We start from the raw sequence: 115343 nt of genomic DNA, 5'->3' as shown, positions 1-115343 counted from the left end.
CTTCGTCATCACCGGCGACATTCCCTGCCTGTGGCTGCGCGATTCGGCGGCGCAGGTGAAATCCTACCTCCATCTGGCGAGGCAAGATGCGAAGCTGCGGGAGCTGTTCCGCGGGCTGATCGCCCGCCATGCGCGCAGCGTGCTGATCGACCCTTATGCCAATGCCTTCATGGAGGATCCGACCGCCCCGACGTCGCTGGGCTGGGCGAAGGAGGACGTGACCGAGATGCGGCCGGGCGTCGCCGAGCGCAAATGGGAGATCGATTCGCTATGCTATTCGATGCGGCTGTCGCACGGCTATTGGACCGCGACGCGCGATGCGACGCCGTTCGACGCGCAATGGGCCGACGCGATGCGGGCGATCGTGCGGACCTTTCGCGAACAGCAGCGCAAGGACGGGCCGGGACCGTACAAGTTCCAGCGCGCGAGCCGCCAGCCGACCGAGACGCTGCTCGCCGGCTATGGCGCGCCGACGGTCAAGAACGGGATGATCCATTCGGGCTTCCGCCCCTCCGACGATGCCTGCCAATATCTGCTGTTCGTACCCGCCAATCTGTTCGCGGTGACGACGCTGCGCGAAATGGCGAAGGTCGCGAGCGAAGCCCGCAACGACAATGCGCTGGCGCGGGACGCGGCCGCGCTTGCCGACGAGGTCGCGGCGGCGGTCGCGCAGCACGGTACGATGCGGCTCGCCGATGGCAGCGATGTCTGGGCCTATGAGGTCGATGGCTATGGCAATGCGATCTTCATGGACGACGCCAATGTGCCCTCGCTGTCGAGCCTCGCCTGGCTCGGCTGCGTGCCGGCGAACGATGCACGCTGGCAGCGTACCGCCAAAGCGGCGTGGAGCGAGGCCAATCCGTGGTTCTTCAAGGGCACGGCCGGCGAAGGCATTGGCGGGCCGCATCAGGGCATGAACTATATCTGGCCGATGTCGCTGATTGTCCGCGCGCTCAGCGCCACCGACGATGCGACGATCCTTCGGTGCCTCGCCACGCTCAAGCGGACCCATGCCGGCACCGGTTTCATGCACGAGGCGTTCGAAAAGGACGATGCCGCCAAGTTCAGCCGCGACTGGTTCGCCTGGGCCAACGGGCTGTTCGGCGAACTGATCCTGCATATCGCCGCGACGCGACCGCAACTGCTCAAGGCGCCGCTCGATACGATCCGGGTTTAGAATTCGAGCGGGTCTGGTTGCCCTTACCCATCCACGGCTGCGCCGCTGCCCCCCTCTCAAGCCGGGAGAGGGGAAGGCGGCGGAGGGTGAGGGTCTTCATGCTCGATCAGGCAGTGCGGCGCGGGGCCGACGCCCGGCGGGCCGATGCGATGTATCGAAGACGTCCAATGGTCGGGGAGAGAGGATTCGAACCTCCGGCCCCTGCCTCCCGAAGGCAGTGCTCTACCAGGCTGAGCTACTCCCCGACGGAGTATCGGCGGGGCGTCGAAAGCGCGCCTGCCGTTGCTTGGAGGCGCGCCTATAGCGGGCGGTATCGGGGTCTGCAAGCGAGATTCGCATGGCCGCTGTTTGGCTTTGGCGGGGAAACTGCTAGGGGCGCAGTCATCCTACTCTTTTCGAATGTGTGACCGTGGCCACTCCGCTCGACAAACTGCGCAATTTCTCGATCATCGCCCATATCGACCATGGCAAGTCGACGCTCGCCGACCGGCTGATCCAGCGGACCGGCGGCCTCGCCGAGCGCGAGATGTCGGCGCAGGTGCTCGACAATATGGAGATCGAGAAGGAGCGCGGCATCACCATCAAGGCGCAGACCGTGCGCCTCGAGTGGAAGGGGCATGTCCTGAACCTGATGGACACGCCGGGGCATGTCGACTTCGCGTACGAGGTGTCGCGGTCGCTGGCGGCGTGCGAGGGTGCGTTGCTGGTGGTCGACGCGGCGCAGGGCGTCGAGGCGCAGACGCTCGCCAACGTCTATCAGTCGATCGAACATGACCATGAGATCATTCCGGTCATCAACAAGATCGACCTGCCCGCCGCCGAACCGGAAAAGGTGAAGAGCGAGATCGAGGACCTGATCGGCCTCGACACGTCGCGCGCCGTCCTTGCATCGGCAAAGGCGGGGATCGGCATCGACGACATTCTCGACGCGATCGTCGAGCAGATTCCGGCGCCCAAGGGGGATGCGAATGCGCCCTTGAAGGCAATGCTGGTCGACAGTTGGTATGATCCGTATCTGGGCGTCGTCATCCTGATCCGGGTAATCGACGGGTCGATCCGCAAGGGTCAGCAGATCAAGTTCATGAATGCCGACACGACGCATCTGGTCGACCGGGTGGGCGCGTTCCGGCCGAAGATCGAACAGCTGCCCGACCTCGGCCCCGGCGAGATCGGCTTCATCACTGCGCAGATCAAGGAAGTGGCGCAGACGATGGTCGGCGACACGATTACCGACGCCAAGCGCCCGACCGCCGAGGCACTGCCGGGGTTCAAGGAAGTGCAGTCGGTGGTGTTCTGCGGCCTGTTCCCGGTCGATGCCGCCGAGTTCGACAAGCTGCGCGAGTCGATCAGCAAGCTGCGGCTGAACGACGCCAGCTTCACCTTCGAGATGGAAAGTTCGGCGGCGCTGGGCTTCGGCTTCCGCTGCGGGTTCCTCGGGCTGCTGCATCTGGAGATCATCCAGGAGCGGCTGACCCGCGAATATGACCTCGACCTCATCACCACCGCGCCGTCGGTGGTGTATCAGATCGAACTGACCCATCCCGATCCGGCGGGCGTCACGCAGATCGACCTGCACAACCCGGCCGACATGCCCGACGTCAACAAGATCAAGACGATCAGCGAGCCGTGGATCAAGGCGACGATCTATGTCCCCGACGAGTATCTGGGCGGCATTTTGAAGCTGTGCCAGGATCGGCGCGGCATCCAGCTCAACCTGACCTATGTCAGCGGGCGGGCGCAGGCGACGTACGAACTGCCGCTCAACGAAGTCGTGTTCGATTTCTACGACCGGCTGAAGTCGCTGTCGAAGGGCTATGCCAGCTTCGATTACGAACAGATCGGCTATCGCGAGGGCGACCTCGTCAAGATGAGCATCTTGGTCAACGAAGAGCCGGTCGATGCGCTGTCGATGATCGTCCATCGCGGAACCGCCGAGGTGCGGGGGCGCGGCATGGTCGAGCGGTTGAAGGAACTGATCCCCCGCCACCTGTTCAAGATCCCGATCCAGGCGGCGATCGGCGGCAAGGTGATCGCGCGCGAGACGATCAGCGCGATGCGCAAGGACGTGACCGCCAAATGCTATGGCGGCGACGCCAGCCGCAAGCGCAAGCTGCTCGACAAGCAGAAGAAGGGCAAGGCGAAGATGCGCGAATACGGGTCGGTCAGCATTCCGCAGGAGGCGTTCATCGCCGCGCTGCGCATGGGCGACGAAAACTGATCCCGGCCCCGGCTGCGCGCCGGCGGCATCCATTTCGATAGCGCACAAACGAAAGCGGCCGGCGCCTCAAAGGCACCGGCCGCTTTTCGGTCGATCGTTCGCGCCGTTCAGGCGAGAACGTTCAGAACCATCTGCACGGTCAACGCAACGCCAGCCCAACCGATCGCTGCCATACCGACCATGGTGGCGATGGTCGCTCGCCCGGAATATTTGGTGTGCATCCTCGCCCTCCTTGTTCTTGTCTGGGACAGGTTGTTCTAAAACCGGGACGATTGCAAATTTGTGATGGTCATCCATTCGGCTAAATTAGCGGTATCGGCCGGTGTTTTGCTGCGTCGCACAATGAGATTTGCGCAATGCGGAACGGCCGGATCGCTCGCACGTGCCAATTTGGAACGATATTTTCGACGGCATTTCGCAGTTGCGATGTGTGGTTAACGCGGTGCGGCAGCCCGAAAATTTTTTTCACGCGGGTTTGCCGCAGGGAAATTAGCAGGATCGCAGCCTGCAAACGTTTCTCTGCCGTCACGTACCGGCCGATCCGAATCACATTTTGTCGTGGAACCTTTGATCGATTCGAACGTCGGCGGGACGCCGGTTTCGGCACGACGACAGGGAGAGCGACATGACCGATACCGACCGTCCGTTCGATGCGGCGAAGCAGGCGACCGACCAGTTGAAGGCGGCGGGCGAGCGCATGCAGGCGGCGGGCACGCAGATGACCGAACAGGGATCGCAGCTCGGCCTGACCATATTGTCGCAGGCGGAATCGAATACGCAGGAAGCGTTCAAGGCGATGCGCGCCGCCGCGCAGGCCCGCGACCTGAACGAAGTGATGAAGATCCAGTCGGATTATATGCGCGAACAGGGGTCGCGATCGATGTCGCAGGCACGCGAGGTCGGCGAGATGATCGCCCAGTTCGGACGCAACGCCATCGGGCAGATGACCGGGCGCGACTGATCGCGCTATGCCGGCCGCCCGTCGCCGCGATCCGCTGCGGCGGGCCGGTCGTGCATCTGGGGGTATGATGAAACGTTGGTTGTTGTGGCTGTTCGCCCTGCTGACGCTGGCGGGAACGGCGATCGCGCAATCGCGGCCGCCGGTGGTGCTGGCCGCCGCCAGCCTGCAGGAATCGATGAACGCCGCGGCGGACGCCTGGGCGAAGCGGGGGCATGTCCGGCCGACCCTGTCCTTCGCCGCCAGTTCGGCGCTGGCGCGGCAGGCGGCGGCGGGCGCGCCCGCCGACCTGTTCGTCTCGGCCGATGTAGAATGGATGGACGACCTCGACCGGCGCGGGCTGGTCGCACCCGGCACCCGAACCAATTTGCTCGGCAACCGGCTGGTGCTGGTCGCACCCGCCAATAGCAAGCTGCGCGTGGCGTTGCGGCCCGGCGTCGACCTGTCGCGCACGTTGAACGGCGCACGGCTGGCGATGGCCGATCCCGATGCGGTGCCGGCGGGGCGCTATGGCAAGGCGGCGCTGATCCGGCTGGGCGCATGGGACCGCATCGCGCCGTCGGTAGTCCGTGCCGAAAATGTCCGCGCCGCGCTGGCGCTGGTCGAGCGCGGGGCGGCCCCGCTCGGTATCGTCTATGCGACCGATGCCAAGGCGTCGGCGAAGGTCCGGGTCGTCGGCGTGTTTCCGGCGGCGAGCCACCCGCCGATCGTCTACCCGATCGCGCGGCTGAAGGCGTCGCGGAACGTCGAGGGCGAGCGCTTCCGCCGCTTCCTGATCAGCCCGGCGGGCAAGGCGATCTTCGTGCGCTACGGTTTCTCCACCCGTTGACGTCCGACGGGGGCGAATGGGCGATCGTCCTGCTGTCGCTGAAGATCGGCGGCGTGGCGATGCTGGCGGTACTGCCGATCGCCTATGCGCTTGCATGGGTGCTGGCGCGGGGACGGTTTCCGGGCAAGGTACTGTTGGACGGAGTCGTGCATCTGCCGTTGGTGCTGCCGCCGGTGGTGACGGGGTGGCTGTTGCTGCTCGCCTTTGCGCCGAACGGACCGATCGGCGGCTGGCTGGAGAACTGGTTCGAGGTCAGCGTGCTGTTCCGCTGGACCGGCGCGGCGATCGCGGCGGCGGTGATGGCGCTGCCGTTGATGGTGCGGGCGATCCGGCTGTCGATCGAGGGGGTCGACCGGCGGCTGGAAAGCGTCGCCCGGACGCTGGGGGCGGGACGGGCGCGGGTCTTCTGGAGCGTGACCGCGCCGCTCAGCCTGCCGGGCGTGCTGGCCGGGATGGTGCTGGGGTTCGCGCGCGCGCTGGGCGAGTTCGGCGCGACGATCACCTTCGTTTCCAACGTGCCGGGCGAGACGGCGACGCTGCCGATCGCGATCTACAGCGCGTTGCAGGTGCCGGGCGGCGAGACCGGCGTCGTCCGGCTGGCAGCGATGTCGGTTGCGCTGTCGCTGGTTGCGTTGATCCTGTCCGAATGGCTGGCGCGGCGCAGTGGCCGGAGTGGCCATGTCCTTTGACGTCGACGTGACCGTCCGGCTGGGCGACGCGGTGATCGGCGCGGTCGTGCCCGATGACGGGCAGGACAGCGGGCTGACGGTGCTGTTCGGTCCGTCGGGCGTCGGCAAGTCGAGCGTGCTCAACATGGTCGCGGGATTGTTGCGACCGGCGGCGGGGCATGTCCGGGTCGGGGGCGTCACGCTGTTCGACAGTGCAGCCGGGATCGACGTCGCGGTGCAGGATCGCCGCTGCGGCTATGTGTTTCAGGAGCCGCGCCTGTTCCCCCACCGGCGGGTCGCGGCCAATCTGCGCTACGGCATGGGGCGCGGCACGCCGCCGATCGGCTATGACGACATGGTCGCGCTGCTGGGGCTGGAGCATTTGCTCGATCGCTGGCCGGCGACCCTGTCGGGTGGCGAGGCGAAGCGGGTCGCGATCGGGCGGGCGCTGCTGTCGGGCGCGCGGTTCCTGTTGATGGATGAACCGCTCGCCTCGCTCGATCGCGGGCGGCGCGAGGAGGTGATGGTCGCGATCGAACGGCTGCGCGACACGCTGCGGCTGCCGATCCTGTACGTCACCCACGACGCGGCGGAGGCGGAGCGGCTGGCGACGCGCATCGTCGCGATGTGACCACCACAACGCCCGCGTCGCGATCCGAACATGATTGGCGGGTGATGTGCGGCTGGCCTATCGCTGATCGTCGCTGCCGGGCATCGGTACGCGTGCCGTCTGGCCGCCGCGGGTGAAATAGGCGGCGTCGATCGCGAGGCTGCGCAGTTGCCAGCCATCGACGCTGTCGCCCGGTGACAGGGTGCGCGTGCCCTCCGTACCGCGCACCAGCGCGACGGCATCGCGACCGAGCCGTCCGACGACCCCCAGCAGGACCGGCGCGTCGTCGGGCAGTGCATCGGCGGCGGGCGGTGCGAACAGCGTCCGGGCAAAGGCGGCGCGCAGGGGCGGCGCGGTAACGGGGGAAGCCAGCGGCGCGACGCCGGGTGGCGTCGCCGCGCCGCGATCGGTGTCGCGCAGCAGCCATGGCGGCAGGACGAGCGCCACCAGCACCGCCGCCGCGATCAGCCCATGGTCGCGCAGCCTCAACCCCGCCATGGCGCCACCAGCCGCGCATCGAGCCGTACCCCGCCCGGTGCCGAGCTCAGTCGCCACGCCGCCATCCGCACCGGCGGGCCGCCGCGTTCGAGCGCGTCGGCGAACGCCACCACCGCCTTCTCGCTGCCCGAGGCACGCAGGGTCAGGATGGCGAGCGGCGCAGGCGCGGCGGGGTCGGTGGCGAGATTCTCGATCAATACGCCGCCGCGCGCGGCATCGGCGCGGATGCGCGCGGCGAGGCGGCGGGCGGCATCCCCGGCATCGTCAGCGGGAAAGGCCGCCGCGGCGACGGCAAGCGGTGCCGGAGCGGCGGCAGCCTCCGCCCGGGCGGCGTCGCGATCGGCGCGGGCAGCCGCCAGATCGTCGAGCGCGGCGGCGGTCGGCATGGTCAGCAACGCGGCCACCCCCAACGCGATCAGCGGCAGGCGCGGCGTCATCGCGGCTGTTCCAGCGTGACGCGCATCCGCCCGTCGCCCTCCGTGCGGCTCTGCGCCACGGCGCGCAATCCGCCGAGCGCGGGGTCGCGCCGCAACGCCGCCACCGCGCGATCGGGGTCGGGCGCGGCGAGGTCGATCGTCAGCGGCCCGGCACCGCGCTCGACCCGCAGCAGCGCGGCATCGTCGGGCAGCGCGCGGGCGATCGCTTCCAGCGTCGGGCCGAGCGTCGGGCCGTTCCATGCGACGGCGAGCAGCGCACGGGCGCGATCCTGCCCGGCACGCGCCGCGACCGCCGGGGCCGATCGCCTGGCCAGCGCTTGCGTCTCATGACGAAGCTGCGCGGTCGTCAGCGTCGCGCCGGCCAGCGTCAGCAGCGGCGTGGCGAGGATCGCGATCGCAAGGAGGATGCTTGCCCGGTCGGGGCGCGAGCGCGCGGTCGGCTCGGGAACCGGATCGACGGGCGGTGTCGTAGCCCGCGTCCTGCGCGCCGCGCCCAATGCCCGGTCGAACAGGCTGGGCCGGACGGGCGCGCTGTCATTGGCGGGACGGGGGTCGGCCATGCCCGCTCCTACGCCCGGCATCGGTGGCGGCACAAGCGCGAACGGGGTTGCGGGGTTACGTCACCGAACCGTCTTCATTCCGCCATCCAATCGTCTTCGATCCGCAATCGCCGTGTCGCAGCTTTGCGCCAACGCAGGTCGGGGAGGGACGCCGGCCGAGCCGGCTTCCGGAAATATCGCGGGGATTTCATGGCGAACAACGACCTCATCATCGATTACGACGACGGCGATATCGAAACGAACCCGAGCACGGGGCCAAGCCTGCAGGATCTGGTCGACCAGCGTTATTCGCGTCGGCAGGCGCTGCGCGGCGGTGCGTCGACGGCGGCGGTCGCCGTATTCGGCGGATCGCTGCTCGCCGCGTGCGACGACAAGGTGCAGGGCATCGACAATACCCCGCCGGTCGTCGGCGGCACGTCGAGCGGTGCGACCAGCGGCGGCCGCGTCGTCACGCTGACCGGCACCGTCACCGACGACAATGCGATCGTGTCGCAGGCGTTCACGCAGGTGGCGGGGCCGACCGTCGCGCTGTCGAACGCGAACACCGGTGCCGCGACCTTCATCGCGCCCGCGGTGAGCACCAACACCAACCTGGTGTTCCGCTATGCCGCCACCGACGTGAAGGGGGCGACCAGCACCACCGACATCACCGTCGCCGTCGCGCCGCCGACGCTGGGCTTCACGGCGGTCGGCCGCAGCCTTGCCGATACGGTCGTCATTCCCACCGGTTATACCGCCACCGTCCTCTATCGTCTCGGCGATCCGCTCAACAGCGCGACGCCGGCCTTCGCCAATGACGGCACCGACACCGGCTATTCGAGCCGCGCCGGCGACCATCATGACGGCATGAGCTATTTCGGCCTCGCCGCCAGCGGCAACACCCGCGATGCGAACAATTCGACGCGCGGCCTGCTGGTGATGAACCACGAGAATATTTCCGAGCAATATCTCCACGTCGCCGGCGTGACGGCAGGCGCGACGCGCGTGACGTCGGAAGTCGTCAAGGAAATGGAATGCCATGGCGTGTCGGTGGTCGAAGTGACCCGCGCGTCGAACGGCAGCTGGAGCTATGTCCAGAATTCGTCGTTCAACCGCCGCATCACCCCCTATACCCCGACCGCGTTCAGCGGCCCGGTAAAGGGCAGCCCGCTGCTGTTCACCGCCTATTCGCCCGACGGCACGACCGGGCGCGGCACCATCAACAACTGCGCCAACGGCCATATGCCGTGGGGCACCTACATGACCTGCGAAGAGAATTGGGCGGGTTATTACCGGCGCGATGCCGGCGACAACGCCGTGCGGACCGCGCTGATCGGTGCCAAGTCGACCCAGGCGTTCACGCGCTACGGCCTGTCGCAGCGTACCGGCAACTATGCATGGACGACCGCGGCCGAGGCGACGCCCGGCGCGACGCTGATCCGCAAGTTCAACGCGACGATCGACCAGACCCAGCCGGTGAACGGTACCGGCGATTTCCGCAACGAGCCGAACCAATATGGCTGGTGCGTGGAGATCGATCCCTATGATCCGGCATCGACCCCGCGCAAGCGCACCGCGCTCGGCCGCATGAACCATGAGGGCTGCTGCCCCGGCCGCGCCATCGCCGGCGTCCGCCCCGCCTTCTACATGGGCGATGACGCGCAGAACGAATATATCTACAAATTCGTGTCGAACACGCCGTGGGCGGCGGCTGATGCGACCGCCAGCGACCGGCTGGCGATCGGTGACAAATATCTCGACAACGGCACGCTCTACGTCGCGAAGTTCAACGCCGACGGGTCGGGCGAATGGATCGCACTGGTGTTCGGGCAGAACGGCCTGACCGCGACCAACGCACTCTATCCCTTCGCCGATCAGGCCGACGTCCTGACCCATTGCCGTCTGGCGGGGGATGCGGTCGGCGCGACCCGGATGGACCGCCCGGAATGGACCGCGGTCAATCCGGCGACCGGCGAGATGTACTGCACGCTGACCAACAACTCGTCGCGCTCGCCCGAACGGGTCGATCCCGCCAATCCGCGGTCCTATATCGATCCGCGCACCAACGGCACGCGTTCGACCGGCAATGCCAACGGCCATATCGTCCGTCTGCGCGAAGCCGGCGACACGACCGAGGCGACGCGCTTCACCTGGGACGTCTATGCCTTTGGCGCCGGGGCCGATCTCGACCCGACCAACATCAACCTGTCGGGTCTGGACGCGACCAACGACTTCTCCAGCCCGGACGGCCTGTGGTTCGGCAGCCCGACCAACGCGTCGGGACAGGTCACGCCGGTGCTGTGGATCCAGACCGATGACGGCGCCTATACCGACGTCACCAACTGCATGATGCTGGCGGCGATGCCAGGATCGGTCGGCGATGGCGGGACCCGCACCATCACCAATACCGGCGTGTCGGCGACCAGCACCGCGACGACCCGCATCGGCAAGGCACCGGGCACGGCGCTGCGCCGCTTCCTGGTCGGGCCGGTCCAGTGCGAGATTACCGGCATCGAATCGACGCCCGACGGCCGGTCGCTGTTCGTGAACATTCAGCATCCCGGCGAGGGCGGTACGTTCAGCGCGCCGACCAGCAACTGGCCGCCGCTGCCGGCGAGCGGCAGCACGACGATCTCCGCGACGGGCACGGTCACGGCCGGCACCCGGCCCCGGTCGGCGACGATCGTCATCACCCGGACCGATGGCGGCGTGGTCGCGCTGTAACGCGGCTTCCCATCGAGGCGGCGAGGGGGGCGGGGACCGCAGGGTCTCCGCCCCTTCGTCGTTCACCATCAGGCCCGCCGCCTGTCGGCCGCCAGCCGCGCTGCTCCCCGGCTGTGCTTCGGTTGATAGAAGGGCGAGGTTGCAGGTCGTATCGAATCGCTCCGGTGCCATCGTATCGACACGGAGTGGCGGCGCGACGGCGACCTCATTCGAGCGGTCGACCCGCCCAATGGCCGGTATCCCACCTGATCCGGCAAACCGGCGCAACTCGCTGTCACGATTCAGATGCCTGAATGGATCGCCCATAAGCGAACCACTGACTATATGATAATCACTATCAATAGCGAAATCGCGTCGGTTATCGCTACCGGCGATGCTGAACGCCAAGCGGTCAATAAATCCCGTCGATCTCCATCGTCAGGCGCGGTGCGGGCGGGTTAAGCAACAGGCTGCGTTTCTCACCCTGCAGCACCTCTTCCTGCCGCAAGCGGTCGTAGCGGTTCTTCGCCGCCGCCGCCGCGTCGGCACCGTCGCGCAGGATCGTCGGCTTCAGGAAGACGAACAGCGTGCGCTTCTGGCGGCTTTCGTTGCGGCCCTTGAACAATTCGCCGACGATCGGAATGTCGCCGAGGATCGGCACCTGGCTGCGGACGCGCTGATAATCGTCGCTGGTCAGGCCGCCCAACACGATCGTCTGGCCGTTATCGGCAAGGACGGTGGTGTTGGCCGAACGCTTGTTGGTGATGATGTCGGCAGCGCCACTGACCTGGGTCGGAGCGATCGAGGACGCCTCCTGACTGACTTCGAGACGGATCGTGTCGCCGGCATTGATGCGCGGCAGGACGCGCAGGGTGATCCCGACGTCCTTGCGCTCGATGGTGGTATAGGGATTGGCGGTGCCGTTGCCGGTCAGGATCGATCCGGTGACGAACGGGACCTCCTGCGCCACGACGAATTCGCCGAGCTTGTTGTCGAGCACGGTGATCTGCGGCGTCGACAGCAGATTGGCCTTGGTCGACTGGCTGAGCGCCTGCACGAGGATCGAGAAATCGTTGCCGATGCCGATATTGCCGGTGACGCCACTGCCAAGCAGATTGCCCGCCGGCACGCCCAGCGCGCGCAGGATTCCGCCGAGCGACGCGCCACCATTGTCGAACGACGTTGCAACCCCTTCGACCCGGGTCAACGCCGCGCCCGATGTGCCGATCTGTACGGCCAGTTGTTCGGCGTCCTGACCGGTGATCTCCGCGATCGCCGCCTCGATCAGCACCTGGGGACGACGCACGTCGAGGTCGGGGATCAGCCGTTCGATCTGCGCGATCGCGGTGGGCGTGCCGCGCACGACGACGGCGTTGATGTCGGGGGCGGGCTGGACGGTTATGTCGGGGGTGGTGAAGCCTTGTGCCGGGGTGGTCGACTGGTTCTGGCCGACGGTGCTGATGCTGCCACCCGTACCGGTGCCCGTGCCGACGCCGCTCGCCGCGGCGATCCCCGCCGCGCTGGCGCCGCCATTGGCGATCAGGCCCGACAGCGCCGCGCCGGCATTGTTGCGCTGGCTGGTGGTCGACAGGCTGCGCGCGACCGGGTTCGACGCCGATTGCTGCTGGCCGAGGATGCCGCGCAGGACTTCGGTCACGCTTTCGGCGTCGGCATAGTTCAGTCGGAACACCCGGGTGGAGGGCGTCGCCCCGCTGCCGCGCGCGTCTAGCGATTGGGCGATGCGCCGCGCCTCGGCGACGCCGGCCGGCGTGCCGCGCACGAGGATGGTATTGCTGCGCGGATCGCCCGCGACCCGCGCGCCGCCTTCGCCGAGCACCGCCTGCATCGCCGTCGCGATATCGGCGGCGTTGCCGTTCTGGAGCGTGATGGTGGCAAAGGTCGATCCGCCGCCGCCGTCCAGGGAGCGGGCCAGTGCCTCGATCCGGCGGACATTATCGGCATAGTCGGTGACGACGATCGCATTGGGCTGGGTCAGCGGCTCGACGCTGCCGAAGCTCGCGACCAGCGGACGGACGATCCGCGCGGCATCGGCCGAGGGGACGTTCGACAGGCGGACCATGCGCGTGGTCAGTTCCTGCCCGCCGACGCCGCGCGCGCGCACCCCGCCGTCGCGCACTGCATTCGCCTGCGGAATGATCCGCCATGCCGAGCCGGAACGGACCGCTGCGAAGCCGTTGGCGCGCAGCACCGACTGGAACAATTCCCACACCCCCGCCGGCGACAGCGGTTCGGCGGAGGTGACCGTCACCTGCCCCTTGACCGTCGGGTCGAGGATCAGCGTGCGGCCGGTGATGCGGCTGATCTGATCGGCGACGTCGGCGATCTCGACGCCGCGCATGTTGACGACGATGTCGGCAGGCTGCGTCTGGGCCGCGACCGGCGACAGGCTGGTCGCGGCGAGCGTGACGGACAGGAACGCGGAAACGAGGCGATGGCGCACGGGAGTTACCCTAACGGATGGGAATGGAGACGGTGGTCGGCTTACCGTCGCGAAGGATGGTGACTTGTGCCTGCCCCGATGCGGCGGCGCTGGCGATGGCGGCATTGACCGCCGACTGGTCGGTCAGCGCGGCGCCGTTGACCGACTGGATGACATCACCCGCGCGCATGCCGGGCGGGGGATTGGCGCCGATAGCGTAGCCGCCCGCGACCGGCGTGGCGTTCAGCCGCGACAGCACCGCCTGCGCGCTGGGCGGCGGCGGCGGGGCGGCGGCGGGGGCGGCAGGGGCCGGGACGGTGAAGTTCGTGGCCGGCGCCGGGGCGGGCTGACCCGGCGTCGGCGTCGCCTGTCCGAACGGGTCGGGGAAGGCAAGATATTCGAGCCGCCCGCCATTGTTCAGGATGATGCGGTCGCGGCGGATCTCGGTCACCTGCGCGCCGGCCAGCGCGTCGCCGGGCTTGAACGGCTTGGCCGGTTCGTTGCCGATCGACACGAACGCAACCGACAATTCGGCGGGGCGGGCAAAGACCACGCCCTTCAGCACCGCCTGAATGGCGGTCGGGCTGGTGGCGTCGGCGGCGGTCGGGCTGCCGAAGGGCTGCCACGCGACCGCCGGGCCGGTATCGACGGTGACCGCGCGGGTGCGTGCCTCGCTCGGCACGGTGATCGCGCCGGTGCCGGCATGGCCGGCGATGCGCCAGACGAGGCCGGCAAGCGCGAAGGCGACCGAGACGATCGCGGCGGCGGCGAGCCAGTCGACCCAGCGTTCGCGCCAGCGGAGCCGTTCGACGACGATCATGCCGCGTCCTTGCGCAGAAAGCCGTCGAGCCGGGCCATGGGCGCGGCTTCGCCGGCGGGGGCGACGCTGATCGTCACCCGGTCGAGCGCGGGATCGCTGGTCGCGGTCCGGCTCACCGCCACACTCCATTGCCGTCCCAGCATGTCGACCGACTCCGCATTCGCCTCCGGCGTCCCCACTTCCAAATCGGCGAGCCGGTTTTCGGCCACCCACATTGCGATCGCACGGCGTTCGACGCCGCGGGTCGAATCGATATGCTGCTCGACCGCGCCGATCAGCCCTACCGTGGCGATCGCCAATACCGCCAGCGCCACCATCGCCTCGATCAAAGAAAAGCCGGCTTCATTTAGATCCTCCCCGCCTGCGGGGAGGGGGACCGTCCGCGTAGCGAATGGTGGAGGGGGGGAGCGGCGCAACGCAACGGCAGCGTTTGAGGCGACGCCCCTCCACCAGCCTATGGCTGGTCCCCCTCCCCATGTAATGGGGAGGATTTTCATTGCGTCACCTTGGTCGCGCGGGCGGTGATGCCGTCATAGCGCACCCGCCATGTCTGGTCCCCGCCGCTGATCGTCGCACCCAGCGGCTGGCCGGTGCCATCGACGCCGAGAATCACCGGCGGCGCGGTGTCGAGCGTCATTACCATCCCACCGGGCAGGGTGTGGAACGCCAGCGGCCCCTCGGTCTGCGGAGTCAGGCCCTTCGCCCCGACCCGCGCAAAGCCATAGCCATGCGTTTCGGTGGTCAGCGCGATCAACTGGTCGCCGAGCATCGCGTCGTCGGCCGCCGCCTGCAGCCGCACGGCGAATCGCCGCGCCTCCGCTTCGACATTGGGCGCGCGGGTGGCGGCGCCGATGCCGAGGCTCACGGCACCGGCCGCGACTCCGATGATGGCGAGGACGATCAGCATCTCGATCAGGGTCATGCCCCGTTCGGCGTCGCGAACCGGGCGGCGGGGCAGGGTCAGCGGGTTGTTCCGTCGATATCGGCGTCGAGCCCCTCGCCGCCGGGCTTGCCGTCCTTGCCGAGCGATTTGATCGTGAAGCGACCGCCGGTCGATTCGTAGACATAGGGATTGCCCCACGGATCCTGCGGCATCTGCGACAGATAGCCGTCGGGCGGATAGGCACCGGGCACTGGCGGCTGGGTCGGTTTCTCGACCAAAGCCTTCAGCCCCTGCGTCGTCGTGGGGTAATCGCCATTGTCCAGTCGGTACATTTTCAGCGCGGCGGAGATCGATTTGATGTCGGTGCCGGCGGTGGTCACCCGCGCCTGATCGGGGCGGTTGATGACGTTGGGCACGATCAGCGCGGCGACCAGCGCGATGATCGCCAGCACGACGATCATTTCGACCAATGTCAGCCCCGCCTCATGGGTTGGGACAGAAACCTTGCGGGCGGCGGGGTTCGCGGCCAAGGTGTCACGAAACTTTCGGAATAAGATGCGCATCCACGCCCCAATGCGTCCACACGATGAAGCCATTGTGACAATCGAACCCGCCCCCACCGGTTCGGCCGCCGGCGTGTGGGCTGTCGCGGGCGGCGCCGCCATCTTAGTCGATGGCACGGTCCCCGCAACAACCTTGCTCGTGCCGTCCGAATCGGTCCTTTTGCTTCCCGTCGACCTGCCGCTGCCCAACCGGGCCAAGCGGCTGGCGGCCTTGCCCTTCGCGGTCGAGGACCGGATCGCCGATCCGATCGACGCGGTCCATCTGGCGCTGGGCGACGCGATCGGCGACCGGCGCTATCTGGTCGCGGTGGTGCGGCACAGCGTCATGGCCGAATGGGTGGCGATCGCCGAAGGTGCCGGGATCGGCGCGGCGGCGTTCGTGCCCGATGCGCTGACCCTGCCGGCACCGGTCGAGGGATGGAGCGTCGAGGTGACCGGCGGCCGGGCACTGGTCCGCGCCGCCGACGGCACCGGCTTCGCCATCCCGCTGCCGATGCTGGTCGCGGCGTGGGAGGCGGCGGGACGGCCGGTGGTCCAGGCGCTCGGCGAACCGCTGCCGGAGGCGATGGCGGGCGACGGTGCCGCCTTCCCGCCCGCGCCCTTGGGCGACCGCATCGCTGCCGCGCCGATCGATCTGCGGCAGGGCGCCTATGCCCGCCGCCGGACGGCATGGCCGAGCACGACCCGCAAGGTGGCGATGATCCTGGGTCTTGCCGCGCTGGCGCATGGCGCGATCGCGATCGCCGACACGCTGATGCTTGAGCGTATCGCCGAGCGGCGACAGGCGGCGTTGCAACAGCTGGTGGTGACGACCGCGCCGTCGGTGCCGACCGGGGGCGACGATTTCATGGTGCGTGTCGCCGACCTCCTGCCGCGTCCGACCGGTTCCAACCGGTTCGTGCCGCTGTTGTCGCGCGTTGCCGGCGCGCTGTCGCCGATCGGGCCGGCCTTGGTCGTCAATGCGATGACGTTCGAAGGCAATGCGCTGACCCTCGATTGCCAGTCGCCGGAAACCGGCATGGCCGACCGGCTGCGCGCGGCGCTATCGTCGGCGGGCGTCGCGGCACAGATCAGCGCGGCCCCGGGCGGTGGCCTTCGCATCGTGGCGCGCGGGGCATGATCGTCGTGCGGAAAAGCGCCCGGATCGAGGCGGCGTTGGCCCGGTTCGACGGTTGGTGGCAGGGGCTGACCATGCGCGAGCGGGTGCTGGTGAGCGTGCTCGCAGCGCTGCTCGCCGGGGTCGTGCTGGTCTATGGCGTGGTCAAGCCGGTGCAGGCGGCGCGGGCACAGGCGCGCGCCGACATTCGCCAGGCCGAGACGCTGATGGCCCGCATACGTGCCGCCGGACGGCTTGAGAGCGCGCCCGCCACGACCGCTGCCGGTCCGCCGCAGACGGTAATTGCATCGGCCGCCGCCACCGCCGGCCTGCAACCGACCATCGCCGAGGCGAATGGCGGCGTCACCGCGACGCTGACCGACGCGCCCTATCCGGCGGTGGTGACGTGGCTCAGTTCGGTCGCCTCGACCAGCACGATCAACGTGCGGCGGGTGACGATGCAGCGCGGCAGCGCATCGGGCCGGGTCAGTGCGACCGTGGAGTTCCAGCCATGACCGACACGCTGCTCCACGCCGAACCCGTCCGCCTGCCCTATGGCTATGCGCGCAAGGGCGGGGTGCTGATCCGGCTGGGTGCGCAGGGCATGGAATGCGTCCACCGCGCCGATGCGACGCTGGATGCCATGCTGGAGGTGCAGCGGGTCGCGCCCGGCATTCCGTTCGTGGCGCTCGACGATGCGGCGTTCGATGCGGCGTTGCAGGCGAGCTATGGCGGCAGCGCGACGACCGCCGCCGATATCGAACTGGCCGAAACCGATCTGGCGGCATTGGCCGACAGTGCGGCGGCGGTCGACGACCTGCTCGACGCGCGCGACGATTCGCCGGTCATCCGCCTGATCAACGCGCTGCTGCTGGAAGCGATCAAGGAAGGGGCGTCCGACGTCCATGTCGAGACGCAGGAAAAGCGCCTCGTCGTCCGCTTCCGTATCGACGGCGTGCTGCGCGACATCGTCGAGCCGCCGCGCGCGCTGGCGCCCCTGCTGGTCAGCCGGATCAAGGTCATGGCGAAGCTCGACATTGCCGAGCGCCGCACGCCGCAGGACGGCCGCGTGACGCTGCGCATCGGCGGGCATGACGTCGATGCGCGCGTGTCGACCATGCCGACCCAGCATGGCGAACGGGTGGTGCTGCGGCTGCTCGAACGCGGCGGCATGATGCTCGACCTCGCCGGGCTCGGCATGTCGGAGCGCGACGAAACGGTGTTCGGGCGGTTGCTGGAGCGGCCGCACGGGCTGTTGCTGGTCACCGGGCCGACCGGATCGGGCAAGACGACGACGCTCTACACCGCGCTCACCCGGCTGAACGATCGCCGCCGCAACGTGATGACGGTCGAGGACCCGATCGAATATGAACTGGCCGGCATCGCCCAGACGCAGGTCAATCCGCGTACCGACATGACCTTCGCACGCGGGCTGCGCGCGATCCTGCGGCAGGATCCCGACGTCATCATGGTCGGCGAAATCCGCGATCAGGAAACCGCGCAGACGGCGGTGCGATCGTCGATGACCGGCCATTTCGTGCTGTCGACGCTGCACACCAACACCGCGATCGGATCGGTCACGCGGCTGATCGACATGGGGGTCGAACGCTATCTGCTGGCGCCGATGCTGGTCGGGCTGGTCGCGCAGCGGCTGGTCCGGCGACTGTGTGTGCACTGCCGTTGGCAGGACCGCGCGACCGACGCCGACAGCGCATTGCTCGGCGGGGCGATCAAGCCGGGCAAGAAATTGTGGCGCAAGGGCGGATGCGAGGCGTGCCATCACGAGGGCTATCGCGGGCGCGCCGGGCTGTACGAAGTCGTGGCGGTCGACGACCGGTTGCAGGCGATGATCCACAACGGCGCGGCCGAGGCCGAACTGGAACGCGCTGCGCGAGTGGATAATCCGGCGTTGCTCGATGACGGCGTGGCGAAGGTGAGGGCCGGGGTGACCACGGTCGAGGAGGTCGCGCGGGTCGTGCGGGAGGAGGGGTGAGGCTGCCCTCTCTCCTGATTTACTCCGTTCGGTTCGAGCAGCTTCGAGCCTGTCGAGAAGAGGGTTGGGTGAACCATGCCCCGCATGGTTCAGGATTGTCCGGGGGACAATCCGACCCAACCCTCGTCGAGAACGCCCATCCAGCGGAACCCCGTTCTCGACACGCGCTCTCGACTTCGCTCGATCGCTGCTCGAACCAAACGCTATCCTTGGAAGGGGTCGGTAGGTGACCGCCTACACCTACCGCGCCGCATCCCGCACCGGCGCGACCGTCAAGGGCGTGATCGAGGCCTCCAGCCCTGCCGCCGCCCGCGCGATGCTGCGCGAACGCGGCGAGCTTCCGCTGTCGGTCGAGGAAGCCGCCGAGCGCGGTCCGAAACTCGGTAGCATACAGCTTCCCCGTCTGTTCCGGCGCGGCGTGTCGGCCAAGGCGTTGGCGACGCTCACCCGCCAGATCGCGACCCTTGTCGGATCGGACATATCGATCGAAGAGTCGCTGCGCATCGTCGCGGGACAGGCCGACAATGCGGCGGTCAACGCGCTGCTGCTCGACGTGCGTGCCGCGATCCTCGACGGGCGCAGCTTCGCGCAGGGGCTGGGCCGGCACCCAAAGGCGTTTCCCGAATTCTACCGCGCCTCGGTCGCGGCGGGCGAACAGTCGGGGCGGCTGCCCGACGTGCTCAACCATCTCGCCAATTTCGTCGAGACGCGGCAGGCCAATGGTCAGAAGATGCAGTTGGCGCTGCTCTATCCGGCGCTGCTGGCGACGGTCAGCTTCGGCATGATGGTGCTGCTGATGGTCTATGTCGTGCCCGACATCGTCCGCGTGTTCGTGTCGCGTGGGGCGGAGCTGCCGTTCCTTACCCGCGCGCTGATCGCACTGTCGGCCTTCATCCAGAATTACGGACTGTACGTCGCGGTCGCAGCGCTGGTGCTGTTCCTGGTCGGCGCGCGCTGGCTGAAGGTGCCGGGCAACCGGCTGGCGCTCGACAAGCGTTTTGCGACGCGGCGGCCGTTTCGCCGCTTCAGCCGCCAGCACAATGCCGCGCGCTTCGCCGGCAGCCTCGCGACGCTGGTCGGCAGCGCGGTGCCCCTAGTCGAGGCGCTGCACGCCGCCGCTGCCGTCACCCCCAACCGCTTCGTGCGCGACAAGGCGCTGACCGTCGCGGCGCGGGTGCGCGAGGGGTTGTCGCTGCGCGCGGCGATGGCGGAGGCGGAAATCTTTCCGTCGATGCTGGTCGCGATCGTCGCCTCGGGCGAGACGTCGGGGCGGCTGGCCCCAGCGCTCGACCGCGCGTCGGGCGAACTGGAGCGCGAACTCGACGCGCTGGTCGCGACGCTGGTCGCGCTGGTCGAACCGATGGTGCTGTTGCTGATGGGCGGGCTGGTGCTGATGATGGTGCTGGCGATCCTGCTGCCGATCATCAACCTGAACAATCTGGTGCAGATATAGGGTTGTAGAGGCACGTCATCCCAGCGCAGGCTGGGATATCCTTCCACGGGAGCGCGCTCATGCGGACGGATGCCCCAGCCTGCGCTGGGGCGACGCTTTGCTACACAAGGAAACACCATGACCGACCTCGCCCGCATCGTCGCCGAGGTGACGGAGGAGATCACCGCCAACGCTGCCGAGATCGAGGCGGCGGCAGAGGCTGGCCACGACTATCCGCCCGACTGGTTCGGCATGGCGGTGGCGACGCCCGATGGTGCGCTGTACCATGGCGGCTATTCGCATATCCGCTTTCCGCTTCAAAGCATTGCCAAGGTCTTCGCGCTCGAACTGGCGCTGGAAGCGTGCGGGGACCGGGTGTTCAAGCGCGTCGGGCGCGAGCCGTCGGGCGATCCGTTCAATTCGATCGTCGATCTCGAACGCAACAAGGGCGTGCCGCGCAACCCCTTCATCAACGCCGGCGCGCTGGTGGTGTGCGACATATTGGTCGAGCATAAGGGCGACGACTGCGCGCGCGCCGTGGTCGACTTCGTCGGTCTCGAGGCAGGGCTGGATAACGTCATCCTCAATCAGGATGTGCTGGAAACCGGCCGGACCGGCGGCGATCTGAACCGGGCGATGATGAGCTTCGCCAAGCATCACGGCAATCTGCACTGCGGGATCGACGCGGTGATGGAGGCCTATGTCCATCAATGCGCGATCGAGATCGATGCGAAGTCGCTAGCAAAGACCGGCCTGTTCCTGACCCGCACCGCGCGGACCGGCGATGCCGAAGGCGACAAGCGCGCGAAGCGGACGCGGCGGTTGCTGTCGTTGATGACGACCAGCGGGCAATATGACGGATCGGGCGACTTCGCGTACCGTGTCGGACTGCCGGCCAAGAGTGGGGTGGGCGGCGGTATCCTCGCCATCGTGCCTCAGGTCGCGTCGATCGCGGTATGGTCGAACAATCTCGACCGGCAAGGCAATTCAATCCTGGGGGTGCGCGCGCTGGAGTTGCTGGCGGACAAGGCGGACTGGTCGGTGTTCGGTTAGGGGGGGCTTGCCGCCTTATCCACCCCACCCGTTTGCTTCGAGCGCAGGTTCGAGCCTGTCGAGAACCGGAGTCGAGAAGGGGTTGCCCCAAAAAGGACGTTCTCGACGGACGCTTCTCGACTTCGCTCGAAACTGCTCGAATCAAACGGGGTGGGTAAGGCGAGGGCGTCACCCCGCCTTTTGCGGCCCCAGCAAGTCCAGCACCGCCGCCGTCATCGCGATCGTCCCCGTCACGATCGACGGCTCGGGCGCGACCTTGAACAGCGGCGAGTGGTGCGACGGCACCGGCGGCCCGCCATTCTTCGCCGCGGTGATGTCCGCCATGGGCGTGCCGCCGACCGCGAAATAATAGCCTTTCACCTTTGAATCCGGCTGGACCAGATAGGCGAAGTCCTCCGCGCCCATGCCGGTCTGTTCGAACGGCACGACATTCTTCGCCCCCAGCGTCGTCGCCATCACCGCGTTCAGGCGGCGGGCGAGGGGGGCGTCGTTGATCGTGGTCGGCGTGCCCTCGATCACCTTGGCGGTCGGCATCCGGTCGGCGGGCATGCCGTTCAGCGCGCCGATGCCGGTCGTCACCCGCTGAATACCGTCGAGCAACTGCTTGCGCGTACCCTCGTCATTGGCGCGGACCGTCACCTGCAGCTTGGCCATGTCGCTGATGATGTTGTGTTTGAGGCCAGCATGAAACGAGCCGACGGTGATGACGCCGGGATCGAGCGGCTGGCGTTCGCGGCTGATCAGCCCCTGCAACGCGATCACCAGTTGCGACGCCATATAGACCGGATCCTTGCCGGCATGCGGGCTGGCGCCATGCGCGCCGATGCCGGGCACGTCGATATCGACCGAGTCCGACGACGAATATTGGATGTTCTCCGACGCCGACACCATCCCCGCCGGCAGGCCGGCGGCGACATGGAAAGCGAGCGCGTAATCGGGCTTGGGGAAGCGGTCGTAGAGGCCGTCGGCCAGCATCGCCTTCGCCCCGCCGACGCGTTCCTCGGCGGGCTGGACGATGAAGACGATCGTGCCCTTCCACCGGTCCTTCAGCGCCGCCAGCCGCCGGGCGGTGCCGACCATCGCGGTGATGTGCGTATCGTGGCCGCAGGCGTGCATCACCGGTGCCTCGACGCCGTCGATACCGACCTGCCGCGCCTTGCTGGCATTGGGCAGGCCCGATTTCTCCTCGACCGGCAGCCCGTCCATATCGGCGCGGACCAGCACGGTCGGACCGGTGCCGTTCTTGAGCACGCCGACGACGCCCGTGCCGCCGACGCCGGTGGTGACCTGCATCCCCGGAACCTTGCGCAGTTCGGTCGCCATGCGTTCGGCGGTCTTCACCTCCTTGAACGACAATTCCGGGTTGCGGTGGAACCAGTCCCACATGCTGCCCAGCGACGCCTTGTAATCGGCGCGCACGGCGGGGGCCCAGTCGGGTTCGGCCATGGCTGGCGTCGCGGCGAACAGGCAGGCGGCGGTGGCGATCAGTTTGCGCATGGTTCGGGGTCCCCTTTTTCGCGTCAAGCTATCGGGTTCGGAGCGGGTGTCGAGGGAGATTTGGTCCACGCGAAGGCGCGAAGGGCGTGAAGAGCGTGAAGAGAAGAAGAATTGGTTCGCGCAGAGGCGCAGAGGCGCAGAGAGGTGGCGCACCCGGCTACCGATCGCGCAGCGATCCTCTGGATCTTCCGTTGGCACCGGGAGATCGGGTCTCGCTGACGCGAGACAGGGCGGCAAGCGCAACCCCTCCGCGCCTCTGCGCCTCTGCGCGAAAACTACCTTCTTCTTCGTGTCTTCGCGTGGAGCAATGTTGCCGTCCCGTTCCACGCAACCCATATTCCGACCCATGGCGATCATGATCCGCACCGACCTGTCCGAGCCGGAAACCGGGCAGACCTTCATCCCCCACCGCCCGGCACGCCCGGAGAAGGTCGATGCGGGAAAGCGCTTCGTCATCAAGTCCGAATATCAGCCGGCCGGCGACCAGCCGACCGCGATCGCCGAACTGGTCGCGGCGGCACGCGCGGGCGAAAAGGATCAGGTGCTGCTGGGCGTCACTGGCTCCGGCAAAACTTTCACCATGGCGAAGACCATCGAGGAGTTGCAGCGACCGGCGCTGATTCTCGCGCCGAACAAGATACTTGCGGCGCAGTTGTACGGCGAGATGAAGTCGTTCTTCCCCGACAATGCCGTCGAATATTTCGTCAGCTATTACGACTATTATCAGCCCGAAGCCTATGTGCCGCGCTCGGACACCTATATCGAGAAGGAAAGCTCGACCAACGAGGCGATCGACCGGATGCGCCACTCGGCCACCCGCTCGCTGCTGGAACGCGACGACGTCATCATCGTCGCGTCGGTGTCGTGCCTCTATGGTATCGGATCGGTCGAAACCTATTCGGCGATGATCTTCGACCTGAAGAAGGGCGATGTGGTCGACCAGCGCGAGATCGTGCGCAAGCTGGTCGCGCTGCAATACAAGCGCAACGACGCCGCGTTCCAGCGCGGCAATTTCCGCGTGCGGGGCGACAGCCTCGAACTCTTCCCGTCGCACTATGAGGACAGCGCGTGGCGGATCACCTTCTTCGGTGACGATATCGAGGAAATCACCGAATTCGACCCGCTGACCGGCAAGAAGATCGCCAATCTCAACTCGATCCGGGTCTATGCGAACTCGCACTATGTGACGCCCGGCCCGACGCTGAAACAGGCGGCGGAGGCGATCAAGCATGAGCTGGCCGAGCGGCTGAAGGAACTGGTGATGGAGGGCAAGCTGCTGGAGGCGCAGCGGCTGGAACAGCGCACCAATTTCGACCTAGAGATGATCGCCGCCACCGGTTCGTGCGCGGGGATCGAGAATTACAGCCGCTTCCTGACCGGACGCCTGCCCGGCGAACCGCCGCCCACGCTGTTCGAATATCTGCCCGAAAACGCGTTGCTGTTCGTCGACGAAAGCCATCAGACGATCGGGCAGATCAACGGCATGTCGCGCGGCGACCATCGCCGCAAGATCACGCTCGCCGAATATGGCTTCCGCCTGCCCTCGGCGATCGACAACCGGCCGCTGCGCTTCAACGAATGGGACGCGATGCGCCCGCAGACCGTCTGCGTCTCGGCGACGCCGGGCGATTGGGAGATGGAGCAGACCGGCGGCGTGTTCAGCGAACAGGTCATCCGCCCGACCGGCCTGATCGATCCGCCGATCACGATCCGCCCGGTCGAGGAACAGGTCGACGACCTGATCCACGAGGCGAAGGAGACTGCGAAGCTCGGTTACCGCACTTTGGTCACCACATTGACCAAGCGCATGGCCGAGGATCTGACCGAGTTCATGCACGAGGCGGGGCTGAAGGTCCGCTACATGCACAGCGACGTCGAGACGCTGGAGCGTATCGAGTTGATCCGCGACCTGCGCATGGGCGTGTATGACGTGCTGGTCGGCATCAACCTGTTGCGCGAGGGGCTGGACATTCCCGAATGCGGGCTGGTCGCGATCCTCGACGCCGACAAGGAAGGGTTCCTGCGTTCCGAAACCTCGCTGATCCAGACGATCGGCCGCGCCGCGCGCAATGTCGAGGGGCGGGTGATCCTCTATGCCGACCGGATGACCGGCAGCATGGAGCGCGCCATCGCCGAGACCGATCGCCGCCGCGAGAAGCAGCGCGCGTATAACGAGGAACACGGCATCACGCCGACCACGATCAAGCGCCAGATCGGCGACATCATCGCCGACGTCGCCTCGCGCGATCAGGTGACGGTGGAGATCGACGAAGACCGGCCGCACATGGTCGGCCACAATCTGCGCTCGTACATCGAATCGCTCGAAAAGCAGATGCGCGAGGCGGCGGCGAACCTCGAATTCGAGACCGCCGGCCGGCTGCGCGACGAGATCCGCAGTCTCGAGAACGAGGAGCTCGGGCTTCCGGCGAGCGAGCATAAGGCGCCGATCATGGGCCGGTCGAACGAGGGCAAGCCGGGAACGCGCAAGACCCGCTACGGCAAGCAGAAGGCGATGCGCATGGCCGGGGGCGGGGGACGGCGGCGATAGCCCTTACCGCCTCCCCGTCACCCTCCTACCTATCCCCGAACTCTTCCGTACCCCGCGAATGCGGGGGTCCAGGGCCAAGCGAAACTAGGCTTGCATGTGTGGCACTGGATCCCCGCCTCCGCGGGGATACGATGAAGCACCTTCTCCAAGCGTTTCCAGCAAGCCCGCGGGGACGAGGCGGTGTTGGCGGGTGACGTCCCGCCCCATCCCCGGTTGAGGCCACCGCCCGCATCGCCCATAAGGCGGCCATGCGTATCAAGTTCCTTGCCCCCGCTTTCCTGCTGGCCGGGTGCGTGCCGCCCGGCGCGCCGCCTGCGCCCGAAACGGTCCCGTCGCCCACGCCGCGCCCCGTTCCGGTCACGCCGGCCCCGCCACCGGTCGGCGACTGGCGCGACCTGCCGCGTGCCCCCGGCGACTGGCAGTATCGCGGTCTCGGCAGCGGGTCCGCCGCGACCTATGGCGCGCGTGGGGCGGCACCGGTCGCGACGCTGACCTGCAACCGTGCGGCCCGGCAGGTGACGATAGTCTTCGCCTCGCCGCGCCCCGCCGCCGGCACGGTGACGATCCGCACCACCAGCACGCAACGCAGCCTGATCGTCCAGCCAATGGCCGGCGGGGTCGGCGCGTCGCTGCCCGCCAGTGACAAGCTGCTTGACGCGATCGGGTTCAGCCGCGGCCGCTTCGTCGTGGAAGGTGCCGCGGTCGGCCGACTGGTCCTGCCGAGCTGGGCCGAGATCCTGCGCGTGACCGAGGATTGCCGCGCGTGAGGCGGGCGGCGGCGTTCGCAGCACTGGCGCTTGCCGCCTGTTCGAGCGAACCGCCGCCCGCGCCGAAGCCGACCGCCCGCCCGACGCCGACCCAGCGCCCGACCCCGTCGCCGCGCGCGCTCAGGCCCGGCGAACTGCCGACCCCCGAGCTCGACGGGGCGGCGCCGCTCGCGGGCGACTGGCGCTATCAGGCATCGGCAAGCGGCAGCGCGGTGCGCTACGAAGCGAACGGCGCGGCGGCCTTCACCATCCGCTGCGATCCGCAGGCCCGGCGCATCGTCTTCGCCCATCCGGGGCAGGGCACGACGATCCGCCTCTATGTCGCCGATGCCGCCGCGACCTTCCCGACACAGACCGTCGACGGCGCGGCCGAAGCGGCGGTCACGACCGGCCAGACCTTCCTCGACGCGCTGGCCCGTGCCGATAGCATCGGCTTCGCCATCGATGACGACCCGGTCGCGCGGCTGCCCGGTGACAAGGCGATCCTAACGGTGGTGCGGGGCTGCCGGCCGGGTCTGCGCTGACTCGGGGGCGAGGGCCGCGAAGTATGGCGGAAACATTGTGCAATACAAGTCTTGTGCGCAGCCCGGCGATGCCCCAGATTCCGGATGCGCATCGATCGGTGCGTAACGGCTTTAACTAGCGAAAGGAGGTGATCCGATGTCTCATGGTTCAGCAATGGGGTCGGTTCAGTTCGTTCGGGAGACGCGCCGCTAACGCGTGGCGCCGCGTGCGGGGGGTATCCTCCCCCAGTCAACGTCGCGGCATCATGAATGCGGCTCGCATGGTCTCCCGGGCTGGAGCTTCCGGCCGCTGACCATGCTTGAGGTCGCCGGGCGTCGAGAGACCCCGGCGGCCTCGTTCATGTTTGGCGCAGATGGGGTGAATCTGCGCAGGCTGCTGTCGTCGTCGCGGACTCGATCCTGGGTTCCGCTTCGTCGTCTACCGCCATCCGGGTTTGATTCGTCCGACCAAGACCGTCGCCCGAGCGCAGGCTGGGGCCTCTACCGGCTCCTGTCCCGTGCGATCACCGCGAGATCCCAGCCTGCGCTGGGATGACGTCTGGTTCAGACGGGGTGACGCAGGCCGACCCAACCGTTATTCCCGCAACGTCCGATGCCCCGCCGCCAGCACGATCGCAACCAGCGATCCGCCGACGATATTGCCCGCCGTCGCCAGCAGCAGATTGCCGAACAGCGCGCTCATCGGCACCGCCGCCGGGTCCAGCCCCCACGCGACCGGCAGCAGCGTCATGTTCGCGACCGAATGTTCGAACCCCGCCGCGACGAACAGCGTCACCGGTCCGATGACGGCGACGATCTTGCCCGCCACCGATTGCGCGCCCGTCGCCATCCATACCGCCAGACACACCAGCATATTGGCGAGCACGCCCGATGCGAGCAGTTCGACCCAGTCCTTGGCGAGCTTGGTATCAGCGGTCTTCAGCGCCGCCTGTCCGACCGCGCCGTCGATCGCCCCCGTCGCGCCCGACGCGACGAACAGGGCGGCGATGGCGAGGCTGCCGATCAGGTTCGCCGCCCATACCACGCTCCAGTCGCGCAGCGTTTCGCCCATGCTCAACCGGTCCTGCGCGGCGGGCAGCACCAGCATCGTATTGCCGGTGAACAATTGCGTGCCGGTCACCATCACCAGCATCAGCCCGACCGAGAAGGCGAGGCCCGACAGCAGCTGCGTCGCGCCGCCCGGTTCCGCGCCCGCCTGCGCCACCAGATAGCCGATCGCGCCAAAGCCGATCTGCGCCCCCGCCGCGATGCCCAGCAACAGCATCGCGCTGATCGGCGGGCGGGTCTTGGCCAGCAGCGCGTCGTCGACGCTGTCGGCCAGACTGTCGGCGGTGGCGTCGTCCTTGGCCATGGCGTTCCCTTCCAAATGGTGCAGGAACGAAACGACCGGAACCCCGCGCGGCTCCGTCAGCGCAGCATCGGCCGGATATCGACCACGCGGACATCGTGCATCTGGTTCAGATACGCCTCCAGATACGGTTTGTGCGACGCCCCGACCACGACCAGCGCGCGCATCCCCGGTCCCGGCGCCTCGGCCAGCAAGTCGCGGATATTCGCCGCCATGCGCAGGTTGCGCACCTCCCAAAGGGCGACATATTGCCGGCCGAACCGCTGCGGTGACGGCTCTTCCAATGCCGCGCCGAAATCGCTGTCGAACGCGGCCTGCCCCTGACCGACCGCGTTATAGCCGCGATACATGGTCAGGATGCCGGCTCCGGTGGCGAGGTCGGTCTGCCTCGCCTCGATCGCCGCCATGCGCCGCTTGGTCGCCGGATTGTTCCACGCGGTCTGGATCGCCTTGCCGTACGCAGCCTCGTCTGCCTTCGGCACCGATCGGTCGGCGGTGTGATCGTCCATCGCATAGACGCGCTGAAGCCCCAATCGGGCGGCGAGGCGTGCCGCGATCATCAGGCTTTCGTCGCGCCGCGTCTCCAGCTTGGTCAGCCGCGCGACCAGTATGTCGTCGAGACCGTCCCCCACCTTGCGCTCCGCCGCCGGCAGTCGCAGCCACTGGACCAGCGCCGATGCCTGCTCGCCGCCGGCGAGGAACAGCGCGGCGAGCTTGCGCCGTTCGGCCGCCGTCGGGTTGGCCGGCAGCGTCGTCAGCATCGCTTCATAGGCGGCGGTGGCGGCGGGCACGTCGAGTCCGGTCGCCGCCTTGGCCGGTGCCGGGTCCCAGCAATAATCGGGCACGGTATCGGCATAGCGATAGGGATAGCGGCGCAACTGATCGCATTGCGCCCCCGACAGCTCCTCGATCGCGATCGCCTGCGGCTTCCATGCGGCCAGCCGGTCGAGCAGCGGCGCCAGCGCTTCGGGCCGGAACCGGTCGGGCAGTTGCGACAAATGCGCCGACCCCAGCACCGCGACCTCGTTGATAGGCCCGGAGCGCGGCCCCTTATGCGCTGCCGGATCGAAGTCCGGTCGATAGCTTTGTGCGGTGGCCGGTACCGCGAGCAGCAGCAAGGTCGACAGAATGCGTTTCATGAACTTCCCCCTTGGGTCGCAGCGTACGGCGGCAGACGGGGAAGGGGAATGGCTGATGGCCACGGGGTCCCTCGCCCCGACAGGGGAGAGGGATGCGCAGACTTGGTCTTTGCGCGAGCAAAGGCCTAGTCGAAGCTGGGAGAGGGGAGCGCGCGGAGCGCGCGCGCGAGCCGGAGGCTCGCTTCGCCCCTCTCGGAAGCTACGCCGGTCCGATTACATAAGCCTGACCCGTTCGTCCTGCGTAGCCATTGAGCTTGTCGAAATGGCGTATCGAAGGACTGCTTGGGGCTGGTGCTTCGATACGGGTCTTCGACTTCGCTCAGCCCCTACTCAGCACGAACGATCCTACCTGTTGGGGTCACGCTCCCGCCAGCAAGCTGGCAAGCTCCGCTATCCCTCTCCCCTGTCCGGGGAGAGGGCAACGCTCTGCGCTCGCGCAGCGAGACTCCAAATACCCCAAAAACAAAACCGCCGCCCGGTTACCCGGACGGCGGCTTGTTCGCTTCACAAAGACCTGAACGATCAATCGTTCAGATATTCGCCCGCATCGGCGTCGGTGCCGGTGCCCGAGGGCACGACATCGGCCAGCGGATCGCTGACGCCCTGACCGTCGCGGGGCGAGCGGGCCAGTTCGGCGGCGTGTTCTTCCTCGGCCGAGTTCGGCGCGACGAAGCCGGCCAGCGCCTTTTGCTGGGCCCGCAGCGCCGCGTCGCGCGACGATGCCGCGACCCGGAGGCGGTTCATGCCCGCCCCGGTTCCTGCCGGGATCAGGCGGCCGACGATGACGTTTTCCTTCAGACCGTTCAGGCTGTCGATCTTGCCCTGCACCGATGCCTCGGTGAGAACGCGGGTCGTTTCCTGGAACGATGCGGCCGAGATGAACGACCGCGTCTGCAGCGACGCCTTGGTGATGCCGAGCAGCACCGGCTTGCCCTGTGCCGGGGCCAGGCCCGGCGCGAGCTTCGCATTGGCTTCGTCCATCTCGTCACGGTCGAGCTGTTCGCCGGCCAGCAGGGTGGTGTCGCCACCGTCGGTGATCTCGACCTTCTGCAGCATCTGACGAACGATCGTCTCGATGTGCTTGTCGTTGATCTTCACGCCCTGCAGTCGATAGACGCCCTGGATTTCGCTGACCAGATATTCGGCCAGCGGCTCGATGCCGAGCGTTTCCAGAATGTCGTGCGGGTTCGGCGAACCACCGATCAGGTTGTCGCCGCGCTTGACATAGTCGCCTTCCTGAACGTCGATCACCTTCGACTTCGGGATCAGATACTCGACGACCTCGCCGCCATCCTCGGGCTGGATGCCGATCTTGCGCTTCGCCTTGTAATCCTTGCCGAACACGACGCGGCCCGAAACCTTGGCGATGATCGCCGCCTCCTTCGGGATACGCGCCTCGAACAGCTCGGCGACGCGCGGCAGACCGCCGGTGATGTCGCGGGTCTTGGCCGATTCACGGGCGACACGGGCGAGAACGTCACCCGCCTGCACCTGTGCGCCATCCTCGACCGACAGCACCGCGCCCGGTGCCAGCATATAGCGCGCCGCCTCGCCCGAATTCGCGTCGAGCAGGGTCATGCGCGGACGCAGATCCTCCTTCGACTTCGACGTCGCGCGATATTCGATGATCTCGCGCTGGGCTATACCGGTCGCTTCGTCGACGCGCTCGGTGACCGTCTTGTTCTCGATCAGGTCGATGAACTTTACGGTACCGGCGGTTTCGGTGATGACCGGCGCGGTGAACGGATCCCATTCCGCCATGCGGTCGCCCTGCGAGACGATGTGGCCATCGTCGAACAGTACGTACGCACCATAGGGGATGCGATGCACCGACAGGTCGCGGCCGTCCATGTCGACGATCGCGATCTCGCCCGAACGGCTCAGCACCACGCGCCGGCCCCGCTGATCCTCGATCAGGCGCAGGTCGCGGAACTCGACCGTGCCGTCGACCGGCGCTTCGAGGTTCGACTGTTCGTTCAGCTGCGCCGCACCACCGATGTGGAAGGTACGCATGGTCAGCTGCGTACCCGGCTCGCCGATCGACTGCGCCGCGATGACGCCGACCGCTTCGCCGATATTCACCGGCGTACCGCGGGCGAGGTCACGGCCATAGCATTTGCCGCAGACGCCGATCTTGGCTTCGCAGACCAGCGGGCTGCGGATCTTCATCGCCTGCAGGCCCAGCTTTTCGATCCGCGCGACCATGGCTTCGTCGAGCAGCGTGCCGACCGGGAACACGACCTCGCCGGTCTTGGGATCGGTCACGTCCTCCGCCGTGGTACGGCCGAGGATGCGCTCGCCGAGCGACGCGATCGTCGCACCACCTTCGATGATCGACCGCATTTCCAGCGCGCGCTGGGTGCCGCAATCGTCCTCGATGATGACGCAGTCCTGCGACACGTCGACCAGACGGCGGGTCAGATAGCCCGAGTTCGCCGTCTTGAGCGCCGTATCCGCCAGGCCCTTGCGGGCGCCGTGGGTCGAGTTGAAATACTCGAGGACGGTCAGACCTTCCTTGAAGTTCGAGATGATCGGCGTTTCGATGATCTCGCCCGACGGCTTGGCCATCAGCCCGCGCATGCCGGCCAGCTGCTTGATCTGCGCCTGCGAACCGCGGGCACCCGAGTGGGCCATCATGTAGATCGAGTTGATCGGCTTCTCGCGACCCTTGTTGGGGCCGTCGTCATAGCGGCGAACCGCCTTGATCTCGTCCATCATGCTGGTCGCGACCTGGTCGCCGCAACGGCTCCAGGCGTCGATCACCTTGTTGTACTTCTCCTGCTGCGTGATCAGGCCGTCCTGATATTGCTGCTCGAAGTCCTTCACCTGATCGCGGGTCTCGTCGACCAGCTTGTCCTTGTCGGGCGCGATCAGCATGTCGTCCTTGCCGAACGAGATGCCGGCGCGGAACGCGTGACGGAAGCCGAGCGCCATGATCGCGTCGGCGAACAGCACCGTCTCCTTCTGACCGGTGTGGCGATACACCTCGTCGATGACGTCGCCGACGTCCTTCTTGGTCAGCAGGCGGTTGACCGTTTCGAACGGCACCTTGTGGCTCTTCGGCAGCGTCTCGCCCAGCAGCATGCGACCCGGGGTGGTCTCATAGCGCTTGAGGTACTGCTTGCCGTCCTCGTCGGTCTGCGGAACGCGGCTGACGATCTTGGTGTGCAGCGTGACGGCCCCGGCGTGCAGCGCCTGATGCACCTCCGCCATGTCGCCCAGCAGCATGCCTTCGCCCGGCTCGCCGGTCTTTTCCATCGACAGATAATAGAGACCCAGCACCATGTCCTGCGACGGCACGATGATCGGCTTGCCGTTGGCGGGCGACAGGATGTTGTTGGTCGACATCATCAGGACGCGCGCTTCGAGCTGCGCTTCGAGCGACAGCGGGACGTGCACGGCCATCTGGTCGCCGTCGAAGTCGGCGTTGAACGCCGAGCAGACCAGCGGGTGGAGCTGGATCGCCTTGCCCTCGATCAGCACCGGCTCGAACGCCTGGATGCCCAGACGGTGGAGCGTCGGCGCGCGGTTCAGCATGACCGGGTGCTCGCGAATGACTTCGTCGAGGATGTCCCAGACTTCCTTGCGTTCCTTCTCGACCCACTTTTTCGCCTGCTTCAGGGTCATCGACAGACCCTTGGCGTCGAGGCGCGCATAGATGAACGGCTTGAACAGCTCGAGCGCCATCTTCTTGGGCAGGCCGCACTGGTGCAGCTTGAGTTCCGGGCCGGTCACGATGACCGAACGGCCCGAATAGTCGACGCGCTTGCCGAGCAGGTTCTGACGGAAGCGGCCCTGCTTGCCCTTGAGCATGTCGGACAGCGACTTGAGCGGACGCTTGTTGGCACCCGTGATCGTGCGGCCGCGACGGCCGTTGTCGAACAGCGCGTCGACCGCTTCCTGCAACATGCGCTTTTCGTTGCGGACGATGATGTCCGGCGCGCGCAGTTCCATCAGCCGCTTCAGGCGGTTGTTGCGGTTGATGACGCGGCGGTACAGGTCGTTCAGGTCCGACGTCGCGAAACGACCGCCGTCCAGCGGCACCAGCGGACGCAGTTCGGGCGGAATGACCGGCACGACGTCGAGGATCATCCACTCGGGACGGTTGCCCGACTCCAGGAAGCTCTCGACGACCTTCAGCCGCTTAATGATCTTCTTGGGCTTCAGTTCCGACTTGGTGACCGCCAGCTCTTCGAGCAGGTCGCGCTTCTCGCCCTCGAGGTCGAGGTCGATCAGCATCTGCTTGACCGCTTCGGCGCCGATCCCGGCCGAGAACGCGTCCTCGCCATACTGGTCCTGCGCGTCGAGCAGTTCGTCCTCGGTGAGGAGCTGATACTTTTCGAGCGCGGTCAGGCCCGGCTCGATCACGATATAGCTCTCGAAGTACAGCACGCGCTCGAGCTGCTTGAGCTGCATGTCGAGCAGCAGGCCGATGCGCGACGGCAGCGACTTCAGGAACCAGATGTGCGCGACGGGGGCGGCGAGTTCGATATGGCCCATCCGCTCACGGCGGACCTTCGACACCGTGACTTCGACACCGCACTTCTCGCAGACGATGCCCTTGTACTTCATGCGCTTGTACTTGCCGCACAGGCATTCGTAATCCTTGATCGGACCGAAGATGCGCGCGCAGAACAGGCCGTCACGTTCCGGCTTGAACGTGCGATAGTTGATCGTCTCGGGCTTCTTGATCTCGCCGAACGACCATGAACGGATGCGCTCCGGCGAGGCGATGCCGATCTGGATCTGGTCGAAGGTTTCCGGCTTGGCCACCGGGTTCGCGAAATTGGTCAGTTCGTTCATTTTGCTTTTCCCTTGAAGCGGGGAAGAAGATTCAGCGTGTCCTGCATCGTTCCAGCGCGATCCTTATTAGCGCGCCAGTAAGGCAGTAACCCTGCGAAGGTTGCGACAAAGGCGACGCCCCCAATCAGCCACGCCACACCGGACTGCCAACCCAACTCGAATACGAGATAGATTGCCATTCCACCGGCGGGGATGCCGACCGCAAGGGCGTCCCGCTTCGTCACCTTACTCCGCCGCCTCGGCCAGTCCGTCGCTCTCTTCCAGGCTGCTCAACTCGATGTTGAGGCCCAGCGAGCGCATTTCCTTGACCAGCACGTTGAAGCTTTCGGGGATGCCGGCCTCGAAGGTGTCGTCGCCCTTGACGATCGCTTCATAGACCTTGGTGCGGCCGACCACGTCGTCGGACTTCACCGTCAGCATTTCCTGGAGCGTATAGGCGGCGCCATAGGCCTGGAGCGCCCACACTTCCATTTCCCCGAAGCGCTGGCCACCGAACTGCGCCTTGCCGCCCAGCGGCTGCTGGGTGACGAGCGAGTACGGCCCGATCGAACGCGCGTGGATCTTGTCGTCGACCAAGTGGTGCAGCTTCAGCATGTAGATGATGCCGACGGTGACCATCCGGTCGAACTGATCGCCGGTCCGCCCGTCGAACAGCACCGACTGACCCGAGCTGTGCAGGCCGGCCAGTTGCAGCATGTCCGACACGTCGCTTTCGCGCGCGCCGTCGAACACCGGGGTGCCCATCGGGACGCCCGTGCTGATGTTCTGGACCAGCTCGGCCAGCTGCTCGTTCGAACGGCTGTCGATATCCTCGGCATAGTGATCGCCATAGATCTCCTTCAGCCGATCCTTGACCGCCGCCGGCATTTCGCCGCCGACCGCGTCCGGGTTCGCCTCGCGCCAGTCGCGCAGCGACCGTGCGACCTGCATGCCGAGGTTGCGCGCCGCCCAGCCAAGGTGCGTTTCGAAGATCTGCCCGACGTTCATGCGCGACGGCACGCCCAGCGGGTTGAGCACCAGGTCGACCGGCGTCCCGTCTTCGAGGAACGGCATGTCTTCCTGCGGCAGGATGCGGCTGATGACGCCCTTGTTGCCGTGACGGCCGGCCATCTTGTCGCCCGGCTGCAGCTTGCGCTTCACCGCGACGAACACCTTGACCATCTTCAGCACGCCCGGCGGCAGCTCGTCGCCCCGCTCCAGCTTCTCGCGGCGGTCGTGGAACTTGTCGGTGATGCGCTTCACCGCCTCGTCATACTGCGCCTTGATCGCTTCGAGATTGCCCTGCGCCGCATCGTCGGCGACGGCGAAGCGCCACCACTCATGCTTCTCGACGCTGTCGAGCAGGTCGCGGTCGATGACCACGCCTTTCTTGACGCCCTTGGGCGCGGCCGTCGCGGTCTGCCCTTCGAGCATTTCGCGCAGGCGCGACCAGGTCGCCCGGTTGAGGATGCCGCGCTCGTCGTCCGAGTCCTTCTTCAGGCGCTCGATCTCCTCGCGCTCGATCGCCATCGCGCGCTCGTCCTTGTCGATGCCGTGACGGTTGAAGACGCGGACGTCGACGACCGTACCCGACACGCCCGGCGGCAGGCGGAGCGAGGTGTCGCGCACGTCGCTGGCCTTTTCGCCGAAGATCGCGCGGAGGAGCTTTTCCTCCGGCGTCATCGGCGATTCACCCTTGGGCGTGATCTTGCCCGCCAGGATGTCGCCCGGCTCGACCTCGGCACCGATATAGACGATGCCCGCCTCGTCGAGGTTGCGCAGCGCCTCTTCACCCACGTTCGGAATGTCGCGGGTGATGTCTTCCGGCCCCAGCTTGGTGTCGCGGGCCATCACTTCGAACTCGTCGATATGGATCGACGTGAACACGTCGTCCTTCACGATCCGTTCGCTGATCAGGATCGAGTCTTCGTAATTGTACCCGTTCCACGGCATGAACGCGACCAGCGCGTTGCGGCCCAGCGCCAGCTCGCCGAACTCGGTCGACGGGCCGTCGGCGATGACTTCGCCGGCCTTCACCACGTCGCCCACCTTCACCAGCGGACGCTGGTTGATGCAGGTCGACTGGTTCGAACGCTGGAACTTCATCAGCGTGTAGATGTCGACGCCGCTCTCGGTCGCATCGACCTCGCCGGTCGCGCGGATCACGATACGCGCCGCGTCGACCTGGTCGACCACGCCGGCCCGCTTGGCCGAGATCGCCGCGCCCGAGTCGCGCGCCACGGTCTCTTCCATGCCGGTGCCGACGAACGGCGCTTCCGCCTTCACCAGCGGCACCGCCTGGCGCTGCATGTTCGAACCCATCAGTGCGCGGTTGGCGTCGTCGTTCTCCAGGAACGGGATGAGCGACGCGGCGACCGACACGAGCTGCTTCGGCGACACGTCCATCAGCGTGACGTTTTCGGGCAGCGCCATCAGGAATTCGCCGGCCTGACGGGCCGACACCAGTTCCTCGGCGAAGCTGCCGTCCTCGTTCAGCGCCGCCGACGCCTGCGCGACGGTGTGCTTCTGCTCTTCCATCGCCGACAGGTACACGACCTCGTCCGACACCTTGCCGTCGATGATGCGACGATAGGGGGTCTCGATGAAGCCGTATTTGTTGACGCGGCTGAACGTCGCGAGGCTGTTGATCAGACCGATGTTCGGGCCTTCCGGCGTTTCGATCGGGCAGATACGGCCATAATGGGTCGGGTGGACGTCGCGGACTTCGAAGCCCGCGCGCTCACGCGTCAGACCGCCCGGCCCGAGGGCCGAGACGCGACGCTTGTGCGTCACTTCGGACAGCGGGTTGGTCTGGTCCATGAACTGCGACAGCTGCGACGAACCGAAGAATTCGCGCACCGCGGCGACCGCCGGCTTCGCGTTGATCAGGTCGTTCGGCATGACCGTCGATACGTCGACCGACGACATGCGCTCCTTGACCGCACGCTCCATGCGCAGCAGCCCGACGCGATACTGGTTCTCCAGCAGCTCGCCGACCGAGCGGACGCGACGGTTGCCGAGATTGTCGATATCGTCGACTTCGCCCTTGCCGTCCTTCAGGTCGACCAGCGTCTTGACGACCGCAAGGATGTCCTCGCTGCGCAGCGTTGTCACCGTGTCCGGCGTGTCGAGGTCGAGACGCATGTTCAGCTTGACGCGGCCGACCGCCGACAGGTCGTAGCGCTCGGGATCGAAGAACAGCCCGGCGAACAGCGCCTCGGCGGTTTCCAGCGTCGGCGGTTCGCCCGGGCGCATCACGCGATAGATGTCCGACAGCGCCTGTTCGCGCTCTTCGGCCTTGTCGACGTTCAGCGTGTTGCGGATCCACGGACCGGTCGACACGTGATCGATGTCGAGCAGCTCGATCCGCTCGATGCCGGCCTGGTCGAGCAGTTCGAGATTCTCGGGCGAGACCTCGTCGCCGGCTTCGATATAGATCTGGCCGGTCGTCTCGTTGATCAGGTCATAGGCGCTGTAGCGGCCGAAGATTTCCTCGGTCGGGATCAGCAGGTCGGTCAGGCCGTCCTTGCCCGCCTTGTTGGCGAGGCGCGGCGAAATCTTGGTGCCGGCCGGGAACACGACTTCGCCGGTGTTCGCATCGACGATGTCGAACGACGGCTTCTGGCCACGCCAGTTTTCCGGCGCATAGGGAATGCGCCAGCCGCCTTCGCCACGGACGAAGGTCACGCGGTTGTAGAAGTGGTTGAGGATGTCCTCGCCGGTCATGCCCAGCGCATAGAGCAGCGACGTCACCGGCAGCTTGCGCTTGCGGTCGATACGGACGTTGACGATGTCCTTGGCGTCGAATTCGAAATCGAGCCACGACCCGCGATACGGGATGACGCGGGCGGCGAAGAGATACTTGCCGCTGGCGTGGGTCTTGCCGCGATCGTGATCGAACAGCACGCCCGGCGACCGGTGCATCTGCGACACGATCACGCGCTCGGTGCCGTTGATGAAGAAGGTGCCGTTCTCGGTCATGAGCGGCATGTCGCCCATGTACACGTCCTGCTCCTTGATATCGAGGACGCTGCGGGCCTCGGTATCGGCGTCGACCTCGAACACGATCAGGCGCAGGGTAACGCGCATCGGCGCGGCATAGGTGATGCCGCGCTGACGGCATTCTTCCACGTCGAACTTGGGATCTTCCAGTTCGTAGGTGACGAAGTCGAGCTCGGCGGTGCCGGCGAAGTCGCGGATCGGGAACACAGACCGCAGCGTCTTTTCGAGGCCGGAGACATAGCCGATCGACGGGTCGCTGCGCAGGAACTGTTCATAGCTCTCGCGCTGGACCTCGATCAGGTTCGGCATCTGCACCACTTCGTGGATGTCGCCGAACACCTTGCGGATGCGGCGCTTGTGCGTGCCGGTTGCGGTTGCCTTGGTCGCCATGGAGTCGTGGGCCTCGCTTGCAGTCAAATCTCGTGCCCGGTTGCCACCGGGCTGGCGTGCGATCGGGACGACGAAAGCCGCGTCACCCAATATGGGCCGCAGCTGATCGAGCGTCCTGGAATGGCGACAGGCCTATACATGCAATGCGTTGCGCGACGACGCATTCTTTCCCGGTCCTGAAGCAAGCCCGCCATATAGAAGCGGTGGCGGAGTGTGTCAACGCGGGCCAAAGATTGTTTCGACTGGGCGTGGAACTAACTCGCTTCGTCGCAATGGCGGGTCCGGCGGGCTGACAGGTGCGGGCAAAGCCCGGTTGAGGGCGGGCATGCAGTTCCAGCTTTCGTGCGCGGCCGTCGTCGCGAGTCTCGCCATGCCCGCCGCCGCGCAGCAGACCAATCCGGGTGGGTCGATCCCGATCTACGACATCACGCCGCAGGTCGCGCCGACCCCGGTGCCAACTTCGACGCCGATCGCAACGCCGACGCCGACGCCGACCCCGCGCGCCACGCCTGCGCCGCGCCCTACCGCCACCCCGACCCCGCCCGCGCAACGTCCGCGCGTGACACCTTCGCCAACTTCCACGCCTTCGCCCGCGCCCGTCGCCCGCCCGACTCCGGCTCCGGCTCCGACCCCGGAGGCGACCTATGTCGGGCCGCAGGTCCTGCCGACTCCCGAACCGACCGCGAGCCCCGAACCCGCCGTCGTGCCGACCCCGACCCCCGAAGCCGCGCCGATCCAAACCGGCGATGCGCTGCCCTGGTGGCTATGGTTCCTCGGCGGGATCGCCGTCGCCGCCGTCGCGGCGTTCCTGTTCACCCGCCTCCGTCGCAAGCCGGTGGCCGTCGTCGAGGACATCGCCCCGGTCGCGCCCGTCCCGGTCCGGCCACCGGAGCCGGTCGCTCCGCCCCCGCCGCCGCGCCCCGTCGCTGCGCCCCCGCCGCCGCCGCCACCGCCCGCGCCCGTCGCGCCGAACCCCGGCCCGTTCCTCGAATTCCAGCTCGCCCCCCTGCGTGTCGGCACCGAGGGCGACCGGATCCTGCTCGATTTCGACCTGACCGTCGGCAATCCCGCCCCGATGCCGGTGGCCGAGGTGCGTATCGCGACGATGCTGCTGACCGCGCACGCCGAACAGGACGAAGCGATCGCGACCTTCTTCGCCAACGATGCCAAGCGCGGGCTCGACCCGTTCGCGCTGGGCGCGGGCGAGCGCCGCCATCTCGAAGCGACGATGACCCTGCCGCGCGTCGCGGTGAATATCGTCACCGCCCGCGATCGCCCGTTCTTCGTGCCGATGATCGCGATCGACGCGCGCTATCGCTGGGAGGACGGCCGGGAGTCGCGCACCACCGCCGCCTTCATGGTCGGCCCGACCGCACCGCAGGGCAAGCTCGCACCGATCTTCACCGATCGCGGCGACCGCATGACCGACCGGCTGGAAGTCCGGCTCTATGGCGAGGTGCAACGAACGTAACGCGCCGCGCCATTCCACTTGGCGATAATCGATATAGTCATTAGCGTCCGCACCGGATCGAATTGGGGGCGGCATGGGGCGGCGGGACCGGATATTGCGACTGACGCTCGGCGTGCTGCGGCTGCTGCTCGCACTGAACATTCTTTTCGCGGTCGCCTTCCTGCTGGCGGCGATCGCCAGCCTGCCGCTGCACGACATGCTGGCCGCGCGAATCGCCGCCAAATATCCGGCGATCGATGTCGAGCGGATGGTCGGCGGCGTTCGCGCGCTGCTGCTGCTGGGCGTCGTCGCGGCGGTGCCCGCGCACGTCATTTTCTCGCGCCTGACCGCGATCATCCGCACGGTGCTGGCGGGTGAGACCTTCGCGTCGCCCAATGCCCGGCGGGTGCGGGCGATCGGCTGGGCCTTGCTCGCCATCCAGCTGCTCGACATTCCGCTGTTCCTGATCCTGCCGCGCTTCGCCGGCACCGGGGTCGGTCTGGACGGGTCGTCCTTCTCGATCGGGGGATGGCTGTCGGTGCTGGTGGCGTTCGTGCTGGCGCGCGTTTTTGCCGAGGGCGCGGCGTTGCGTGAGGATCTGGAGGGGACGGTCTGATGGCGGTGCTGGTCCGCCTCGACGAAGTGTTGCTCGCCAGGCGCATGACGCTGACCGAACTGGCGCAGGCGGTCGATATCACGCTCGCCAACCTGTCGATCCTGAAGACCGGCAAGGCACGGGCGATCCGCTTCACCACGCTCGATGCGATCTGCCGCGTGCTCGAATGCCAGCCCGGCGACATTCTGGTTCATGCCGATACGGCAGAGGAAAGCGCTACCGACGACTGATTTGCAAAAGGGGGACCGATGATGCCTATCATGAAACGGCTGTTGCTGGGGGCGGCGCTGGCCGTGCTGCCGGCGATGGCGACCAATGTGGCGGCGCAACCGCGCCCCGCCGCCGCACCGGCGAAGCTTGCGATCGACATGCGTTATTTCACGCTGCCCAACGGGCTGAAGGTCGTGCTGTCGCGCGACACGCTGGCCCCGACCGTCACCGTCGGCGTCTATTACGGCATCGGTTTCCGCGTCGAACCGCGCGAGCGGACCGGCTTCGCGCATCTGTTCGAACATCTGATGTTCCAGGGATCGCAGAATGCGCCGAAGGGCGTCTTCATCCGCACGATCAGCAATGCCGGCGGCGTGCTGAACGGATCGACCCGGTTCGATTTCACCAATTATTTCGAGATCGTGCCGTCGAACGCGCTGGAACGCATTCTGTGGCTGGAGGCCGATCGCATGGCCCGCCCGGTCATCGACGACACGGTGCTCAAGAACCAGCAGGGCGTCGTCGGCAACGAAGTGAAGGTCAACGTCCTCAACCAGCCCTATGGTACCTGGCCGTGGATCGACCTGCCGATGCTGGCCAATACCAACTGGTATAACAGCCATAATTTTTACGGCGACCTGAAGGAGATCGAAGCGGCGACCGTCGCGGATGCCAAGCAGTTCCAGTCGGAGTTCTACCGTCCGAACAATGCGGTCCTCGTGGTTGCGGGCGATATCGACTATGCCCAGGCCGAGGCGATGGTCCGCAAATATTTCGGCCCGCTGCAAAAGGGCGCGCCGGTGGTGCTGCCCGACCTGGCGGAACCGCGCCAGACGGCGGAGAAGACGCGCAGCCGCGTCGACGCGCTGGCACCCAAGCCCGGCTGGGCGGCGGGCTATCACATGCCGCCGCGGGGCACGCCCGAATGGTATGCGATGGGGCTGATCGACCAGATGTTGCTGCAGGGCGACGACAGCCGCCTGTCGCGCAAGCTGATCGCCGAGACCGGTATCACCGGCGAATTCCAGGGCGGGATCAACGCCTATCTCGGCAACATGTACAATTACAACGGCCCGATGCTGTGGGCGTTCAACTTCACCCACGACCCCAAATTCACCGATGCGCAGATCCGACAGGCGGTCGACGGGGTCGTCGAACAGCTCCGCACGACGCCGGTGACCGTCGCCGAACTCGACCGTGCGCGCACCAAGCTGCGTTCCGACCTGTATTCGTCGGTCGACGGCGGCAATCGGGTCGGCCTGATCGACCTGCTCGCCGTCTATGCGCTGTTCGACAATGATCCGCAGGCGGTGAACCGGATCGAAGCGTGCTTTGCCAAGGTGACCCCCGCGCTGATTCAGAAGACGGCGCAGGAATATCTCCGCCCGACCAACCGCTCGATCTATACCATCGTGCCCGGCAATGCCGCAGCCCAGGGAGCCAAGTGAGATGCGCCGTTCGATCCTGCTCGCCGGCCTCGCGCTGATCGCGGCACCGCTTGCCGCGCAGACCCAGCCGCCGGCACTGCCCGCGCCCGAAATCGGGGCGCCCAAGCCGTTCAATGTACCGGCTTCGGAAACTTATACCCTGCCCAATGGCATGGGCGTGACGCTGATCCCCTATGGCAATGCGCCCAAGGTCACGATCATGCTGCGCGTCTATGCCGGCAATCTGGAGGAGGGGCGCGATACCTGGCTGTCCGACCTGACCGGCAACATGCTGAAGGAAGGGGCGGGGAGCCGCGATTCGAGCGCGCTCGCCACCGCCGCGGCCGGCATGGGCGGCAATCTGTCGGTCGGGACCAGCTATACCGGCACGTCGATCAACATGAGCGGCCTCAGCGAATTCGCGGCGCAGGCGGTCGCACTGGTCGGCGACGTCGCGCGCCGGCCGACCTTCCCCGCCGGCGAGTTCGCGCGGGTAAAGGCCAACAGCGCGCGGTCGCTGGCACAGGCGCTGGCGCAGCCGGGCACGCTCGCCGATTATGCGCTCGCCCGCGCCATCTATGGCGATCACCCCTATGGCCGGACGGTGCCGACCCCCGCGCAGCTCGACGCCTATACCCTCGATCAAGTGAAGCGCTTCTACGCCACCAATTTCGGGGCGCAGCGCGCGCGGCTGTACGTCGCGGGACAGTTCGATCCGGCGGCGGTCAAGGCCGCGGTCGAAAAGGCGTTCGGCGACTGGCAGAAGGGGCCGCCGCGTCTGTCGCTGGTCCCGACCGCCACGCCGGGACCGCGAGTGCTGCTGGTCGATCGCCCCGGCGCGCCGCAATCGACGATCCGCCTCGCCTGGCCCGCGCCGCTGGCCGGCAGCGCGGAGGACATCCCGATGCGCGTCGCCAACGCGCTGCTCGGCGGCAGCTTTTCGTCGCGGATCACCCGCAACATCCGCGAGGACAAGGGCTACACCTATTCGCCCGGATCGGGGATCGACCAGCGTCCCGGGGATGCCGCATGGACCTTCGACGCCGACGTCACCACCGCGGTGACGGGCGCATCGCTCAAGGAAGTGTTCCACGAGATCCGGACGCTGCAATCGACCCCGCCGGGGGCGGACGAAGCGGCGGGCATGCGCAGCTACAATGCCGGGCTGTTCGTGTTGCGCAGTTCGGCCAGCGCTGCGCTGATCGGGCAGATCGCCACGCGCGATGCGCTGGGCCTGCCCGCCGACTGGCTCGACCGCTATGTGCCCGCGACGATGGCGGTCAGCGACGCGCAGTTCAGCAGCGTGATCAAACAGAATCTACCGCTCGATCGGTTCACGCTGGTCGTGGTCGGCGACCTCGCCAAGGTGAAGCCGCAGCTCGACGCATTGCCCGAGTTGAAGGGCGTGCCGGTGCAGACGGTGACGGTGCCTTGAACGGGGGGGGCGGGGCGGCGTGATCCGCCCCGGGGTTACTGGATGACGACCGGGGGTGGCGGCGGCACGTCAGCGCTCGCCGCTGTCTCGGGTGGTCGGATCGCAAAGCGGATGCGTTCGATACAACCGCTGGCGCCGGTCGTCGACGGTGCGCGACGCGCGGTGCGGACCACCTGCATCGCTTCCCGACCGAAATCCTCGGCCGGCTCATTTGCCAGCACCCGGGTGTTGCCCACTTCGCCCCAGGGAGCGACATCGAACTGGACAACCGCCCATCCTTCGATCGAGCGGCGGTTCCACGCTGGCGGATAGATCAGCCGCGGTTGCTGCACCCATGGTGCGGCCGGGCAGTGCGGGGTCGGACCGAACGCATCTTCTGGCGGAGCGGGTGGTGCCGCGATCCGGAGCGGGCCACGCCAATAGGGGTACATGCAGCCGGTACGCGCACCTGCGACGAATCGCGATTTCGCGACGGCCTTGCGCGATGCCGCATCCAGTGCTGCGTCGCCGGTACCGGCAACGGTTCGCACATTGATCGGGCGACCCTTTTTGTCGAGATCGTAGCCGGTCATCGACCATTGCCGATCCCCCGGCGTGCCAGGAAGCTTTTCGAAATCCGGATAGACGCGCAACAGTTCCGCCGGATGCGGCCGACGCCGGCAATCCGTATCGGGTGGCGTGATCCGGTCCCAGCCTTCGGGAGGCAACTGCCCGCTGCTCTGGTCGAGCGAATAGGCCATCAGGTCGGCCCGGTCGGCCATCGCGAGCGGAGCCAGTTCGATCGTGAAGTCGATCGCGCAGTCGTCTCGCGGACTGCCGGACGCGAACTGCGACGCGGCGAAGGCGGGGATGAGATCGCTGCCGAACGGGATATAATCGCCGCCGCCCTCCCGCTTGATCGACAGCGGCCGACCGCTCGCATCGATGCGGAACCGTAAGGTCGTCATCTTCAGTGGCACTTCGGCCCATGCCAGCTCGGGGCGCGACCGGATTAGTTGTACCGGATCAATGACGGTACCGCCGCATCGAACCGGGCCGGCCTTCCATTGGGCCAGACGTTGCTGGGACGGCGGCGGTACGACCGAAGTGGTGGCCGCCGTCAGGAACAGCGCGAGCGAAGCGATTGCCATGGCACGCAGGATGCGGGCGTTTTGTGACCCGCGCAAGTCGTCGCGGCTTCGGGTTACCGGATGGCGCTTGGAACTGCATCCGGTGGCCATGGCGGAAACGAAAAGGGGCGGTCCCCATTCGGGGCCGCCCCTTTTCCTTACCGTGCAAGCCGGGATCGAAGTGAATTCGATCCCGTCGGTCGGGCCGTTCGGCCCGCCGGCCGGCCTTGGCGGAGGGCGACAGGCGCCGCCTGTCGATCCCCGCCTGCGGCTTACTTGACTTCGACGGTCGCGCCGGCGCCTTCGAGCTGCGCCTTGATCTTGGCGGCTTCGTCCTTGTTGACGCCTTCCTTGACGGCCTTCGGAGCGCCTTCGACCAGCGCCTTGGCTTCGGTCAGGCCGAGACCGGTGATGGCGCGGACTTCCTTGATGACGTTGATCTTCTTGCCGCCGTCGCCGGTCAGGATGACGTCGAATTCGGTCTGCTCTTCAGCAGCCGGGGCAGCGGCGCCACCGCCAGCGGCCGGAGCGGCAGCAACGGCAGCAGCGGCCGAAACGCCCCACTTCTCTTCGAGCAGCTTCGACAGTTCAGCCGCTTCGAGGACGGTCAGTTCGCTCAGCTGGTCGACGAGCGCGTTCAGGTCAGCCATGATATTCTCCGTAAATCAGATAGGGGTAAATTGGTCGGAAGCCGCCGATCAGGCCGCGTCCTTCTCCGCATATGCCGACAGGACCCGGGCGATCTGTGCCGCGGGAGCCTGGGTGATGGTCGCCAGCTTCGTTGCCGGGGCAACGATGAGGCCGACGATCTTGGCGCGCAGTTCGTCGAGCGACGGCAGCGAGGCAAGCGCCTTGATACCTTCCGCATCGAGGAGCTGACCGCCCATCGCGCCACCGACGATCTCGATCTTGTCGTTCGTCTTGGCGAAGTCGTTGATGACCCGTGCCGCGGCAACGGGGTCGGTCGACGTCGCCAGCGCCGTCGGGCCGGTCAGCAGGTCGGCGATCACCGCGTACGGCGTGCCTTCGGCTGCGATCCGGGCAAGACGGTTCTTCGAGACCTTGTAGCTCGCGCCGGCGTCACGCATCTTGTTGCGCAGGCCCGTCGATTGCGCGACGGTCATGCCGAGGTTGCGGGTGACGACCACCACGCCGACCTCGTTGAAGGTGCGGTTCAGCTCGGCGACGGCTTCACTCTTCTGAGTGCGATCCATGCCGTTCTCCTTAACTGGGGCGGTTCCCGAACCGGAAAACGCCCGCGTACAATCCGCGCGTCGCGGTTGCGACGAACGGGGCGACAGTCCGTGAAGGGGCATGGTCGCCATGCGAAGGAACCGGGCAGTCGCGCGGATTTCCCATGGCTGGCCCGGCGTGGCGAAAGCTGCGCCCGGCGATATAACGCATTCCCCGCCTCGGCAGGACATTAAGCGGGGAACCCGCACCTGCTGTCTCGGACGGACGTCGGACATGGACGAATCCTGCCACGACGCTTGGCCGCGCGCTTATGCCGGACCCGTGCAGGAGTCAAGCACGGGAAGCCGCTTGACCTTCGGCGACGACGCTTCATTAGTCTTACAAACCGACGGGGGTCGCATGGCGCGCACGACGCTGGAAATCTGTATCGACAGTGTGGCGGGGTTCGATGCCGCCATTGCCGGGGGCGCGGACCGGGTCGAATTGTGCGGGGCGCTGTCGGTCGGCGGACTGACGCCGTCGCCGGGCCTGACCGCTCTCGTCGTCGCGCGGGCACGGATGGCGGGCGTTCGGGTCCATGCCATGGTCCGGCCCCGCGCGGGCGATTTCGACTATTCGCCAAACGAGGTCGCGACCGCGATCGCCGATGCGCGGGCGCTGATCGCCGCCGGGGTCGACGGGCTGGTGTTCGGGGCGGTGCGGGGCGGTTCGATCGACGAAGCGGTCACGGAGCAATGGGTTGCCGCCGTGCGGACGGTGCGGGGCGATATCGACCTGACGCTGCACCGCGCGGTCGACCTGCTGTCCGATCCGGTCGCGGCGATCGAACCGGCGATCGCGCACGGCTTTGCACGCATCCTGACCTCGGGCGGTGCGGTGCGGGCCGTCGACGGGGCGGGGGTGATCGCGGCGATGACGCGCGCGGCGGCGGGGCGCATCGTGGTGATGCCGGGATCGGGCGTTCGGCCGGACAATGTCGCGGCGCTGCTGACCGCGACGGGCGCGGGGGAGGTCCATGCCTCTGCCGGGGTGGCCGTGCCGCAGGACGATGCGCTGGTGCAGGCGCTGGGCTTTGCCAGGCCGGGACTGGCCCGGACCGATGCGATGGTCGTGCGGGCGCTGCGCGCCGCGATCGACGAATAAGGAGAGATCGGATGAGCTTCATGCCCCTTGGGCGGCGCGCCCTGCTGACCGGAACGGCGGGAACGCTGGCGGTGGCGACCCTGCCGATGCGGGCGCTGGCCGCACCGCGCGCGACCGAGCCGAACGGTTTGCTGCACGGCCTTGCCCCGCGCGACGGCTTGTTCGAACGCTTGCCCGTCGAGGATCCGTCCCGGACGCTGCTGGCGCGCGGCTGGCTGTTCCACGAGGGCGACATCACCCCGCCGCTGCCGGTCACCCATGACGATACGTATAGCAACGCCAAGGCCGGCAATGCGCGCGGTGCGGCGGCGATGGACCATGACGATAGCGACTGGGCGGAGGTGACGCTGCCGCACGACTGGGCGTCGGCGCAGGGGTTCGTCGAGACCGCCAATGTCGCGCAGGGCTATCGCCCGCGCGGGATCGGCTGGTATCGCCGGACGCTGCGGCTCGACCCCGCGGATCGCGGCAAAAGGCTGGAACTGCACTTCGGGGCGATCGCGACCGCGGCGACGATCTGGATCAACGGCAGCATCGTCGCGCGCAATTTTTCGGGCTATAATGCGATCGATATCGACCTGACGCCGTTCGCGCGCTTCGGCGACGAATTGAACGTCATCGCCATTCGCGTCGACGCCAACGCCATGGAAGGCTGGTGGTACGAAGGCGCGGGCCTGTACCGCCATGTCTGGCTGTCGAAGCGTCCGCCGGTGTCGATCGCGACCTATGGCGTGCATTGCGATCCGCGGCTCGGTGGCGATGGTCGCTGGAGCGTGCCGGTCACCGTGACGCTGGACAGCATCGCGCGCGAGGCGGCGATGGCGAACGTGCTGGTCGACCTGCTCGATCCGGCGGGGAAGGTGATCGGCAGCGCTCGCGGGCAGGCGCAGTTGCAGCCGCTGGCGCAGGCGGAGGTCGCAATTACGCTGCCCGTCGACAATCCGGTGCGCTGGTCGATCGAGACGCCGACGCTCTACACCGTCCGGGTGACGACCGATGCGCCGGGCGGCGGCGACGAACGGCGCATTCCGATCGGGTTTCGCACGATCCGCTTCGATGCCGAACAAGGATTCTTCCTGAACGACCGGCACGTCAAGCTGAAGGGCGTGTGCCTGCATCAGGACCATGCCGGGGTCGGCGTGGCGGTGCCCGACGCGCTGCTCGAATGGCGGTTGCAACGGATGAAGGACACCGGCGTCAACGCCATCCGCTGCTCGCACAATGCGCAGGCCGAGGCGTTCTACCAGCTATGTGACCGGATGGGGTTCGTCTTGATGGACGAGAACCGGATATTCAACCCGGCGCCGGAGAATATGGCGCAGCTCGAATGGCTTGTCCGGGCGCATCGCAATCATCCCAGCATCATCCTGTGGTCGGTCTTTAACGAGGAACCGATGCAGGGCACCGAAGCGGGCGTCGAGATGGTGCGGCGGATGGCCGCCCATGTCCATGCGCTGGACGACAGCCGGCCGGTGACGGCGGCGATGAACGGCAGCTTCTACGACCCGCAGAATGTGTCGAGCGTGGTCGATGTCATGGGGTTCAACTATTATCAGGGCGATTACGACAAGTTCCACGCGCTGAACCCCGCCAAGCCGAGCACGTCGTCGGAGGACACCAGCGCGTTCATGACGCGCGGCGCCTATGCGACCGATCAGGAACGCCATGTCCTGTCGTCGATGGACGACGAAGCCGCACCATGGGGCGCGACGCATCGCAAGGCATGGGCGGAGATCGCCAAACGTCGTTTCATCGCCGGCGGGTTCGTCTGGACCGGGTTCGACTATCATGGCGAACCGACGCCGTTCACCTGGCCGACCATCGCCAGCTTCTTCGGCATCCTCGACCTGTGTGGTTTTCCCAAGACCGCCTATGACATCCATCGCGCGCACTGGATCGACGACACGGCCGTGGTCGGCATCGCGCCGCACTGGACATGGCCGGGCAAGGAAGGGCAGCCGATCGCGCTGCTCGTCACCAGCAATGCCGAACGGGTGCGCGTGGTGCTCAACGGCCGGGTGATCGGCGAGCAGGCGGTCGACCGGATCATGGGCAACAGCTTCACCGTCCCCTATGCGCCGGGCAGGCTGGAGGCGAGCGCGCTGAAGGGCGGGCGCGAGGTCGCGCGGGCGGTGCATGAGACAGCGGGGCCGGCGGTCGCGCTACGGCTGACGCCGGCGCGGCGCCAGATGCTGGGCGACAATGAGGATGTCGTGCCGGTCACGATCGATGCGGTCGATGCGAAGGGGCGGCATGTGCCGACCGAGAACCGGATGACCCGCTTCACCATCGATGGCGCGACGTTGATCGGCGTCGGCAATGGCGATCCCAACAGCCATGAAAGCGAGAAGGCGCCGCAGCGGTCGCTGTTCAACGGCCTCGCGCAGATGCTGGTGCAGGCGGGCGAGGGACGCGGCAAGGTGGCGATCGTTGCCAGTGCCGACGGACTGCGCCCGGCGCGGCTGGTGATCGACCGGGTCGCGGCGACCCCGCGGGCGCAGGTGGCGGTGACGCCGCCGGGGGCGTTCATCCTGAATTGGCGGCGGTCGCCTTCGTTCGCGACCGCGCCCGATCCGGCGCTGATCCCGCCGGTCAACGACAATAACAGTTGGGACTTTACCCGCAGCGGCAACACGACGGGGCCGGAAGCGGGCGCGTCGTTCCGCCTGTATCGCGCCACGCTGCCGGTCCGGCGGCGGGTGGTGGAGGAAGGCGGCAACGTCACCTTCGCCCGGATCGACGGGCGGGCCAGGGTCTTTGTCGATGGCAAGGCGGTCGCGGCCAAGACCGACTTCGCCGCCGCGCCGCTGGTCGCGTCGATCCCGCCGGGGGCGAAGACCATCGCGGTGATCGTCGAGGCGCAACCCAATACGCGGTCGGGATTCAACGGCACGGTGCGGGTCGCGCCGAAGGGATAGCGACCGCCCCCTTGCTCCCTCCCGTTTGCGAACCGAACGGCTATGTGCGGTTAGAAGCAGGGAACGGGCGCTACCTCACCGGAAGGCGCCGATTTCCGCGACGGCAATCGCCGGCGCCGGCACCGCCGGTTGCGGGAAGGCGAAGCGGAGGTAGCGGGCCGGCCGCGCCTTCGGGAAGGGCAGCCGCTGGGTCGCGCGGGCGTAGTTGATGTTCTGGAACTCGCCTTCGCCGCCCGGCGTCCAGCTCTTGCCATCCATGCTGGTTTCGACGCGATACTTCATCGGCGGGGCGGCCTGCGGATCGACATGTCGGGTCGGGGTCAGGGTGAAGCCGGCAATCGTCTCGCCGCGGCCCATGTCGATCGTCAGCGATGCAGGCGCGGGGCTGACCCATGCGGTGCGGGGGCTGGCGTCGAGGATCGCTTCGCCGCCGGGCGCGCTGGCGGCGGTGATCTTCCAGCCGGTGCGGTCGACGATGCTCGCGTCGCTGACCTTCAGCGGGGGCAGGTCGACCGGCGCAACAGACTGAAACAGCGCGAATTCGCGGATCGCCGGACCGGCTTCGGCGGCGACGGTGCGGAAGCGGACGCGGCGGGGGCTGATCGGCTCGGGCAGGCGTATGAGGCGCTGCGGGCCGACCATGTCCTTTTCGGCGACGGTCGTCCACTGGTCGCCGCCGTCGGACACGTCGATGGCGAAGCGGGTGACGCGCAGGCCCAGCGGCAGCCATTCCTGCAACCGGATGGTGTCGAAGCTGCGGCCGGGCGGCAGGTCGAGGATAAGGCTGGCGTTTTTCGCTTCCGGCGGGGCGAGCCAGAAGGTGTCGGGGCGGCCGTCATTGACGAATTTGGCCGAAGCCCCGGGCAGGTCGGCGCTGGCGGTGGCGACCGCGCCATCGGCCTGGTTGTTGCCAAAGGTTGCACGGAGCGCGTTGCCGAAGGCGGTCAGGCTTGCGACGTCGCGGTCGTGGATCCGGCCCCGGCGATCGGGGGGCAGGTTCAGGTGGAAGGTCGTACCATGACCGACCGAGTCATTGTACATTTCCATGATTTTGCTCGGTAATTTTACCTGCGCATCCTCATCGGCATGGTAGAACCAGCCCGGCCGGATCGAGACGTTGGTCTCCGCCGGCCACCATAGTTCGGCGCCGCGCACGCCGGTGTTACCTTCGGTCTGGTCATAGGGGTGGTTCGGCATGGTCGGCCAGCACGGGTCGGCGGCGTGGCCGTCCTCGTTCCCGACCCAGCGGATATCGGCGCCCAGCGGATCGAAGGTGCAGGCGTTCGGTTGCAGTTCGTGGACCAAGGCGATGATCGAGGGCCAGTTATAGTATTGAACCGCATCGATTTTCCGCGTCTCGCGCGCGCCGCCATAATAGCCGTCGCCGCCGTTCGCGCCGTCGAACCACACTTCGAACAACTCGCCATACCGGGTGCAGAGTTCGGTCAGCTGGGCACGGTAATAGGTGATGTAGCTGGGCGTACCATAGTCGGCGCGGTTGCGGTCCCATGGGGACAGGTACACGCCGAAGTTGATACCGCCACGCCGGCATGCCGCCGCGAGTTCGCCGACAATGTCGCCTTTCCCCTGTTTATAGGGCGAATTGCGGATGCAATGTTCGGTCAACATCGTCGGCCACAGGCAGAAACCGTCATGATGCTTGGCGGTCAGGATCAGGCCGGTAAGTTCGCCCGCCTTGGCCGCCGCGACGATCTGATCGGGGTCGAAATCGGTCGGGTTGAACAAAGCGGGGTCTTCGTCGCCATAGCCCCATTCCTTGTCGGTGAAGGTGTTGATCGAGAAATGGATGAAGCCGTATTGGCGATGGTCGTGCCATTTGAGCTGGCGCGGCGACGGCGTCGCACCCCATGCCGGGGGCAGGACGCGGTTGCCGCCGCCACCGGCCGCCGCGACGGGCGACACGCGCGGGGTGCAGGCGGCGGCACCGGCGATCAGGCTGCTGCCCATCAGGCTGCGGCGGGAAAACTTCATTGCTCTGCTCCGGGTGCGTTTGATTCGGGGACAAGGGGTTCGGGGATCAGCCAGGTCTGCGCGATCTGATGACCGCGCCCGCCGCCGCCGACGCCCGGCGGGCGATGCCATTCGAGGGTCAGCGCGCCATCGGCGGTAAGGGTTTGCGGGATGGCGGTTTCCACCGTCTCGCGTTCGCCGTTACGCGCGCGGAAACCGTGGAGTTCGACACCGTCGCCGGTCAGCCGCATCGGCAGCGCATAGCCCTCCCCCGCCCAGCGCGCGACCAGGCGGTAGCGGCGACCCCGCTCCAGCCCGGTATAGGACAGGCGCACGGGGGTTTCGTACAGCCCCTCGGCATAGCTCAGATCGGCCATGCGCCAGCCCTGATCGGGGATATGGTCGGCGACGCCGTCGATCGCGCTGTCGAGCGATTGAGGGTCGGCATCGAAACCGGGGCCGCGCACCAGATGCGGTTCGGCGGTCGGATCGCCGAGATCGTCGTAGATCGCCATGTCGCGGCTGCGCCATGGGTCGCCGATCGCAACGAGCCGGGCGGCGGCGTCTTGATGGGTCAGCGCCTCGGCCATCTCCGCCTCGACGACATTGCGGTCGTTCAGTTCGATATCGGCGCGGTCGAGATTGGCGCCGCGTTCCCAGTTGGAAGCGCCGTGGCGCGGCACCGACAACTGCATCCGGGCGCGATCCCACAGGCGATCGGCGATCGCGGTCAGATCGGCGCGCAGCGGGGCGACGACCGCCGGTTCGGGACGGGCATAGGCGAAGCGGGCGGCGGCGACGGTGGCCTCCGCGCCGATCGCCGGGGCCTGTCGCAGCGTCCAGCGTGCCTCGCCCTCATTCGCCTTGGCGGCGATCAGGCGGTGGCGGACCAGCGCGTCATAGGTGGCGCGGTAGCGATAGAGGTCGATGCGCCAGTCGGCCCATGGCGCGGGGCGAAGATCGGCGACCAGCCGGGCGGTGGCGTCGATCCCGGCATTGGCCGAGGGGTCGCCGCGCCAATTGGCCTCGAGTGCGTCCGGTACGGCGGCGAACGTGTTGTCGCCGACGAACATGCGGGCATAGTCGGCAGCGACGTCGGTGGCGGGCGTTGCCGGGTTCCAGCCGAGGCGGAACCACTGGCTGACGTTCCAGTCGTCATTGACCCCTTCGCTATAGGTCACGAAGCCGCGCGTGCCGGGGGCGAGATAGGCGAAGATGCGCGTCGTCGCGGCGGGGCGCGGGTTGACCGGTTCGCGACCTTCGGTGAGCGCGAAGGCCGGGTGCCAGTCGGGGATCGGGAATTGCGCGTGCATGGTATGCGCGGTGTCGGGGTAGGTTTCGATGGGGAAGCGGCCGGCGATGCGGCGGCGATGCTCGGCGATGCTGTCGCGGGTCTGTGGGCCGACGAAGATCGCGGTCAGCCAGCGCGGGCGCTTTGCAAGTTGTGCGTGGAAGGCGTTCAGGCCGGCGGCGTCGAAGCCCTGCGTCGACAGCAGCACTTCGGCGTGCACGAAGCGCTGGCGCAGCGCGGCGGCGATGCGTTCGGCCACCGGGAACAGCCGGTCGGGCGCGGTATGGCCGGGATCGCCGCCGGGAATGTAGAGCGCGTCGAGTGCCGGCAGTTTCGCGGCGAGGGTGGTGACGTCGGCGACTTCGGCCTGCGTGGCCCCGGGTTTGTCGTAGTCGCGCAGCAGCGGGTAGAAGAGCGCGACGTCGAGGCCGAGGCGATGCGTGGCCGCCGCGACCGCGACCAGCGTTTCGGTGGCGGGCAGCGGCGATAGCGGCGAGGTGGCGGCATCGTCGGACACGGGCGCGACGAACTGGATGCGGTTGCCGCCGAGCAGCGCGAAATCCTCGATCCGGCGGGTCAGCATGGCGACGGTCCATGCGTCATAGCTGTTGTTCTTGGGCCGGTAGCCGATCTGGGTACCACGGATCGCCATCGCCGGGGCTTCGGCGATGTGGGTCGGGGCGGTGAGGGTGAGCTTGTCGAGATGGCGCAGCAGCCACCCGGCGGCGAACAGGCGGGCGCGGGTGGTCGCGGCGCGGATGGTGATGCTGTGGCGGCCGGTGGTGATGGCGAAGGATTCGGGGGCGAGCCTTGCCGATACGAACCGGATCGCCACGGGCGTCATCCCAGCGGAGGCTGGGATCTCTTGGTTCTCGGGCGGGACAGGAGCCGGGAGAGGCCCCAGCCTGCGCTGGGGCGACGGTTTGGGGTCGGTGGGATTGGTCGGGGAGGGACACACCGCTCCCCGCTCCGCCAGCCGTTCGCGCAACACTTGCGCCGCCGGATCGCTACCGACGACGCAGGCGGCATCGAGCGGTACTATCAGCGGCGCGGCAGTGGCGAGGAGCGTGGCGAGGATCACTTGGCGGCCGGTCGGTCCTGCGGCGCGCGGCCGAATGCCTTGTTCGGTTCGGCGGCCATGTCGAACACCAGCCGTCCGCCCTTCGCCAATTCGGCGTGGGCGATCCAGCTTTTGGTCCAGGGGCGGCCGTTCCAGGTGACGGCGCGGACATAGGGGCGGTCGGGGGCGTTGCCGCGTGCCTCGACGATCAGCTTGCGGCCGCCGCCGACCTGTACCGTCGCGCGATCGAACAGCGGGCTGCCGAGCACATAGGTCGCGCTGACCGGATCGACGGGATAGAAGCCGAGCGCGGACAGGAGGTACCACGCGCTCATCTGGCCGCAATCGTCGTTGCCGATGATGCCGTCGGGGCGGTCGTGATACATTTCGGTCAGCAGGCGGCGGACCATCGCCTGCGTCTTCCAGGGGCTGCCGCAATAGGCATACAGGTATGCGACATGGTGGCTGGGTTCGTTGCCATGCGCATATTGGCCGACCAGCCCCGAAATATCGGGCGGGGCGTCGGCGGGGAGTTCGGAGGAGGCGGTGAACAGGCCGTCGAGCTTCGCCTCGAACGCGGAATCGCCGCCCATCGCCGCGATCAGCCCATGGACGTCATGCTGGTTGAGGAAGGTCGCCTGCCAGCCATTGCTTTCGGTGAAATCGCGCCATTTCTTCGAATGGCCCAGCGCATTGGGGGCATAGGGTTCGGCCCATTCCCCGTTCGCCATCCGACCGCGCGCGAAGCCGATCTTCGCGTCGAACACGTTGCGCCAGTTGCCCGACCGCTTGCGTAGGCGCGCGGCGCAGGCGGCGTCGCCCGCCGCATCGGCGATGAACGCGCCAGCATAGTCGTCATAGGAAAATTCGAGCGTCTTCGACACGCTTTCGAAGATGCGGTCGGCGGGCGCATAGCCGAGTTCGTCATAGGCGCGCACGCCGATGCTGTTGTCGAGATTGGGCGTCGACCAGTCGAACGAGCGCTTGCTTACGCCGCCCCATGCGGCGGCATAGTCGGCGGCGATGCCTTTCGCGCGCGCTTCTGCCATTACGGGCACGGCGTGCCAGCCGATCATGCAGCCGGTCTCCACCCCCTGTAGCGGCCAGACGGGCGGACCATAGGGGCTTTGCTGCGTCTGGCGGATCAGGTCGCGGACGAAGGTCTGTGTCCGCGCCGGGCGGATCAGCGTCTGGAGCGGATGGAAGGCGCGATAGGTGTCCCAGAGCGAATAGGCGCTGTAGGCCTGCTCGCCGCGCGGGACGCTATGCGTCTGGCGGTCGAGGCCGATATAGCGGCCATCGGTGTCGGAGAAGAGCGTCGGGCCGATCGAGGCGTGGTACAGCGCCGATGCGGCGACGGTCCGTTGCTGCGGGGTGCCGCCCTCGAACCGGATCAGGTCGAGTTCGCTTGCCCATGCCGCGCGGGCGGCGCGGGCGTAGCGGTCGAAGTCCCAATGCTTCGCTTCGGCGGTTAGGTTGGCCTTTGCGCCGGTCAGGTCGACCGCCGAGATGCCGGTGCGGATGACGATGGGGGCGGCGCCGGCGTCGTCATAGTGGAGGACGGCCTTCAGGCGCTTGCCGGTCACGCCCTTGCTGCCGGCGGGCGTGTCGCCGTCGCCGAAGAATTCGATGCGGTCGGGTTTGCGCGACACTTGCATCGCGAAGAAGATGCGGCGGCCCTTCGCCCAGCGGAAGACGCGGCGGGTGCCGGTCAGGGTGCCATCGGCTTCGAGCGAGAGCGCGGCTTCGTCGATATAGGGCGACTGGTTCGGCCCCTCCATCACCAGATGCGACAGGTCAATCAGGATATGGCCGGGGCCGGCGGGGAAGCGATGGCGCTGGATGCCGGTGCGGTCGGTGACGGTCAGTTCGGCGCGCACCCCGCTTTCGAGGGTGACGGCGTAATAGCCGGGTTCGGCGACCTCGTCCTTGTAGCGCTGGCGATAGCCCTTGTCGGGATCGTCGAGCGGGCCGCCGTCAAGCAAGACCGGGCCGCGCGTCGGCACGACCAGCACGTCGAGCATGTCGCCGATGCCGGTGCCCGACAAATGCGTGTGGCTGAAGCCGAGGATCGAGCTGTCGCCCTTGTGATAGCCCGAACAGGTCGCCCAGCGCGCGGTATCGGTGTCGGGCGAAAGCTGCACCATCCCGAACGGCATGGTCGCGCCGGGAAAGGTATGGCCGTCGCCGCCGGTGCCGATGAACAGGTCGGGCCTGGCGGGGGCGGTGCCCGCCGCGCCGACGGGGAGTGCATCGACCAGCGCCAGCGCGGCGGTGCCGCCGAGCAGGGCGCGACGCGAGAACATGGTCATTTCGGCAACTCCTGCGTGCCGGTGATGGTGAAGGCGACGTGCTGTCCGGTCGTATCGCCCGGCTGGCCGCCGCCGATGAACAGGCGATAGGCGCCCGGCCGCACCGCGCGGGTGCCGTCGAGCGACACGGTGCTGAGCAGGCGCGGGTCGAGGGTGAAGGTCACCGTCTTCGCCTGACCGGGCTTCAGCGCGACGCGCTGGAAACCGACGAGGCTGTGGCGCAGAACCGGGTCGTTCCATGCGCCGATCCTGTTGAGATTGTCGGGCGCGATCAGATAGGCCTGCGCGACCTCCTCACCGGCGCGTTTGCCGGTGTTGGTGACGCGGGCGGTGACGGTGAGCGGCTGGCCGGCGGTCAGGGTCGCGGGGGCCTTGGCATCGGCATAGGCATAGCTGGTGTAGCTGAGACCATGACCGAAGGCCCAGAGCGGCTGGCCGTCGAAATAGCGATAGGTGCGGCCCTTCATATTATAGTCGACGAAGGCGGGCAGGTCGCTCGTCTTCGCATAGAAGGTGACCGGCAGGCGGCCCGACGGGTTGGTCGTGCCGTCGAGCAGGTCGGCGATGGCGGTGCCGCCGACCTCGCCCGGATACCAGCCGGCGACGATCGCATCGGCGTGTTGCTTGGCCCATTCCATCGCGACGGCGCTGCCCGACAGGAGGACGACGATCAGCGGCTTGCCGCTCGCCTTGACTGCTTCGAGCAGTTGCTGTTGCGCCTGTGGCAGCGCGATGTCGGTGCGGTCGCCGCCCGAGAAGCCGGCGACCTCGAGGCGCAGCGCCTCCCCCTCGACCGCCGGCGACAGGCCGACGAACGCGACCACCGCATCGGCATTGCGTGCGGCGGCGACCGCCTGCTGTCGCTGCGGATCGGCGGGGGCGATCCACGTCAGGCGGATGCTGTCGTCGGTGCTGGCATGGGTCAGGTCTAAACGGAAGGGCTTGGGCGACGTATCGGCGAAGTCGAGGGTCGCTTCCATCCGTTCGGACTTGCTGTCGTTCGCCGCGCCTTCGACCGCCGCAGTGCCGGTGGCGCTCAGCACGTCGCGGCCATCGACCCACAGCTTCACCGCGTCGCGGCCCGAGCATTTGTCCCAGCAGCGATTGATGTCGATGCGCAGCGTGTAGCGACCCGGCCCGGGCGGGGTCAGCATGCCGGTCCAGCGCACGCCGTAGCGGTCGACGGGCAGGTTCGCGGCGGGGCTGGTGCGTGCCCAGTTGAAATCGATGGTGCGGTCGGTGCGGGTCAGCGCCGGGGTGCCGGTCATCGCCGGGTCAGCGAAATATTCGGCCTTCAGCCCCGATCCGAACGCGGTCTGCGGCACGGGGAGGGGCACGCCCTCTGCCAGTGTCGATCCCTGCGCATAGGTGACGCCGAAGCGGTCGGTCAGGCCGTGCAGCGGCGTGACCGGATCGGCCGAGGTGCCGTTGTAATTGGCCTCCAGCACGTCGAGGCTGTCGGCATTCGGGCCGACGACCGCGATCTTCGCGCCGCGCTTCAGGGGCAGGACGCCGTTGTTCTGGAGCAGCACCAGCGACTTGCGCGCCGCTTCCAACGCCAGCGCGCGGTTGGCGGGGGTGTGGAGCGCGCCGGCCGGGATCGAGTCCCAGCGGCTGCTGGTGCCGAACGCGTCGCCGAGGCGCTTGCGGACCTCGAACGTTCGTTCCAGCGCGCGGTCGATCGTGCCTTGCGTCGTCAGCCCGCGTTCGAGCGCCTTGGGCAACGCGGCATAGGCCGAGCCGCAATTCAGATCCATGCCGGCATTGATCGCGGCGGCGGAGCCGGCGGCGTTGTCGAGGGCATAGCGCTGATAATGGGCGATATTGCCGATCGCGTCGCAGTCGGACACGACCAGCCCGTTCCAGCCCCAGTCGCGTCGGATGCGCTGGTTGAGCAGCCAGTCGGCGGCGCACACCGGCACCCCGTGGACGCCGTTATAGGCGCACATCACCGATTGCGCCTTCCCCTCGGTCAGCGCGCGGCGGAAGGCGGGAAGGTAGGTCGCCTCCATGTCATAGGGCGCGGTCTGCACGCTGAACGCGTCGCGGCCCGCCTCCGGCCCGCTATGCGCGACCAGATGCTTGGGCGTGGCGATGACGCGGGGTTGCAGCGGGTCCGGCCCCTGCAGCCCGCGCACATAGCCGACCGCCAGCGCGCCGGTCAGCACCGGATCCTCGCCATAGGTTTCCATGCCGCGACCCCAGCGCGGATCGCGGAAGATGTTGATGTTGGGCGACCAGATGGTCAGCCCCTCATAGCGGCGCCGGTTCTTGCCCGGCAGCGCATTATATTTGGCGCGCGCCTCGGTCGAGACGACGGTGCCGATCCGCTCCATCAGCGGCGCGTCCCATGTCGCCGCGAGGCCGATCGCCTGCGGAAAGACGGTGGCGACCCCGTTGCGGGCGAGGCCGTGTAGCGCCTCGTTCCAATAGTCATAGGCGGGCAGGACATCGCCTTGTGCCGGGGCGGTGCTTTGCAGTTGCGCCGCCTTTTCCGCCGGGGTCATCGCGGCGATGGTCGCGGCGATCTGCGGGTCGGGCCGAACATCGGATTGACCCGCGCCGGCGAGCAGGGCGAGAAGGATGCTCACTTGTTCGCTCCCAGCGTTTGCAGGCGCAGCGCTTTCTTCAGCGCGCCGGTCGACGCCTTGCCCGCGATCGTCACCGTCACGCTCTCGCCCGGCAACAGGTCGAGGAAATTGTCCGACGCCTGCACGTCCAAGGTACCGAAGCCGATCCACAGCGCGCGGGCGAGGCGGGTGGCGGTCACGGTCAGCGCCGGCTTGCCGTCGACCGTCGACCAGCGCGTGACGAGGCCGGGATCGGGCAGGTCCATCGCCTTTTCGGGGAGAGCGGAGACCAGTGCGCGCGAGGCGACCCTGCCGTCGACCAGCAGTTCGAACACGGCAAAGCTGCGCTTGGGATCGGCGCCCTTGAACAGATCGGCGTCGGTCAGCGTCGCGATCTTCGTCGACGACAAGGCAGGCAGTTGCACCGCGCGTTCGAACTGGCTGGCGACCTTGCCCGCGACATCCATCGTCCGCACCCGCCAGCGGGCGGTGACCGGCCGGGTCACGTCGGAGATCAGCGCGACCTCGGTCGGTCCCTCCGCCTTGCGCGCCGCCGAGATGGCGAGCGGGGCATAGAAGCGGCGGGCGGCGAAGTGTAGCGCCTTCCACCGGCCATAATAGTCGATGCTCGACCATGACGCGCCGGGCCAGACGTCGTTCAACTGCCAGTAGAGCGAGCCGCTGGTGACCGGGCGGCAGGCGCGGTGGTGGAGTGCGCCGAGCTGGATGCCGTCGGCCTGCATGACCTGGCTGAGATAGACGAAGTCGGCGAAGTCGCGGGGTTCGCGATAGCGCATGCGGATATAGTCGAGCAGCCGCTGTTGCCCGGCACCCTTCAGGAACTTCTGGTGCGCCGTCATTACCGGGGAGTCGACGGCATAGTCGCCGGGTTTGGCGAACTTCGCGATGGTCGCCATGTCGGGCATCGCCTGCAGCCCATATTCGGACATGAAGCGCGGGCAGCTGTCGAGATAGGCGGTGGCGGGTTTCTTGCCGCCCCAAACGTCCCAATAATGGCGGTCGCCATTGCCGTCCTGATCGGGCTTGCCCTCGTAATTTGCGCTCGGGCTGCCCGGCCAATAGGGCACGTCGGCATCGCGGCGTTCGGCGGCGTCGCGCAGCACGCGGTCGAACAGGATCGCCATGCCGACGCCGACGCGTTCCTGTTCGTCGGCCCCGACGCGCTTCTTGAAGGCGGTGCGGTCGCTCCAGCCCTCCCAGCCCGACAGCACCTCGTTATTGCCCGACCACAAGACGATCGAGGGATGCGCCTGTACCCGGTCGACCTGTTCCTCGGCCTCGATCTTCACGCTTTCGCGATAATCGGGATCGTAGGGGGTGATCGCGCCGCCGAACATGAAGTCGGACCAGATCATCAGCCCCAGCCGGTCGGCAGTGTCGAAGAAGCTGTCGGGCAGATACATGCCGCCGCCCCAGATGCGCAGCATGTTCATGTTCGCCGCCTGCGCGTCGCCCATGATCTTCGCCATATAGGCGTCGGTGACGCGCGGGCCGAAGCTGTCGAACGGGATCAGGTTCGCGCCCTTGGCGAACACCGGAATGCCGTTGATCCTGAACAGGAAGCCGCGCCCGATCGCGTCCTTGCTCCGGACCAGTTCGACGGTGCGGATGCCGGTGACACGCTGCTGGCTGTCGACCAGTTCGCCGTCGAGCCGGGTTTCGGTGGCGACGGTGTAGAGCGGCTGGGCGCCATAGCCGGCGGGGTACCAGAGCTGCGGTTTGGCGATGGCGAGCGGCACGCTTACCCGGTTCTCGCCTGCCGTCACCGCGACGGTGCGGGTCGCGCGGACCTTGGCGCCATCGGGGGCGGTGACGATCGCGTCGACCTGCACGGTCGCGTCACGATCGGCGATCAGCGTGACGTCGGCGGACAGGCGGGCCTCGGCCGGGGTCACCGCCTCCTGCTGTACGCGCAGGGTGTCGATGCGCACGTCATCCCATGCATCGACCTTGACCGGGCCATTGGGTCCGACGTTGATAATGCGGGGACCCCAGTCCCAGCCATAATGATATTTGGGCTTGCGGATATAGGGTGAGGTCTGCCGCCCCTCCGGCTCGTCGCCGGCGGTCGAATCATATTCGCCGGGCAGCGGGTTCTCGATGTTGGCGACCATCGGCTTCAGCACGCCCAAAGGCGATTTGAACGCGATGCGGATCTCGTTCGCGCCGGCCTTCAGCAGCGGTTTGGCGTCGGCGCGCCAGCGGCGATGGGCATTGTCGGCGGCGAGCAGCTTGGTGCCGTTGACGAACACTTCGGCAAAGGTGTCGAGCCCGTCGAACACGAGGTCGACATGGTCGCGCGCGAGTAGCGCGGGGGTGGCGTTCAGGCGTCCGCGATAGTCCCAGTCGCTGCGTCCGACCCATTGGATCGTTGCTTCGTTCAGCCGGACGAACGGATCGGGCGTGATCTTCGCCGCGATCAGGTCGGTCTGGACATAGCCGGGCACCTTTGCCGACAGCCAGCGTGCGGCCTTGGGATGGTCCTTCGCCGCCGGATCGCCCGGCGCGAGGCGGACTTCCCAGCCCTTGTCGAGCGTCACCGTTTCGCGCGGCGCCGCCCATAGCGCGGCGGGGGCGGCGGCGAGCAGCAGGAACAGGGCAGGCTTCACTTGGCGTCTTCCAGTTGCAGCGTGTCGACGGTGTAGAAGGGGTCGGATAGCGGCGAGGTGAATTGCAGGCAGATATCCGCATCGCCCGGCTGTTTCGGGAAGGTGCCGGTAAAGTCGAACCGGTTGGGTGCGGTGTCGGGATCGGGCAGCGGGAAGGTCGCGGCGACGATGCCGTCGCAGCCGCCGACGCGCATCACCAGTTCGCCATAGCGGGTGACGGCATAGTGGAGGCGGACCTTGCCCTCGTCATGGGCGAGGCCATAGTGGCGCGGCAGGCGGGCGACAGTGACCTTGAACGCCTGTGCTACGTCGAGCGGCATGTTCGGCGCCTGGGTACAGGTGTCGAAGATGTTGACATTGTAGGCGGGGGCGTCGCCGCTCTGCCCCGATACCAGCGGCACGCGGAGACCAAGCGCGCCCTTGGGACAGGCGACCATGTCGCTGCTGCCGGTCGCGCGGAGCAAGGCGGGGCGCGTCGCGTCGAAGCGGCGCGGTTCGGCGAGCGGGTGGCCGTCCTTGGCGAAGGCGGTGGCGGTCACGACCTGTCCGGGCTTGAGCGCGATCGGCGCTGCGTAGGTGCGCGAGCGGGCGGTCGGCTGGCTGCCGTCCGTCGTGTAGCGGATCGTGCCGGCACCGGTCTGGGTGGCGAGCGTCAGCTTCGGCGACTTGCCGCGCAGCACGTCGCCCTTGGCGCCGTCGAGCGTGTAGGTGACCGCGAAGGCGGCGTCGGCGGCGGCGATGCCCTGCCGCTGATAGCGCAGCATCTGCGGCTGGAGGCGGGTGACGAACCCCTTCCAGTCGCGCTTGTCGCGCGGGCTCCACGTGAACTCGGCGATCGCCGACAGGCGCGGGAAGGTGGCGTGTTCCTTCTGCTTGGCCGTCGCCAGATATTCGGACCAGGCATTGCCCTGCGCGCCGAGCACATGCGCGGCGGCCTCTGCCGTCACGCCGGGGCGGACGGGTTCATAGCCATAGACCATCTCCAGCGTCTGGAGGCCGATGCGGCCGGGCGGTTCGTCGCCCGCGGTCGACTGGATATTGTCGAGATAGAGGTTGGGGGCGGGCGACATGACGACGTCATGCCCCTTGTTCGCCGCCTCGACCGCGCCCGCCTCGCCGCGCCACGACATGACGGTCGCGCTGGTCGGCACGTCGCCTTCGAGGATTTCGTCCCAGCCGATCAGGCGACGGTTCTTCGACGCCAGATATTTGCCGAGCTCGGAGATCATCCAGCCCTGCATCTGGTTCTCGGTCTTGAGGCCCAGCGCCTTCATCTGCGCCTGCACCTCCGGCGAGCGTTGCCACTGGTCCTTGACCGCCTCGTCGCCGCCGACATGGATGAACTGGCTCGGGAAAATGTCGATCAGCTCGTCGAGCACGTTCTTGATGAAGGTCATGCTGCGCGGGGAGGGGGAGAAGAGCCACGGATTGACGCCCCAGTCATGGCCGACCGGCGGGCGATCGCCGAGCACGCCGACCTCTTCCGGATAGGCCGCGACGGCCGCCTGGGCATGGCCGGGCATGTCGATTTCGGGGACGATGGTGATGCCGCGTTCGGCGGCATAGGCGACCAGCTTGCGCAGTTCGTCCTGCGTATAGAAGCCGCCGACCTTCGGTCCCGGCTGGCCACCGGCGACGGGCGGTTCACGGAACGCCCCGATCTCGGTCAGCTTCGGATAGCGCTTGATCTCGACGCGCCATCCCTGATCGTCCGACAGGTGCATGTGCAGCGTGTTCAGCTTCTGCGCGGCCATGGTGTCGATGACCGGATAGAGCGTGTCGATCGGCTGGAACGAGCGGGTGACGTCGACCATCAGCCCGCGCCAGCGAAAGCGCGGCGCATCGTCGATGGTGGTCGCGGCGACGCGGACCGGCCTGCCGAAGGCGGTGTCGGGACTGAGCAGCTGCGCCAGCGTCATCGCGCCCCAGAGCAGCCCGCGGTCGCCGCTGGCGGCGATGGTGATCCCCTTCGCGCTGACGGTCAGGCGGTACGCTTCGTCGCCAGCGATGGCCGCGTCGCGCACGAAGCGGATCGCGCCGGTGGTCGCGGTGGTCAGCGTCAGGCCGCGATCGACCTTGACCCGGTCGGCCAGCAGCCGTGCGGCGGTGGCGGCAGCGGTATCGCCGGCCGGCACGACGACGCCCGCGCCGTTGCCGATGGTGATCGCTCCCCTGGCCGGCGTCACCTGTGCGGGCAGGGGGAGGAGCGGGGCGGTCTGTGCATGGACCGGCGCGATGGTCGCCGTCGTCGCGGCCAGTGCCGCCCGGATCAGATGCTTCACGCGGATACTCCCCCTGGGTGGCAGGCCGATTCGTGCCCGCCCGAAACTCTAGCGGCCCGAACGAAAAAAGGCCCCGGCAAAGCCGGGGCCTCTGACGAAGCGGGGAGCGCGGGCCGCGCCCCCCGTATCGCCGGCCCCTTTTATAGGCGGAACGCAACGCTGGCTGCGAAGGTACGACCGTTCTTGTAGAACGCAGTCGGACGATCGCGGGTCGCGTTATACTGGTAATAGGTTTCGTCGAGCAGGTTCTGGGCATTCACGGTCAGCGTGACTTGCGGCGTCACGTTAATCGATGCCGAGAGGTCGAGCTGGCTGTACGGTGCCACCATTTCGCGCGAGTTCAGGCGACCGATCGTGCGGAAATAGCTGGAGCGATAGTTGTAGCTCAGGCGGGTCTGGAAAATGCCGCTCTCGAAATACGGGATCACGTTGACCGTGTGCTTCGACAGATACGGCAGGTTGAGTTCCGCCCCGGTGGTATCGACCGACGAAGTCGAGCTTTCCTGATAGGAATAGTTCGCCTGCAAGCCGAAACCGCCCCAGATTTCGCTCTGTGCCGAGATCAACGCGCCGTTTACCGTCGCCTTGCCGCCGTTGATCGGCTGATTGACGTTGTAGGTCGTCAGCCGGTTCTGCAGCGAGTTGAAGAACACCTGATTGGTGCGGGTGTTGATAATGTAGTTGCTGATATCCCGACGGAACAATTCACCCGCGATCAGCGACCCGGCGCGCGGATACCATTCGGCGGTCAGTTCGTAATTGACCGATTCATACGGCTTCAGGTTCGGGTTGCCGCCGCCGCCATCAAGGGTGATGTCGTTGAGCGACGTCGCTGCCGCGAGATCCTGATAGCGTGGACGCGAAATCACCTTGGCCACCGCGCCGCGCACGATGAACTGCGGCGAGAAGGAATAGGCGACGTTCACGCTGGGCAGGAACTTCAGATAGTCGGTTGCGGTGGTCGTCGGCACCGGCTGGGGATTGACCGTGTTGCTGAGCGTCGTCGCGTAGTTCGAAACGTCCTGCGTATAGACGAGGCGACCACCGATGTTGCCGCGGAACCCGCCCTGGTCGAAATTCGCCTGGACGTACGATGCTGCGACGGTTTCCTTGACCTTGGTCGATGCACCGATCTTGTTGACCAGCGGGCTGTTGATCGCGCCGGCCAGGATGTCGATCACCGCCTGTTCGGACAGGTTGATATACTTGGTCGCATTGCCGCTGCCGCCGCTGCCCGCAAAGGTGCCATCGGGGGTGACGGACGTCTCGACGCCAAGCTGTGCACCGGTGCGCGAGCTGGTCAGGTAGGTGTTGATGCCACGCGCATCGACGCGGTTGACGTGTTCGGTGAAACGGCTGCCCAGCAGGATTTCGGTGAACGGACCGAACGAAACCGGGATGGTCGCGTCATAGCCGGCAAAGGCGTCGCGATCGGTGGTCACGCTGTAATCGAGACCGCCAATCTGGGCCGCAACCAGCTGCGCTCCATTGGCGCCCAGCACCGGGCGGCCTTCAATCTGGGCAGGGTTGTTGTTCGGATTGGTGAAGTAGTTCGCCGGGTCGGTCAGGTCGCCGACGAAATTGACCTCGGCCGACTCCGGGGTGAACGAATAGCTGAACGGCAGCTTGGTCTGCACGTTGAACAGATATTCGGGGTTGCGACCACCGGTTGCCTTCGACCAGCCGCCGAGGAACGACACCTTGGCGCCGCCGTCGCTTTCCCAGTCGGCAAACAGGTTGATGTTGTCGGTCTTCAGCGACGTGCGTCGCACCAGCGTGTCGAGCTGTGCGCTCTGGTTCGGTGCTGCGCCGAAGCTGGCGGCGGTGACGACGCCGTTGGCGACCGTCGCCGATTGCAGCACGCTGCCGGTCCAAGCGACCGGGATGGTGTACATCGACTGGCTGTAGTTGTTGTACTTGCCATCGATGTGCAGGCCGTTGAGCGAGAAGGTCAGGTTCTCGGCCGGGCGGAACTGCACGGTGCCCGACACGCTGGCGCGCTCGCGGGTCTGCTGGAAATAGGCGTAGTTGATGCCGAAGGGTGCGACCGCGGCGATCAGGTCATCCTTGCTGCCGCCGCTGATCGTGGCGTTCGGGTTCAGCAAGATGCCTTGGCCCGACGCGTCGCGCCGCACGCTGCCGTCGGCGTTCTTCTGGAAGAAGTCGGCGCCGCTCTGGTATCCGAAAAACTCGACGCCGGCACGGGTCAGGTTCTGCTTGTCATAGGTCGCGGCGACGAGGAAGCCGAAGGTCTCGGCGGCGTTCTTCCAGCTGTACAGCCCCGATCCGCGGATGTTCCCCTTGTCGGCGCGGTCGTTGTACGAATAGCCGCCCGAGGCGAAAACCGAATTCGCGGCGAGGTCGAGCGGGCGGCGGGTCCGAACGATCACCGTGCCGCCCAGGCTGCCTTCTTCAATCCGGGGTTCGGGCGACTTGTACACTTCGAGCCGGTCGACCAGTTCGGGTGCCAGCAGCGAATAGTTGAAGGTACGGCTGGACGGATCGTTGTCGTTGCCGCCCCAATCGGCCGAGGCGAGCGCATGGCCATCGAGCAGCATGCGGTTCAGCGCCGGATCGGTGCCGAGGATCGCGACCTTTTCACCCTCGCCGAAGCGGCGGTCGATCGATACGCCCGGGATGTGCGACAGAGACTCGGCGACGTTGCGGTCAGGGAACTTGCCGATATCCTCCGCCGAGATGACGTCGACGACGGCGTTGGCCTGCTTCTTGACGTTGATGGCGTTGCGGAGCGAGCCGCGGATACCGGTAACGACGATGTCGTCGCCGCCTTCCGCTTCGGTCGACGACGGCGGTGTCGACGTGGGCGCTTCCTGTGCCAGTGCCGGTGTCGCCACTGCGACCAGCGCGGTGGAGGCTAAATATGCGAAACGCGAGAAAGCCATGGTCCCTACCCCTTCTATTGGGCGCGATATGCGCCCTCCCCGATTGGCCGCGACGGGCAAAGACGACGTGCGTCGTGCTCTGGTACTATATTGGCACCATGCAAGCTCGTTTTGGTCGAATGCAATGTGACCAATTTCAATCATAAAATCTACATAAAAATGAAAAAGAGATGCACTGGTGAGAAAATCCGTCTTCTGGGCGGCCGTGATTGGCGGAAAAGGTGGTCCTGATGTCGCCGCGAGCAATAAAGTTTCAAACCAGGGCGTAAGCTGGTTAACGTAGCGCGCTTGGTAACGCCCCCTGCTGGGCAAACCCACCGGTGATGCCAATAGGTGTGTTTACGGACGGGAGGCCGATTTTGCCGGGCTTTCAGCCTCATCTAATTAGGCTTGCATAGTACCAAAAACATACCTATCACGGCGATTGTGATCGTTCCCGTCGCCCTTTACGTTGACCGTTCGAGAGGTTCGAAGGGCGTTGTCATGGGGTTTTCAGAACGGATCGGTCGGTTGCGCGACGACGCGCACGCACCGCTCTATGTCCAGTTGCAACAACTGGTACGCACCGCGATCGAGCGGAAGGTCCTGCAGCAGGACGATGCGATCCCGCCCGAGCGCGAACTGGCGATCGAATATGACGTGTCGCGCATCACCGTGCGCAAGGCGATCGAGGGGCTGGCCAAGGAAGGGCTGGTCGTGCGCCGTCGCGGCGCGGGCACCTTCGTCGCGGCGCGGGTCGACAAGAGTTTCTCGAAACTGTCGTCCTTTTCGGAGGACATGGTCGCGCGCGGCCGGGTGCCGAGCAGCGCCTGGGTATCGAAATCGACCGGGCTGGTGACGCCCGAGGAATCGATGTCGCTGGGCCTGTCGCCCGGTGCGCCGGTCTATCGGTTCCAGCGGATGCGCTATGCCGACGATGTGCCGATGGCGGTCGAATATGCGACCATCGCCGGCAATTGCCTGCCCAGCGTCGATGCGGTCGGCGATTCGCTCTACGCCGCGCTGGAGGCGGCGGGATCGCGGCCGGTGCGCGCGTTGCAGCGGCTGCGGGCGATGGCGTTTCCCGCCGAACAGGCCAAGCGGCTGGGCGTCGAGACCGGCCATGCCGGGCTGTTCATCGAGCGTCGCGGCTTCCTGGCCGATGGCGACACCGTCGAATTCACCCAATCCTATTACCGTGGCGACGCGTACGACGTGGTCGCCGAACTCAACGCAAGCTGATCCGGCGGGGGCCGGCACCAAGAGGGGGTTCATGACGTCCACCGTCGAAGCCGGGCCGAAGCCGGTCGTTGCCGAGCATACCGCCATGCACCGCGAAGCAGGGGAGGGCGGCGCATCCGTCGCCCGGTTCCTGTCGCGCAATGCGCAGGCGCTGGCCGAACTGGGCGCATCGCTGCGTGCCGATCCGCCGGCGCTGGTCGTCACCTGTGCGCGCGGGTCGTCGGACCATGCCGCGACCTATGGCAAATATCTGGTCGAGACGCTGTGCGGCGTGCCCGTCGCCAGCGCCGCGCCGTCGGTCGCGTCGGTCTATGCGACGCGGATGGAGCGGATGAACGCGCTGGTGATCGCGGTGTCGCAATCGGGCCGCAGCCCCGACCTGCTGCGCACCGTCGAAAGCTACAAGGCGGCGGGCGCGCGCGTGGTCGCGCTGGTCAATGTCGAGGATTCGCCGCTGGCGGGTCTGGCCGACACCGTGCTGCCGCTGTCGGCCGGCGCGGAAACCTCGGTCGCGGCGACCAAGTCGTTCATCGCCTCGCTGACCGGCCTGGCCGCGATCGCCGCGCACTGGAGCGAGGATCAGGCGTTGCTGGCGGCGCTCGACACGCTGCCGCAGCAACTGGAAGCGGCGTTCGCGCTCGACTGGACGGCGGTGGCCGACACGCTGGTGCAGGCGCGCAACCTGTTCGTGATCGGGCGCGGCTACAGCTTCGGCGTCGCGCAGGAAGCGGCGCTCAAGATGAAGGAAACCTCGGCGCTGCATGCCGAGGCGTTCAGCAGCGCCGAGGTCCGCCACGGGCCGATGGCGATCATCAACGACGGCTTTCCGCTGCTGGGGTTCGCGACGTCGGACGATGCCGGCGACGACGTCCGCGCGGCGGCGGCCGAGTTCGCGTCGCGCGGTGCGGCGGTGCATCTGGCCGATGCGTCCGACGACGACAGCCACCCGCCGACGATCCGCAGCCATGCCGCGATCGAACCGATCCTGATGATCCAAAGCTTCTACCGCATGGTCAACACGGTGTCGCTGCGCCGGGGCCTGAACCCCGACCAGCCGCCGCATCTGCGCAAGGTCACCGAAACGCGATGAGCAGCTTCGTTTTCCGCGGCGGGCGCGTGCTCGCCGATCAGTGCCAGCACGACAGCTGCGCGTTCGAGGTCGAGGGCGGCGTCATAACCGGCTTCCATGCCGAGGGCGATGCCGAGACGATCGATCTCGACGGCGGCTGGCTGGTCCCCGGCTTCGTCGATACGCAGGTCAATGGCGGCGGCGGGGTGTTGTTCAACGACCATCCGACCGTAGAGGGCATCCGCGCGATCGGCGCGGCGCACGCGACCTATGGCACCACCGCCTTTCTGCCGACGCTCATCAGCGACCGGCTGGACGTGGTCGCCGCTGGCCTCGACGCGGTCGATGCCGCGATCGAAGCGGGCGTGCCGGGCGTGGTCGGCATCCATGTCGAGGGGCCGTTCCTGAACCCGGCACGCAAGGGCATTCACGACGCGAACCATTTCCGCGCGCTGGACGATGCGGCGATCGCGCTGCTCACCGCCCCGCGCAAGGGCGTGGTGATGGTGACGCTGGCCCCCGAACGCAACGATACCGCCGCGATCGAACGGCTGGTCGCGGCGGGCGTGATCGTCAGCATCGGTCATAGCGACGCGACCTATGAACAGGCGCGCGCGGCGATCGATGCCGGCGCGCGGGGCGTGACCCATCTCTACAACGCCATGTCGCCGCTCAAACATCGCGATCCGGGCGTGGTCGGCGCGGTGCTGGAGGACCAGTCGGTCTATGCCGGGCTGATCGTCGACGGCGCGCACCTGCATCCGGCGGCGATCCGCGTGGCACTGGCGGCGCGGCCGCTCGACCGGTTCATGCTGGTGACCGACGCGATGCCGACCGTGGGCGCCGAGAGCAAGCAATTCGTGCTCAACGGCCAGCCGATCCATGTCGAGAACGGCGTGTGCGTCGATGCCAATGGCACGCTCGCCGGCTGCGATCTCGACATGGCGACGGCGGTGGCCAACACGGTCGAACTGGGGGTCGCGTTCGAGGATGCGGTGGCGATGGCATCGACCCATCCGGCCGCCTTCCTGCGCCTGTCGCACCGGATCGGCACGCTCGATATCGGCCATAGCGCCGATTTCGTCTGGCTCGACCGCAACCTGACGGTGCGCGGCACATGGATCGCGGGCAACCGCATCGTCTGACCCCGGTTCGCCGGGACGATTAACAGCATCCGCGCGGGTCGCCGGGGGGCGGACGTGCGCACGAAGGGGCCGATCATGACCGCCATCCTGCTCACCGCACCGTTGCAAGGCTGGGCGAGCGCGCTCGACGACGTGCCCGACGCGGTGTTCGCCGGGCGGATGCTGGGGGACGGCCTGGCGATCGACCCGACCGGCGGTACGCTGCACGCCCCCTGTGACGGCGAGGTGCTGACGCTCCACGCGGGCAGCCATGCCATCACCCTGCGCGGCGAGGGCGGGGTCGAGCTGTTGATGCATATCGGCATCGACACGGTGCAACTGGGCGGCAAGGATTTTTCCGCGCGCGTTGCCGTCGGCGACCGGGTCGAGCGCGGCCAGCCACTAATCGATTTCGATCTCGACGCGCTGGTGCGCGGCGCGCCGTCGCTGATGACGCCGCTGATCGTCACCAATGCCGATGCGTATCGCATCGTCCGGCGCGAGACCGACCGGGTGGTCGGTATCGGGCAGCTGCTGCTGACGGTCGAGCCGGTCGCCGCAAACACGCCGGCCATGACGATGGAAGAGGGCGAGCGCATCGTGCGGCAGGTGCAGGTGCCGATGGCCCACGGCCTGCACGCGCGCCCGGCCGCGAAGATCGGCGAGGTCGCGCGCGGCTTTCTTGCCACCAGCTGGCTGGCCAAGGACGGCAGCGAGGCGCGTGCCACCGGCGCGGTCGGTCTACTCGGGCTGGGCGTGCGGTTCGGCGACACGGTCGACGTGATCGCCAGCGGCCCCGACGCCGCCGAAGCGGTCGCCGCGCTGGCGACGCTGATCGAGGGCGGGATGGGCGAGCGCGCCGAACGGGCGGCGGTCGAACCGGTGGTCGCGCCGCCGCCGCCGCCCGCCGCCGCGCTGCCCGAGGGGCAGTTGGCCGGCACGCTGGCGGCGCCGGGCTATACGATCGGCACCGCCCGCTGGCTGCGGGTTGCCGAGATTGAGGTGCCGGTCGACGGGCAGGGCGCCGCGATCGAGACCGCCCGGCTCGATTCGGCGCTGTCGGCGGTGCGCGCGAAGCTGGCGGCGACGACCGGCGAAGGGGCGGCGATCCGTGCCGCGCATATCGCGTTCCTCGACGACCCCGATCTGCGCGACGCCGCGAATGTCGCCATCGCCGATGGCCGCGATGCCGGCCATGCTTGGCGCGCGGCGACGCGGGCGCAGGCGGCGACGCTGCGGGGCCTTGGCGACGCGCGGCTGGCCGAGCGCGCCGACGATCTGCTCGACCTCGAACGGCAGGTACTGGGCGAACTGACCGGCACGGTCGCGGAGGCGATGACCTTCCCTGCCGGGACCATCCTGCTCGCCGACGATCTGCTGCCGTCGCAGGTAATGGCGATCGATCCGGCCAGTGTCATCGGCCTTGCCGTCGAGCGTGGCGGGCCGACCTCGCACGTCGCGATCCTCGCGGCGACGATGGGCCTGCCGGCACTGGTCGCGATCGGCGCCCCGCTGAACGATGTGGCGGACGGTGCGACGCTGATCCTCGATGCCGATGGCGGCGTGCTGCACGTCGATCCCGATGCGGCGACGCTCGCCGAGGCGCGCGTCCATGCCGATCGCCGCATCGCCGACCGCGACGCCGCGCTCGCCCGCGCCGGCGAAGCCTGCGTCACGCTCGACGGCGTGCGGATCGAGGCGTTCGCCAATCTCGGTTCGATCGAGGATGCGAAGGCGGCGATGGCCAATGGCGCCGAAGGGTCGGGGCTGCTGCGCACCGAATTCCTGTTCCTCGACCGCGACAGCGCCCCCGATGCCGCCGAACAGGCCGCGCTGTACGGCGCGATCGCGGCCGAACTCGACGGGCGCCCGCTGATCGTGCGGCTGCTCGATATCGGCGGCGATAAGCCCGCCCCCTATCTGCCGATCGCGCCCGAGGAAAATCCGGCGCTGGGGCTGCGCGGCATACGTGTCGCGCTGGCCATGCCCGACATTCTCGAAACGCAGTTGCGCGGCATATTGTCGGTGCAGCCGGTCGGGCAATGCCGGATCATGATCCCGATGGTGGCGAGCGTCGCCGAGATTGCCGCCGTCCGCGCGGTCGTCGACCGGTTGCGTGCCGACCTCGGCATTACCGAACGTGTCGAGATCGGCATCATGGTCGAAACCCCCGCCGCCGCGGTCACCGCCGCGACGCTAGCGGCGCATGCCGATTTCCTGTCGATCGGCACCAACGACCTGACGCAATATGCGCTGGCGATGGATCGCGGCAATCCGGCGGTGGCGCCCGGCATCGACGGGCTGCACCCGGCGGTGCTGCAGCTGATCGCGCATACGACCGAGGGGGCCGGACGGCATCGTCGCTGGGTCGGGGTGTGCGGTGGCCTCGCGTCGGACCGGTTGGCGATCCCGCTGCTGGTCGGGCTGGGCATCACCGAATTGTCGGCATCGCCGCGCTTCGTGCCCGAATTGAAGGCGCTGGTCCGGCGGCTCGATACCCATCGCTGCCGGCTGCTGGCGGTGCGCGCACTCGCGGCGGCATCGCCCGCCGAGGTGCGGACCATGGTTCGCGAATTTTTGCAGGAGCTGGGTGCATGAAGTCGGTCGTCGAAACGCTGCAGCCGATCGGCCGTGCGCTCATGCTGCCGATCGCGGTCCTGCCGGTGGCGGGGCTGTTGTTGCGGTTGGGCCAGCCCGACCTGCTCGACATCGGCCTGTTGGCGGCGGCGGGCGATGCGCTGTTCAACAATCTCGGCCTGCTCTTCGCGATCGGCGTCGCCTGCGGCATCGCCCGCGACGGCAATGGCGCGGCGTGTCTTGCGGGCGTCGTCTGCTATCTGGTCGTCAAGAATGGCGGGCCGGTATTCCTGACCGTCCCGGGCGAGGTGACGCAAGGCTTTGCCCCGGACGTCGCGGCGACCCTGTCGGCGGCGTGGAAGGCAAAGGCGTTCGCGAAGCTCGACGTGCCGATCGGCATCGTCGCCGGGCTGATCGGCGGCCATGCCTATAACCGCTATGCGACGATCAAGGTGCCGGAATATCTAGCCTTTTTCGGTGGGCGGCGCTTCGTGCCGATCGTCAGCGGCGTGGCCGGCATCGCCATCGCGGTCGTGGTGGGCCTGAGCTTCGGCGGTATCACCACCGCACTCGACCTGCTCAGCCGCGGGCTGGTGGCATCGGGCAGCTTCGGCCTGTTCGGTTTCGGCCTGCTCAACCGGCTGCTGCTCGTGACCGGGTTGCACCACATCCTCAACAACGTCGCCTGGTTCGTGCTCGGCGATTTCGGGGGGACGACCGGCGACCTGCGCCGCTTCTTCGCCGGCGATCCCACGGCGGGGGCGTTCATGGCCGGTTATTTCCCGGTGATGATGTTCGGCCTGCCCGCCGCATGCCTTGCCATGTACCGTTCGGCATTGCCCGACCGGCGCAAGGCGGTGGGCGGCATGTTGCTCAGCCTCGCGCTGACCAGCTTCCTGACCGGGGTGACCGAGCCGATCGAATTCTCGTTCATGTTCCTCGCCCCCGTGCTTTACGCGATCCATGCGGTGCTGACCGGGCTGTCGATGGCGCTGATGGACTGGCTGGGGGTGAAGCTCGGCTTCGGCTTTTCGGCGGGCCTGTTCGACTATGTGCTGAACTATGGAAAGGCGACGAAGCCGCTGCTGCTGCTGCCGGTCGGCGCCCTTTATTTCGCGCTCTATTACGGGGTGTTCCGCTTCTTCATCCTGCGCTTCGACCTCAAGACGCCGGGCCGCGACGCCAGCGCGCCGTCGCTGACCGGCGCCCCGGCAACCGGTGGCGGCGAGCGGGGGCGGGCATTTCTTACGGCGCTGGGCGGCAGCGGCAACCTCGCCAGCATCGGGGCCTGCACCACCCGGCTGCGGCTGGTCGTCGTCGATCAGGCGCTGGTCGACGAAGCGGCGCTGAAGGCGTTGGGCGCGATGGGCGTACTGCGTCCTTCGGCACGCGCGGTACAGGTCGTGGTCGGCCCGATCGCCGACCAGGTCGCGGAGGAAATCCGGGAAGCGGGGAGCGGCGGTCCGGTCGCTGCGCCGGTCGCGGTGCCCGAGACGGCAACGGACGCCGCAGCGCCGGCGTTGTCGGCAGCCCTGATCGAGGCATTGGGCGGGGCAGGGACGATCGTCCGTACCGAACACCTTGCAGGACGGATCCGGGTCGAATTGCGGCAACCGGCCGCCATCGACCTCGGAGCGCTGCCGGATATCCGCGTTGCGGCGCAGGTCACTCCGACGGTGGTGCATCTCCTCGTATAAACGATCGAAATACCTGAGGGGTGTGTTGCCCAAGTGCAACGGCACCCGTCAATCGAAATTGAATACCGAAGAAAGTATCAAAAAATATTGATTCCCCCTCTCGCCGGCGGAAGACTGTTGCACCGGTGAAACAGCCCGCGCGACGGGACGCCGAAAAGGGGGAATCATGCAATCGATCAAGAAGCTGTTGGCGACGTCATGTCTGGCGACGGTGCTGACCGGCGCTGCGCACGCGCAAGGCGTGCCCGTCGAACCGCTGCCCAAGACAGCGACGACGACCGATGCCGACGATGACCAGACGATCACGGTCACCGGCACGCGCATCGTGCGCCCGAACAACAAGTCGGCAGCGCCGATCGTGTCGACCACGTCGGCGGAAATCGCGGCGCAGGGTGCGACGACGATCGAGGAAGTGCTGAACCGCCTGCCGCAGATCCAGCCCAATGCGGAACAGAATTACGCCGATTCGAGTGGCGCACAGCGTATCAAGTTGCGCAGCCTCGGCTTCGAACGCACGCTGACGCTGGTCGATGGTCTCCGGCTCGGGCTGGTGAACCAGATGGACACCAGCATCATCCCCACCGCGCTGGTCGAACGTATCGATATCCTCAGTGGCGGCGCATCGTCGGTCTATGGGTCGGACGCGGTGTCGGGCGTCGTCAATTTCATCCTGAAAAAGAACTTCGATGGCGTACGTCTCGACGCCAATTACAGCTTCTATAATCACGACAACCGACCGAATGCCGTCACCGAGGCGGCTGGTCGCGCCTTCTTCCCGGCGCGGACCGGCATGGCCAATGATGGTGGCCGCCTCAACGTCACGGCGTCGTTCGGCAAGAACCTGTTCGACGGTGCGGTGAACATCACCGGTTTCGTCAATTATCGAAACTCGGCAATGATCCGCACCGCCGACCGTTCCTATTCGGCGTGCGAAGTGACGCAGCCGACCAGGGACGGTCCGCTGGTTTGCAGCGCTGCCAGCTTTACGCCGAACGGTACGATCATTCCGCAGGCGGGTGCCAATCGCGGTCGGCAACTGGTCAACAGTCCGCTGAACAACGGGACGTTCGTACCGATCAATTCCGGCCCCAACACTGCCGCCAACCCCTTTGACGGCCAGAGCTGGCAGCGCGAGTTCAACCGGATCAACACCGGCGGCTTCCTGACCGCGCGGATTTCCAGCGACATCGAACTCTATTCGTCGGCGCTGTTCTATCGCGACAAGTCGCGCAATCCACAGCTCAACCGGACACTGTCGTACCTGTCGTTCGGTAGCACACCCTATTCGGTGCCGTGCAATAACCCGTTCCTGTCGGCATCGCAGGCGCAGACGTTGTGCGGCACGGCCGCTGGTACGGGGGCTTATGTTCCGATCGACGTGCGTTACCGTTTCGAAGGCGCGGAACCGATCGATGCCGTCTTCATCAACAAGGGTTTCCGTGTCACCGCCGGTCTACGTGGGCAGGTGCTGGACGGCGTGTGGAACTATGACGTGGCGGGTGTGCTGTCGCGGCTCAATTCCACGACCTTCGACATTGCCTATGCCGATTACGATCGGGTCAACCGTTCGCTCGACGTGACGACGGTCGATGGTCGTCCGATCTGTCGCTCGGTCATCAACGGACAGGATCCGGGATGCGTACCGTTCAACGCCTTCAGTCCGTACAACAGCGATCCCGCCCTCAACGCCTATCTCTTTGCGCCGGGCCAGTATAATTACTCGAACACCTCGTTCACCAACAGCCCGCAAATGTGGCAGGCGCTGGCGACGTTGAGCGCCGATCTTGGCAAATACGGCATCACCTCGCCGCTGGCGGATCAGGGTGTCGCGGTCGCCTTTGGCGGCGAATTCCGGGCCGAAAGGCAGAGTAACACCGCCAATGCGGCGTTCCGCGAGGCCAATGGCGGTGAAGACCAGCGCTTCACCCAGAACATCGTCGAGGTGAATGCCGAGCTACAGGCACCGCTTATCGAGAGTCAGGCGTGGACCGACCTGCTGCAGTTCAATGCCGGCTATCGCGTATCGAAGTACAATCGCCTGGCAGGCAACTTCAATACGTGGAAGTTGGAGGGGATCTGGTCGCCCATCCCCGACATCACCTTCCGCACGGCGTTCAACAAGGCGCAGCGCGCGCCGAGCGTGACGCAGGCGGCGTCGGCGGCCAATATCGGCTACACGACCGTGGGTTCGCGGAACGATCCGTGCGCAACGGTACGCAATCCCAACTATGATCCGGGCAAACCGGCCACCGGCACCAACCTGCCGTTCTTCGCGCCCACCGCGACGATCGAACAATGCCGCGCGACGGGGCTGCCCGACAATCTGTACGGCAGCGAGACGCTGGATTGCCCGGACGGCTTCTGCACGATCCGCAATGGCGGGTTCAATCTGACGCCCGAAACCGCCTATACCAAGACGTTCGGCGTCGTGCTGCGTCCGCGGTTCGTGCCGGGTCTGACCGTGTCGGTCGACCGGATCGTCGTCAATCTGAACGATTCGATCAACTATTCCTCGGCCAACGACTTCTTGACCGGCTGCTTGACGTTCCGAACCGAATATTATTGCCGCGGCGTCGTACGCAATCCGGGCACCTTCACCCTATCCAGCCCGACGAGCGGCAATCCGACCGCCGGCTATTTCGCGCAGGGACTGACCAACGGGTACAAGTCGAACTTCGCCAGCTGGGACTTCCAGGGGCAGTATGGCCATGGCCTCGGCTCGGCCGGGCGGATCGACCTGGCGTTCAACGGTTCGTTGACGACGAAGGTCGGCGGGCAGGCGACGCCGGAATCGGTCGATGTCAACTGCGTCGGCTATTATGGTCCGTTCTGCGGCGAAAGCCTGCCGCGCTGGGCGCATAATATGAGCGCGACCTGGACCGCCCCCGGCGATGTGTTCAGCGCGTGGATCAACTGGCGGCATGTCAGCCCGACCACGATCACCTATAATGTCCGCGATCCGGAGGGGACCGGCATTCCGTTCACCGCCGCCGACCGGCGCACCACCTATACCGGCATCGATGCCTATGATTATATCGACGTCTCGCTGGCGTTCGATATCGCCAAGCGCATGACGTTGCGGCTGTCGGTCAACAACGTGTTCGATACCGATCCGCCGTTGGTCCCCAATTCGCGCAACGTGCTGGGGCTGTTGCGGACCAATACCGTGTTCCGTTACGACCTGCTCGGTCGCAACGTCGTCGCGGGCATCGGCCTGAAATTCTGATCCCCTTCCCAAGGGTTAAACGACTGGCCCTGTCACCGACGCGGTGACGGGGCCAGTTCGTTTCAGGCCGGACGCAAACTCGCCGATCGGAGCACGGTGCTGCGACCAACGTCGCCGGTGACGGCATAGGTGAAGCCCGGCAGGATCGCGAAGGCGCCGACCTGTCCGTTCCGATCCATTGCGAGGAAACCGACCTGCACCCCGTCCAGCGCCGATCCGCGCAGCTTCGCGATATGCTCCACCGCCTCGCGACACGCCGCCATCGGCGACAGGCCGGCACGCAGCGAAGACACGACGCGGGCGGTGCCGGCGATGCGGGTCACTTCCTCGCCCAGACCGGTGGCGGTGGCTGCGCCGACGCCCGCCTCGACGAACAGGCCGCTGCCGACCTGCGGTGAATCGCCGACCCGGCCGTGCAGCTTGAACGCCATGCCCGACGTGGTGCAGGCCCCGGCGAGTGATCCGTCGGGCGCGCGCGCGATCATGCCGATCGTGTCATGGTCGAGCGGCCCGCCCAGCGGCGCACGGGCATTTTCGCTGTTGGCGACCGGCTGATATTTCGACGTCTTCAGCCATTTGCGCCATTCGGCCTCCGCCTCCGGCGTCAGCAGTTTCTCCGCGGTGAAGCCGTTGGCCAGGGCAAACTGCCGTGCCCCATCGCCGACCAGGAAGGTGTGCGGCGTGCGCTCCATCACCGCGCGCGCGACCGAGATCGGATGGGCGATATCCTCCATCGCCGCGACCGCGCCGACATGCCCCTTGTCGTCCATGATGACCGCATCGAGCGTCACCCGCCCGTCGCGATCGGGATAGCCGCCCTTGCCGACCGAATGGTTGGTCAGGTCGGCCTCGGGCACCTTCGCCCCCGCCTCCAGCGCATCGATCAGGCTGCCGCCGCTTCTGAACCGGGCGACGGCGGCATCGTTGGCGGCGGCGCCGAAGTCCCAGGTCGAGGCGATGCGCAGCACGCCGGCCGCGCGGGGCTGGGCGGGCAGGGTGGCCGATCCGGCAATGGCGGCAAGGCCGGCGATGGCGGTGCGGCGGGTGATGGTCGGCATGGGTACCCCGTTTCACTGGTGAGGCGCGGTTGTGCGCAGTCGCCGGGGGCGGGGCAAGCCTATAGCGTGATCTCCCGCAGCACGGCATCAAGGACCGGAAAGCCGGCGGCGGTCAGCGCCAGCCGGTCGCCATCGCGCGCGAGGAGCCCCTGCCGCGCGAGCAGCGCCACCGCATCGGTCCGCACCACCGCATCGATCGGCCGTTCGCCCAGCGCCGCGATACGGGCAAGGTCGATGCCCTCGCGCATCCTGAGGCCCATCACCAGCGCCTCGGTCACGCGTTCGTCGGGGGTCAGCGCGTCCTCGCGCTCGATGCCATGGCCGTTGCGCTCCACCGCCGCGATCCAGTTTTCGGGCTTCTTGCGCCGAACGGTCGCCAGCCCCTCGCGCCGGCCATGCGCGCCAGGGCCGATGCCGGCATAGTCGCGATAGCGCCAATAGGTCAGGTTGTGGCGGCTTTCCGCCCCCGGCCGGGCATGGTTCGACACCTCGTACAGCGGCAGACCGGCGGCGGCCGTCATCGCCTGCGTCATCTCGAACAGGTCGGCGGCAAGGTCGGGATCGGGCAGCGTCAGCGCGCCCTTCGCCGCCAGCGTCGCGAAGCGTGTGCCGGGTTCGATGGTCAGCTGATAGAGCGAGAGATGCTCGGTCCCGAACGAGAGCGCGCGGGCGAGTTCGGCTTCCCATGCCGCCAGCGACTGGGCGGGCCGGGCATAGATCAGGTCGAAGCTGACCCGCGCGAAATGGCGCTGCGCGACGCCGAGCGCGGCCAGTGCCTCCTCCACGCCATGCGCGCGTTCGAGGAAGGCGAGCGCGTCGTCATGCAACGACTGTACGCCCAGCGACACCCGGTTGACCCCGGCGGCGGCGATATCGGCGAAGCGTGCCGCCTCGACCGAGGACGGGTTCGCCTCCAGCGTGATCTCGATATCGTCACTCGGCGGCCATGCGCGGCACGCGGCATCGATGATCGCGGCGACGGTCGCGGGGGGCATCAGCGACGGGGTGCCTCCGCCGAAGAAGATCGACGCCAGCCGCCGCCCCGGCAGTGCCGCCGCCTCATGCGCCAGATCGGCGAGGAGCGCCTGCAACCATGCCGCCTGATCGACCGCGTCACGGACATGGCTGTTGAAGTCGCAATAGGGGCATTTGGATACGCAGAACGGCCAGTGGACGTAGAGCGCCAGGGGGGGAGGTTGGTCGGGCACCATCGCCGTCCCATATGGGCGCGATGCGATCGATACAAATATTGGCGCCGCTTTTGCTGCTGGCCGCCTGTTCGCCCGGCGTCGAGGCCGGTCCCGAACGCATCGTCGAACCACGCACGTTCGAAGGGCCGGCGCCGCGCGGGGTGGCGCTGCTGCGACAGGCGATGGAAGCCGGCCACCGTGCCGCGCGCGGTGAGGCGGGACTGCCGCCGCTCGCCTGGGATTCGGCGCTGGCCCGCGATGCGAAGACCTATGCCGATACGCTGGCGACGACCGGCCGCTTCGAACATTCGGCGCAACCGCGCGGGGTGCCCGAACAGGGCGAGAATCTGTGGACCGGCACGCGCGGGGCCTACCGCTATGACGAGATGGTCGGCCATTGGGTCGCGGAGAAGCGCGACTATGTGCCGGGCGTCCTGCCCGCCGTGTCGCGGACCGGCAAGTTCGGCGACGTCGCCCATTATACCCAGATCATGTGGCGCACTACGCAACGCTTTGGCTGTGCCGAGGCGAGCAATGCGCGCGACGATCATGTCGTGTGTCGGTACGTGCCGGCGGGCAATGTCGCCGGACAGCGGGCCTTCTAAGAGTGGGTCGGGGTTGAGGGAGCCGCAAAATCGCGCTGCGCTTGGAGCTCCGCCGCGTACCCCTGCGCGACCTTTGCGAAAGTTCGCTGTACCGTATCCCCGAGAAGGCGGGGATCCAGGGCCACACCCGCAAACCGCTGCTGCCTTTGGCTCTGGACCCCCGCCTGCGCGGGGGTACGGCTCCGGCGGACGGCGGACGGCGGACGGCGGACGGGGGCCTGGGGCGAACGCGTCGGGTCGATAGCTAACCCTACCCCCGCGCGCCGGCGATCATCTTGGCGGCGATGTGGCGGACGGCATGGTCGTTCTTCTCGCCGCCCTGGCTCGGATCGCCGAGTTTGTCGAGGCTGGCTTCCAACGAGTTGAGCAGACCGGGATGCTGTTCCTCGACATAGCGCATCGTCCAGAACAGGAGATGCTCGACCGCGATCTCGCGGTGACGGGTTTCGGTGATCGCATCGGGCATCGGAATTCCTTTCGGGGCGTCCAATGCGCAGGGTCCGGTGGGCGTTCCGGCCTAGCGGTAGTCAAAGCTTTTCGTACCCCCGCGCAGGCGGGGGGCCAGAGCCACGGAGGCCATCCTCTGTTACCCTGGACCCCCGCCTACGCGGGGGTACGGTCCGGCTGGCGTTACCGGTTCAGAACACCGCCTTCACCAGTTGCGCGAACGCATCGGCGCGGTGGCTGATCGCATGCTTGTGGTCGGGATCGATCTCGCCATAGCTGCGGTCCATGCCGTCCTGGACGAACATCGGGTCATAGCCGAAGCCATGTTCCCCACGCGGCGGCCATACCAGTTGCCCGTCGACGCGGCCCTCGAACCACTCCACATGCCCATCGGGCCATGCCAGCGCCAGCGCGCACACGAAATGCGCCGCGCGGCTATGGTCGGGGCCGGTCGCCTGCATCCGTTGCTCGACCAGCCGCATCGCTGCGTCGAAATCCTTGGACGGCCCCGCCCAGCGCGCCGAGAAGATGCCCGGATCCCCGTTCAGCGCCTCGACGCACAGCCCGCTGTCATCGGCCAGCGCCGGCAGCCCCGACAGGTCGGCCGCCTGCAACGCCTTCAACTCGGCATTGGCGACGAAGGTCGTGCCGGTCTCCTCCGGCTCGGGCAGGTCGAGTTCGCCTGCCGAGATCGGGGTGACGCCGTACGGCCCGAGCAGCGCGGCGATCTCGCGGATCTTGCCGGGATTGTGGCTGGCGATGACCAGCTTGCCGGGCGTGAGCTTGCGGATCGCCTGTGGTTCCTTGCCCTCGCCGCTCATCGCCCGGTCGCCCGAAGCTGTTCGGCGAAGATGCGACCGCAACCGATGCGGGCGAGGCGCAGCAGGCGCAGCAGCGCCTCTTCGTCATAACAGGCACCCTCGGCGGTCGCCTGCACCTCGGCGATATTGTTGTCGCTGGTCAGCACGAAATTGGCGTCGGCATCGGCGGCCGAATCCTCGATATAGTCGAGGTCGAGCATCGGCGTGCCCTCATGGATGCCGCAGCTGACCGCCGCGACCTGCCGGCTGATCGGATCGACCTCCAGCTTGCCCTCACGCATCAGCCCGTCGACCGCGAGGCGCAGCGCCACCCACGCGCCCGAAATCGACGCGGTGCGGGTGCCGCCATCGGCCTGGATCACGTCGCAATCGAGCGTGATCTGCCGCTCGCCCAACGCCTTCAGGTCGACCACGGCGCGCAGCGACCGCCCGATCAGCCGCTGGATTTCCTGCGTGCGGCCCGACTGCTTGCCCTTCGCCGCTTCCCGGCTGCCGCGGGTATGGGTGGCGCGGGGGAGCATGCCGTACTCGGCCGTCACCCAGCCTTCGCCCTTGCCGCGCAGCCATGGCGGCAGCCGTTCTTCGAGCGAGGCGGTCACCAGCACCTTGGTATCGCCGAAGCCGATCAGGCACGAACCCTCAGCATGGCGGGTGAAGTTCGTCTCGATCGTGATGGGGCGCATTTCGTCGGGGGTGCGGCCGGATGGGCGCATGGGAATCTCCTGAAATTTCGCGAAGTCCTAGCCGTCCGTTCATCGCCGCGCCAGTCGCCGCGCGGTACCTCGATGATGACGGGTCCGAAGCGACGGATCCGCGACAGGGAGCGACGTCATGAAGATCATCGCCTTGGGTTTGCTGCCGATACTGGGCGGCTGCGTGATGGCGGTCGGCAACACGACCACCGAAACCGCGCCGGTCGCGATCGAGCGCGAGACGATCAGCTATGAAACCTCGCCCTGTTTCGGCGCCTGTCCGGTGTACCGGGTGACGATCCAGCCCGATGGCACGGGGGTGTTCGAAGGGCGGCGCTTTACCAAGGTCGTCGGCACGCGCGATTTCAAGGCGACGCCGGCGCAGTATCGCGCCTTTGCCGCGAAACTACAGCCCTACCGGCCGCAGGGCGAGCGGCTGGTGCAGCCGGGCCAGCCGGGATGCGACAATGCGCCGACCGACATGCCGTCGGTCGATGTCCGCTGGAACGAATTGTCGGGCGCGGCGCAGCATCTGTCCTTCTATTATGGCTGCCGGATGCGCGATCAGCGGATGAACGAAGCGCTGCGCTCCGCCCCGAACGAACTGCCGATCCGCCAATTTATCGAAACGCCTTAAATCCTCCCCGGTACGGGGAGGGGGACCAGCGAAGCTGGTGGAGGGGGAGCGCGGCATACGGAACGGCAGCGTTGCGCGGCGAACCCCCTCCACCACCGCTTCGCGGCGGTCCCCCTCCCCGCGAGCGGGGAGGACTGGCTTTTCCGCGAGCTGCAACCGCCCTACATTCCCAAGCATGGCCCAACCGATCCACGAACTGACCGACCGCGCCCGCGACGTGTTCCGGATCGTGGTCGACAGCTATCTCGCCACCGGCGCGCCGGTCGGTTCGCGCACCATCGCGCAACTGTCGGGCCTGAACCTCTCGCCCGCCTCGATCCGCGGCGTGATGCAGGATCTGGAGGAGGCCGGGCTGCTCGCCGCGCCGCATGTCAGCGCCGGGCGGATGCCGACCGAGACCGGCCTGCGGCTGTTCGTCGACGGCATGATGCACGCGATGGAGCCATCGGCACAGGAGCGCGCGACGATCGAGGCGCAGGCGGATACCGCCGGCCCGGTCGAGGAGGCGCTCGCCGGGACCGCCGCCGCGCTGTCGGGCCTGTCGGCCAGTGCGGGCGTGGTGCTGGTGCCCAAGCGCGAACCGGTGCTGAGACAGGTCTCGTTCGTGCCGCTGTCGGGCACCCGCGCGCTGGCGGTGCTGGTCGGGGCCGACGGATCGGTCGAGAATCGCGTGCTCGATATCGCGGCGGGGACCAGCGTCGCCGCGCTGGTCGAGGCGGGCAATTACCTGACGGCGCGGCTGTCGGGTCTCACCCTGTCCGAAGCGCGCGCCCGCATCCTGGGCGAAATCGGGCGGGAACGCGCCGAACTCGATGCGACCGCCCGCGCGCTGGTCGAGGCGGGACTGGCGATGTGGAGCGAGGATGGTGGGCAGCGCCCGGTGCTGATCGTGCGCGGCCAGGCGCGGTTGATCGACCCTGCCGCCGCCCACGACCTCGACCGCGTGCGGCAGTTGCTCGACGAACTGGAGGGCAAGGAAGAGATCGCCCGGCTGCTCGAATCGGCACAGGACGGCGATGCGGCGCGCATCTTTATCGGCTCCGAAAACAAATTGTTCGCATTGACCGGATCGTCGGTCATCGCCAAGCCGGTCCGCGCGCTGGACGGGCGCGTGGTCGGCGTGGTCGGCGTGATCGGGCCGGTCCGGTTGAACTATGCGCGCGTCGTGCCCATGGTGGATTTCACTGCCGCGACGCTGACGCGGCTGCTCGGCTGACAGGACAAGAAGAGACCCGAATGAACGACACTCCCGCCAACGACGATACGAACGACCTGCGCGAAGCCACCGCCGAGGCCGCGCCCGAAGTCGCCGAAGCGGATCGCCTTGCCGAACTCGAAGCGAAGCTGGCCGATTCGCAGGCCGAAACCCTCTATGCCCGCGCCGATCTGCAGAATGTGCGCCGTCGCGCCGAAAAGGAGGTGGCCGACGCCCGCGCCTATGCCGCGACCGCCTTCTCGCGCGACATCCTGTCGGTGGCCGACAATCTGTCGCGCGCGCTGTCGGCGATCCCCGAGGATCTGCGCGGCGACGACCGGCTGAAGGGCCTCATCACCGGCCTCGAAGCGACCGGGCGCGAACTGGAAAGCGTGTTCGGCCGTCATGGCATCACCAAGATGGTGTCGGTCGGCGAGACGCTCGACCCCAACAAGCATCAGGCGATGTTCGAAGTACCGTCGAACGACGCCGCGCCCGGCACCGTCGTGCAGGAAATCCAGACCGGCTATATGATCCGCGACCGGCTGCTGCGGCCGGCGCTGGTCGGCGTGGCCAAGGCGCCGGAGGGCGGCGCCTGAACGACACGGTCCGGCCCGACCTGGCCACGCCGCCCCGGTTCGAACGGATCGTCCACCCGGAGGCGATCGTCGAGCCGGGGGCGCTGGCGGCTTCGCTCGCGGCACTCGCCACCGGGGATCAGGACGGCACGGCGTTGCGCCGCGCCGCGACCGCCGTGCTGCGCGAAGCGATGGCGCGCGGCCGGACCGAGATCGAACGCCGGCTGCGCGCCCGCCCCAGCCACGGGTTGGAGACGGCGGCGGCCTATGCCTATCTGACCGACGCGATCCTCGTCGCGCTGGCGGGTTTCATCGTCGAGCATGTCCACCCGAACCCCAATCCGACCGCGGCCGAGCGGATGACGCTGATCGCGGTCGGCGGCTATGGCCGGGGCGAGATGGCGCCGCATTCGGACGTCGATATCGGCGTGCTGACCCCGTGGAAGCAGACCGCCTGGTCCGAACAGGTCATCGAATCGATCCTCTACGCGCTATGGGATCTCGGGCTGAAGGTCGGCCATTCGTCGCGCTCGCTCGACGAAATGGTGCGCCAGGCGAAGGGCGACGTCACCATCCGCACCGCGCTGGTCGAGGCGCGTTATGTCTGGGGCGACACCGCGCTCTATGCGGATGCGGCACAGCGCTTCAAACAGGAGGTGCAGGACGGAACCGCGCGCACCTTCATCGCCGAAAAGCTGGCCGAACGCGATGCGCGGCACAAGAAGCTCGGCGACACCCGCTATGTCGTCGAACCCAATGTGAAGGAGGGGAAGGGCGGGCTGCGCGACCTGCACGCACTCTTCTGGATCGGCAAATACGCCTATAATGTCCGCCGCGCCGCCGATCTGGTCCGCGTCGGGTTGCTCAGCGCGCCCGAATTGCGCAAGTTTAACCGGGCCGAGGATTTTCTGTGGGCGGTGCGCTGTCACCTCCACCTCATCACCGGCCGGGCGGAAGAGCGGCTGACCTTCGACGTGCAGACCGAGATCGCGACGCGGATGCGCTATAGCGACCGGGTCGGCAAATCGCGCGTCGAACGCTTCATGCAATATTATTTCCTGCAGGCGAAGCGGGTCGGCGACCTGACCGGCATGTTCCTCAGCCATCTCGACGAAACCTATGCCGCGCGCGGCAGCCGCTTCGGCTTCCCGCGGTTGCGGCGCCGGCCGGGGCGGTTGAACGGCTTCGTGCTCGACCGTGGCCGGCTGGCGCTGCCCAAGGATGATTTCTTCGCCGAAGACCCGGTGCGGCTGATCGAGATCTTTGCGCTTGCCGACCTGCACGGCCTCGAAATCCACCCGCTGGCGATGCGCGCGGCGTCGCGCGATGCGCGGATGGCGGCGCAGGTCCGCTCGCACCCGCGTGCCAACCAGTTGTTCCTCGACGTGCTGACCTCCCCGCGCGATCCCGAACTGGTGCTGCGCTGGATGAACGAATGCGGCGTGTTCGGCCGCTTCATTCCCGATTTCGGCCGCATCGTCGCGCAGATGCAGTTCGACATGTACCATCATTATACGGTCGACGAGCACACCATCCGCATGATCGGCCTGTTGTCGCAGGTCGAACGCGGCATCTGTCGCGAGGAGCATCCCCTCGCCACCGCCCTGTTCGGCGGCATCGTCCAGCGGCGCGCGCTGTTCGTTGCGGTGCTGTGCCACGACATTGCCAAGGGGCGCGGCGGCGACCATTCGATCCTCGGTGCCGAAGTCGCCGAACGGCTCTGCCCGCGCCTCGGCCTCACCCCGGCCGAGACCGAGACGGTGGCGTGGCTGGTCCGCTACCACCTGTTGATGTCGGCGACGGCGTTCAAGCGTGACCTCAGCGATTTCAAGACGATCCTCGACTTCACCAGCATCGTGCAATCGCCGCAGCGGCTGCGCATGCTGCTGGTGCTGACCGTCGTTGATATCCGCGCGGTCGGTCCCGGCACGTGGAACGGGTGGAAGCGGCAGTTGCTGACCACGCTCTTCGAAACCGCCGAGGAAGTGCTGCGCCTCGGCCACAAGCAGCGCGGTCGCGACGAACGCATCGCCGAAAAGCAGGAACGGCTGCGGCAGACGCTTGGCTGGGACAAGGACACGCTGGCCGCCTATGTCCGGCACCTGCCGCCCGCCTATTGGATCGCCGAGCCGGACGACGTGATCGCCGCCAATGCGCGGATGGTCGACCAGTCGGGCGACGCGCGACTGACGATCGAGACCAGCGTCGACGAAGATCGCGGCGCGACGCTGGTGACGGTCCATGCCGCCGACCATCCCGGATTATTCTATCGCATCGCCGGCGCGATCCATGCGGCGGGCGGCAACATCATCGATGCGCGCATCCACACCACGCGCACCGGCATGGCGCTCGACAATTTCCTCGTTCAGAATCCGCTGGGCGGTCCGTTCGACGAAGCCGGGCAGTTGCAACGGTTGAAGACGGCGATCGCCGATGCGCTGGCCAATCGCATGAAGCTGAACGACCGGCTCGCCGCCAAGCCGCTGTCGCGCGTCCGTGCCGAAGCCTTTCCGATCGAGCCGAACGTGCTGATCGACAATGCCGCATCGAACCGCTTCACCGTGATCGAGGTCAATGCCCGCGATCGGCCGGCGCTGCTGCATCATCTGGCACAGGCGCTGTTCCAGTCGAAGGTGACGCTCCACTCCGCCCATGTCGCCACCTATGGCGAGCGGGCGGTCGATACCTTCTACGTCACCGACCTGACCGGCGACCGCATCACCGGGCAATTGCGCCTGAAATCGCTCGAACGCCGGATGCTGGATGCGGCGGCGGGCAAGGATTTCGGGGTGTTCGCTTAATCCCTTGCAAATCGGTATGGATTTAGGCAGGATCCGGGTCATGGACCTGATCCTGCTGGCCGTTCTGGCCATCGCCGTTCTGCTGATCGCCCTTGTCGCGGCAGCATCGAACCGTCGAAAAACCCGCCGGGCCGGGGTAGATGACGGGGGCGGAGAGGGTTTCTTCGGATGGTTCGATGGCGGCGGTTCGTCCGGCGACTGCGGTAGCGACGGTGGCGGCTGTGACGGCGGCGGCGGCGGCGGCGGCGGCGGCGGCGGCGATTAAGCGGCTTGAGCCGACGCCACCTGACTGTTACGAAAACCGAATGAACCGTTCGTTCGCCCGTCTGCAACAACAATGCCGCAATTCGACGGCGGTGTTTGTGCGCGCGCTCGGTTCGAGGGATTGCTGACCAGCTATTCCGAACTGTGATGTTGACCACCCCGCCCGACCGGCGGGGTTTTTTAATGCCGGTTGGGCCTGACCCACGGACCAAAGACATGTTTCTCGACGATTCAGAAATCGAACGGATTGCGCTGGGCGTGATCGATCGCAGTCTGCCCAAGCGCGACTGGACTCATGCAGGCCATTTTGCAGCGGCGCTTTGGCTGCGCCGGCACCGACCGGATCTTACCGGCGCAGAGGAGATCCGGTCGCTGATCTCGCGCTATAACGAAGCGACGCATACGGCCAATACCGATAGCGGCGGCTATCACCACACGATCACGCTGGCGTCGATGCGCGCGGCGGCGGACCATCTCGACCGGCATCCGGCAGAAGCCCCGCTTGCGGTCGTTTTGTCGGGATTGATGGCTTCGGAGCTTGGTTATCCCGACTGGCTACTGGCCTATTGGAGCCGGGAGTCGTTGTTCAGTGTGCCTGCGCGCCGGGAGTGGGTCGAACCCGACCTTGCGCCGTTACCGTTCTGACGGGCTGCATTACCTACGGAAAAGCCGCCACGTTCCCGTTGGAACATGGCGGCTTTTTTAACGTCGCAAACCCGACGAGCAGGCGCTTACTTCGGTGCCAGCACCATCAGCATCTGCCGGCCTTCCATGCGCGGATAGGCTTCGACCTTGGCGATTTCCTGGGTCGCTTCGGCGACGCGCTGCAACACCGCCATGCCGAGCTGACCATGGCTCAGTTCGCGACCGCGGAAGCGCATCGTGACCTTGACCTTGTCGCCTTCGGTGATGAATTCCTCGACCTTCTTCATCTTCGTATCATAATCATGATCGTCGATGTTCGGACGCATTTTGATCTCCTTGATCTCCTGCGTCTTCTGGGTCTTGCGGGCGAGGTTCGCCTTTTTCTGCGCCTCGTACTTGAACTTGCCCACGTCGAGGAACTTCGCGACGGGCGGATCGGCGTTCGGCGACACCTCGACCAGATCGAGCCCGACCTCGGCCGCCTGCGCGATCGCTTCGCGCGTGTACATCACACCCAGATTCTCGCCCTCATGGTCGATCACGCGGACCTTTGGCGACTGGATGAACTCGTTGAATCGGGGGCCGTTCATCGGCGGCGGCGCATTGGGGCGACGCATCATGGGCGGACGGATAGGTGCTGCTCCTTCAGTGTTCGAAAGTCCTATATAGTCAATTCTGCGCGATTACGAAAGGTTCCGCGCAAGATCGGGTGCCAGCGCTTCGTTCGACAGCATCGCGACCAGTTCGTCGAGGGCGATGACCGACTGCCCCTGGCTGCCCAGCCGGCGCAGCGCGACGGTGCGTTCTTCCGCCTCGCGCTTGCCGACGACGACCAGCGCCGGGACCTTCGCCAGCGAATGTTCGCGCACCTTGTAGTTGATCTTCTCGTTGCGCAGATCGGTTTCGACGCGGATGCCGGCCGCCTTCAGCGCCGCCGCGACCTCGTTCGCATAGTCGTCGGCGTCGGACACGATCGTCGCGACCACCGCCTGTACCGGCGACAGCCACATCGGCATGCGGCCCGCATGATGCTCGATCAGGATGCCGAGGAAACGTTCGAACGTGCCGAGGATCGCGCGGTGGAGCATAACCGGGCGGTGGCGATTGCCGTCCTCGCCGACATAGGTCGCGTCGAGTCGTTCGGGCAGCACCCGGTCCGACTGGATCGTGCCGACCTGCCACGTCCGCCCGATCGCGTCGGTCAGGTGGAATTCGAGCTTGGGCGCATAGAAGGCGCCTTCGCCCGGCAGTTCCTCGAACTTCGCCTTGATGTCGTCCGACAGGTTCGACGACAGCACCGCCTCGCGCAGTTCCGCCTCGGCCTTGTCCCACATTTCTTCACTGCCGAAGCGCTTCTCGGGACGCAGCGCCAGCTTCACCGCATAGTCGGTGAAGCCCAGATCCTGATAGACCGAGTCGAGCAGTTCGCAGAAGTCGCGGACTTCCTCGATCAACTGATCCTCGCGGCAGAAGATATGCGCGTCGTCCTGCGTGAACTGGCGCACGCGCATGATGCCGTGCAGCGCGCCATGCGGTTCGTTGCGGTGGCAACAGCCGAATTCGGCCATGCGGATCGGCAGGTCGCGGTACGATTTGATCCCCTGGCGGAAGATCAGGACGTGCGCCGGGCAGTTCATCGGCTTCAACGCCATCATGTCGGCATCGGCGCTGACGATCGCGCCCTCATCCTCGGTATTGGGGATTTCGTCGGGCACCACGAACATATTCTCGCGATACTTGCCCCAATGGCCCGACTGTTCCCATTGCCGCGCGTCCATCAGCTGCGGCGTCTTCACTTCCTGATAATCGTGGGCATCGAGCCGGCGGCGCATATACGCCTCCAGCTGCCGCCACATCATATAGCCCTTGGGGTGCCAGAAGACCGACCCCTGCGCCTCCGACTGAAGGTGGAACAGGTCCATCTCGGCACCCAGCTTGCGATGGTCGCGCTTGGCAGCCTCTTCCAGCCGGGTCAGGTGCGCGTCGAGCTGCTTCTTCGACAGCCAGCCGGTGCCGTAGATGCGGCTGAGCATCGCATTCTTCTGGTCGCCGCGCCAATAGGCGCCCGACACGCGGGTCAGCTTGAACGCGGCAGGGTCGAGCTTGCCGGTCGATTCGAGGTGCGGCCCGCGACACATGTCGAGCCACGCGCCCTGGCGATAGATGGTCAGTTCCTCGCCCTCGGGCAGTTCGGCGGCCCATTCGGCCTTGAACGTCTCGCCCTGCTCGGTCCAGCGATCGATCAGCTGCTGGCGCGTCACGACCTCGCGCTCGAACTTTTCGCCACGGGCGATGATCTTGCGCATCTCCGCCTCGATCAGCGGCAGGTCCTCGTCGGTGAACATGCCGCGGCCGGGCGCGGGCGCGAAGTCGTAATAGAAGCCGTCCTCGGTCGCGGGGCCGAAGGTGATCTGCGTGCCGGGGTACAGCGTCTGCACCGCTTCGGCCATGACGTGGGCGAAGTCGTGGCGATGCAGTTCGAGCGCGTCCGCCTCGTCCTTCACCGTCACCAGTGCCAGCGACGCGTCGCCGTCGAACGGGCGGTTCAGGTCGCGCACCTGCCCGTCGACCCGCGCGGCGATCGCCGCCTTGCGCAGACCCGGCGAAATCGCTGCGGCGATGTCGGCAGGGGTAGTGCCCGGCGTCACCTCACGGACGGCACCGTCGGGGAGGGTGATGCGGAACAATGCGGACATGCGAAGCGACCTGCGATGCGAGGGGGATAAACGCCTGCCGACTAGCCGCTGGGGGCGGGGAGGGCAAGGATGCGTCGCCTCGTCACTCCACCGCAGCACCGGCATCGGTATAGGTGATGCGGATCCGGACCCAGCTGCCGATCAGCGGACGACCGCCGACGCGCGGGGGGAGGATGCGGAACTGCCACGCCGCCTGCCGCACCGCACGCGCCAGGCCCGATCCGCTCGCCGATTGCCCGATCTCGCGGCAATCGGTCACCTGGTTGTTCGGGATCGTGCGGCACGCGACCTCGCCCCAGCCCGGTTGCGAGCGCCGCGGCAGATAGGTCGACAGCTCGGCATGGGTCGGTCGGCGATACCAGTCGGCGGCATAGAGCCGCTCGCCACCACCGCTGCCGCCACCGGCATCGGCCGCCGCATCGCCATCGCCACTGTCGCCGGTCGCGCTGCCGGTACCGACCGCTTCGGTCCCGCGCGTGCCGGGCGTGATGGCGGCGCGTGCGAATTCGCGGCCGGTCATCGGAATGACCTTCGACCATGCGTCGGACGGTCGCTCGGCAGGGATCGGCGGGGGTGGAACCTCCGGCGGCGGCGTTACGGTGGCGGTCGGGGTGGCGGTCGCGGCACTCCCCGCGGCGGCCTTGCGGTGGACCTGTTTGGCCGGGGCGGCGGCGGGCGCTACCCGGTCGGCGGGCAGCATATCGACGACCAATGGCGATTTTTCGCCCGGCGGCGGCGACATCAGCGTCGGCGCGATGCGCAGCAGCAGCCAGAGGATCAGCGCGTGGATCGCGACGACCAGCGCCAGCGTCGTCAGCCGACGCGACAGCGGCGGCGGGCTTTGCGCGGAGAACCGTTGCTGAAGTGCCTGCGTCGCCACGCCGAACCCCCTAGCGCAGCCCGCGCATCAGGGCGACGGGAAAGAAGCCCCCGCCGTTCCGGTCAACGGCGGAATGCGTATCGCGGACGCGGAAACCGGTCGGCACGCAGGACCGGTCGTAAGCCGATACGCAGCAAGCTCCGCCTATGGCCTTGCTGCGACCGTCGCCTTCCTTGGACCAAGTGCTGCACGCACGGCATGTGCTCCGTAGAGTTCCACTGTTCTGGAGCTACCGACCGCCAGCGCCAAGGTGATGACCAGACCGCCGACGACCAGCAGCATCGCCGCCAGGGAATTTGCGTCGCCAAAAGCGATGTTTTGCATACCGACCAGCTTCGGCGACAGAACCTGAAACAATATCGTCGCGACGATACTGTGGATCAGGTAGATTCCGAACGAGTATTTCGCGATACGTCGCAGCGCGGACATGTGCAGCGGCGTCTTGATGCCCGACGAGTCGATGACGACGATCGAAAATACCAGGATGTAGACCAACAACAACCGTTCGATGCCATGGACGGGCGCGCCCCGGCCGAACAGCATGAAGGCCGCCAACAGGAAGGTCGCGATCGCAACGCCCTTAGGTATCCTGACGTCCCGGTTGCGCGACAACAGTACGCCGAAAAGGAAGGATGGGATGCAGCGGACAATTCCCAGCGACTCTTCCTGAATGGCCGTGATGGTCGAGCCGAACTGCGTGGCGATATAGGAACAGATCGCAAGCGTAGCCGCGAGCATCATCAGCAGAGCGAGGTTGAGGGAGGGAAGTCTCCGCAAGATCCGCAAGGCCGGAAGTGCCAGGCAGCACCCGAAAATCGCGCTTACTGCCCAACTCGGATAATTATACGTCGAAAATTCACCAAGGCCCCAGCTATGGGTCAGCGTCAGATGCGGGACGAAGGACAATAGATCGTATCGATCCGGGTTCTTCGGGTGAACCAGGTCGAGGAAGAGTGCGACCGCAAGTATGAAATAGAAGCCGAGCGTCGCGATATGCAGCGGGTATAGTCTCGCCACGCGATCGACGATGAACTGGCGATACAGCTGCGGACCATAGGTTTTGCGATCGACCACGTTGCCGACGAAGAATCCGCCGAATACGAAAAATATATCGGTGAAACACGCGAAATAACGTGAGACGTCATAGGGCAGATCGCCCTTCGTAAAATAATAGGGGAGATAATGGTACAAAGCGATGCCGAGGCACATCACGCCACGTAGCCCGTCGAGCCCGTGCAATCGTGTCGTCGGTGTTGCGGCTTGCACGGACATATCCCCCTTTTCGGCCGAACTGTGAAGATGGGAACGTGGCTCGTTCCGTAGTGGCGATTTGTTCACGCCGCGTTAGTGGCGGCGTCCAGAACCGGAGTCCCAGGCCGAAGCGTTCGTCCGCCACGCGTCTCGATATCCGCTGCAGACAAGAACTTGCCGCGTAACGCCTAGTACCCGGCGAGATTAAAGTGCCGTCACCGCGCCCCTTGGCATTGCTTCGAATGGTTGGCTCGGCACATCGGAAGGAGATTCAGCAGGATCGCCGTTGCTGCATCGAATCGGCAAGGATGCCTTGCAAGTGGCGAGTTTTTTCCGACATATTTCGGTCCGCGCCATCGGCGGCGGCTATGTCCGTTCCGAAATAATAGTGACACCAGATATTCTGATCGGTGTCCCGTTGATCGGCGCGGAAAATATCGAATACTGCGTTCAGTAATTCAGTACCGGCGACCATGTCTCAACCCCCAGACAAACTGATCCCTCTCAGCCCCGTCCGTCATGGTAACGGTTTCACTATATGAATCCTATAGTGATTTTAGGTGACTGTCCCACCTCGGTTCGTCGGCGGGTCGATCGGTGGGGGGAAGGGGCAGGTCGGCGCCCATTCCGAGCACATGGGCGTGCGATCGTTCGTCGGTTACGGCCGATGCCGTCCCTGCGGAATATGGTCACCGTTCTGCCAGGTCGATCGTCTGCGGGGATGCGTAGTCGGGCGTGTTGGGCAAGGGCGAGTATCGCAAAACTTGTGCACGGCGTCCGCGATTGCCGGTCGAGCGGCACACGGGCACCTTTTCGACAAGACGGTAGAGCGTCGAACCACTAGGTCCACGGCCATTTGTGTCGATAGGGTGAAGTGACGCCAGCCGCAGTTCGCGGGATCATCAAGTCTTCGAAAAGACTGGAGCGGGCGAAGGGATTCGAACCCTCGACCCCAACCTTGGCAAGGTTGTGCTCTACCCCTGAGCTACGCCCGCTCTGGCGTTCCGAACCGGCGGACCGGCTGGGGTGAGGCGGGCTATTAGATGGGGGTTTCGGATCGCGCAACCCCCTAAATCACTCTTTTCTGAATCATCCGGCGTGCCCACATAGGGAGGACGCATTCAGGATAAGGAATCGCCGCTTGGCCACGCTAGGATTGACCGCCCCGGAAAAGGAAGCCGTGGAGGCGTTCCGTCGCGATGTCGTCGAACCGTCGATGACGCGGCTGGTCGTCATCGATTTCTGGGCGGAATGGTGCGGGCCGTGCAAGGCGCTGACCCCGATCCTCGAAAAGGTGACGGCGGCCTATGCCGACAAGGGCGTCGTGCTGGCCAAGATCGATACCGACAAGAACCAGTTCATCGCGTCGCAATTCCAGATCCGGTCGATTCCGACCGTCTATGCGATGTTCCAGGGGCAGCTGGTCGCCGACCTGACCTCGGCGCGGACCGAAAGCCAGCTGAAACAGATGCTCCATCAGCTGCTGCGGCAATTGCCGGTACAGCCCGGCGAGGCGGCCGGTCCCGATATCGAGCCGCTGATCGCGATGGGCGAGGAGGCAATGGCCGAAGGTGACGCAGCGCGCGCGCTGTCGATCTTCGACCAGATCGCCGATATCGCGCCCGACAATGCGCAGGTCGCCGCCGGCCGCGTCCGTGCGCTGATGGCGTTGGGCGAGCATGACGCGGCGCAGGCGGCGCTGGATGCGCTGCCCGAGGACGCCGCGAAGCTGTCCGGTATCGAACAGGTTCGCGCCGCGCTGGCGCTGGCGCGCGATGCACAGCCGGTCGACGACCTGGCGGGGCTGAAGGCCGAGGTCGAGGCGAACCCCGACGATCATGACGCCCGGTTCCGCTTCGCCGGCGGGCAGATGGCGGCGGGCGACCGCGACGGCGCCGCCGAATCGCTGCTGAAGATCGTTGCCGCCGACCGGTCGTGGAACGACGATGCCGCGCGTCAGCAACTGTTAAAGCTTTTCGAGGCAGTCGGCTTGGAAGATCCATGGGTGTCGCAGCAGCGTCGCAAGCTGTCGGCGATCCTGTTCGGATGAGCGCGCGCGTCTCCGTCTTCCCGCTGGCGGGGGCGCTGCTGTTTCCGAACATGCATTTGCCGCTGCACATCTTCGAGCCGCGCTATCGCTCGATGGTGTCCGACGCGCTGGCGCGCGACCGGCGCATCGGCATGATCCAGCCGCGTCCGGTCGGCGCCGATACCGACAGGCCGCCGCTGTTCGATATCGGCTGTGTCGGGCAGATCGTCGATGTCGAGGCGCAGGCCGATGGCTGTTACGATATCGTGCTGCGCGGGGTGTCGCGCTTCCGCGTGCTGCGCGAACTCGACGTGACCACCCCGTTCCGGCAGGTCGAGGCGGAGCTGCTGCCGGTGGTCGGCGACACCACGCTGGCGCTGGCCGAGCGCGCGTCGCTGGAGATGGAGGCGCGGCGCTTCGCCGACCGGCTGGGCTATGCGGTCGATTGGGAATCGGTCGGGCGGCTCGACGACGAAAGCCTCGTCAACGGCATCGCTCAGATCGCGCCGTTCGACGTCGCCGCCAAGCAGGCGCTGCTCGAAGTCGACGCTTTGGCGGCGCGAGCGGAACTGATCGTACAGCTCATGCAATTCTTCGGCAGGCATGGCGATGACGAAGAGGCGACGCTGCAATGACCGCACAAACCGCGCGCGAAGGGGTGACCATCGATCCCTGGCTGTTGTCGATCCTCGTCTGTCCGGTCACCCGGACGACCCTCGACTATGATGCGGCCGCGCAGGAACTGGTCTCGACCGCCGCGGGCCTTGCCTTTCCGATCCGCCGGGGCGTGCCGGTCCTGCTGGTCGAAGCGGCGCGGGCGTTGTGAGCCGGGATCTGAGCGGCAAGTGGAGCGGGATATTCAACTATCCGCACACCAACCCGCCGACCGCGTTCGAGGCCGATATCGCCGATCTGGGCGGATCGATCGTCGGTACGATCCACGAACCGGACCTGTATTCGCAGCCGCCCGGCGCGCTGATCGCCGCCGCGATCGACGGCCATGTCGACGGCGCGCGGATCAGCTTCAGCAAATTCTATGACGACAGCGTCGGCTATGCCGACATGGTCGTCTATGCCGGCGTGCTGAGCGAGGATGGTTGCGAGATCAGCGGGCGTTGGGACATTCCCGGCGTCTGGTCGGGCAGCTTCCTGATGATTCGCCCGGCGAACGAACCGGCCGCGGCCGATGCCGATGCGGTCGTCGAACGGAACGGACCGATACGGGGATAGCATGGCGCTGATCCATCGGTTGCTGGGGAAGGTGGCGCGGCTGCTATGGCGCGTCACCCGTCCGCGGACGATCGGCGTGCGGGCGGTGCTGCTGGATGCGGGCGACCGGATCGCGCTGGTCCGCCACAGCTATATCGACGGCTGGTATCTGCCCGGCGGCGGCGTGAAGAAGGGCGAGGCGATCGTCGACGCGCTCCGCCGCGAACTGGCCGAGGAGGTGGCGATCGAAGGGGCGACGGTCGAACGGGTGCTGGGCGTCTATCACAGCCGGCGCGAGGGCAAGGACGATCATGTCGTCGTCTATGTCGCGCGGGCAGGGGCCGACACGCTGCGCGCCGCCGATGCATTGGAGGTCGCGGGGGCGGGGTGGTTCGCCCTCGACGCGCTGCCGCCGGGGACGACGCCCGCGACGTGCAGACGGATCGCTGAGTTTCGGGCAGGAGTGACCGGCGGGGGAACTTGGTAGGGCGCAAGCAGTCGCCGTCACCGCCAGCCTTACCATCAACGTCACCCCAGCCTGCGCTGGCGTGACGTATGGGGCGGGACGAAGGAAACGGCCTCTTACGCCGTAACCCCCTGCAGCAATTTCGGCAGCTTGCCCGTCTCGCCGCGCGCCTCGGCCATGAAGGCGGCCTTCAGCGGCGGGATCGAATCGACCGCCGACAGCCCGAACCGCCGCACCGCGCTCGCCGCCTTGCCCGGAATGCCGAACAGTCGCGTCAGCCCGTCGGTCGCCAGCGCCACCGCGAAGGTGTCCAGCCCGCGCCACCGCTGATAGCGCTCCAGCAAATAGGGGTCGCCGAGGTCGAGCCCGGTGCGCTTGCCCTCGACCAGCACCTCGGTCAGCGCCGCCACGTCGCGCAGGCCGAGGTTCAGCCCCTGTCCGGCGATCGGATGGATGCCGTGGGCGGCGTCGCCGACCAGCACCAGCCGTTCGGCGGTGATTCGCGCGGCGTGGTGGAAGCCGAGCGGATAGCTCGACCGCGCCGACAGGTTCGACAATTGCCCCAGAAATCCGCCCATCTTCTTCGATGCTTCGGCGAGGAAAGCACGGTCGGACAGTTTCAGCATCGCCGGTCGGTCCTTCGCATCGACGGTCCACACGATCGCCGAGCGATGGCCGTGTTCGTCGTCCTTCAGCGGCAGGATCGCGAAGGGACCCGCGGGGTAAAAGATTTCATAGGCGATGTTCTCATGGCTCTCTTCGTGGCCGAGCGTCGTGATGATCGCGGCGTGATCGTAGCTCCAGCGCGCGACGCGGATGCCCGCCGCCTCGCGCGTCGGCGAATTGCGACCCTCCGCCGCGATCAGCAGCGGCGCGGTCAGCGTGTCACCGCCCGCCGTGGTCACCGTCACGCCATGCGCCTCGCGCCGCACATCGATCGCACGATCCTGGTAGCGCAGGTCGACCAGCGGCGATGCCACCGCCGCGTCATAGATCGCCTGCCGCAACCGCTTGTTCTCATACATGACGCCGACCGGATCGTCGGCGGCGTCGGGGATAAAGTCGAGCTTGCCCGGTTCCAGCCCGTCGGTCGCGCGGATCGCGGCGATCGGACAGCCTTCGTCGCCCAGCCCTTCGGCGATGCCGATCGCCTCGAACATGCGGTGCGTCGCGCTGGCGATGGCGGAGGCGCGACCGTCGAAGCCCGGCGCCAGCGTCACCGCCGGATCGGCGGGATCGAGAATGATCGAGCGGAGGCCGTGCACGCCCAGCGATACGCCGAGCGTGCTGCCGACCAGCCCGCCGCCCAGGATGATGACGTCCGCCTGTGCCATGAAACCCGTCCCATCCATAACCTGTGTCCCCCGCGACTTAAGGTGTGGTGCGGTTCACCGCAACGCCGCCTTGACGCCATGCCCCGCCACGGCGCACATCGGGGCGGTATCGAACAAGGGTGGAACGAATGGCGACGAACGCGCAGCCGATGTTGTGGCGCGACGCGATGAAGGCGGGCGTGAGGCGCAGCGGCGCGATGATCGGGGCGACCTTGCTGTTCGTCGCCATGCTGCTGATCGCGATCGCGCTGGCCAGCTATTCGTCGGCCGATCCGTCGTTCAGCACGGCGGCGGGAGGGCCGGTCGCCAACAAGCTCGGATCGCCCGGCGCGCATCTGGCCGATCTGTTGCTGACCCTGTTCGGCGTGCCGGTGGCGATGCTCCTCCCGCTGGGCCTGATCGTCAGCGTCCGACTGTGGCGCGACGTACCCGTCGGGCCGTGGCCGCGCATGGTGCGCGACTGCCTGATCGGGGTGCTGGCGATGGGCACGACGCTGGCGTTCGTTTCGGGTGAGGCGATATTGTCGCTGCCCGCCGGCTATGGCGGCGTGATCGGGTGGAGCGTCGCGGCGGCGGTGCAGGGGCTGATTCATCTGATCGGCCAGCCCGATATCGAAATCTGGATCATCCGCGTCGTGGCGCTGGCGACCGGGCTGTTCGGCATCTGGCGCTGGGCCAAGGGGCTGACGATCGAGATTCCCGACGGCACTTTCCGCATGCCGAAATTCGAACGGCGCGCGCGGGCGGTCGACGCCGAGAGGGGCGAGGTCGCCTATGACGACGATGATGCGCCGTTCGATGCCGCGCCCAGCCGCTTCGTCGCGGATACCGAGGAAGATGACGAGGACGACGCGCCCGCCCGGCCGCAACCGCGCCGCGTTGCCGAACCGGACAACCGCGCGCCGCCGGTCATCGCCGAACGCGCCGCATCCCCGGCGCTCGCCAGCGCACCGCGCCCGGCGAGCAGCGAAGGGCGCGACAATTTTGCGCTGCCCGCCATCGACCTGCTCGCCCCCCCGCCCGAATCGAGCGGTCCGTCGATCGACAAGGCGGCGCTGGAGCGCAATTCGCGCCTGCTCGAAAGCGTGCTCGACGACTTCAACGTGAAGGGGCAGGTGGTGAAGGTCGCGCCCGGCCCGGTCGTGACGATGTACGAACTCGAACCCGAACCCGGCATCCGCGCCAGCCGCGTGATCCAGCTGGCCGACGATATCGCCCGCAACATGTCGGCGATCTCGGCGCGCGTCGCGACGATTCCGGGGCGCACCGTGATCGGCATCGAACTGCCCAACCAGCGGCGCGAGACGGTGTCGCTTCGCGAACTGATCGCCAGCCAGGCGTTTGCCGACCAGAACGCGCAGCTCCCCATCGTCCTCGGCAAGAATATCGCCGGCGACCCGGTCGTCGCCGATCTGGCGCCGATGCCGCATCTGCTGGTCGCGGGTACCACCGGGTCGGGCAAGTCGGTCGGCCTGAACTGCATGATCCTGTCGCTGCTGTACCGACTGACCCCGGACCAGTGCCGGATGATCATGATCGACCCGAAGATGCTGGAACTCAGCATGTATCGCGGCATCCCGCATCTGTTGGCGGACGTCGTCACCGACCCGCCCAAGGCGGTGCGCGCGCTCAAATGGGCGGTTGAGCAGATGGAGGACCGCTATCGAATGATGGCGTCGATCAACGTCCGCAGCCTTGCCAGCTTCAACGAAAAGGTCCGCGCCGCGATCGCCAAGGGGCAGAAGCTCGGCCGCAAGGTGCAGACCGGATACGACGCCGAAAACGGCACGCCGATCTATGAGGAAGAGACGCTCGACCTGACGCCGCTGCCGCAGATCGTGGTGATCGTCGACGAACTCGCCGACCTGATGATGACCGCGGGCAAGGAAGTCGAATTCCTGATCCAGCGCCTCGCGCAAAAGGCGCGCGCGGCGGGCATCCACCTGATCATGGCGACGCAGCGCCCCTCGGTCGACGTCATCACCGGCGTCATCAAGGCGAATCTGCCGACGCGCATCAGCTTCCACGTCACCAGCAAGATCGATTCGCGCACCATCCTTGGCGAACAGGGGGCGGAACAGCTGCTGGGCCGCGGCGACATGCTCTACATGCCCGGCGGCAAGGCGCTGGCGCGCGTCCACGGGCCTTTCGTCAGCGACGACGAAGTGCAGGCGGTGTCCGATTTCTGGCGCTCGCAGGGCGCGCCCGACTATATCGACGCGGTGGTCAACGAGCCGGAAGGCGATGCCGGCTTCAGCCTCGACGGGGCGCCGACCGGTGATGATTCGCCCGAGGAGCAGACCTTCCGGCAGGCGTGTCAGTTGGTTGCGGAGAGCCAGAAGGCATCGACCAGCTGGCTGCAGCGCCAGTTGCGGGTGGGGTATAACTCGGCGGCGCGGCTGATCGAGCGGATGGAGAAGGAAGGGCTGGTGTCGCGCCCCGATCATGTCGGCCGGCGCGAGGTGTTGATGGACGCGGACGGGCGGCCGACGGGGTAAGGGGCCTTTGCGCTTTTCTTCCCCCCTCATGCCCACCCGTTTGCTTCGAGCGCAGCTTCGAGCCTGTCGAGAACCGTAGTCGAGAAGGGGTTGCCACAAACGACCCCGTTCTCGACGGACGCTTCTCGACAAGCTCGAAGCTGCTCGAACCGAACGGTTGGGGGCAGGGGCTGGCGAACGAAAATCCGTTCGTCCTGAGTAGCCATTGAGCGAAGTCGAAATGGCGTATCGAAGGACCGTGTGGTGCAGGTGCTTCGATACGGGACTTCGACTTCGCTCAGTCCCTACTCAGCACGAACGGAGCGGGGACAAGGAACGGATCACGCCGCCAACCTTTGGCAGTCAACCGCCCTCAACCGCCCTCAACCGCACGGAAATTCCATGACCGACCTCACCCTTAACGACGGCCGCACCATCCCGGCGATCGGCTTCGGCACCTACAAGGTTCCGCCCGAAGACTCCGCCCGCCTGTCGCGGGAGGCGATCGATGCCGGCTATCGGCTGATCGACACCGCCGCCTTCTATGCCAACGAAACGGGCGTCGGCGAAGCGACCGGCGGCACCGACATCTTCGTCACCACCAAATTGTGGCGCGACGCCATGGGCTATGACGGCGCGCTCAAGGCGTTCGACGCCAGCGCCGCGAAGCTGCCGCGCATCGACCTGTTCCTGATCCACTGGCCGATGCCGTCGGAGGACCGCTATGTCGACACGTGGAAGGCGCTGGTGCGGTTGCGTGAGGACGGGCGGGTCGGATCGATCGGCGTGTCGAACTTCGCGCCCGATCATCTCGACCGGATCGTCGATGCGACCGGCGTGGTGCCGGCGCTGAACCAGATCGAACTGCATCCCCATTTCCAGCAGCGCGCGGCGCGCGTGGCGCATGAACGGCTGGGGATCGTGACGCAAAGCTGGTCGCCGCTGGGGCAGGGGACATTGCTGACCGATCCGGCGATCGTCGCGATCGCCGAGGCGGCGGGGGCAACGCCGGCACAGGTGATCCTCGCCTGGCATGTGCAGGCCGGGCTGGGCGTGATCCCCAAGGCGTCGTCGCGCGCGCGGATCGAGGAAAATCTCGCGGCGCAGTCGGTGACGCTAACGGCGGAGCAGATCGCGAAAATCGACGCAATGGACCGCGAAGACGGCCGCCTCGGCCCAGACCCCGACACGCTGTAAATCCTCCCCGGCACGGGGAGGGGGACCATGCGCAGCATGGTGGAGGGGGGTGTCGGCAACCGCAACGGTTGCGTGGCGCCGCGATCCCCCTCCACCAGCTTCGCTGGTCCCCCTCCCCGCAGGCGGGGAGGATTGCTAAGGGGCACCATGCTCCCCATCCACGCCGTCCTGCCCGACCTGCTCCAGACGTTGCGCGACCGCACCTCCGCCGTCCTGGTCGCGCCGCCCGGCGCGGGCAAGACCACTGCCGTCGCCCCGGCACTGCTCGCCGAACCATGGGTCACCGGCGAAATCCTGCTCCTCTCTCCCCGCCGCATCGCCGCCCGCGCCGCCGCCGAGCGTATGGCCGCGACCGCCGGGGAGCCGGTAGGCCAGACCTTCGGCTACGCCACCCGCATGGACAGCAAGCGGTCGGCGGCGACCCGGGTGACGGTGATGACCGAGGGCATCTTCGTCGCGCGGATCCAGGCCGATCCCGAACTGGCGGGCGTATCGGCCGTACTGTTCGACGAAGTGCACGAACGCAGCCTCGACAGCGATTTCGGTCTCGCCCTCGCGCTCGATGCACAGGCGGCATTGCGGCCCGATCTGCGTATCCTCGCCATGTCGGCGACGCTCGATGGCGAGCGCTTCGCCGCACTGATGGACGATGCGCCGGTAGTCGAAAGCGAGGGGCGGTCCTACCCGCTCGACCTGCGGCATATCGGCCGCCATGCCGAGGCGCGCATCGAGGAGTCGGTCGCCGCCGCGATCCGCCGCGCCCTGGCCGAAGCGGAAGGCGGCATCCTCGCCTTCCTGCCCGGCGTCGCGGAGATCGAGCGCACCGCCGAACGCATCGCCGTGCCCGACGGGGCGGTGCTGCATCGGCTGCACGGCACGCTGCTTCCGCAAGAACAGCGCGCCGCCATCGCCCCCGATCCGGAAGGTCGCCGCAAGATCGTGCTGGCGACTAGCATCGCCGAGACCTCGTTGACCCTCGACGGCATCCGCATCGTCGTCGATTCGGGGCTGGCGCGGCGTCCGCGCTACGACCGGGCGGCGGGGATGACCCGCCTGACCACCGAACGCGCGTCGCAGGCCGCCGTCACCCAGCGTGCCGGCCGTGCCGCGCGGCAGGGACCGGGCGTTGCCTATCGCCTGTGGGAAGCCGCCGCCACCGCCGGGCTGCCGCGTTTCGACCCGGCCGAGATATTGGAGGCCGATCTGTCGGCACTGGTCCTCGAATGCGGCAAATGGGGAGTGAGCGATCCGACGACGCTGCGCTGGCTCGACCCGCCGCCGGCCGCCGCGGTCGAGGAAGCGCGCGCCCGTCTCGCCACGCTGGGCGCGATCGACGGCGATGGCCGCCCGACGCCGCACGGCCTCGCCATCGCCGCGTTGCCGCTGTCCCCGCGCCTCGCCCATATGCTGATCCGCGCGGGCGAGGGCGGCTTTGCCGGCGCGGCGGCGGAAGTCGCGGTGCTGCTCGGCGAGCGAGGCCTGGGCGGCAACGACACCGATCTCGACCAGCGCCGCCGCCGTTGGCGCACCGAACGGGGCCAGCGCGCGGAAGCGTCGCGTCGCCTTGCGGACCGTTGGCGCAAGCTGGTGAAGGGTCGCGACGATCCGCCCGCGGATGCCCTTGCCCGCAGCGTCGCGCTCGCCTTTCCCGACCGCATCGCCAGGCGGCGCGACGCGTCGGGCGAACGCTGGGCCTCGGTCGGCGGGCGCGGCTTCACGCTGGACGCCGCCGCGCTCGGATCGGCCGAATGGCTGGCGGTGGCCGAAACCCAGGGGCAGGCGGCCGGCGCGCGCATCCTGTCCGCCGTCGCGATCGACCAGACGACGGTCGAGCAATTGTTCGGCGACCGGATCGAAACGCGGCGCAGCGTCACCTTCGATCCCGCCACGCGGGGGGTGATCGCGCTGCGCGAACGCCGGCTGGGCGCGATCCGGCTGTCGTCGGGTCCCGATGCGGCGGCGTCGGGCGAGGAGATCGTCGCAGCGTTGGTGGCGGCAGTGCGGCACAACCTTTCGCTGCTGCCTTGGGAGGGGGCGGAGACGCTGCGCCGCCGATCGGCCTATGTCGCCGCGATGCTGGGGCAGGACGATCCGCTCGGCGACGCGGCGCTGACCGCGGCGGTCGACGAGTGGCTCCCCCCGCTATTGACCGGCAAACGGCGGCTCGACGCGGTGACCGGCCTGCACGATGCATTGGAACAGCAGGCGGGATGGGACTGGATGCAACAGGTTCGTCGCCTCGCGCCCGCCCGGTTCGAAAGCCCTGCCGGGTCGAGCCATGCGATCGACTATGCCGCAGAAGGCGGCCCGCGCGTCGAGCTGCGCGTGCAGGCGCTGTTCGGGCTGGCCACCCACCCGATGGTCGCCGGGCAACCGCTGACGCTCAGCCTGACCTCGCCCGCCGGCCGTCCGATCCAGACGACGCGCGACCTGCCGGGATTCTGGGCCGGGTCGTGGCGCGACGTGTCGAAGGAAATGCGCGGTCGCTATCCGCGCCATCCCTGGCCCGACGATCCGGCGGCGGCGTCGGCGACGCTCCGGACGAAGAAGGCGGATGCGCGGCGGGGGTGACGCCGCCGGCACCACCCCGTTCGGTTCGAGCAGCTTCGAGCGAAGTCGAGAAGCGGCCGTCGAGAACGCCGGTGTTTGGGCAACCCCTTCTCGACTTCGGTTCTCGACAGGCTCGAACCTCCGCTCGAAGCAAATGGGGGTGAGAGGGAGTAAGGGCGGCTATCCCTCGCCATGCCCCTTGGCCAGATATTCCTCCGACCGCATCTCCTCCAGCCGGCTGATCGTCCGGTCGAATTCGAACCGTCCGTCGCCGCGCGGATACAGGTCGCCCGGCTGCGCGTCCGCCGCCGCCAGCAGCTTCACCCGATATTCGTACAGCGCATCGATCAGCGTCACGAACCGTGCCGCCTCGTTACGGTTCTCCGGGCCAAGGATCGGGATGCCGACCAGGATCACGGTGTGGAAGGTCCGCGCGATCTCCAGATAATCGGGCGCCCCGCGCGCCTCGCCGCACAGCCGCTTGAAACTGAACACCGCGACGCCCTTCAGCGCCTTGGGCACATGCAGCGTACGGCCCCCGATATCGAGGTCGCACGACGGCACATGGTCGCGATCCTCGACCGCGAAGTCGGTCAGGCGGAAGAACGCCGCCGACAGTGCCTCGGTCGCAGCCGGGCCATTCGGCACCAGCCACGTATCGACCGCGCCCAGCCGGTCGCGGCGATAGTCGGTCGGTCCGTTCAGCGGCAGCACGTCGAGGTTCGATTCGAGCAGCGCGATGAACGGCAGGAAGCTGTCGCGCTGCAACCCGTCCTTGTACAGATCGACCGGCGGCCGGTTCGACGTCGCGACGATGGTCACGCCGTGGGTCATCATCTCGGTGAACAGCCGCGACAGCACCATCGCGTCGGCGGTGTTGTTGATGACCATCTCGTCGAACGCGAGCAGCTTCAGGTCCTTGGCCAGCGCCTCGGCGACCGGCGGCACCGGGTTGCCGGCTTCCTTGGCGCGTTCGGTGGCGAGGCGGGCATGGACCTCGATCATGAAGGCATGGAAATGGACGCGACGCTTGGCCGGTTCGGCGACGCAGTCGTAGAACAGGTCCATCAGCATCGACTTGCCGCGCCCGACGCCACCCCACAGGTAGACCCCGCGTGGGGGCACGGCGTCGCGGCCGGTCAGCCGGGCGAACAGGCCGCGCCTGGGCGGTGCGTCGAGTTCGGCGGCAAGGCGCGACAGGCGCTCGGCGGCGGCGCGCTGTTCGGGGTCGGGGCGGAGTTCGCCGGCGGCGACGAGGCTGTCGTAACGGGTGAGGACGGTCATGCGTGTCCACCCCCTACCCCAAACACTCCGTTTGCTTCGAGCGCAGGTTCGAGCTTGTCGAGAACCGAAGTCGAGAAGGGGTTGCCCCGAACGACCAAGTTCTCGACGGACGCTTCTCGACTACGCTCGAAGCTGCTCGAACCAAACGGCAGTGTCACGGGATCAGATGATCCGCTCGACTTCCATCTTCTTGATCTCGGCGATCGCCTTGGCTGGGTTCAGCCCCTTCGGGCACACGTTCGCGCAGTTCATGATCGTGTGGCAACGATACAGGCGGAACGGATCCTCCAGTTCGTCGAGACGCTCGCCGGTCATCTCGTCACGGCTGTCGGCCAGCCAGCGATAGGCTTGCAACAGGATCGCCGGCCCGAGGAACTTGTCGCTGTTCCACCAATAGCTCGGGCACGAGGTCGAGCAGCAGGCGCACAGGATGCACTCGTACAGCCCGTCGAGCTTGTTGCGGTCCTCGGGCGACTGAAGCCGTTCCTTGCCGGCGGGTTCCGGGGTCACGGTCTGCAGCCACGGCTTGATCGACGCGTATTGCGCGTAGAAGTGCGTGAAGTCCGGCACCAGATCCTTGATGACGTCCATGTGCGGCAGCGGCGTGATGCGGATATCGCCCTTGATATCCTCGATCGCGGTCGTGCAGGCGAGGCCGTTGCGTCCGTCGATGTTCATCGAGCACGACCCGCAAATCCCTTCGCGGCACGACCGGCGGAAGGTGAGCGAGGGGTCCTGCTCCGACTTCATCTTGATGAGTGCGTCGAGCACCATCGGTCCGCATTCGTCGAGATCGATCTCGAAATCGTCGTAGCGCGGATTTTGGCCCGAATCGGGGTCGTAGCGATAGACCTTAAATTTCTTGATCCGGCCCGAGGTCGGCGACTTGTGGGTCGTGCCCTTCGTGATGCGACTATTCTTGGGCAAACGGAATTCGGCCATGGTGCTCGCTCGGTTCGGCTGGGTTTGCGTGCTCGATACATGACAGGCGGGGATGCCGCAAACGCGAACAAGGGAAAAAGCGCTGTAAATCCTCCCCGGCACGGGGAGGGGGACCGCCGCGAAGCGGTGGTGGAGGGGGAGCGCCGCATACGGAACGGTTGCGTTGCGAGGCGCCCCCCCTCCACCAGCTTCGCTGGTCCCCCTCCCCATGGAATGGGGAGGAGTTGTCGTTACACCGCCGGCAATCCCTCCAGCAGCTTGTCCAACGTCGCCGGATAATCGCGCACCCGGACCCCGGTGGCATTGTAGATCGCATTGGTCACCGCCGCGCCAGCTCCACCGATGCCCAGTTCGCCGATCCCCTTGGCATGTAGCGGGTTGGCGTGGGGGTCGCGTTCGTCGAGGAACACGATATCCATATGCGGAATGTCGGCATGGACCGGCACATGATATTCGGCGAGGTCGTGGTTGACGATCCGCCCGTCGCGATCGTCATGGACCGCTTCCTCGGTCAGCGCGGTGCCGATGCCGAACACGATGCCGCCGATGCACTGCGACCGCGCGGTCTGCTGGTTCAGGATGCGCCCGGCCTCGAACGTCGAATGCCAGCGCGTCACGCGGACCTCGCCGGTGACGGCATGGACCTTCACCTCACAGAAATGCGCGCCATAGCTGGCCTGCGTCGTTTGCTTCTCCTGCTTGCCCGGCTCGATCGATCCGGTGGCGGTGATGCCATCGCCGACCAGTTCGGCGATCGCGACCCGGCGGTTGCCGGCAATGGCATGGCCGTCCTTCAGCGTAAGGTCGCCGTCCTCGACGCCCATCGCTTTGGCAAGCTTCTCGCGCAGCGCCTGTGCGGCCAGATAGACCGACGAGCCGCTGCTGCCCGCACCCCATGAACCGCCCGATCCGGCGCCCGGCGGCGACTTGGTATCGCCCAGATGCACCGCCACCCGCTCGACCGGCAGGCCGAGGATCTCACCCGCGATCTGGGCAAGGATGGTATAGGTGCCGGTGCCGATATCGGTCATGTCGGTTTCGACCAGCGCACGGCCGTCGGGACCGATCGACACCGCCGCCTCGCTCGGTTGCAGCATGTTGGTGCGCGTCGTCGCCGCCATGCCATGCCCGATCAGCCAGTCGCCCTCGCGCTTGCCCCCCGGCGTCCGGTTGCGCTGGTCCCAGCCGAACGCCTTCGCCCCGGCGTCGAGGCAGCGCGTCAGCGACCGCGTCGAATAGGGAATGTCCTTTTGCGGGTCCTGCGCCGGATCGTTGATACGGCGCAATTCGATCGGATCGATGCCGATCTGCTCGGCCAGTTCGTCCATGGCGTTTTCCTGCGCGAGCAGACCGACCGCCTCGCCCGGCGCGCGCATCGATCCCGACAGGGTGCGGTTCAGCTCGACCAGATCATGTTTGATGATCCGGTTCTCGCCGCCATACAGGAATTGCGTCGCCTGTCCGGCCGGCTCGAAATAGCCTTCGCCCGGCAGGTTCGAACACAAGGTCTCGTGGCCGATGCCGGTCAGCTTGCCATCGGCATCGGCAGCGAGCCGGAAGCGCTGCTGGGTGTTCGACCGGCGCACCGTCGCGTCGAACACCTGCTGGCGGGTCATCACCGTCTTGACCGGCCGCCCGACCGCCTTGGCCGCGATCGCGGTCGCGACCGTGTCGGGCGAGATGCCGAGCTTCGATCCGAAGCCGCCGCCGATATAGCGCGCGACGATCCTCACCTTCGACTGCCGCTCGCCCAGCGACTTGGCGAGCTGCTGCTTGTCCGACGACGGCATCTGCAACGATCCGTACAGCGTCAGCCCGTCATCGTCCCATAGCGCGATCGACGCGTGCGGCTCCATCGCCGCCGAATTTTGCGACGGGGTGCGCCACACATTGTCGATGGTGAAAGCGGCGTCGGCCATCGCGGCGTCGAGGTCGCCCTGGCTGTGATAGGGCGGAATCGTCCCTTCGGGCGGCTTCTTGGCGGCGCCGACCTGATCCTCGAAGGTGAACACGCCCTCGGTCGGTTCGTAACGCACCGCGACCAGTTGTGCGGCGTCGCGCGCGATCTCATAGCTTTCCGCCACGACGATCGCGACCGGCTCGCCGAAATAGGCGACGTCCTTGACTCCCTGCGTCGGCGCACCGGTCTCGCCGCCCTGCTGGGCGTTGCGGATGAACGTTTTCAGGTCGACGACGACGTCGACCACGCCGGGTAGCGCCTTGGCACCCTCGGCATCGATCGCCGTGATCGTGCCGGCGGGAAAGGTGGCGCGAACCAGGAAACCATAGGCAAGGTTCGGAAAGTCGTACTCGGCCGAATAGGTTGCCTGTCCGGCGACCTTTAACGGCCCGTCGATCCGCTCGATCCCCTTGCCGATGATGCCCTGTACGCCTGTATCGAGCAGGCTCTGCTCGACGGGCTTGTCCATGCGCAGTGCGTTGGTAGTCATGCGGTCAACTCCCGCAGCGTCGCGATCAGCGTGCGCCGGGTCAGAGGGATCTTGAAATCGTTGCTGCCAAAGCCCTTGGCATCGCGCAGCAACAGGTCGGCGGCCTCCCCGAACAGCGCGTCGGACGGTGCCTGTCCGATCAGCAGGTTCTCGACGGCGGTGTCGCGCCACGGCATCGGGCCGAGCCCGCCAAAGGCAAGCCGCGCCGAGGAAATCTTGCCGTCCTCCTGCCCGACGATGCCGGCGACCGACACCAGTGCGAACGCATAGGAGGCGCGGTCGCGCACCTTGCGATAGGTCTGCCTGCCCGCCGGCGCGGGCGGCAGTTCGACATGGGTGATGAGTTCGCCGGCTCGCAGCACATTCTCGATATCGGGCGTGTCGCCCGGCAAGCGGTAGAAGTCGCCGATCGGAATGCGCCGCCGCTCGCCATCGCTGCCCAGCGTCACGATCGTCGCGTCGAGTGCGCGCATCGCCACCGCCATGTCGCTGGGATGCGTCGCGATGCAATGCTCGCTGGTGCCGAGCACGGCGAGAATCCGGTTGAACCCCTCCTGCGCGTCGCAGCCCGATCCCGGCACCCGCTTATTGCAGCGCGCCGCCGTCTCGTAGAAATAATAGCAGCGCGTCCGTTGCAGCAGGTTGCCGCCGGTCGACGCCTTGTTGCGCAACTGTCCCGACGCTCCGGCCAGCAGCGCGCGGCTGAGCACCTCATAGCGTTCGCGGATGATCGGATCGGCCGCGAGGTCGGAATTGGGCACCAGCGCCCCGATCCGTACCCCGCCGCCATCGATCTCCTCGATATCGTTCAGCGGCAGGCGGCTGATATCGACCAGCCGCGCGGGCGTTTCGACCTGCAGCTTCATCAGGTCGAGCAGGTTGGTCCCGCCCGCGATGAACTTGGTATCACGATCGGCGCCCTCGCGGACGGCGGCTTCGGCGCTGTCGGCCTTGGCATAGTCGAACAGTTTCATTCCGCTGCCTCCGCCTGTGCCGTTTGTTTGGCGTCGGCGACCTCGCGGATCGCATCGACGATGTTGGGATAGGCCGAACAGCGGCACAGATTGCCGCTCATCCTTTCGCGGATTTCGTCATCGGTGAAATCGGGATCGTCGAGCGTGGCACTGACATGGCTCGGCCAGCCCTTCTCGACCTCGTCGAGCATGCCGACCGCCGAACAAATCTGGCCCGGCGTGCAATAGCCGCACTGGAACCCGTCATGCTTGACGAACGCCGCCTGGAGCGGGTGCAGCTTTTCGGGCGACCCCAGCCCCTCGATCGTCACGATCTCGTCATCCTGATGCATCACGGCGAGCGTGAGGCAGGAATTGAGGCGGCGGCCGTTCACCAGCACGGTGCACGCCCCGCATTGGCCATGGTCGCAGCCCTTCTTGCTGCCGGTGAGCGAAAGATGTTCGCGCAGCAGGTCGAGCAGGGTGGTGCGAATATCCACCTCCGCCTGATGCGGCTGGCCGTTGATGGTGAAATGCATGGGTCGGCGCTCCGTTGGTCAATGCGGCTAACGTTCGCGATCGAAACGGTTTCCTCTTGCGAAGGGATCGCAGATGTTGGGGTTGGTATTGGCGGCGATGTTGGGAGCAGGCGCGATGACAGACGAACGACCGCTGGATGCGACGCCGATCGTGATCGCGCACCGCGGCGCCAGCGGATCGCGGCCCGAACATACGCTTGCCGCATACGAACTGGCGATCGAACAGGGTGCCGATTTCATCGAACCCGATCTGGTGCTGACCAAGGACGACGTGTTCGTCGCCCGCCACGAAAACGAGATTTCGGGCACGACCGACGTCGCCGCCCATCCCGAATTCGCCGCCCGGCGCACGACGAAGACGATCGACGGGCAATCGATCACCGGCTGGTTTACCGAGGATTTCACGCTCGCCGAACTGCGCACGCTGCGCGCGAAGGAACGCCTGCCGCAGCTTCGCCCCGACAACACCCGCTATGACGGTCAACAGCCGATCCCGACGCTGGCCGAGGTGATCGCGCTCGCCAAGCGCGCGACCGCGCAGACCGGGCGGACGATCGGCATCTATCCCGAAACCAAACATCCGAGCTATTTCGCGTCGATCGGCCATCCGATGGAAGCGCATCTCGTTCGCGAACTGCGTGCCGCCGGGTGGGACAGCGCACAGGCGCCGGTGTTTATCCAGTCGTTCGAAGTCGACAACCTGAAGGCGCTGAAGAAGCTGACCGGTATCCGCCTGATCCAGTTGATGGACGCGGAGGGCGGCCCGGCCGACCATGCGGTCGATAGCTACCGGACGATGGCGACTCCTGCGGGGCTGAAGGCGGTGGCGACCTATGCTTTCGGGATCGGGCCGAACAAATCGATGGTCGGCGCGGGCAAGCCATTGGTCCATGACGCGCATGTCGCGGGCTTGCGCGTCCACCCCTGGACCTATCGCGCCGAAAACGCCTTCCTTCCCGAAGCCTATCGCGTACCCGGCGGCCCGGAAGCCCATGGCCGGGTAGGGCAGGAGATTGCCGGCGCGGTTGCGGCGGGCGTCGATGGTTTCTTCACCGATTTTCCGTTAATCGGGGCGCAGATCCGCGACAAACCATATTGAAGGACGACGCATGCGATTGGGGTGGGTGATGCTGGCGCTGGCGCCGCTGACCGGGGGCTGTGTCAGCACCGTATGGAACGTCGCGACCGCGCCGGTCCGTGCGGGTGCGCAGGTGATCGACTGGACGACGACCAGCCAGTCGGAGGCCGACCGCAATTACGGCCGCAAGATGCGCAAGAAGGAAGCCCGCGAAGGCCGCGAAATGCGCAAGGAAGAAGCGCGGCGGCGGCGCGAGCGCGACGACGATTGAGGGAAGCGGGCCGCTTCCTGTTCCAATCGTCACCCCAGCGCAGGCTGGGGTCTCTCGCGGCTCCTGTCCCGCCCGGCAACTAGGAGACCCCGGCCTTCGCCAGGGTGACGTTCGTGGTGAGGGGCGACCGGAACTACCGATTCCTCGCCAGCGCCTCCGCCACCGCGCGTAGCACTACCAGCCGCGTCTGCACGCCATAATGGCTGCTCACCACCTCGACCGCGCGACAGCCCGGTTCGCCCGGCACATGGCAGCCCATGCCGTTTACCAGCCCGTCGCTGGCGCTCCAGATCGCGGTGGCGGGGACGGGCAGGGGGCGGCGAACCTCCTCGGCCAGTGCCAGCACCGCTGGATCGTCGACCGACTCGCCGCTGATCCATTCGTACAGCCGCCAGACATGGGTCGACCGCGCCGGCCCGGCATAGGGGCTGGCGACCGTCACCACCTGTTCGACCAGATCGGGCCGGCGATGCGCCGCGAAGCGCGCCATGATCCCGCCCAGGCTGACCCCGACCAGCGCCACCGGCCGCCCGCTCGCCTGCGCGACGGCATCGATCCGTGCGAACAGGTCGGCGCCGTCCGCCCCGATACTGCGCTGCCCGAAATTGCGCCCCAGTTCCCAGCCATGCGCGTCATGGCCGAGCGTGCGAAGATAGCGGCGCATCAGCACATTCGACCGATCGCTGTTGAACAATCCAGGCAGCACCATCACCGGCTCGCCCCTTGCGCGCGGCGCACCGTCCAGCGCGCGCCGCCAGCCGAACGGCACCCCCGCCAGCGCGATCGCGGCGCGCGGCGTCTCGATCACGAAGCGTCCGATCGGCGGCGGGGCGAGGCTGGTCACAGCCATGACGTAACCGTCACCGGAAACGGCGTCCATGCCCCCATCGGCACCCCCGCCGCGCGCAGCGCCGCGCCGGTCCACGCATTGCAGGTCTGGATCGCGCTATAGCGCCCGCGTGCGGCGTAGAAGGCGTCGGACGGTCCATAGCCATGCACCGACGGTCCCTCGGCAAAGCTCGCGCGGATGAACGCGACCAGCCGGCGATACTGGTCGGGCGACAGCGTTACCGGATAGACGCCGGCCTCGCCGGCCGGTTCGGGCAGATGGCCGACATGCATTACCACCGCATCGCTGCCGGTCGCGGCGGCAAGGATCGTTGCCGGCTTCACATCCGCCCAGGTCGGCGTGCCGAGATAGAAGCCGCGCTCGCCCCAGCCGATCGACAGCCAGCCATGGCCGGCATAGCGCGGATCGGCCAGATCGCTCGCCCGTACCAGATCGTCGAACGACTGGCCGGCGGCATGTTTGGGCAGCACGATGCCGGTATGGATGCCGTTATCCTCGACATAGATGCGGATGCCTTGTTCGGGCAGCAGCTCGCCCGATCCGGCCGGGATCGCCCCGCCGATCAGTCCGGCAAGAAAATAGCCGAGCACGATCAGCAGCATTCCGCTCACCAGACCGGACAATCGAAGGGACCATTTCCGTAGCATCGTTTCCCATGCTACTATTTGCGGATGGCCAGCGATACCCATGTGCTCGACCGCCCGCCCGAGGGCGCCAATGCCGACTGGACGATCCCGCAGGGATGGGGCGCTTATAGCGCCGAGGATCACGCCACCTGGGACACGCTATATGCGCGGCAGATGCAATTGCTGCCCGGCCGTGCGTCGGATGCGTTCCTGAGAGGGCTGGACGCATTGAAACTGTCCGAATCCGGCATTCCCGATTTCGAGGAACTGTCCGACCGGCTGGAGGCGCTGACCGGCTGGCGCGTCGTCGCGGTGCCGGGACTGGTGCCCGACGACGTGTTCTTCACCCATATGGCCAATCGCCGCTTCGTCGCCGGCAATTTCATCCGCCGCCCCGACCAGCTCGATTATCTGCAGGAACCCGACGTCTTCCACGACGTGTTCGGCCATGTGCCGATGCTCGCCGATCCGGTGTTCGCCGATTATCTCGCGGCCTATGGTCGCGGCGGGTTGCGGGCGCTCGAACTCGGCTCGCTCAAGCAACTGGCGCGGCTCTATTGGTACACGGTCGAATTCGGGCTGGTGCAGGAAGCCGATGGCTTGCGCATCTATGGCGCGGGCATCGTGTCGAGCGCGTCGGAAACCCGCTTCTCGCTCGACGATCCCAGTCCCAACCGGATCATGCTCGATCTGGCGCGCGTCATGCGCACCGATTACCGGATCGACGATTTCCAGCAGACCTATTTCGTCATCCCCAGCTTCGACGAACTGCTGCGGCTGACCGTCGAGACCGACTTCGCGCCGGTGTACGACGCGATTCGGGACGAGCGCGAGATCGCGGTGGATGAAATCCTGCCCGAGGATGTCGTGCTAACCGAAGGCACGCAGCATTATGCGAGGTCCAAACCCTAAATCCTCCCCGGCACGGGGAGGATTTCAGAGGTCCAACGCCCAGCCGTCGCGGCCCTTCGGATCGATCGGCCCGGTCGGTACGAATCGCTCCGCCCCCGCCGTCAACCGCAACACGCTCCAGTCGCCGCGCCGGTCGACTTCTTCGAGCGCGCAGCCGCACGCCGCATAGGCCGCGACCACGTCGCCGCGCTGCGTTTCCAGCAGCCCGGCCAACACGATCGTCGCCCCCGGCGCGGCGATCGCCGCCACCTCGGGCGCCATCGAAATCAACGGCCCCGCCAATATGTTGGCGATGAGCAGATCATAGGGCGCCGCCGCCGTGATCGCGTCCGACAGCGCGCCATCGGCGACCACCAGCTCGACCCGCTCGACCGCATTCAGCCGCGCATTCTCGGCGGTCACGTCGATCGCCACCGGATCGATATCGGTCGCGATCACCCGCGCCTCGGGCCACAATTCGCGCGCCGCGAATGCGAGCAACCCCGTGCCGGTGCCCAAGTCGATCGCGTTGCCGAACGTCTCGCCCGCCAGCCGGTCGAGCATCGCCAGACAGCCGCTGGTCGTCTCGTGATGCCCGGTACCGAACGCCCGGCCGGCATCGATCAGGAACGCCCGCTTGCCCGCCGGCACGTCGCCCGTCTGCGCGGCGGTGTGGACATAGAAGCGCCCGACCGACAGCGGCTCCAGCCCGGCCTGGCTCATCGTCACCCAGTCCTCATCGCCCAGCGCCTCGATCTGCGGCGCCTGGCCGGCGGCACTGGGCACCAATGCGCTGATCGCGGCGATGGCGGCTTCGTCCGGTTCGGCCTCGAAATAGGCATCGAGCCGCCACGTCTCGGTATCGTCCTCGACCGTCTCGGTCGTCATCAGCACGGGTGCCGGATCGATGCCGAAATCCTCGGCGGCATCGATCGCCTCGGCCTCGGCGCGGGTGCAGGGCAGGGTCAGTTTCCAGCTCATCGGACATAGCTCGCGCCGTTGACGTCCAGCACCGCGCCGGTCATCGATTCGGGCGCGTCGGTCGCGCAGAACGCCGCCATCACCGCCACTTCCTCCGGCATCGCCAC

At 67.1% G+C, this 115343-nt stretch carries 90 protein-coding genes and 2 tRNA genes (2 of these 92 cut by a window edge); 46 read left to right on the top strand and 46 right to left on the bottom strand.

Annotated elements, in window-relative coordinates; genetic code table 11:
- Nucleotides 1-1177, top strand: partial view of a glycoside hydrolase family 125 protein gene (locus ACZ1JS_RS12665; protein WP_465168691.1) — the 3' portion only. 293 nt of this gene lie to the left of the window's left edge; only the last 1177 of its 1470 coding nucleotides appear in the window; its start codon lies off the left edge, out of view; it ends in the stop codon at nt 1175-1177.
- 168 nt (nt 1178-1345) lie between these two features.
- Here the strand turns inward: ACZ1JS_RS12665 and ACZ1JS_RS12660 are convergent.
- A tRNA-Pro gene (locus tag ACZ1JS_RS12660) sits at nt 1346-1422 on the bottom strand.
- A 164-nt stretch (nt 1423-1586) separates the two neighbouring features.
- Between ACZ1JS_RS12660 and lepA the strand changes: the two genes are divergently transcribed.
- The 5 genes from lepA to ACZ1JS_RS12635 all read left to right on the top strand — a co-directional run bounded on the left by lepA (nt 1587) and on the right by ACZ1JS_RS12635 (nt 6481).
- Nucleotides 1587-3395: a translation elongation factor 4 gene (gene lepA / locus ACZ1JS_RS12655; protein ID WP_465166367.1), complete on the top strand. Its 1809-nt coding sequence runs from the start codon at nt 1587-1589 to the stop codon at nt 3393-3395.
- Between the two features lie 625 nt (nt 3396-4020).
- Complete coding sequence (locus ACZ1JS_RS12650; RefSeq protein WP_465166366.1) at nt 4021-4356, top strand: phasin family protein; 336 nt, start codon at nt 4021-4023, stop codon at nt 4354-4356.
- A 67-nt stretch (nt 4357-4423) separates the two neighbouring features.
- Nucleotides 4424-5182: a molybdate ABC transporter substrate-binding protein gene (gene modA / locus ACZ1JS_RS12645; RefSeq protein ID WP_465166365.1), complete on the top strand. Its 759-nt coding sequence runs from the start codon at nt 4424-4426 to the stop codon at nt 5180-5182.
- Nucleotides 5179-5871, top strand: coding sequence for a molybdate ABC transporter permease subunit (gene modB / locus ACZ1JS_RS12640; RefSeq protein WP_465166364.1), 693 nt, complete (start codon nt 5179-5181; stop codon nt 5869-5871). The genes modA and modB overlap by 4 nt, the downstream gene beginning before the upstream one ends.
- A complete protein-coding gene (locus ACZ1JS_RS12635; RefSeq protein ID WP_465166363.1) occupies nt 5861-6481 on the top strand; it encodes an ATP-binding cassette domain-containing protein in 621 nt (206 codons plus the stop codon). The genes modB and ACZ1JS_RS12635 overlap by 11 nt, the downstream gene beginning before the upstream one ends.
- 57 nt (nt 6482-6538) lie before the next feature.
- On the opposite strand, the gene ACZ1JS_RS12630 is transcribed toward ACZ1JS_RS12635, so the two are convergent.
- The 3 genes from ACZ1JS_RS12630 to ACZ1JS_RS12620 are packed head-to-tail and all read right to left on the bottom strand — an operon-like array spanning nt 6539 to nt 7955.
- Nucleotides 6539-6958 (bottom strand): hypothetical protein, encoded by a 420-nt coding sequence (locus tag ACZ1JS_RS12630; protein WP_465166362.1) that lies wholly within the window; start codon nt 6956-6958, stop codon nt 6539-6541.
- Nucleotides 6946-7395 (bottom strand): hypothetical protein, encoded by a 450-nt coding sequence (locus ACZ1JS_RS12625; RefSeq protein ID WP_465166361.1) that lies wholly within the window; start codon nt 7393-7395, stop codon nt 6946-6948. Before ACZ1JS_RS12625 ends, ACZ1JS_RS12630 begins: the two co-directional genes overlap by 13 nt.
- Nucleotides 7392-7955 (bottom strand): hypothetical protein, encoded by a 564-nt coding sequence (locus ACZ1JS_RS12620; RefSeq protein WP_465166360.1) that lies wholly within the window; start codon nt 7953-7955, stop codon nt 7392-7394. Before ACZ1JS_RS12620 ends, ACZ1JS_RS12625 begins: the two co-directional genes overlap by 4 nt.
- 189 nt (nt 7956-8144) lie before the next feature.
- On the opposite strand from ACZ1JS_RS12620, the gene ACZ1JS_RS12615 reads away from it, so the two are divergent.
- Nucleotides 8145-10658 (top strand): PhoX family protein, encoded by a 2514-nt coding sequence (locus ACZ1JS_RS12615; RefSeq protein WP_465166359.1) that lies wholly within the window; start codon nt 8145-8147, stop codon nt 10656-10658.
- A 391-nt stretch (nt 10659-11049) separates the two neighbouring features.
- On the opposite strand, the gene gspD is transcribed toward ACZ1JS_RS12615, so the two are convergent.
- The 5 genes from gspD to gspG all read right to left on the bottom strand — a co-directional run bounded on the left by gspD (nt 11050) and on the right by gspG (nt 15310).
- Entirely contained in the window at nt 11050-13098 is a 2049-nt protein-coding gene (gene gspD / locus ACZ1JS_RS12610; protein WP_465166358.1) for a type II secretion system secretin GspD, read from the bottom strand.
- 10 nt (nt 13099-13108) lie between these two features.
- On the bottom strand, nt 13109-13897 hold the full coding sequence (locus ACZ1JS_RS12605) for a type II secretion system protein N (RefSeq protein WP_465166357.1): 789 nt from the start codon (nt 13895-13897) through the stop codon (nt 13109-13111).
- On the bottom strand, nt 13894-14313 hold the full coding sequence (gspI, locus tag ACZ1JS_RS12600) for a type II secretion system minor pseudopilin GspI (protein ID WP_465166356.1): 420 nt from the start codon (nt 14311-14313) through the stop codon (nt 13894-13896). The genes ACZ1JS_RS12605 and gspI overlap by 4 nt, the downstream gene beginning before the upstream one ends.
- Before the next feature lie 77 nt (nt 14314-14390).
- Nucleotides 14391-14855 (bottom strand): prepilin-type N-terminal cleavage/methylation domain-containing protein, encoded by a 465-nt coding sequence (locus ACZ1JS_RS12595; protein WP_465168690.1) that lies wholly within the window; start codon nt 14853-14855, stop codon nt 14391-14393.
- Nucleotides 14856-14857: 2 nt separating this feature from the next.
- The gene (gspG, locus tag ACZ1JS_RS12590; RefSeq protein WP_465166355.1) at nt 14858-15310 is read right to left on the bottom strand and encodes a type II secretion system major pseudopilin GspG; all 453 of its coding nucleotides are present in this window, start codon (nt 15308-15310) and stop codon (nt 14858-14860) included.
- A gap of 67 nt (nt 15311-15377) precedes the next feature.
- On the opposite strand from gspG, the gene gspL reads away from it, so the two are divergent.
- The 5 genes from gspL (at nt 15378) to glsA (ending at nt 20917) form a co-directional block, all read left to right on the top strand.
- Nucleotides 15378-16463, top strand: a complete 1086-nt coding sequence (gene gspL / locus ACZ1JS_RS12585) for a type II secretion system protein GspL (protein WP_465166354.1) — start codon at nt 15378-15380, stop codon at nt 16461-16463.
- Nucleotides 16460-16954 (top strand): type II secretion system protein GspM, encoded by a 495-nt coding sequence (gene gspM, locus ACZ1JS_RS12580; protein WP_465166353.1) that lies wholly within the window; start codon nt 16460-16462, stop codon nt 16952-16954. The genes gspL and gspM overlap by 4 nt, the downstream gene beginning before the upstream one ends.
- On the top strand, nt 16951-18432 hold the full coding sequence (locus ACZ1JS_RS12575; RefSeq protein ID WP_465166352.1) for a GspE/PulE family protein: 1482 nt from the start codon (nt 16951-16953) through the stop codon (nt 18430-18432). Before gspM ends, ACZ1JS_RS12575 begins: the two co-directional genes overlap by 4 nt.
- A 226-nt stretch (nt 18433-18658) precedes the next feature.
- On the top strand, nt 18659-19885 hold the full coding sequence (locus ACZ1JS_RS12570) for a type II secretion system F family protein (protein WP_465166351.1): 1227 nt from the start codon (nt 18659-18661) through the stop codon (nt 19883-19885).
- Between the two features lie 117 nt (nt 19886-20002).
- Nucleotides 20003-20917, top strand: coding sequence for a glutaminase A (gene glsA, locus ACZ1JS_RS12565; RefSeq protein WP_465166350.1), 915 nt, complete (start codon nt 20003-20005; stop codon nt 20915-20917).
- 168 nt (nt 20918-21085) lie between these two features.
- Here glsA and ACZ1JS_RS12560 read toward each other — a convergent pair whose 3' ends face one another.
- A complete protein-coding gene (locus tag ACZ1JS_RS12560; protein ID WP_465166349.1) occupies nt 21086-22414 on the bottom strand; it encodes an amidohydrolase in 1329 nt (442 codons plus the stop codon).
- A gap of 346 nt (nt 22415-22760) precedes the next feature.
- On the opposite strand from ACZ1JS_RS12560, the gene uvrB reads away from it, so the two are divergent.
- The 3 genes from uvrB (at nt 22761) to ACZ1JS_RS12545 (ending at nt 26253) form a co-directional block, all read left to right on the top strand.
- On the top strand, nt 22761-24962 hold the full coding sequence (gene uvrB / locus ACZ1JS_RS12555; RefSeq protein ID WP_465166348.1) for an excinuclease ABC subunit UvrB: 2202 nt from the start codon (nt 22761-22763) through the stop codon (nt 24960-24962).
- A 248-nt stretch (nt 24963-25210) separates the two neighbouring features.
- Entirely contained in the window at nt 25211-25729 is a 519-nt protein-coding gene (locus ACZ1JS_RS12550) for a hypothetical protein (RefSeq protein ID WP_465166347.1), read from the top strand.
- Complete coding sequence (locus ACZ1JS_RS12545) at nt 25726-26253, top strand: hypothetical protein (protein ID WP_465166346.1); 528 nt, start codon at nt 25726-25728, stop codon at nt 26251-26253. Before ACZ1JS_RS12550 ends, ACZ1JS_RS12545 begins: the two co-directional genes overlap by 4 nt.
- Before the next feature lie 574 nt (nt 26254-26827).
- Here ACZ1JS_RS12545 and ACZ1JS_RS12540 read toward each other — a convergent pair.
- From ACZ1JS_RS12540 to rpoB, 5 genes are all read right to left on the bottom strand, one after another.
- Nucleotides 26828-27604, bottom strand: coding sequence for a formate/nitrite transporter family protein (locus ACZ1JS_RS12540; RefSeq protein ID WP_465166345.1), 777 nt, complete (start codon nt 27602-27604; stop codon nt 26828-26830).
- A gap of 56 nt (nt 27605-27660) precedes the next feature.
- Entirely contained in the window at nt 27661-28740 is a 1080-nt protein-coding gene (locus ACZ1JS_RS12535; RefSeq protein ID WP_465166344.1) for a DUF5694 domain-containing protein, read from the bottom strand.
- A gap of 522 nt (nt 28741-29262) precedes the next feature.
- Complete coding sequence (rpoC, locus tag ACZ1JS_RS12530; protein ID WP_242119878.1) at nt 29263-33543, bottom strand: DNA-directed RNA polymerase subunit beta'; 4281 nt, start codon at nt 33541-33543, stop codon at nt 29263-29265.
- The gene (locus ACZ1JS_RS12525; protein WP_465166343.1) at nt 33540-33767 is read right to left on the bottom strand and encodes a hypothetical protein; all 228 of its coding nucleotides are present in this window, start codon (nt 33765-33767) and stop codon (nt 33540-33542) included. The genes rpoC and ACZ1JS_RS12525 overlap by 4 nt, the downstream gene beginning before the upstream one ends.
- 1 nt (nt 33768) lies before the next feature.
- The gene (gene rpoB, locus ACZ1JS_RS12520; RefSeq protein WP_465166342.1) at nt 33769-37914 is read right to left on the bottom strand and encodes a DNA-directed RNA polymerase subunit beta; all 4146 of its coding nucleotides are present in this window, start codon (nt 37912-37914) and stop codon (nt 33769-33771) included.
- A gap of 325 nt (nt 37915-38239) precedes the next feature.
- On the opposite strand from rpoB, the gene ACZ1JS_RS12515 reads away from it, so the two are divergent.
- From ACZ1JS_RS12515 to ACZ1JS_RS12495, 5 genes are all read left to right on the top strand, one after another.
- Nucleotides 38240-39385 carry a hypothetical protein gene (locus tag ACZ1JS_RS12515; protein WP_465166341.1) on the top strand — a complete coding sequence of 382 codons (1146 nt, stop codon included), beginning with the start codon at nt 38240-38242 and terminating at the stop codon, nt 39383-39385.
- Nucleotides 39386-39458: 73 nt separating this feature from the next.
- On the top strand, nt 39459-39980 hold the full coding sequence (locus ACZ1JS_RS12510; RefSeq protein WP_465166340.1) for a DUF2975 domain-containing protein: 522 nt from the start codon (nt 39459-39461) through the stop codon (nt 39978-39980).
- Entirely contained in the window at nt 39980-40210 is a 231-nt protein-coding gene (locus tag ACZ1JS_RS12505; protein WP_242119872.1) for a helix-turn-helix domain-containing protein, read from the top strand. The genes ACZ1JS_RS12510 and ACZ1JS_RS12505 overlap by 1 nt, the downstream gene beginning before the upstream one ends.
- 18 nt (nt 40211-40228) lie before the next feature.
- Nucleotides 40229-41638 (top strand): M16 family metallopeptidase, encoded by a 1410-nt coding sequence (locus tag ACZ1JS_RS12500; protein WP_465166339.1) that lies wholly within the window; start codon nt 40229-40231, stop codon nt 41636-41638.
- Between the two features lies 1 nt (nt 41639).
- Nucleotides 41640-43052 (top strand): M16 family metallopeptidase, encoded by a 1413-nt coding sequence (locus tag ACZ1JS_RS12495; protein WP_465166338.1) that lies wholly within the window; start codon nt 41640-41642, stop codon nt 43050-43052.
- Between the two features lie 35 nt (nt 43053-43087).
- Here the strand turns inward: ACZ1JS_RS12495 and ACZ1JS_RS12490 are convergent, their stop codons facing one another.
- The 3 genes from ACZ1JS_RS12490 to rplJ form a co-directional block, all read right to left on the bottom strand.
- On the bottom strand, nt 43088-44182 hold the full coding sequence (locus ACZ1JS_RS12490) for an energy transducer TonB (RefSeq protein ID WP_465166337.1): 1095 nt from the start codon (nt 44180-44182) through the stop codon (nt 43088-43090).
- A gap of 251 nt (nt 44183-44433) precedes the next feature.
- Nucleotides 44434-44811 (bottom strand): 50S ribosomal protein L7/L12, encoded by a 378-nt coding sequence (gene rplL / locus ACZ1JS_RS12485; RefSeq protein WP_242119864.1) that lies wholly within the window; start codon nt 44809-44811, stop codon nt 44434-44436.
- Between the two features lie 48 nt (nt 44812-44859).
- Complete coding sequence (gene rplJ, locus ACZ1JS_RS12480) at nt 44860-45375, bottom strand: 50S ribosomal protein L10 (protein WP_055761025.1); 516 nt, start codon at nt 45373-45375, stop codon at nt 44860-44862.
- 379 nt (nt 45376-45754) lie between these two features.
- Between rplJ and ACZ1JS_RS12475 the strand changes: the two genes are divergently transcribed.
- On the top strand, nt 45755-46498 hold the full coding sequence (locus ACZ1JS_RS12475; protein WP_465166336.1) for a copper homeostasis protein CutC: 744 nt from the start codon (nt 45755-45757) through the stop codon (nt 46496-46498).
- A 20-nt stretch (nt 46499-46518) separates the two neighbouring features.
- A complete protein-coding gene (gene galA / locus ACZ1JS_RS12470; protein WP_465168689.1) occupies nt 46519-49416 on the top strand; it encodes a beta-galactosidase GalA in 2898 nt (965 codons plus the stop codon).
- Nucleotides 49417-49491: 75 nt separating this feature from the next.
- On the opposite strand, the gene ACZ1JS_RS12465 is transcribed toward galA, so the two are convergent.
- From ACZ1JS_RS12465 to ACZ1JS_RS12435, 7 genes are all read right to left on the bottom strand, one after another.
- Nucleotides 49492-51408 (bottom strand): alpha-L-fucosidase, encoded by a 1917-nt coding sequence (locus ACZ1JS_RS12465; RefSeq protein ID WP_465166335.1) that lies wholly within the window; start codon nt 51406-51408, stop codon nt 49492-49494.
- Complete coding sequence (locus tag ACZ1JS_RS12460) at nt 51405-53522, bottom strand: hypothetical protein (protein WP_465168688.1); 2118 nt, start codon at nt 53520-53522, stop codon at nt 51405-51407. Before ACZ1JS_RS12460 ends, ACZ1JS_RS12465 begins: the two co-directional genes overlap by 4 nt.
- A 233-nt stretch (nt 53523-53755) precedes the next feature.
- Nucleotides 53756-56050, bottom strand: a complete 2295-nt coding sequence (locus tag ACZ1JS_RS12455) for a GH92 family glycosyl hydrolase (RefSeq protein WP_465166334.1) — start codon at nt 56048-56050, stop codon at nt 53756-53758.
- On the bottom strand, nt 56047-58641 hold the full coding sequence (locus ACZ1JS_RS12450) for a glycoside hydrolase family 3 C-terminal domain-containing protein (protein WP_465166333.1): 2595 nt from the start codon (nt 58639-58641) through the stop codon (nt 56047-56049). Before ACZ1JS_RS12450 ends, ACZ1JS_RS12455 begins: the two co-directional genes overlap by 4 nt.
- Nucleotides 58638-61250 carry a beta-mannosidase gene (locus ACZ1JS_RS12445; protein WP_465166332.1) on the bottom strand — a complete coding sequence of 871 codons (2613 nt, stop codon included), beginning with the start codon at nt 61248-61250 and terminating at the stop codon, nt 58638-58640. The genes ACZ1JS_RS12450 and ACZ1JS_RS12445 overlap by 4 nt, the downstream gene beginning before the upstream one ends.
- The gene (locus tag ACZ1JS_RS12440) at nt 61247-63532 is read right to left on the bottom strand and encodes a beta-N-acetylhexosaminidase (RefSeq protein ID WP_465166331.1); all 2286 of its coding nucleotides are present in this window, start codon (nt 63530-63532) and stop codon (nt 61247-61249) included. Before ACZ1JS_RS12440 ends, ACZ1JS_RS12445 begins: the two co-directional genes overlap by 4 nt.
- A 140-nt stretch (nt 63533-63672) precedes the next feature.
- A complete protein-coding gene (locus tag ACZ1JS_RS12435) occupies nt 63673-66435 on the bottom strand; it encodes a TonB-dependent receptor (protein WP_465166330.1) in 2763 nt (920 codons plus the stop codon).
- A 483-nt stretch (nt 66436-66918) separates the two neighbouring features.
- Between ACZ1JS_RS12435 and ACZ1JS_RS12430 the strand changes: the two genes are divergently transcribed.
- From ACZ1JS_RS12430 to ACZ1JS_RS12405, 6 genes are all read left to right on the top strand, one after another.
- Nucleotides 66919-67656 (top strand): GntR family transcriptional regulator, encoded by a 738-nt coding sequence (locus tag ACZ1JS_RS12430; protein ID WP_242119842.1) that lies wholly within the window; start codon nt 66919-66921, stop codon nt 67654-67656.
- Between the two features lie 31 nt (nt 67657-67687).
- Nucleotides 67688-68746, top strand: coding sequence for an SIS domain-containing protein (locus ACZ1JS_RS12425; RefSeq protein ID WP_465166329.1), 1059 nt, complete (start codon nt 67688-67690; stop codon nt 68744-68746).
- On the top strand, nt 68743-69870 hold the full coding sequence (gene nagA, locus ACZ1JS_RS12420; protein ID WP_465166328.1) for an N-acetylglucosamine-6-phosphate deacetylase: 1128 nt from the start codon (nt 68743-68745) through the stop codon (nt 69868-69870). Before ACZ1JS_RS12425 ends, nagA begins: the two co-directional genes overlap by 4 nt.
- A 75-nt stretch (nt 69871-69945) precedes the next feature.
- Nucleotides 69946-72447: a phosphoenolpyruvate--protein phosphotransferase gene (gene ptsP, locus ACZ1JS_RS12415; protein ID WP_465166327.1), complete on the top strand. Its 2502-nt coding sequence runs from the start codon at nt 69946-69948 to the stop codon at nt 72445-72447.
- The gene (gene nagE / locus ACZ1JS_RS12410) at nt 72444-74123 is read left to right on the top strand and encodes an N-acetylglucosamine-specific PTS transporter subunit IIBC (protein ID WP_465166326.1); all 1680 of its coding nucleotides are present in this window, start codon (nt 72444-72446) and stop codon (nt 74121-74123) included. Before ptsP ends, nagE begins: the two co-directional genes overlap by 4 nt.
- Before the next feature lie 166 nt (nt 74124-74289).
- Complete coding sequence (locus ACZ1JS_RS12405; RefSeq protein WP_465166325.1) at nt 74290-77349, top strand: TonB-dependent receptor domain-containing protein; 3060 nt, start codon at nt 74290-74292, stop codon at nt 77347-77349.
- Nucleotides 77350-77411: 62 nt separating this feature from the next.
- Here the strand turns inward: ACZ1JS_RS12405 and ACZ1JS_RS12400 are convergent, their stop codons facing one another.
- Together ACZ1JS_RS12400 and hemW are read right to left on the bottom strand one after the other, a co-directional pair.
- Nucleotides 77412-78407, bottom strand: a complete 996-nt coding sequence (locus ACZ1JS_RS12400) for a N(4)-(beta-N-acetylglucosaminyl)-L-asparaginase (RefSeq protein ID WP_465166324.1) — start codon at nt 78405-78407, stop codon at nt 77412-77414.
- 59 nt (nt 78408-78466) lie between these two features.
- A complete protein-coding gene (gene hemW / locus ACZ1JS_RS12395; RefSeq protein ID WP_465166323.1) occupies nt 78467-79618 on the bottom strand; it encodes a radical SAM family heme chaperone HemW in 1152 nt (383 codons plus the stop codon).
- Between the two features lie 20 nt (nt 79619-79638).
- On the opposite strand from hemW, the gene ACZ1JS_RS12390 reads away from it, so the two are divergent.
- Nucleotides 79639-80202, top strand: coding sequence for a CAP domain-containing protein (locus ACZ1JS_RS12390; protein ID WP_465166322.1), 564 nt, complete (start codon nt 79639-79641; stop codon nt 80200-80202).
- A gap of 250 nt (nt 80203-80452) precedes the next feature.
- On the opposite strand, the gene ACZ1JS_RS12385 is transcribed toward ACZ1JS_RS12390, so the two are convergent.
- The 3 genes from ACZ1JS_RS12385 to rph form a co-directional block, all read right to left on the bottom strand.
- Entirely contained in the window at nt 80453-80668 is a 216-nt protein-coding gene (locus ACZ1JS_RS12385) for a hypothetical protein (protein ID WP_465166321.1), read from the bottom strand.
- Nucleotides 80669-80840: 172 nt separating this feature from the next.
- Complete coding sequence (gene rdgB / locus ACZ1JS_RS12380; RefSeq protein ID WP_465166320.1) at nt 80841-81470, bottom strand: RdgB/HAM1 family non-canonical purine NTP pyrophosphatase; 630 nt, start codon at nt 81468-81470, stop codon at nt 80841-80843.
- On the bottom strand, nt 81467-82183 hold the full coding sequence (gene rph / locus ACZ1JS_RS12375) for a ribonuclease PH (RefSeq protein ID WP_465166319.1): 717 nt from the start codon (nt 82181-82183) through the stop codon (nt 81467-81469). The genes rdgB and rph overlap by 4 nt, the downstream gene beginning before the upstream one ends.
- Before the next feature lie 118 nt (nt 82184-82301).
- Here rph and ACZ1JS_RS12370 point away from each other — a divergent pair, with 118 nt between their 5' ends.
- The 6 genes from ACZ1JS_RS12370 to ACZ1JS_RS12345 all read left to right on the top strand — a co-directional run bounded on the left by ACZ1JS_RS12370 (nt 82302) and on the right by ACZ1JS_RS12345 (nt 88282).
- Nucleotides 82302-82799 carry a DUF6438 domain-containing protein gene (locus ACZ1JS_RS12370; RefSeq protein ID WP_465166318.1) on the top strand — a complete coding sequence of 166 codons (498 nt, stop codon included), beginning with the start codon at nt 82302-82304 and terminating at the stop codon, nt 82797-82799.
- 175 nt (nt 82800-82974) lie between these two features.
- Complete coding sequence (gene hrcA, locus ACZ1JS_RS12365) at nt 82975-84015, top strand: heat-inducible transcriptional repressor HrcA (protein WP_465166317.1); 1041 nt, start codon at nt 82975-82977, stop codon at nt 84013-84015.
- A gap of 20 nt (nt 84016-84035) precedes the next feature.
- Entirely contained in the window at nt 84036-84593 is a 558-nt protein-coding gene (locus ACZ1JS_RS12360; protein ID WP_242119816.1) for a nucleotide exchange factor GrpE, read from the top strand.
- A gap of 47 nt (nt 84594-84640) precedes the next feature.
- Complete coding sequence (locus ACZ1JS_RS12355; protein ID WP_465168687.1) at nt 84641-87373, top strand: [protein-PII] uridylyltransferase; 2733 nt, start codon at nt 84641-84643, stop codon at nt 87371-87373.
- Between the two features lie 40 nt (nt 87374-87413).
- On the top strand, nt 87414-87638 hold the full coding sequence (locus ACZ1JS_RS12350; protein WP_465166316.1) for a hypothetical protein: 225 nt from the start codon (nt 87414-87416) through the stop codon (nt 87636-87638).
- A gap of 215 nt (nt 87639-87853) precedes the next feature.
- Nucleotides 87854-88282, top strand: a complete 429-nt coding sequence (locus ACZ1JS_RS12345) for a hypothetical protein (protein WP_465166315.1) — start codon at nt 87854-87856, stop codon at nt 88280-88282.
- 86 nt (nt 88283-88368) lie between these two features.
- Here the strand turns inward: ACZ1JS_RS12345 and infC are convergent, their stop codons facing one another.
- The 6 genes from infC to ACZ1JS_RS12315 form a co-directional block, all read right to left on the bottom strand.
- Entirely contained in the window at nt 88369-88902 is a 534-nt protein-coding gene (gene infC / locus ACZ1JS_RS12340; RefSeq protein WP_242119809.1) for a translation initiation factor IF-3, read from the bottom strand.
- 63 nt (nt 88903-88965) lie between these two features.
- Entirely contained in the window at nt 88966-90978 is a 2013-nt protein-coding gene (gene thrS / locus ACZ1JS_RS12335; RefSeq protein ID WP_465166314.1) for a threonine--tRNA ligase, read from the bottom strand.
- A gap of 82 nt (nt 90979-91060) precedes the next feature.
- Nucleotides 91061-91858, bottom strand: a complete 798-nt coding sequence (locus tag ACZ1JS_RS12330) for a hypothetical protein (RefSeq protein ID WP_465166313.1) — start codon at nt 91856-91858, stop codon at nt 91061-91063.
- A gap of 144 nt (nt 91859-92002) precedes the next feature.
- Nucleotides 92003-93130, bottom strand: a complete 1128-nt coding sequence (locus tag ACZ1JS_RS12325) for an acyltransferase family protein (RefSeq protein WP_465166312.1) — start codon at nt 93128-93130, stop codon at nt 92003-92005.
- Nucleotides 93131-93380: 250 nt separating this feature from the next.
- The gene (locus ACZ1JS_RS12320) at nt 93381-93584 is read right to left on the bottom strand and encodes a hypothetical protein (protein ID WP_465166311.1); all 204 of its coding nucleotides are present in this window, start codon (nt 93582-93584) and stop codon (nt 93381-93383) included.
- Between the two features lie 445 nt (nt 93585-94029).
- A tRNA-Gly gene (locus ACZ1JS_RS12315) sits at nt 94030-94104 on the bottom strand.
- 146 nt (nt 94105-94250) lie between these two features.
- Between ACZ1JS_RS12315 and ACZ1JS_RS12310 the strand changes: the two genes are divergently transcribed.
- The 5 genes from ACZ1JS_RS12310 to ACZ1JS_RS12290 are packed head-to-tail and all read left to right on the top strand — an operon-like array spanning nt 94251 to nt 96834.
- Entirely contained in the window at nt 94251-95159 is a 909-nt protein-coding gene (locus ACZ1JS_RS12310) for a tetratricopeptide repeat protein (protein WP_465166310.1), read from the top strand.
- Entirely contained in the window at nt 95156-95773 is a 618-nt protein-coding gene (locus tag ACZ1JS_RS12305; RefSeq protein ID WP_465166309.1) for an LON peptidase substrate-binding domain-containing protein, read from the top strand. Before ACZ1JS_RS12310 ends, ACZ1JS_RS12305 begins: the two co-directional genes overlap by 4 nt.
- The gene (locus ACZ1JS_RS12300; RefSeq protein ID WP_465166308.1) at nt 95770-95964 is read left to right on the top strand and encodes a Trm112 family protein; all 195 of its coding nucleotides are present in this window, start codon (nt 95770-95772) and stop codon (nt 95962-95964) included. The genes ACZ1JS_RS12305 and ACZ1JS_RS12300 overlap by 4 nt, the downstream gene beginning before the upstream one ends.
- A complete protein-coding gene (locus ACZ1JS_RS12295) occupies nt 95961-96368 on the top strand; it encodes a hypothetical protein (protein ID WP_242120720.1) in 408 nt (135 codons plus the stop codon). Before ACZ1JS_RS12300 ends, ACZ1JS_RS12295 begins: the two co-directional genes overlap by 4 nt.
- A gap of 1 nt (nt 96369) precedes the next feature.
- Nucleotides 96370-96834, top strand: coding sequence for an NUDIX domain-containing protein (locus tag ACZ1JS_RS12290; RefSeq protein ID WP_465166307.1), 465 nt, complete (start codon nt 96370-96372; stop codon nt 96832-96834).
- 95 nt (nt 96835-96929) lie between these two features.
- Here ACZ1JS_RS12290 and ACZ1JS_RS12285 read toward each other — a convergent pair whose 3' ends face one another.
- Nucleotides 96930-98147 carry a UbiH/UbiF/VisC/COQ6 family ubiquinone biosynthesis hydroxylase gene (locus ACZ1JS_RS12285; RefSeq protein ID WP_465166306.1) on the bottom strand — a complete coding sequence of 406 codons (1218 nt, stop codon included), beginning with the start codon at nt 98145-98147 and terminating at the stop codon, nt 96930-96932.
- A gap of 128 nt (nt 98148-98275) precedes the next feature.
- On the opposite strand from ACZ1JS_RS12285, the gene ACZ1JS_RS12280 reads away from it, so the two are divergent.
- The 3 genes from ACZ1JS_RS12280 to hrpB all read left to right on the top strand — a co-directional run bounded on the left by ACZ1JS_RS12280 (nt 98276) and on the right by hrpB (nt 104392).
- Nucleotides 98276-100645, top strand: a complete 2370-nt coding sequence (locus tag ACZ1JS_RS12280; protein WP_465166305.1) for a DNA translocase FtsK — start codon at nt 98276-98278, stop codon at nt 100643-100645.
- Between the two features lie 381 nt (nt 100646-101026).
- Nucleotides 101027-101821, top strand: a complete 795-nt coding sequence (locus tag ACZ1JS_RS12275) for an aldo/keto reductase (RefSeq protein ID WP_465166304.1) — start codon at nt 101027-101029, stop codon at nt 101819-101821.
- A gap of 147 nt (nt 101822-101968) precedes the next feature.
- Nucleotides 101969-104392, top strand: a complete 2424-nt coding sequence (gene hrpB / locus ACZ1JS_RS12270; protein ID WP_465166303.1) for an ATP-dependent helicase HrpB — start codon at nt 101969-101971, stop codon at nt 104390-104392.
- A 159-nt stretch (nt 104393-104551) separates the two neighbouring features.
- Here hrpB and zapE read toward each other — a convergent pair whose 3' ends face one another.
- The 5 genes from zapE to ACZ1JS_RS12245 all read right to left on the bottom strand — a co-directional run bounded on the left by zapE (nt 104552) and on the right by ACZ1JS_RS12245 (nt 110539).
- The gene (gene zapE, locus ACZ1JS_RS12265; protein ID WP_242120619.1) at nt 104552-105655 is read right to left on the bottom strand and encodes a cell division protein ZapE; all 1104 of its coding nucleotides are present in this window, start codon (nt 105653-105655) and stop codon (nt 104552-104554) included.
- 162 nt (nt 105656-105817) lie between these two features.
- Entirely contained in the window at nt 105818-106597 is a 780-nt protein-coding gene (locus tag ACZ1JS_RS12260) for a succinate dehydrogenase iron-sulfur subunit (RefSeq protein WP_056459674.1), read from the bottom strand.
- 230 nt (nt 106598-106827) lie between these two features.
- Nucleotides 106828-109047, bottom strand: a complete 2220-nt coding sequence (locus tag ACZ1JS_RS12255) for a molybdopterin cofactor-binding domain-containing protein (protein ID WP_465166302.1) — start codon at nt 109045-109047, stop codon at nt 106828-106830.
- Complete coding sequence (locus ACZ1JS_RS12250; protein WP_465166301.1) at nt 109044-110021, bottom strand: FAD binding domain-containing protein; 978 nt, start codon at nt 110019-110021, stop codon at nt 109044-109046. The genes ACZ1JS_RS12255 and ACZ1JS_RS12250 overlap by 4 nt, the downstream gene beginning before the upstream one ends.
- Entirely contained in the window at nt 110018-110539 is a 522-nt protein-coding gene (locus ACZ1JS_RS12245; protein WP_465166300.1) for a 2Fe-2S iron-sulfur cluster-binding protein, read from the bottom strand. The genes ACZ1JS_RS12250 and ACZ1JS_RS12245 overlap by 4 nt, the downstream gene beginning before the upstream one ends.
- 115 nt (nt 110540-110654) lie before the next feature.
- On the opposite strand from ACZ1JS_RS12245, the gene ACZ1JS_RS12240 reads away from it, so the two are divergent.
- Both ACZ1JS_RS12240 and ACZ1JS_RS12235 read left to right on the top strand, forming a co-directional pair.
- The gene (locus tag ACZ1JS_RS12240) at nt 110655-111638 is read left to right on the top strand and encodes a glycerophosphodiester phosphodiesterase (RefSeq protein ID WP_465166299.1); all 984 of its coding nucleotides are present in this window, start codon (nt 110655-110657) and stop codon (nt 111636-111638) included.
- Nucleotides 111639-111666: 28 nt separating this feature from the next.
- Nucleotides 111667-111888, top strand: coding sequence for a hypothetical protein (locus tag ACZ1JS_RS12235; RefSeq protein ID WP_431311966.1), 222 nt, complete (start codon nt 111667-111669; stop codon nt 111886-111888).
- A gap of 133 nt (nt 111889-112021) precedes the next feature.
- On the opposite strand, the gene ACZ1JS_RS12230 is transcribed toward ACZ1JS_RS12235, so the two are convergent.
- Nucleotides 112022-112738 (bottom strand): alpha/beta hydrolase, encoded by a 717-nt coding sequence (locus ACZ1JS_RS12230; protein ID WP_465166298.1) that lies wholly within the window; start codon nt 112736-112738, stop codon nt 112022-112024.
- Nucleotides 112729-113340 carry a TIGR02117 family protein gene (locus ACZ1JS_RS12225; RefSeq protein WP_465168686.1) on the bottom strand — a complete coding sequence of 204 codons (612 nt, stop codon included), beginning with the start codon at nt 113338-113340 and terminating at the stop codon, nt 112729-112731. Before ACZ1JS_RS12225 ends, ACZ1JS_RS12230 begins: the two co-directional genes overlap by 10 nt.
- A 69-nt stretch (nt 113341-113409) precedes the next feature.
- Between ACZ1JS_RS12225 and phhA the strand changes: the two genes are divergently transcribed.
- A complete protein-coding gene (gene phhA / locus ACZ1JS_RS12220) occupies nt 113410-114276 on the top strand; it encodes a phenylalanine 4-monooxygenase (RefSeq protein ID WP_465166297.1) in 867 nt (288 codons plus the stop codon).
- Between the two features lie 24 nt (nt 114277-114300).
- On the opposite strand, the gene ACZ1JS_RS12215 is transcribed toward phhA, so the two are convergent.
- On the bottom strand, nt 114301-115236 hold the full coding sequence (locus ACZ1JS_RS12215; protein ID WP_465166296.1) for a 50S ribosomal protein L11 methyltransferase: 936 nt from the start codon (nt 115234-115236) through the stop codon (nt 114301-114303).
- Nucleotides 115233-115343, bottom strand: the 3' end of a protein-coding gene (locus ACZ1JS_RS12210; protein WP_465166295.1) for an SDR family NAD(P)-dependent oxidoreductase. Its footprint extends 585 nt past the window's final position; only the last 111 of its 696 coding nucleotides appear in the window; its start codon lies beyond the right edge, outside the window — the gene reads right to left on this strand; the stop codon is at nt 115233-115235. Before ACZ1JS_RS12210 ends, ACZ1JS_RS12215 begins: the two co-directional genes overlap by 4 nt.

The organism is Sphingomonas sp. BL-S-05 (genome assembly GCF_055521695.1).
This window is presented reverse-complemented; position numbering and strand designations above follow the sequence as displayed.

Excerpts from the sequence above, each read along its gene's own strand:
- gspM (WP_465166353.1), top strand. The coding sequence starts at position 16,460 with ATGATCGTCGTGCGGAAAAGCGCCCGGATCGAGGCGGCGTTGGCCCGG.
- nagE (WP_465166326.1), top strand. The coding sequence starts at position 72,444 with ATGAAGTCGGTCGTCGAAACGCTGCAGCCGATCGGCCGTGCGCTCATG.
- ACZ1JS_RS12435 (WP_465166330.1), bottom strand. The coding sequence starts at position 66,435 with ATGGCTTTCTCGCGTTTCGCATATTTAGCCTCCACCGCGCTGGTCGCA.
- ACZ1JS_RS12360 (WP_242119816.1), top strand. The coding sequence starts at position 84,036 with ATGAACGACACTCCCGCCAACGACGATACGAACGACCTGCGCGAAGCC.
- ACZ1JS_RS12500 (WP_465166339.1), top strand. The coding sequence starts at position 40,229 with ATGATGCCTATCATGAAACGGCTGTTGCTGGGGGCGGCGCTGGCCGTG.
- ACZ1JS_RS12235 (WP_431311966.1), top strand. The coding sequence starts at position 111,667 with ATGCTGGCGCTGGCGCCGCTGACCGGGGGCTGTGTCAGCACCGTATGG.
- ACZ1JS_RS12390 (WP_465166322.1), top strand. The coding sequence starts at position 79,639 with ATGCGATCGATACAAATATTGGCGCCGCTTTTGCTGCTGGCCGCCTGT.
- ACZ1JS_RS12630 (WP_465166362.1), bottom strand. The coding sequence starts at position 6,958 with ATGGCGGGGTTGAGGCTGCGCGACCATGGGCTGATCGCGGCGGCGGTG.
- nagA (WP_465166328.1), top strand. The coding sequence starts at position 68,743 with ATGAGCAGCTTCGTTTTCCGCGGCGGGCGCGTGCTCGCCGATCAGTGC.
- ACZ1JS_RS12240 (WP_465166299.1), top strand. The coding sequence starts at position 110,655 with ATGACAGACGAACGACCGCTGGATGCGACGCCGATCGTGATCGCGCAC.
- ACZ1JS_RS12275 (WP_465166304.1), top strand. The coding sequence starts at position 101,027 with ATGACCGACCTCACCCTTAACGACGGCCGCACCATCCCGGCGATCGGC.
- ACZ1JS_RS12300 (WP_465166308.1), top strand. The coding sequence starts at position 95,770 with ATGACCGCACAAACCGCGCGCGAAGGGGTGACCATCGATCCCTGGCTG.
- ACZ1JS_RS12325 (WP_465166312.1), bottom strand. The coding sequence starts at position 93,130 with ATGTCCGTGCAAGCCGCAACACCGACGACACGATTGCACGGGCTCGAC.
- phhA (WP_465166297.1), top strand. The coding sequence starts at position 113,410 with ATGGCCAGCGATACCCATGTGCTCGACCGCCCGCCCGAGGGCGCCAAT.
- ACZ1JS_RS12510 (WP_465166340.1), top strand. The coding sequence starts at position 39,459 with ATGGGGCGGCGGGACCGGATATTGCGACTGACGCTCGGCGTGCTGCGG.
- ACZ1JS_RS12430 (WP_242119842.1), top strand. The coding sequence starts at position 66,919 with ATGGGGTTTTCAGAACGGATCGGTCGGTTGCGCGACGACGCGCACGCA.
- ACZ1JS_RS12475 (WP_465166336.1), top strand. The coding sequence starts at position 45,755 with ATGGCGCGCACGACGCTGGAAATCTGTATCGACAGTGTGGCGGGGTTC.
- ACZ1JS_RS12605 (WP_465166357.1), bottom strand. The coding sequence starts at position 13,897 with ATGATCGTCGTCGAACGGCTCCGCTGGCGCGAACGCTGGGTCGACTGG.
- ACZ1JS_RS12350 (WP_465166316.1), top strand. The coding sequence starts at position 87,414 with ATGGACCTGATCCTGCTGGCCGTTCTGGCCATCGCCGTTCTGCTGATC.
- ACZ1JS_RS12345 (WP_465166315.1), top strand. The coding sequence starts at position 87,854 with ATGTTTCTCGACGATTCAGAAATCGAACGGATTGCGCTGGGCGTGATC.
- thrS (WP_465166314.1), bottom strand. The coding sequence starts at position 90,978 with ATGTCCGCATTGTTCCGCATCACCCTCCCCGACGGTGCCGTCCGTGAG.
- ACZ1JS_RS12505 (WP_242119872.1), top strand. The coding sequence starts at position 39,980 with ATGGCGGTGCTGGTCCGCCTCGACGAAGTGTTGCTCGCCAGGCGCATG.
- galA (WP_465168689.1), top strand. The coding sequence starts at position 46,519 with ATGCCCCTTGGGCGGCGCGCCCTGCTGACCGGAACGGCGGGAACGCTG.
- rplJ (WP_055761025.1), bottom strand. The coding sequence starts at position 45,375 with ATGGATCGCACTCAGAAGAGTGAAGCCGTCGCCGAGCTGAACCGCACC.
- hemW (WP_465166323.1), bottom strand. The coding sequence starts at position 79,618 with ATGGTGCCCGACCAACCTCCCCCCCTGGCGCTCTACGTCCACTGGCCG.
- modA (WP_465166365.1), top strand. The coding sequence starts at position 4,424 with ATGAAACGTTGGTTGTTGTGGCTGTTCGCCCTGCTGACGCTGGCGGGA.
- ACZ1JS_RS12285 (WP_465166306.1), bottom strand. The coding sequence starts at position 98,147 with ATGGCACAGGCGGACGTCATCATCCTGGGCGGCGGGCTGGTCGGCAGC.
- ACZ1JS_RS12280 (WP_465166305.1), top strand. The coding sequence starts at position 98,276 with ATGGCGACGAACGCGCAGCCGATGTTGTGGCGCGACGCGATGAAGGCG.
- rpoB (WP_465166342.1), bottom strand. The coding sequence starts at position 37,914 with ATGGCGACCAAGGCAACCGCAACCGGCACGCACAAGCGCCGCATCCGC.
- ACZ1JS_RS12250 (WP_465166301.1), bottom strand. The coding sequence starts at position 110,021 with ATGAAACTGTTCGACTATGCCAAGGCCGACAGCGCCGAAGCCGCCGTC.
- ACZ1JS_RS12400 (WP_465166324.1), bottom strand. The coding sequence starts at position 78,407 with ATGCCGACCATCACCCGCCGCACCGCCATCGCCGGCCTTGCCGCCATT.
- infC (WP_242119809.1), bottom strand. The coding sequence starts at position 88,902 with ATGATGCGTCGCCCCAATGCGCCGCCGCCGATGAACGGCCCCCGATTC.
- uvrB (WP_465166348.1), top strand. The coding sequence starts at position 22,761 with ATGGCGATCATGATCCGCACCGACCTGTCCGAGCCGGAAACCGGGCAG.
- hrcA (WP_465166317.1), top strand. The coding sequence starts at position 82,975 with ATGGCCCAACCGATCCACGAACTGACCGACCGCGCCCGCGACGTGTTC.
- ACZ1JS_RS12495 (WP_465166338.1), top strand. The coding sequence starts at position 41,640 with ATGCGCCGTTCGATCCTGCTCGCCGGCCTCGCGCTGATCGCGGCACCG.
- ACZ1JS_RS12615 (WP_465166359.1), top strand. The coding sequence starts at position 8,145 with ATGGCGAACAACGACCTCATCATCGATTACGACGACGGCGATATCGAA.
- ACZ1JS_RS12620 (WP_465166360.1), bottom strand. The coding sequence starts at position 7,955 with ATGGCCGACCCCCGTCCCGCCAATGACAGCGCGCCCGTCCGGCCCAGC.
- ACZ1JS_RS12635 (WP_465166363.1), top strand. The coding sequence starts at position 5,861 with ATGTCCTTTGACGTCGACGTGACCGTCCGGCTGGGCGACGCGGTGATC.
- ACZ1JS_RS12490 (WP_465166337.1), bottom strand. The coding sequence starts at position 44,182 with ATGGCAATCGCTTCGCTCGCGCTGTTCCTGACGGCGGCCACCACTTCG.
- ACZ1JS_RS12550 (WP_465166347.1), top strand. The coding sequence starts at position 25,211 with ATGCGTATCAAGTTCCTTGCCCCCGCTTTCCTGCTGGCCGGGTGCGTG.
- ACZ1JS_RS12535 (WP_465166344.1), bottom strand. The coding sequence starts at position 28,740 with ATGAAACGCATTCTGTCGACCTTGCTGCTGCTCGCGGTACCGGCCACC.
- ACZ1JS_RS12575 (WP_465166352.1), top strand. The coding sequence starts at position 16,951 with ATGACCGACACGCTGCTCCACGCCGAACCCGTCCGCCTGCCCTATGGC.
- ACZ1JS_RS12465 (WP_465166335.1), bottom strand. The coding sequence starts at position 51,408 with ATGAAGTTTTCCCGCCGCAGCCTGATGGGCAGCAGCCTGATCGCCGGT.
- hrpB (WP_465166303.1), top strand. The coding sequence starts at position 101,969 with ATGCTCCCCATCCACGCCGTCCTGCCCGACCTGCTCCAGACGTTGCGC.
- ACZ1JS_RS12245 (WP_465166300.1), bottom strand. The coding sequence starts at position 110,539 with ATGCATTTCACCATCAACGGCCAGCCGCATCAGGCGGAGGTGGATATT.
- ACZ1JS_RS12255 (WP_465166302.1), bottom strand. The coding sequence starts at position 109,047 with ATGACTACCAACGCACTGCGCATGGACAAGCCCGTCGAGCAGAGCCTG.
- ACZ1JS_RS12305 (WP_465166309.1), top strand. The coding sequence starts at position 95,156 with ATGAGCGCGCGCGTCTCCGTCTTCCCGCTGGCGGGGGCGCTGCTGTTT.
- rpoC (WP_242119878.1), bottom strand. The coding sequence starts at position 33,543 with ATGAACGAACTGACCAATTTCGCGAACCCGGTGGCCAAGCCGGAAACC.
- rph (WP_465166319.1), bottom strand. The coding sequence starts at position 82,183 with ATGCGCCCATCCGGCCGCACCCCCGACGAAATGCGCCCCATCACGATC.
- ACZ1JS_RS12515 (WP_465166341.1), top strand. The coding sequence starts at position 38,240 with ATGCAGTTCCAGCTTTCGTGCGCGGCCGTCGTCGCGAGTCTCGCCATG.
- ptsP (WP_465166327.1), top strand. The coding sequence starts at position 69,946 with ATGACCGCCATCCTGCTCACCGCACCGTTGCAAGGCTGGGCGAGCGCG.
- ACZ1JS_RS12385 (WP_465166321.1), bottom strand. The coding sequence starts at position 80,668 with ATGCCCGATGCGATCACCGAAACCCGTCACCGCGAGATCGCGGTCGAG.
- ACZ1JS_RS12320 (WP_465166311.1), bottom strand. The coding sequence starts at position 93,584 with ATGGTCGCCGGTACTGAATTACTGAACGCAGTATTCGATATTTTCCGC.
- ACZ1JS_RS12230 (WP_465166298.1), bottom strand. The coding sequence starts at position 112,738 with ATGGCTGTGACCAGCCTCGCCCCGCCGCCGATCGGACGCTTCGTGATC.
- zapE (WP_242120619.1), bottom strand. The coding sequence starts at position 105,655 with ATGACCGTCCTCACCCGTTACGACAGCCTCGTCGCCGCCGGCGAACTC.
- ACZ1JS_RS12460 (WP_465168688.1), bottom strand. The coding sequence starts at position 53,522 with ATGACGCCCGTGGCGATCCGGTTCGTATCGGCAAGGCTCGCCCCCGAA.
- rplL (WP_242119864.1), bottom strand. The coding sequence starts at position 44,811 with ATGGCTGACCTGAACGCGCTCGTCGACCAGCTGAGCGAACTGACCGTC.
- ACZ1JS_RS12455 (WP_465166334.1), bottom strand. The coding sequence starts at position 56,050 with ATGACCATGTTCTCGCGTCGCGCCCTGCTCGGCGGCACCGCCGCGCTG.
- ACZ1JS_RS12405 (WP_465166325.1), top strand. The coding sequence starts at position 74,290 with ATGCAATCGATCAAGAAGCTGTTGGCGACGTCATGTCTGGCGACGGTG.
- ACZ1JS_RS12650 (WP_465166366.1), top strand. The coding sequence starts at position 4,021 with ATGACCGATACCGACCGTCCGTTCGATGCGGCGAAGCAGGCGACCGAC.
- ACZ1JS_RS12290 (WP_465166307.1), top strand. The coding sequence starts at position 96,370 with ATGGCGCTGATCCATCGGTTGCTGGGGAAGGTGGCGCGGCTGCTATGG.
- rdgB (WP_465166320.1), bottom strand. The coding sequence starts at position 81,470 with ATGAGCGGCGAGGGCAAGGAACCACAGGCGATCCGCAAGCTCACGCCC.
- ACZ1JS_RS12425 (WP_465166329.1), top strand. The coding sequence starts at position 67,688 with ATGACGTCCACCGTCGAAGCCGGGCCGAAGCCGGTCGTTGCCGAGCAT.
- glsA (WP_465166350.1), top strand. The coding sequence starts at position 20,003 with ATGACCGACCTCGCCCGCATCGTCGCCGAGGTGACGGAGGAGATCACC.
- ACZ1JS_RS12560 (WP_465166349.1), bottom strand. The coding sequence starts at position 22,414 with ATGCGCAAACTGATCGCCACCGCCGCCTGCCTGTTCGCCGCGACGCCA.
- ACZ1JS_RS12540 (WP_465166345.1), bottom strand. The coding sequence starts at position 27,604 with ATGGCCAAGGACGACGCCACCGCCGACAGTCTGGCCGACAGCGTCGAC.
- ACZ1JS_RS12370 (WP_465166318.1), top strand. The coding sequence starts at position 82,302 with ATGAAGATCATCGCCTTGGGTTTGCTGCCGATACTGGGCGGCTGCGTG.
- ACZ1JS_RS12215 (WP_465166296.1), bottom strand. The coding sequence starts at position 115,236 with ATGAGCTGGAAACTGACCCTGCCCTGCACCCGCGCCGAGGCCGAGGCG.
- ACZ1JS_RS12225 (WP_465168686.1), bottom strand. The coding sequence starts at position 113,340 with ATGCTGCTGATCGTGCTCGGCTATTTTCTTGCCGGACTGATCGGCGGG.
- ACZ1JS_RS12625 (WP_465166361.1), bottom strand. The coding sequence starts at position 7,395 with ATGACGCCGCGCCTGCCGCTGATCGCGTTGGGGGTGGCCGCGTTGCTG.
- ACZ1JS_RS12260 (WP_056459674.1), bottom strand. The coding sequence starts at position 106,597 with ATGGCCGAATTCCGTTTGCCCAAGAATAGTCGCATCACGAAGGGCACG.